The following is a 113,532-nucleotide window of genomic DNA, read 5'->3' on the forward strand; positions in this document are numbered from 1 at the left end:
GCGAACAAGCGGGCATCGCCTTTATTGGCCCAACCCCGGAACAATTACGCGTATTCGGGCTTAAGCACACGGCAAGGGCCATTGCAAAAGCCCATCAGGTGCCCATGCTGGAGGGCACCGAGTTGTTGGAGAGCGTGCACGAGGCAACCGCTGCAGCCAAGCAGGTAGGTTACCCGGTAATGCTGAAAAGTACCGCGGGGGGGGGTGGCATAGGCATGCGCGTGTGCTGGAACGAACGCGACCTTGCCGAAGCGTTTGAAGCCGTAAGGCGCTTGGGACAAAACAACTTTAGTGACTCTGGTGTATTTATTGAAAAGTACATCGAACGCGCCAGACACTTAGAGGTGCAGGTGTTTGGGGATGGCAAAGGTGAGGTCATTGCCTTGGGGGTGCGTGATTGCTCAGTGCAGCGCAGAAACCAAAAAGTATTAGAAGAAACCCCGGCGCCCAACTTGCCGGACGGCATGGCGCAGGCGCTATGTGAAGCGGCGATTAAATTAGCAAAAGCGGTTAATTACCGCAGTGCGGGCACCGTAGAATTTGTGTATGACAGCCTTGCCGAGCAATTTTATTTCCTCGAAGTGAATACCCGCTTACAGGTAGAGCATGGTGTTACCGAGCAAGTATGGGGCGTTGACCTGGTGCGTTGGATGATTGAATTGGCGGCTGGCGACTTACCGCCTTTGTCAGACATTCGCCAAACACTGCACCCTCATGGTCATTCAATACAAGCGCGCCTGTATGCGGAAGATCCTGGAAAAGACTTTCAACCCAGCCCTGGTTTGTTGACCAATGTTGCGTTTCCTCCCGCGGATGGAAAAGCATTGCGTGTAGACACCTGGGTTGAGGCAGGGTGTGAAGTGCCACCCTATTTTGACCCCATGATTGCAAAAGTGATTAGCTGGTCAGCCACCAGGGAAGAGGCCAGAAAGCGCCTGGATGACGCGCTTGGTGAGACCGTGCTATACGGCGTAGAGACCAACCGTGACTACCTCAGACAAATATTATCCGACCAACCATTTTCAGAAGGCCATCCCTGGACGTGCTGCCTTGAGGGTTTAGCCTATCAATCTCACACGTTTGAAGTCCTTGTTCCGGGCACGCAAACCACCATTCAGGATTACCCTGGTCGCCAGGGATATTGGGCCGTCGGTGTTCCGCCCTCAGGCCCAATGGATAGCCTGGCGTTCCGTTTGGGGAATCGTTTGCTGGGGAACGAAGAACGTGCCGCCGGATTGGAAATCACCATGAGTGGCCCGACCTTACGCTTCAATACGGATGCCGTTGTCGCCATTACGGGTGCAAACATCCCGGTAAAAGTGGATGGCGAGCAGATGCCACACAATGTCTCTCTCCATATCAAGCAAGGGTCAACGTTAAGCTTAGGCAAGATTGCCGAAACAGGCGCCCGCAGCTATCTGCTTTTCAGGGGCGGCCTGGAGATTCCTGAATATTTGGGCAGTAAAAGTACGTTTACACTGGGCCAATTTGGCGGGCATGCCGGGCGCGCTTTAAGAGCCGGGGATGTCATCCACCTGTCAGCATTAGAGGATGCTGCTGCGGGCATCGCACTACCGCCAGGCCTCTACCCTCCCCTTGCTGAGACCAGGCAGATCCGGGTCATTTACGGCCCGCATGGCGCCCCGGAATATTTCACCCAGCGCTACGTCGAGCAGTTTTTAAACACAGATTGGGAAGTGCATTTCAACTCCAGCAGGACCGGTGTTCGCCTGATTGGACCAAAACCTGAGTGGGTCAGAGAGAGCGGCGGTGAAGCGGGTTTACACCCATCCAATATTCACGACAACCCCTATGCGATTGGTGCGGTTGATTTCACCGGTGACATGCCGGTGATTCTCGGGCCTGATGGGCCCAGCCTGGGCGGCTTTGTCTGCCCGGTGACGATGATTGAAGCAGATTTATGGCACTTGGGACAACTCAAGGCAGGAGACAAAGTTCGCTTTATCCCGGTGACCATCGCCACCGCCAGACAGGCGTTTAAAGAACAACAGCAACAAATCGCAGGCCTGAGTCCAGTCACTGCATCCTGGCAGGCAGCAGAACTGCAGTCGCCTATCGTGCTGGAAATTGGGGAAAAGGCGTCCAAGCTCGTCGCAAGACTATCCGGCGATACGCACTTGTTGATTGAGATCGGCGCCCCTGAGCTGGACCTTGTTTTACGATTCAAAGCACATGCATTGATGCAAGCCATCGAACAAAGCAATCTTGCAGGCATTATTGACCTCACCCCTGGCATACGCTCCTTGCAAGTGCATTACCAGCCTGAACAGCTGCCATTAAAAACATTATTGGCGTTGATCCAGGAAATTTGGGGCAAGGTCAGCTCAACGCAAGACATTACCGTGCCATCGCGCGTGGTTCACCTGCCATTGTCCTGGGACGATCCGGCGTGCCAATTGGCGATCGAAAAATATATGACCACCGTGCGTAAAGATGCGCCTTGGTGCCCGAGCAACCTGGAGTTTATCCGTCGCATTAATGAATTGCCGGATATTCAAAAAGTACAGGAAATCGTTTTTGACGCCAGTTACCTGGTCATGGGCCTGGGGGATGTTTATCTTGGGGCGCCAGTCGCCACCCCCTTGGATCCACGGCACAGATTAGTCACTACCAAATACAATCCGGCCAGAACCTGGACGGCCGAGAATTCCGTCGGCATTGGCGGCGCTTACATGTGTGTTTACGGTATGGAGGGCCCAGGGGGTTACCAGTTTGTGGGCCGCACCCTGCAAATGTGGAGTCGATATAAACAGGTAGCTGCGTTTGAAGGAAAGCCATGGTTATTGAATTTCTTTGACCAGATTCGCTTTTACCCGGTGTCGGCCGAAGAGTTACTCGTCATCCGGCGCGACTTTCCACTCGGTCGCTACCCATTAAAGATAGAAGAGACCAGCCTTAACCTTTCGCAATATCAGTCCTTCTTGGCAACAGAGGCGGCATCAATTCAAGCCTTCAGGACCCATCAACAAACCGCATTCGATGCGGAGCGCCAGCGCTGGATTGACATTGGCCAGGCCCATTTTGAAATAGATGAACATTTAGCCAGTGACCCTGAAGAATCCACCTTAGCCGAGGGTCAGGTTGGCGTGGAAAGTCACATTGCCGGTAATTTGTGGCAAGTCGTTGTGCAGATTGGGCAACAGGTGACCACTGGCGAATCTTTAGTCATTCTTGAATCCATGAAAATGGAAATTGAAATCCAGGCACCTGTCGATGGTGTTGTGGCAGAGATACGCGTCTCCCCTGGCTCACCAGTCAAAGCCGGGCAGTGTGTGGTCGTGATTAACGAAGCTTAAAGGACATTGAAATGAAACACCCATATAACCTGCAATTGGATGCCCTTAAAAGTGCGTATGCCAACCATGCATTCTCACCCCGTGAACTCATTCAAGCATTGCGCGAAAGAGCCCTCCAGTTAAATCCAGAATACAAGCTCTTCATCCACATTCTGACCGAAGAAGAGTTAGCGCCTTATCTGGCAAATCTAGAGGCGACCGGGCCTGAAAGCTTACCGCTGTATGGCGTCCCATTTGCGGTCAAGGATAACATCGACCTGGCCGGTGTCCCGACCACGGCGGCATGTCATGCGTTTAGTTACATCCCGGCAAAAAATGCCACCATTGTTGCGCAGTTGATCGCACTAGGCGCGATCCCCATCGGTAAAACGAATCTTGATCAGTTCGCGACTGGCCTGAACGGCACCCGCTCCCCCTATGGACTCTGCCGCAATAGCGTCCTTGCTGAATATCCCAGTGGCGGCTCCAGTGCAGGCTCCGCGCTGGCAGTGGCATTGGGACTGGCATCATTTGCACTCGGGACGGATACCGCAGGCAGCGGGCGTGTTCCGGCAGCGCTCAATAACCTGATTGGATTGAAAGCCACCAAGGGCTTAATTTCAACGGCTGGCGTGGTGCCAGCTTGTCGCACACTGGATTGCACGACCTTTTTTACCGCGACTGCATTGGAAGCAAGCAAACTGCTAGCACTCACTGCGCATAAGGATCCAGAAGACGAATACAGTCGTGCCAATGTTGGCTGGAACACGGGCAGATCGTTTGGTATCCCCGCCTCCGGATTTAAGTTTGGCGTCCCTAAACAATTAGAGTTTCTAGGTTGCGCTGAAAGTCAGGCCCTCTTTGAGCGTTCAGTCTCCACTCTTGAGACCATGGGAGGCATCGCCATTGAAATAGACTTCAGTGCCTTTCTGGAGGCTGCGAAGCTTCTTTACGAAGGCCCTTGGGTCGCTGAAAGATACAGCGTGGTTGGCGAGTTGATTGAGAATAATCCAGAAGCGGTGCTACCTGTCATCAAAGATGTGCTGCAGAAAGCGCCGACTGCCACGGCGGTGCAAGCGTTTAGAGCGCAATACAAATTACAGGCCCTGAAAGTCAAGACGGATGCCATCCTTGCTGAGCTGGACTTCATGATCACGCCAGCCTATCCACGCCCAGTCACCTTGGCCGAGCTAGCGGCAGAGCCTGTGAAACGTAACTCTGATTTGGGGACTTACACCAACTTCATGAATCTGCTGGACTATGCTGCGGTAGCAGTTCCGGCTGGATTCATGCGGAATGGCCTGCCTTCAGGGGTGACTTTTTTTGGGCGGGCATTCTGTGACCAGTATCTTTTAAGTGTTGCGGACAGTTTTCAGCGCACCTCAAAACTACCGCTGATTGGTCAATTCGAATTCACGGCTGCGCCCCTGACAGCGCTGGCAAAAAATGATCGCTCACAGCTGCTGGTGTGTGGCGCACATTTAGACGGTTTGCCCTTGAATTGGCAATTAAAAGACAAAGGCGGGCAATTGCTCAAGAAAACACAGACCTCCTCTGCTTACCAGTTTTATGCCTTGGCGGGCTCACCACCCAAACGACCAGGGTTAAGAAGAGTTGCAACCGGTGGCCGGTCATTTGAGGTAGAAATCTGGGAAATCCCCACCCAGGAGCTAGGTGCCTTTCTAAATGATATTCCGGCACCATTAGGACTCGGCAAGGTTGAACTGATGGATGGGTCGTGGGTCACCGGATTTATTTGTGAGGATTACGCACTGGAAACGGCAGATGAAATTTCTCAGTTTTCTGGATGGCGAGATTACTTGCAACACCAATAGCTTTGCTGGGTCTGTCAGCGGACCGCTGACGTTTCCATTATCCATTCAAAAATCTTTTTTGCTTTTAATAGGGATGTTGCACAAAAAGATGACTATCTTTAGCGCAGTGGGGAGGCCCTCCAGTCATTGCGTTTTCACAGGACAGCTTGGCTTCACTTTAGGACAATTTATGGCTTGGTTACAACTTTTCGCCGCTGGCATTCTGGAAATCATCTTCGCTTACGCGATCAAAGAGTCTGATGGTTTTTCAAAACTGCTACCGTCACTCATGACGCTGCTTACAGTGATAGGAAGCTTTTGGTTGCTATCTTCAGCGATGCGCACGATCCCCATGGGCACCGCTTACACTGTTTGGACGGGGATTGGTGGCGTTGGTGCATTTATCGTTGGCATCACGGTGCTCTCTGAACCCATCACAATGTTGCGATTACTTGCGGCAACCTTAATCATTTCTGGGCTGATACTCATGAAAGTTGGCGGATCATAAACCATGAAATGTCAACAGCACTCGCCCTAAAGGGTCGCTCACTTAACGCTCACCTTGCGTGAGACGACGTATTTATTCTTTTAACAGCACGTCTGTGATCAAGCAGACTTTGCTGATGTAGCTTACTTCGTTGCCATTGCCCAAGCTTATACGATTCAAGCCCAACCTTAGGCAATCTACAGCGCGCAACCCATCATTGCGAAAATGGGATAGTTGAATTCACACGAAACTCGCATGATACGACCATGATTTTTAATTGCTAGGGGAAGCTGTCATGAGCGTATCGTTAAAGCCAACGCTGAATGGTTGGCATTTATGGGGACTGGCCGTCGGGCTGGTGATTTCTGGCGAATATTTTGGCTGGAGTTACGGCTGGGAGAAAGCGGGAACCTTGGGTTTTTTGGTGACCACGCTCTTTATCGCGCTGATGTACACCACCTTTATTTTCAGTTTTACCGAACTCACTACTTCTATTCCACATGCCGGTGGGCCGTTTGCTTACGCCAGACGGGCTTTTGGTCCTAAGATGGCGTATGTTGCCGGTTATGCCACCTTGATTGAGTTTTTATTCGCACCGCCGGCCATTGCGATGGCGATTGGCGCCTATCTGAATGTGCAATATCCGGGCATAGACCCCAAGCTTTTTGCCGTGGGTGCTTATATTGTCTTTGTCAGTTTGAATATTGTTGGGGTGCATATCGCTGCCACCTTTGAACTGCTGGTCACCTTGCTCGCGATTATTGAGTTATTGGTGTTTATGGGCGTGGTTGCCCCCGGTTTCTCAATGACAAACTTTGTCGCACATGGCTGGGCAGGTAATGACGTTTTTAGTAGCGCAGCGATTCCAGGCATGGTGGCGGCGATTCCATTTGCCATTTGGTTTTTTCTCGCCATTGAAGGTGTTGCCATGGCGGCAGAAGAGGCCAAAGATCCGAGAAGAACGATCCCCAAAGCTTATATTGCCGGGATTCTGACGCTGGTGTTTCTGGCCATTGGCGTGATGTTATATGCAGGTGGCGTGGGCGACTGGAGAACCCTGGCCAATGTCAATGATCCTATTCCACAGGCAATGAAAGTGGTGGTGGGTGAGAACAGTGGCTGGTTACATATGCTGGTTTGGATTGGCTTGCTAGGATTGATCGCCTCTTTTCACGGAATTTTGCTTGGTTGCTCACGGCAGATTTTTGCCCTGGCACGCGCCGGATTTATGCCGAAATACTTTGAAGCCACGCATGCGCGCTTTAGAACCCCACATCGCGCGTTGATCGCTGGGGCCGTGGTCGGCCTGGCAGCTATTTTGAGTGATGACTTACAGTTTAATGGCATGACGCTCACGGCAAACTTGATCACGATGGCAGTATTCGGGGCCATCGTCATGTATATCGTTTCGATGCTGAGCTTTTTTGCGCTGAGAAAAAACGAGCCTGCGCTGGATCGCCCGTTCCGTACCATGGGTTATCCGCTGTTTCCGGCCATTGCCTTGAGCCTTGCCGTGATCAGTTTGCTGACCATGATCTACTACAATCAGGCTTTGGCGCTGGTGTTTGCCGTGCTGATGGCAGTAGGCTATATTTATTTCAGCCTGACAAAAGGGCAACGCGACACCGCGACTGACCGTTAAACGCGGACAATCCATGCAAGGTACGTAAAGGAGTCCCCTGTTGATTCCTTGGAGAGTGAGAAAAAGATGGCTTACAGTTACAGCGTCGGAGTACATCAGTATCAGTTTAAAGACTTGAAAGAAGTGATGGCAAAAGCCTCACCGCCGCGCTCTGGCGACTTTCTCGCAGGCGTGGCTGCAGAGACTTATGTCGAACGGATGGCCGCCAGAATGTGCCTCGCCAGTGTGCCGCTCAAACGCTTTTTAGAGGAGTTGTTGCTGCCTTATGAACAAGACGAAGTGACGCGCTTGATCATTGATACGCATGATGCGCAGGCATTTAGTGAAATCAGTCATCTCACCGTAGGCGACTTTCGAGACTGGTTGTTGCTGGATACCACGGATACCGCCACGCTGACACGCGTCGCCAAAGGTATCACGCCGGAAATGGCGGCTGCGGTCAGCAAGCTGATGCGCAACCAGGACTTGATCCTAGTCGCAAAAAAATGCCAAGTGACAACCGCATTTCGAAATACCATCGGCCTACCGGGCCGCCTATCTGTGCGCTTGCAGCCCAATCACCCGACTGACGATGCCCGCGGCATCGCCGCCTCTCTGCTCGACGGATTACTGTATGGCTCCGGGGATGCGGTGATCGGCATTAACCCCGCCACCGATAGTCTTCCTGGCTTGATGAACTTATATTACCTGGTCGATGAAGTCATTAACCAATATGAGATTCCCACCCAATCGTGCATCCTGACCCATGTCACCAACCAGATTCAACTCATCGAAAAAGGCGCGCCGATTGATTTGGTGTTTCAATCGATTGCCGGCACCGAACAAGCCAATAAAACCTTTGGCATTAATCTTTCCATTCTGGATGAAGCTTATTCTGCCGCCTTATCGCTACAACGCGGCACGGTAGGCCAAAACGTCATGTATTTTGAAACCGGCCAGGGCTCGGCACTCTCAGCCAACGCCAATTTTGGCATGGACCAGCAAACCTGTGAGGCACGTGCCTATGCCGTCGCCCGCCACTTTTCGCCCTTACTCACCAATACGGTGGTGGGCTTTATCGGGCCTGAATACCTGTACGACGGCAAACAAATCATCCGCGCCGGCCTGGAAGATCATTTCTGCGGTAAGTTGCTGGGCCTGCCGCTGGGGTGTGATGTCTGCTACACCAACCATGCCGAGGCAGATCAAGACGACATGGACACCTTAATGACCTTGCTATCTGTGGCAGGCATTACCTTTATCATGGGCATTCCAGGGGCGGATGACATCATGCTCAATTATCAGACCACCTCCTTTCACGATGCGCTCTATTTGCGTAAAACACTCAACCTGAAGCCAGCACCGGAGTTTGAGCAGTGGCTACAACGCATGAACCTGATGGATCACACCGGCATGATCCGTCCGGTAGACAATAGCCATGCCTTGTTACAAAATAAACCCAAGCAATTAATAAATGCCCCTTAATATGCATCAGCCTCCCGCAGACACTAGCACAAGCATCGTCAGTGAAGATCCATGGTCGCAGCTTAAAAGCTTTACGCAAGCGCGGATTGCCCTCGGCAGGGTAGGCAGCAGCCTGCCTACGCAAGAAGTCCTGGATTTCAGCTTGAGCCATGCATTGGCCAGAGATGCGGTTCATCTTGGCCTGGATACCCAGGCGTTGATGGCACAAATTCAAGCGTCATTGTCAGTCGATGTCCATCAGGTTCATAGCAAGGCACCAGACCGGGCCTCTTATTTATTAAGGCCCGATTGGGGCCGTCAACTGAGTGAAGACAGCGGGCTACACCTCAAAGCTGCCAAACCAAAACAAACCATTGATTTATTACTGGTGGTGGCGGATGGTTTGTCTTCTCTGGCAATCAAAAATCACGCTGTGCCGTTATTGCAAGAAATTCATGCGCAAGCCCCTGCGGAATGGCATCTGGGGCCGGTGGTGATTGCCTCCCAGGCCAGGGTCGCACTGGCCGATGAAGTGGGCGAAATGCTAGGCGCAAACATGGTGGCCATGTTGATTGGTGAACGGCCTGGACTCAGTTCGCCGGATAGCCTGGGGATTTATTTGACGCATCGGCCACGACGTGGCCGCAGTGATGCGGACAGAAACTGTATTTCCAATGTCAGGCCGGATGGGCTGGGTTATGCCGCCGCCGCAAAAAAATTGTTATGGCTGGCAAAAGAAGCCAACCGTTTAAAATTGTCCGGCGTCGCACTCAAAGATGAAAGCGATGTTGTCATGGTTCAAGACGCGTCTTCGAGCCAATAACGCTAAATCACTGCATTATTCATGAAAGCGCTTGAAGGTGGTAGAGGGCGCTTCCCCAAACATCTTTTTATATTCCTGCGAAAAATGTCCAAAATGCCAGAACCCCCATGACGTGGCTGCCTCCGTCACAGAGTTGGCATGCCTCAACATTTGACGGACACCATTCAGCCGCTCAGTGCGCAGGTAGACAACAGGGCTTTTCTCCAGGGTTCGTTGAAAATGGTATTGCAAGGTGCGGTGACTCATGGCCAAAGACTCGCACAACTCGACGACACTGATAGGATCATCCTGGCGTTCACGCACGATTTTTCGGGTTTTGGTGACCACTTGCCAGGATTGATGCTGATAATAAACCGTCCTCGGCGCCGAATCGTCACAGAGCAATGTATCGGCCACCATTTGCAAAGCCATCATCTGTGTTTCTTGCACCAGCGTAGGGTATTGAATAAAGCCGGGCAGGGCCTTGAGCGTCGTGAAGACAGAGCGCACAAATCGGACCAGGTTCTGATATTTTGTTTGACTCAAATATAAAATCTTGGCGTGCTGGCACTGCTGATCCAGTCGCTCCTGATCTTCATCCGATAAATACTGCATCAGAAACTTTCTCGAAATCACAATCAAACCGATGGTCAGGTTTGCGGGCGAAACAAACTCAAAACCGTTTCTGCCAGAAAAAATATGTACCGCCTGCTGCTCGCAGAGGCTGCCACAAAACATGCCCTTTTGAATGCTATTCATCGGCACACCGATAGAGATTGTCTCCTCATTCAGGTAACCTTGTTGATGGAGTTGCTGATTAGTAAACTCAAGGAATAGTGACACCTGAGGCAAGTGCACATGGGTCACAAAGCCATTAAAGTGCCCGGCCGAGAGCTGTGAATAGTCCTGATGCCAGCCTTGCAGGAACTGAGATTGCTCATCAAAATCCTGACTTTCCCTATGCAAATAGGTTGACTGTGGCAGCGTCAATAATGCCGCAGCGCGCGTGCAGTGTTCTAACATAATGGTATCCCTGAGTCTGCTTTATTATTGTGTGAGCTAACTGTAGTGCTGTGTTAGCAAATAACATTCCAACTCACCTGTTTGAGCACACCGGCCGGCATTCAGCTTGTCATGCAGGTTTACCAAGCATTTCCTGCGCGCTTTTATTTCGTAGCAGTGGTTAACCTCATCACAAAGCTCTCTATCCAGGTGCAATTAGGCATGCTGCGCCTATTTTTAGTGCATTGCATGGGCGAAAAAAAGCGCTGCCAGCGCATCCTGTTGCTCACCTAATCATCAACCATCCCATCACCATTTTCATCTGCATTTTTGCCGATTTGGGATAGCCGCAGGGCACTGCAATCCGCAGAATGACCTCACATTATTCATCAACAGGGACCCTATTTATGCGTAAATCTATCCTTTTTGCTCTTGCACTCGTCTCCGCAAGTTTCGTCTCCACGCTTAGCCAGGCAGAAGAAAAATCTGCCTGGACATTGTCCAGAAATATGGCCTTTGTGTCGGACTACTACTCCCGCGGCATTTCTCAGTCATGGCACAAGCCTGCCGTACAGGCCGGGATAGATATTACTCACGAGAGCGGTTTTTATGCTGGCGTTTGGGGGTCGAGTATTTCGCCACAAACCTATGTCGATAGCACCACCGAGATTGATATTTACACTGGTTACAATGGCAGTTTCGCTGCAGTTGAAAAGCTCGCTTGGTCAGCAGGTGTGATTGGCTATGTCTATCCTGGCGGAAACTGGAACAAATGCCCCACTTGTACCTTAAGTAATGGCACTACCAAAGTCACGGCCAATCAGGGATTTGAAACGGTTGAGGCAACCGCGGGACTCAGCTATGACTGGATCAGTGCAAAAGCCTCGGTGACACTGACCGACTGGTTTGGGGCTAATAGAAGTACCGGCTTTGAAAGCGGCAGCAAAGGCACGACCTATCTAGAGTTGAATGCAAATTATCCACTGCCATTCTATGATTTGATACTCGTTGGTCATATTGGCATGCTGGATGTATCAACCAGGGTAACGCCAGGCGCATATGGTAGTTATGACGCAGGCAAAGGAGTGCCGGATAACACAGATTACAAAATTGGCTTGAGCAAGAATATCGCGATTGCGAATACCAATGGCATCAACTTGGGGGTTTACTATGTTGGCGCGGATGATACCGGTTACTGGAGCAGCCGCGGATTTGGCGGTTCAAGCTTCAATGGCGGCACCAAAGGAAAGGATCTGACCGATAATCGTCTTGTCATGACCCTCAGCTCCACCTTCTGATCAACGCCGCGTTTGATCTGTGGTCGCGCGTCAGCCTGATGCGACTAGCGCAGCCTGGAGCGGCACTCTGGGCCGTTAGCGACCAAACACAGTCCTCTCTCATACTCCCGGTTGACCGGGAGTTTTTTTATGTAAGGTGGCTGATATGCTGGCCCTGCTAAGCATCAGCCTGTCATGACAGACCGTCCGGTTGCGACCAAACGTTCAAAATCCTGCGTACGCTGCGGAACGGAGAAGTAATAGCCTTGGAACGTATTACATCCCAAACGGGTGAGAAGGTCGAGCTGCGCTTCGGTCTCTACCCCTTCGGCCAATACGTCGAGTTGCAGGCTGATCCCTAGTGAAATAATGGCATTGACGATACTTTGATGATCCTGGCCCTGCAACATGTCGCGTACAAACGACTGGTCAATTTTGAGCTGATCAAACGGGAAGCGCTTGAGATAAGACAGGGAAGAGTAGCCCGTGCCAAAATCATCCAGCGAGAAACTGACACCTGCTGCTTTGAGCGCGGTCATTTTGGCGATGATATCTTCCACATTGTCGATCAACATGCTTTCCGTCAACTCAAGTTGCAGTCGGCCTGGGGCAATGTTGGCCTCGGTCAGCAATTGCTGCACCTCCGTGACAAATGCTGATTGCAGATACTGCTTGGGGCTGACATTCACGGCCAGCACCATTTGACTGAGTTGCGGATGAAATGCCCACTGCTGCAATAAGGCGCAGGCTTGCTGTAAGACCCAGCGTCCCAGGGCGACAATTTGTCCGCTAGCCTCGGCGAGGGCAATAAACTCACCGGGCATGATCAGGCCACGTTCAGGATGTTGCCAGCGCAACAGTGCTTCTGCACCGACCATCTGATGCTGCTGGTTATATTGCGGCTGCAAATGCAAGACAAACTCCTGCTTTTGTATGGCCTCATGTAACTCCGCCTCCAGCGCCACGCGCTGACGGAGCTCGATTTCCATCTGCGCATCAAAAAACCGGTAGCCATTTCTGCCGGCCTCTTTGGCTTTATACATGGCCATATCGGCGCGTCTGAGCAGCTCATCGGTCTGACTCATGTCAGGATCAAACAAGACGACGCCGATGCTGGGGGTCGTGTAATGCTGGTAGTGATTGAGTTTGAACGGCTTTTTAAAGGCGCCTACGATTTTTTCACAAATTTTGCGCGCCTGCTTTTCCGCTTGGTCCGCCGCGGATGCCAAACTATCGAGCACGACCACAAACTCGTCGCCGCCCAGGCGGCTAACGGTATCCTGCCGCCGCACAGAGTGTTTAATGCGTTTGGCGACCTCAATCAGCAAGGCATCGCCTACTGCATGCCCATGCGTATCGTTGAGTGTTTTGAAGTTATCAATATCGATAAACATCAAGGCGCCGCCGGTTTTTTTAAGTTGGGATTTACGGATATGTGCCGCCAGCCTGTCTTGCAGCAACAGCCGGTTGGGGAGGCCGGTCATGGTGTCGTAGTAGGCCAATTGGCGAATTTGCGCATCGGTGCGCTTGCGTTCGCTGATGTCCCTGAGTACAGCCACCCAATGCGTCACACGGCCACGCTTGTCATGCAGCGGCAAGGCATCCATTTCCAATGAAATGCCGTTGCCTTGATGGTCGACAGTCACCACTTCCGTTTTAATCGGTAATTGCTGCTGCCAGGCTTGCTTAATGCGTTGCAAATCGTTGGCAGGCGTACTGTTTTTAAACAGCTCAAACGGCGAAAGATGATTGTACTGGTCCACGGCCAAGCCGGTGATACGTGTAAACGCTTCATTTAAAAACACAATTTTTTGCTGTAACGGGGTGTGTACCGGCGCCTCAGTGATCATCACCATATCATTCAGCCGTGACACACCGCTTTGTAACAGCTTCAATTGTTCGTCTGCCTGCTCGCGCTCAATCGCCAACCCCAGAATATGGGCATAACTCTCGACCATGTCCAGCTCGGCTGTCTCTGGCAGGTGGCGAGACTGACGATACATCGCCAGCATGCCAAGCACCCGTTGGCTGCGTGAGAAAATGGGCAAACTCCAGCAGGCACGCAAGCCATGTTTCAGCGCAAGGTCTGCATAGTCAGCCCATAGCGGATGCGTGCTGATGTCTTCGGCTATCACCCGGTTCTGCGTCAAACTGAGCATGCCATAGCCTGCAACAGGTAGCTGACTCATCGCTTGTGCGTAGCTGGCTGGCAAGCGGTGCGAGGCGGCATGATGCAGATGCCGCCCATCCTGGTCCATCTGTAAAATCACACAATAGACCTCGGAAAAATGCGCCTCGATGAGCTGCACGGCAGCATGCAAAATCTCAGGTAACGGGATATCCGCCAGTAGCATCGCCTGTATTTTGTCTTGTCCCTGCTTGATCGCTTCGAGTTGTTTTTGTACCGTAATATCCTGTAACGAGCCTTGCACCTGAACAATCCGGCCGTGCTCATCGCGCAACGCCTGCCCCATTGCGCGCACCCAGAACCGGCGGCCATGCACGGTGACCTTTTCCAGCTCCAGATCATAAGGGGTTCCCTCCGACATGCATTTCTCAAGCGTGCTGGACATGATCGCCCGATAGGCTGGCACAAACAGACGCATGCCTTCCTCAAGGCTGGGAGAGTATCCAGGTGGCAATTCATGTAAGGCCGCCACTTCGTCAGACCAGCGCATGCGCTTTGTGGGTAGGTCTATGACCCAGCCACCGATTTTTGCCACATTGCCCGCCACTTTGAGCAAATACTCAGTCTGGCGCCGCTGATCTATTTCCTCTTGCAAGTCCCGCGTTCGCTCAGAGACCTGCCTGCGCATTTGCAGGTTCCACAACACGGTGACCGCCACCACCAGCACGAGTGTAAACACCCCGCGTATCAGCCAGTTCACATAGGGGCGTTCTATAGAAACATCATGGTGGTAGATAAAGCCTTGTAGTTGCGCATTGGCAGGAACCAGCCCCAGCGCGGCATAGGTCTGGGCAATCGACTGCCAGCGCTCTTCATTCATATGCCCCCAAGGCACCACCTCAGACAACACATAAGGTGCCATTAAACGCGCCTCCTGCATCAGCACCTGCTGATTGATGTCGCGTTGCGCAACGCCAGGCATGCTGGCTATCGCACTGGCCATGGCCTCTTGATGATTGAAAGCGTACTTCCAGCCTTTCTTGGTGGCGCGCACAAAAGCCTCAACCCGTGCGGGATGTTGCGACAGCTCCTGTTCAGTCGTAAACAGCACATCGCCATAAAAATCGGCGCCATAAGTCTGGTTGCCAAGAATAGCGGGGGCATAGCCTCTTTGCTGTAATTGCATGGGCTCATCCGTCGCATAGGCCATCATGGCGTCGACGCGCCCCTCAATCAAATCATCCAGATTTGAACGATAAGGCAGAAGTGTCATTTGATGAATATCCAGATGCTGCTTGAGCAGCATGGCCTGAAATTGCAGTCGGCCATGTTCACCCGAAAGCATAATGCGTTTACCGATCAGATCTTGAGGCCGCTTAATGCCGCTTTTTTGCAAGCTCAGTAACACATAAGGGGAGTGCTGAAAAATGGCGGCCAGTGCGATTAGCGGCTGACCAGACAAGCGTGAAATCAGAATTTCGGAATCGCCGATGGCGTAATCTGCTTGATCAGACAAGACCTGCTTTAAGGGATCGATGGACTGGTTACCCTCGATAATCTCGACCGCCAACCCTTCATCACGGTAGTAACCCTGTTGCAAGGCAGCGTAATAACCAGCGAATTGAAACTGGTGATGCCATTTGAGTTGTAAGCGGATAGGCGCAGTCGGGGGTGCCGCATAGGCGAATGCTGACCAAACCATGGCCAGCAGCGAGGTGCAGACTAAAACAATCCATCGGCGTGTCATGCGGATCCAGACAACATGAAAGATATCCTGACTGGATGCGAGGTGTTCTGTCAGGCCCAACTGTATTTATACGGCAGTGATATGCAAACAGATTGCAGAAATAAACACAGAATCCATGAGGTATCCGGAGAATTGATCTCATTAATGCTCCGGGTGTGAGTTAACAAGCCGGTTTAGACCAGCATGCAGGCATTGCCTGTGATCTCAGTTGCTCGTGTAAAATAGCGGCAAATCAACGCCAGCACGGCTTGTTGCACTGAATTTAAGGGGAAGATGGTTGAAACTCGCTACTTGGAATGTTAACTCGCTGACCGTGCGTTTGCCGCATGTGCTGGACTGGCTCAGTGCGAATCAACCGGATGTACTGTGCTTGCAGGAAACCAAACAGGAAGATAGCAAGTTTCCGTATGCGGCGCTCAAAGAGGCTGGCTACAATGCCGTGCATAACGGCCAGAAAACCTATAATGGCGTGGCGATCCTGAGCCCGCATGCAATAGAGGCTGTTCACCTGGACTTGCCAGACTATGCTGACACGCAAAAACGCATAATTGCGGCCACCATACAAGGCATTCGGGTGATTTGTGCCTATGTCGTCAATGGCCAGGCAGTAGACTCAGACAAATACCATTACAAGCTGGCATGGCTTAATGGACTGCAAAGCTGGCTTCAAGCAGAACTGAGTCAACATGAAAAACTGGTAGTTCTTGGCGATTACAATATTGCACCAGACGACCGTGACTGCCACGACCCGCAGGCTTGGCTGGGCCAGGTCCTGGTAAGCCCGGCGGAGCGGGCCGCCTTTCAGCAATTGCTGGCCTTAGGCTTGCATGATAGTTTCAGGTTGTTTAATGATCAGGCAGGCGAGTTTAGCTGGTGGGATTACCGCATGGCCGCCTTCCGCCGCAATATGGGCATGCGGATTGATCACATTCTCGTCAGCAACGCCCTCAAACCACACTGCGAAAGCTGTGTGATAGATAAAACACCACGCAAGCTCGAACGCCCCAGCGACCATACGCCCGTGGTGCTGACCTTGGCCAACGCAAGCCATTAAACCGTTGGCATCACAAACTTGATGCCCTGCAACACCTCCAGAATGCGCGACTTGAGCCGTTTGTTCATGTCGCCTTCCATCGCCTGCAGTTGCATCGCCACCAAGGCAGCGACTTTTTCTTGCATGCCAGCCGCATTGGCCGACAACTCGTCCTGCATGCCCTGCTTGAAGGCCTCCAATTGCTGTGCCGTCAGCTCATTAAACACCTGCTGCAAGGATTGTTTATAGTCTGCAGCCAAAGTCGCCGCAGACAGCTCATGGCTGGCTGACAAGCGAGACTTAGCTTGTTCTTGCAATTGCTGTAAATGCGTTTCCAACGCTGATTCCAGCTGGCTGCGCAATGCCAATACTCTACTCTCGAGTTCGGTTTGCTGTTGCGCCAACAAGCTGGCGAGCCGTTCATCCAGCCATTGCTGGCTATTGGTCTCCAGCCGCTCAAGCAGTGTTTGTTCGGTGGCGGCAAGTGCAGCCTGCTGCGACGCATTCAGTTGGACCAGCTTTTCTTCGACGGCCTGCAGTTGTTGCTCGGACTGGCTTTCCAGCGCCTCGGTAAACGCTTGCTCCCGCTGTTGCATCTGAGCGAGCTGCCCCTCTGTCAGCGCGCTCAGGCGCGCCTCCAGACCCTCCACCTGCTGCTTGCTGACATTGCCCATCGCTTCACGAAAAGCTTGCTCAATCGACTGTATGCTTTCGCCGATTTGGGTTTGCGCCTGTGATAACACGTTCTGTTGCAACGCGTTGGCATACTGGGTCAGCCCTTGCTCGTGTTGCGCGAGCGACACATTGGAATGCTCGGCCAATTGCGTCGTGATGAGTTGCGTGATCTCAGGCAATAAAACCAGTTTGAGCTGTGCCACCAGTTCGCTCATGTCTGGCATCACCACCTCGGCCACTGGCGCCGCAGATTTTTGAACAACTTTGGTTAACACCGGAATTTCTGAAGTTTCCACACACCCTCCCCGTTATGCTTGTGACTGCATGGACTTGATATGCTGAATCTCATAGCCCCGATCACGGTAAAACGCCCAGCGCTGGCGACCAGCCGCTTTTTCAGTTTCGTCTTGCCCAATGATTTCGAACACATGCCGGAACCGGCTAAAAAATTTGGGCAATGCTGTTTGGCAGTTAAATAATAAATCATCCTGCACGATCTGTTCCGGCGCCCAGGCAAGATGCACTGGCGTGAGCGGCGCATGGTCAGCATCTGCCAGCACATGCGGCAAAAACCCTTCCACCGGCTGCCGCCAAAGGGTGACACTCAATTGCTCCGCCTGCTGCCGACCTGGCAAATAGACGGTCACACTGCGCTGCCTGGTCACCGCCTGCAAGATCAAATGCTGCATTAATGCAGGCGTATCAGGCACATCCGTATAAAAACGAATTTTGGTCATGCCTTTTATTGCGCAGCTTGCGCCAACAGGTAGCTCATGAGCAATGGTACTGGCCGGCCAGTGCCGCCTTTATCCTTGCCGGATTTCCAGGCGGTGCCTGCGATATCCAGATGCGCCCAGTCATACTTTTTGGCAAAGCGTGACAGGAAACAGGCAGCCGTAATACTGCCCGCGGCACGTCCGCCAATGTTGGCCATGTCGGCAAAATTGCTGTCCAGTTGTGCTTGATAGTCATCCCACAACGGCATCTGCCAAGCACGGTCACCCGCTTGTTCACCGGCCTCAAGCAACGCTTTGGCCAGCTGATCATTATTGGCGAACAAACCGCTGACGTGGTGACCAAGGGCAATCACACAGGCACCGGTCAAGGTAGCGATATCAATCACAGCGGCGGGCTCAAAACGCTCGGCATAAGTCAGCGCATCACACAGGATCAAGCGGCCTTCCGCATCGGTATTCAATACCTCTATGGTTTGGCCGGACATGCTGGTCAGGATATCCCCAGGCTTGGTGGCACGGCCACTGGGCATGTTTTCGCACGTAGGGATCAAACCGATCACATTAAGGGGCAACTTCAACTCACCTAAGGCCTTGAACACGCCAAACACGGAGGCCGCACCGCACATGTCATATTTCATCTCATCCATCTCAGCCCCTGGCTTGAGTGAAATGCCGCCAGTATCAAACGTAATGCCTTTACCCACCAGCACCACCGGTTTTTGCGATTTTTTACCGTGCAAATGCTGCATGACAATAAAGCGCGGCGGCTCTTCGCTGCCACGGGTCACGCCTAAAAATGAGCCCATATTGAGTTTTTCAATCGCAGCCTGATCCAGCACTTCGACCTTGAAGCCATATTCCTTGGCTAACTTTTCAGCCTGCTTGCCCAAATAGCTGGGCGTACAGATATTTGGTGGCAAATTGCCCAGGTCTTTGGCCAACGCCACGCCCTGGCCAACGCTCTGCCCTTGTTTCAGCCCCAGCTCGGCCTCGGCTTGTGCGGATTTTTCAAGCAACACGCTGACGGATTGCAGCGGATGCGGCTCCACCGATTTCTCTTTGACCGCATTCACTTTGTAAGTGGCATCGAGCGCCACCTCAGCCAAAGCTGCCGTTTTTTGCTGCACACTGACTTTTTTCAACGCAAGCGCGGCAAAGTCGGTGGCGAGGTGATCTACGCCTGCTGGCAACGCTTTAATCGCGGCGCGGAAACTGGCACGCAATCCTTTGAGATTCAGCTCATCGGCTTTACCCAAGCCGACCAGCAGCACTCTGGGCGCCGCGACGCCTGCCAACTGGCGCAACATCAGAGTGGTACCAGCCTTACCTTCCATATCGCCAGACTTGACGGCCGCCGAGATGGCTTTCTCAGTGGCGCCATCCAGCAGCTTGGCTAAATCGCTGAGTTTACGGCCTTCAAAAATGCCCACCAGCAAGCAATCTGTACGCAATTTTTCCGGGGAAGTGCTTTTTATGCTAAATTCCATCTTTATCCTTTTTGGTTCCATGCAACTAGCTTAAGTGATGGTTGTATTATCTAGTGTTTTATGCTGATTTCAAAGCGGTGCATTTAAATTGAAAATTTTCAAACGTGCATTGTCTGCAGAGCTGATGTCTTCTGCCTCTGCCATCTTCCTGATTATCCTCGGCATCGTTGTCGCCCAGCGCGCGGGCAATATCGTACGCCAGGTCTCCAGAGGCATTTTACCTAACGATGCCATTGGCACCATCCTGACCTTTAGCCTGGTGCAATTCATGCCCATGATGATGTCGCTCGCCGTTTTTCTGGCCGTGCTATTGACGCTGACACGCTGGCACCGCGACTCGGAAATGGTGATCTGGATGTCCGCAGGGCTGAGTTTAAGGCAATGGGTCTTGCCTATCATGCGGTTTCTGGCGCCGATTGTGCTCATCATCAGTCTGTTCAGCCTGATAATTATGCCTTGGGCCAGTGGCAAGGCTGACAGCTACCGCGAGCAGCTCAAAAAACGGGACGAACTGTCATCAATCAGCCCCGGGACCTTTAAGGAGTCGAGCGCGGGCGATCGCATTTACTTTATTGAGAGCTTTGACAAGCTTGGCTACGAAGTCAAAAACGTGTTCGTCCAATCCAAACAAAACGGCAAAATTGGCATTATTACTGCGAATCGTGGCAGCCGCTACAAAGCCAGCAACGGTGATAATTTTTTACGGCTGGAACATGGCCGGCGTTATGAAACCACGCCCAACAGTCTGGAGGTCATGACCACCGAGTTTGAGCGCTATGATATCCGGGTCGAAGCCAAAGAGACTGCGCCCGCCACCACCACCGCGCAGATCAAGTCCACGCAATCGCTGCTGAGCGATGCCAGCGCCGCAGACCATGCCGAGCTGCACTGGCGCATGGCGATTCCGATCTCAACCATCGTCATGGTCCTGCTTGCCATCCCGCTCAGCTTTGTCGATCCACGCGCAGGCCGCTCGCTCAACATCATGTTTGCGATCCTGATCTTTATCATCTACAACAACCTGCTCAGCATTTTTCAGGCCTGGATTACGCAAGGCAAAATCTCGGTACTGGTGGGATTGTGGCCCGTGCATCTGAGTTTTATCCTGCTCGGCTGGTATCTTTACCACCGACGCAAACATCTGAAACCGTTGATGCCGGGCTGGCTCAAACGCACTCCAAAAATCGCTAAGCCATGACCCTGACCCGTTTAAACCGTTATTTCTGGCAAGAGATCAGCTTCAGCATCATGCTGGTGCTGTTGGGCCTGCTTGCCATGTTTTCGTTCTTTGACCTGCTACAGGAGCTGGACAGCCTGGGACGAGGTCACTATGGCATCAACAGCATGCTCACCTATGTCGCTCTCAGTATCCCAGGCCATATATACGAGGTGGCGCCAGTCGCCGTATTGCTGGGCATCGTCTATACCTTGGGCGCCATGGCTGGTAACTCGGAGCTGATTGTCATGCGCACCAGCGGCATTTCGTTGCAATCCATTGCCATGATTCTGCTTAAAATCGGCCTAGTGTTTGCATTGGTGACCTTTCTGATTGGCGAGATCATTGCGCCCATCAGTGAAAAACTGGCGCAGCGCATCCGTATTCAAGCCACTGATTCCGTCGTCGCGCAGGACTTTCAATCCGGACTCTGGATTAAAGACGGCAGCAGTTTTGTCAATGTCAGCTCGGTCATGCCAGACACCAGCCTGGTCGATATCCGCATTTATGATTTCGACCCCCAGTTCAAGTTAAAGCACATCAGCCATGCCGAGAAAGGCTACTTTCAGGATGACCACTGGGTGCTGTCTAACGTCACCCAGACTAATATCAATCACAGCAAACAAATTCAGGACAACTCGATCACCTCACAGTTTTTCAAGCAGACGCGCTGGGAGTCACTGATCCGGCCAGAACTGTTGAATGTGCTGCTGGTATTGCCAGAAAAAATGTCGGCCTGGAACCTGTATAGCTTCATTCAATACTTACATCAAAATGGACAACGCAGTACCCGCTATCAGGTCGCACTGTGGGCTAAGCTGGTCTATCCACTGGCCTGTTTGGTGATGGTGGTACTGGCCTTACCATTTGGCTTTTTGCAACAGCGTGCCGGTGGCATCAGCGCCAAAATCTTTGCCGGTATTTTTCTGGGCGTGGTCTACCAGATCATGAACCGCGTATTTGTGCACTTGGGTGTGCTCAATGACTGGCCACCGCTGGTGAGTGCCATCAGCCCGACCCTGCTGTTTTTGCTGGTCGGCCTGGGCATGCTTTACTACGTAGAGCGGCGTTAAAACCCGCCTGACTCGTGCTTATGTGATGCTGATTATCCGCGTGCCAAGCAGCCGGTCATGCAAAAACTGCTGCTCGCGATCCAGTACTGCCCACCACAATGTCAGCCCAGCCGGGAGCAACAACAGTGTTGCCACCCCATAGCGCAGCAAAGCCAGGCGCCAGTCCAGCAAGCTGCCCTCGGCATCTACCACTTTCAGCTTCCAGGTCTGGCTGGCCAGCGTTTGTCCGGTCACCACCCAACAGCGCACAAAGTAAGCGCCTATCGACAGCCACAACAGCATCTGCAAACCTACACGCCGCCAGCCATGACTGGCATCCCCCACCACCAGCACATAAGCGGCGGTCAGTGCAAAGGCCAAGGCCAGCATCAACAAGGCTTCATAAATCACGGCCAGATATCGTTTAATTAAATATTTCATTGCGCGTCTACCCACTTTCGCCGGATAACAAAAACCCCGCACATGCGGGGCCTATTTCACACAGGATAAACAGGGGATCCTGACTTATTTCTGATCCCAGCTATCTTCCCACATGCAGTGCTTGATTTTGTGACGGTTAGCAATCAGCTCATCAATGCTAGGCTCGTCGTTCAATGCGCGCTTCAAGGCCAGCTTGATCGCTTCGTAGTTGTTTTTGTACAGATCGGCTTTGTCCAGATTGGCTTCTTTGGCACAGCCTGGATCAATCCACAGCAAGGCAATAATACACAGCTCATTGACCAGCTCTTTAGGAATAATGCCTTCGATCACTGCATCGGTAATGCCATCAGCCACACCGGCTTGCACCACACCACCGAACAATTCGATATTCAAGGAATCTTTCAAGGTAACTTTTGGCACCATCATGGTCGCTGGGCGCACCATCTGGTTGATATCACGCACGGCAAACATGGCCGTGTGGCCTTTGGTTTGCGCCATCATGTTCGCGAAAGCCGTACCCACTGGGCCATCCACGGCACCGATCACGATTTCTGGCATCGCGGCGGTCACGTCCTTGCCTTCGGAAAACACGGTAGCTTCACCCGCTTTAAATACGATTTTTGACATGAGAATTCCTTTGTATGTCTGGATGTTGAAGAAAATTCAAACCGTGATTATATCAGTTCAAGCTGCATATCGACATGCAGGATATTGGCATCCAGATAAGGTTCGCTGGTGACTTTGAATCCAGCACGCCTGTAAAAATCGATCGCATGCACTTGAGCAGAAAGCCGTACGCAGGGCACAGATAACGCTCGACCCCCCTCTATCGCAGACTGCAACATGCAAAGGCCAACACCCTGCCGTCGCCACTCGGGCAAGACGGCCATACGCCCGATATACCCGTTATATAAAACACGCGCACACGCAATCGGGGCACCATGTTTAATGCCTAGTAAATGCATTGCGCCCCCATCTTCAGCATCCCACTCCAGCGCCTCTGGCACACGCTGCTCTTCAATAAACACAGTCTGGCGAATGGCTTGGCACTTGGGCCAGCGATCATCTGGAAGGTAAAATTGCTCGATACGAAAATGAGTCACAATATTCAAGATCTGACCGATCTAATTTAAAAAAATAGCTATTTCTAGCCTTTTAACTATTAAAAATATTTAAAGTAGAATTTATTGTTTCATAAAATTAATATTTTAATCTAAAATTTGATAAATTATCATTAAAATCAACAGGGTAAATAAATTGGATAGTGTCAAAGTATTTAGAGCGCAAAATAATCGCATTCCTCAGGACCAGGAGGTACTGAGTACCAAGGATGCGTCAAAACTGCTTGACCTGTCTGTTGCCACCGTTCAGAAACTGGTTGAGAATGGTTTGCTGGAGGCCTGGAAAACCAAGGGGGGGGCACCGCAGAATCTTGAAAAGTTCGATCATTAACTACGCCTCCTCCATCAACAAAACGGATCTCGCCTCAGCCGCCAAACTTTCAGTCCTGATTGTTGAAGATAATCAGGAGCTTGCCAGGTTATATGCATTGAAAATCGCTGAGTGGCAACTGGATATCGAGCTGGAAATTGTAAACTCAGGCATAGAAGGGCTTATTCAGCTGGTGAAATCTGTGCCTGACATCCTGATCACCGACTTAAAAATGCAAGGGATAGACGGTTTTCAATTACTGTCCATCCTCAAAGAAGACTACTCGCTACAGGGCATTAATATCATTGTGGCGACTGGACTCACTCCGGCCCAAATAGAAGGCAAAATACCAGACTCAGGGATTACCGTCCTGCACAAACCGATCAATTTTGAGTTTTTACATGGCTATTTTGTTGCCCAGATCAGCCACAAACTCAAAACATGTTTCAACAGGCTATGACCGCTGCCTAGGCAAGAAAATCGTCGCGGCGGTCCCTTTATCCTTCTCGCTGCTTATTTCTACGCGGCCATTAAAAAGCTCTACAATTTCCCTCACCAACACCAAGCCCAAGCCAGTGCCTTCAATGGCTTGATCAGCCTTGGCACGCCAGTATTTTTTAAATAGATGCTTTTGCTGTTCGCAAGTGATACCAATCCCGTAATCAATGACGGTAATGGCAACCTCATGCTCAGCGCTAGGCGCATTCACTTTGACAATCACACGCCCACTCGAGTACTTGTAAGCATTACTGATCAAGTTATACAGCGCTTGTTTGAATTTATTGACATCCATGACAACTTCTATCCTGCGTGTGGCAGGGACAAACTCGATAGGCGTTCTATTGGCAGGCGGAAAGTAGTAGTCTGTCATTTTTCTCACTTCCGTATTCAGCTCAACCTTTTGTAACTCCATCTCACTCCCGGCATTGATCTCAAATTGATTGAGGCTCAATAAGTCTTTGAGGACTTGATTCAGAAAACCGGATTGGGAGTGAATGGCATCCACGAGAAATGCGTTCTCATCCTGAGCACATAGTTTCGTTTTTAGTATTTCAGAGAAGCCTAAAATATTTCCAATCAGATTTCTTAGCTCATGCGCTGCTGCCAGCAGGTGCTCAGACTTCGTAACATTCGAATGATACTCATACGTAATGTCTCGGTAATAAATAATCTCTTTCACGGCGCCATCTGATGGATGACGGACGATTTTTTGCAGCACGCGAAACTCCGGGGTCTCGGTGAATAGTTGATTCACTCGATCAGTTTTACGCCGATAAAACTTATGCGGATTATTGAAGTTATCCTGGCGTAATTTGTAGAGTAGCCCCACCCGCCCTTTCTCAATCACCCGACTACTGAGCCGGGTCAGAATATCATTCAATACTTGCTGATCTTGAGAAAGTATCTGTTCTTTTTTGATCCCGGTGAGCAAGGTAAAACTTTCATTGACGAATTTCACCGTATCATCATGGCAAATCACGATGATGCCATCTGGTGAATATTCTAAGGCAGAGCGTAAGTCCTCATCAGGCCGCATGGCGGTCTGCCAATAAGGCGCGCGCGCGTCTTTGACACGATGCTCATATGAAATGTTTTCCAAAATTTGCCCCGCCATATTCAACGTTTCTACCTGACAACTATTTATCAAAAAAACTCAAAGCAGAGTATTTAAGCATTTGCTCGTAAGAAATCGCCTTCTGATCAATATGCTTTTTCAATCGCTCAAATTGCTTATAGTGCTTTAAAAAAACTTCCGTTAACGCGGGGTCAAAATGTGTACCCGCAAGTTTCTCTATCTGCTGATAGGTCTCCTCATAGCTAAACGCTTTTCGATAACATCTATCCATGGTCAGTGCATCAAAAAAATCGACCAGTGCCACAATGCGCCCCACCAGAGGGATTGCTTCTTTTGCCAACCCTCGCGGATAGCCTGTGCCGTCGTATTTCTCGTGATGTGTTAACGAAATCAACGCGGCCAATTTAAACAAGGGGAGTTCGTCCATGAGTATCTTCTCACCGATTTCCGCGTGCTGATTCATGATCAGCCGCTCATCCACCGTGAGCGCTCCTCGTTTTTTCAAAATGTCATCAGGCACCCCGACTTTGCCGATGTCATGCATGGGCGCGGCCAACCTCACCATGAAACAAAAATCCTGAGGCTTGTTTAATAAATGGCAGAGATACTCTGAGAGGTAACCGACGCGGGTAATATGCACGCCGGTGTCATCATCTTTACTGGCTGCCACCCGTGCCAACTTACATAAGGTGGTGTGATGCGCACTGACCAGCGCATCGTGATTAGCCTCTTTTTCACCCTTTAGCACCGAAAAATCCTGCGCCAATTTAAGCAGTTGCTCAACCAAGTTAGAACTGGAAGCCTCAACCATCTCGTGAATAAATGCTGTGCCAAGTTGCAGTTTACTTGCCATATGTACTCCTTATTCTGGAAACCCGTTCCAATAAATCTATGGGACTAAAGGGTTTTTCAATAAAATCATTAGCCCCGGCCAGCAAAACATCAAACTTTGTTTGCGTATCGGTCATGCCACTCAAGACATAAATCAAAGAATCATTTAAAGCAGGTAAGGCTCGCAGTTGTTTACACAACATTAACCCATCGACACGATCCATTAAAATCAAATCGATAATAATCAGATGCGGCAGATGATGTTCGGCCAGATAAAGGGCCGACACCGCATTCTCTGCACACTCGACTTGATAATCCTCTTCAGCAAATAATGTTTTCAATAGCAATCGCGTGTGGAGCTGATCATCCACAACCAGTATTCTCTTTCTTTGCGCAGTTGAATCAATAAATTGCGTCAGCTTCCACCACTCATTCTGTTTATCGGACATCAAAGGCGCTTCTTTCTCAAATCACAAGGAGTCTCTGCCATGCGGGATTGGACGCAAGGCGGATTGCATTTCCTCAAACAGCAGATTTAATGCTGCATCAGAAACAGCCACAATCAAATTAAAACGAGTATCGTTGAAGTTTTGGTTAATTTCTCTCGACAACTGGTCTTTCAATGCTCGCAGCTTTTCAATTGAGTCATCTTCAATATTCATAATTAATCAAATTTAATATTTTATTTAATAATAATATTAAATTAATAAATTATCAATTTAAGTAGTAATTTTATACAATGCAAGGGAAAAATTCACTATAGATAAAGCATAAATATGGAAATTTTTCTCAAGCAAAGGCTGGCGCATGAGCGCGAGGGAGGATATGGCCAAGGTGGCGGTCAAATATTGCATTTATCTGACCCCACAGGCATCATACGTCCTTTATTAAAACAGGACTTGAGGAAAAGTTATGTATCGTTTTCAAACCGCAGCGGCCAGGATTTTACTGGGGCTGGTGTTTTTTGGGGTGGTGATTCTAAAGCTGATGGCCATTTTAAATACGCCTGATGGTTATCTGCAATACCAAATGATGTTAGGCCAATTTGGCCTGCCAGCCGTGTTTGCACCATTGCTGATTTTCATTCAGTTTGTGTTTGGTCTGTTGCTGATCGTCGGCTACAAAACCCAACTATCTGCGCGCGTTTTAGGCGTGTTGGCGGCATTTATGGCACTGGTGCTGGGCCAGGCTTCGCTGGACGCGTTTTTTGCCTACCTGGGCATCGCCGGTGGCATGTGGTTGTTGAGTATTTATCCGCAAACTGCTTGCAGTCTGGATAACCGCAACAAATAAACGATTCAGTCGTAAAAGCCGGGTTAGCCCGGCTTTTTTTATCCCTTAATTTTGATCCCCAGCTGTTTGAGCTTGCGATAGAGGTGTGTCCGCTCCAGCCCCGAAATTTCTGACAACCGGCTCATATTATTTTTGACCAGCCGCATGTGGTACTGGAAGTAAAAACGCTCAAAGTCATCGCGCGCTTCACGCAAAGGCTGATCCAGATTCAGCGGCATATGCTGCTCGGACGACTCGCCGCGCTGCCCTTGAAAATTGGCCAGAACACGCTGCACATCGGTCTGGGTAATGCTTTCACCCAAACTGGTCATGAGCAGGTTCTGTACCACGGACTCCAGCTCGTCCAAATCACCGGGCCAGTCAGCATTGCGCAGCGCATTCAGCGCCGCCACATCAAACGCCTTGTAGTCAATCTTGCTGGCTTCAACCATCAGGGTCGCCATCGCATTGACCAGATCGGGAATATCCTCTTTGTGCTCATCCAGGCAAGGCACCTTCACCGCTGACCCGGCCAGCGTTTGCAGCAAGGCCTGCTCCAGCATGGCTTTTTCAATCAGTTGCGGCAAGCCATGCTCACTGGCGCAAATCACGCGTACCCCGTATTTTTCGGATTTATTGATGAGCAGGTGCAGGCCTTTTTGTTCGGTCTTGCCCAGTCTGGTGACTTCATCGACAAACACCACGCCTTCGCGGGCCTGCTCGAGAATTTCCATCGGTGCGGTGACCAGCTTCTCATACTCGGTCAAGGCCACCCACGGCGTATTCTGCGGACGCAAAAACTTGGCGCACAATGGCACACTGCCGCCTTTTTTACCAATCAGGAACAAGGTGTTTTTATGGCGCGCCAGCTGCTCCAAGCGCTGCTTGAGCTCCTGAATGACGGCACTTTTGCCAAAGCTGGACAGGTTAATTTCGGTATGCGCCAGATGCTCGGTATGCTTGATCGCTGCGCCTACGGTTTTGAGCAGCTTTTGCAAGGCAATCGGTTTTTCGAGGAAGTCGAACGCCCCAAGTCGAGTGGCCTCGACCGCGGTATCTATGGTGCCATGCCCAGACATCATGATCACCGGCATGGTCAGCAAGCCGGCATTGGCCCATTCTTTAAGCAGGCTGATGCCATCGCAATCGGGCATCCAGATGTCAAGCAACACCAGATCCGGTCGCTGCTTGAGCCGCTCGTCCCTGGCAATTTGTGCATTTTCTGCCAGGCGCACGACGTGCCCCTCATCCCGCAAGATATCGCTTAATAACTCCCTGATGCCGATTTCGTCATCGACGACCAAAATATTACGTGAAGCCATGGTACTTCCTTACACGATGCGCTCAACGCGCCGACGTTGTTGTTGTTTATCGACCGGCAAGCTGATGGTGACGCAGGCGCCCCCTTGTGGCAGATTATCGATGCGTATCTGTCCACGCTGCTCTTCTATCATTTTTTTGACAATGGCTAATCCCAACCCGGTACCGTGTGACTTGGTTGTGACGTAAGGTTCGAACACCCTCGCCATCACCTCGGTGGGAAAACCACTACCGTTATCCGTCACTGACAATTTTATACGCTCGCCATCATAATCGGTCAAGATCACAATTTGCGGTTGTTCGGTTTGCACCAATGCATCCTGCGCATTTTGCAGCAGGTTATGCAGGATTTGGCGCATCATGGTGGCATCGGCATAAATCTCGGGCAGCTGCTCATGCAGGGATAGCACCAGCTTGACCACAGAGGCGTTATAAAGGCGGCTCACATCGCGGATCAAGGCATTCAAATCCAGCCTTACCAGTTGGGCGGCAGGCGTTCTGGCATACTCACTAAATTCGTTGACCATATTCTTCATTGCCTGCACCTGGTTGACGATGGTATCGGTAGACTTAAACAGCATCTCCGCATCTTTTTCTTCCAGTTTGTCCTGCAGCTTCAGCTGCAAGCGCTCGGCAGACAGCTGTATCGGTGTCAGCGGATTCTTGATTTCGTGCGCCAGCCGTCTGGCTACCTCGGCCCAGGCAGCATCACGCTGGGCTTGCGCCATGGCGGTCACATCATCAAACACCACCACCAGGCCGTGCCCCGCCCCTTCCGGCAACCGCGTCACCCGCAGCATCAGCATCTGCTTACCATGCACCCCTTCAATTTCGATCTGGCTGCTTAAATGCCGCTCATGGTGGTCAAATTGCAACGTGTCTTCATAGTGCTGCATCACCAACGCTGTAAACGGCATCAGGTAATCATTTTCAACCGCAATGTCGGTAAAGACTTTGTTTTTAAAGCCCACCAGCGAGATCCCCAAAATATTGGTCGCGGCCAGATTGTAAACACGCAGCTCCGCCTGTTCATTAATGGTCATCACGCCTGAACTCAGGTGCGACAAAATAGCTTCCAGGTAGGCACGTGCAGACTCCACATGCTGACGGCTCTGTTCGGAGGCATTTTTCGCTTCCTGCAACTGGCGCGTCATGCTGTTGAACGACTTCACCAGCACACTAAGTTCATCCTTGCCAAATGAGGGCAGCTGCTGCGAATAATCGCCACTGGCAATCAGCCGCGTCCCTTCTGCCAGCACCGTCAAGGGTTGCGCCATGCGCCGACTCAGTGCAAATGCGATGGTCAATGCGCCCAGCATGGACAGCAGCAAAATCATAGTCAGCGTCAGCATGAAAATGTCTTTGAGTGACTGCCGGCTGTACGACAAGGTCTGGTACTCGCGGTAGACCTCCTGCACCGATTCGGCAGTATTCGAAAGCGCCTTGGGCACCGGTTGCATCAATTGCAGAATCCGCATCTCGCCCGTGATCCCCAAGGTTTCCACCGGGATCAGCACACGCATGTAGAGGCCTTTGCCGGGGATAGGCTCGATTTTGCCGTAGATACGGCTACGTGCCTGGCGCAACTGCGGCACAGAAGGCAGTTCGGGTAAAAAGCTGCTGGGATCAGAGCTGCTGACAGCCAGAATCGCACCTTGCGGGGTCAGCAATGCCGCATCCTGAACGCCGGCTTTTTCACGCAGATCGTTCAGTTGTCCATAATGTGAGCGGGCCGTTTGCAGTGATAGCGAGACCGCCATGCTTTGCGCCTTTTCCTTGACGTCCTCCAGCATGATATCCAGCGCCCGTTGCCCCAGATTCAGCCCCCCATCCAGTGCGGATTCGACCTTAACGTTAAACCAAGACTCAATCGAGCGTGACAGGAAGTTCACGGAAACCAGATAGACGATCATGCCTGGAATCAACGCCATCAGGGCAAAAGACACCAGCAATCTGAAATTCAGCTTGCTGCCTACCTGTTTGGCTTTGGTGGTCTGGTAAAGATGGCGTAACTGATAGGCAATCACCCCCAGCAACAACACGGCGAGGCCAGCATTGATATACAGCAGGATCAGGTAATAATCCCCACTGATGGCGGTGTTGGCACTGGCAAGAGACAGCAGGTACAGCAGGGCTGCCGCCAGTAGAATGGACAAAATCAGGACATACCGCATAGGGCTAACGCTGGGTGTCCTTTACCCACCAGCTAAACGTCGGCGTGACCAGCTCCCAGTCACTTTCGCCCAGGGCATCCAGCTGCAAGGCTTTAGGCAGCTTGCTGGTATCCAGATGCATTTTGAGCGCCGCCTGATAGGGCTGATTTTTTTCTAGTGTGGCATGCGGCGTCAAGCGCCAGTCGCGGATCAGGCCCAACTCACGCCTGGCTTCAGCCAGGCTGTCGAATCCTTTTTGCTGTTGCGGATAATTAAGCAGATATTGCTTGGTCAGCGCGTGATAGTTGAGCGTGACGGCGCGACGCTCGGTCACCACCTCATCATCAAACCAGTACTTCATGGGTTTGATGATCTGGCATTCATACAAAAATGTCAGGGCGATGCCCTTACTCAACGCTTCCTCAAGCGCGCGGCCAAAATGGATGTCCAGATCCGCATCCAGCGCCCAGGTATCTTCACGCAATACCAGCTCGGCACTTTTGACATGGGCATGATTGTTATTGGCAGCCAGTGCCAATGCTGTCATGGTCAGCAGAAAAAAAAGCGCCGAATAATATTTAATGTTTTTGTAAAAGCGCATAAAACAATCCGTCATGCGCGGCAGTGGGCAGCAATTGCCCGCCAATTGACTGCTGGCAAGGGAGGCCCGAGGCATCAAACTGCACTGGCAACCTGACCGCATCTGCATGCATGGTTAAAAACTGTTGAATCTGCATTTCATTTTCTTGTTGAAAAATCGAACAGGTGACGTACAGCAATTTACCGCCTTTTGCCAGCATATGCCACAAATTCAATAATATTTGCTGTTGCATCTGGGCAAATACCGTCAAATCCTGTGGCCGACGCAACCATTTCATATCGACATGCCTGCGCACGATGCCTGAGGCGCTACAGGGCACATCAGCCAGAATGCGGTCAAATAACTGACCATCAAACCAGTCGGCTTTTGCCGCATCGCCTGTCCTGACCTTGGCTTGCAAGCCCAGACGCTGCAGGTTGTCGTGGACACGACGCAGGCGCTCTGCCTCCACATCCAGAGCAAGCAAGTCAATATCACTGGCTTCAAGCAAGTGACAAGTTTTACCGCCCGGCGCGCTACAGGCATCCAGCACACGCATGCCTGCTTGCACATCCAGCAAAGGAACCGCCCACTGTGCGCCGGCATCCTGCACACTGAGCCAGCCTTGATCAAAATGCGGCAGCTTGTGCACCGGCAACGGCTGCTGCAACTGAATCGCCGTACCGCCCAGCGCTTGCGCCGCAATCCCCGCATCATCCAGCGCCTGCATGTAGCTGGCGACATCCGTTTTGCGCTGATTGATGCGTAATGTCATGGGTGGGTGGCTGTTGCCTATGGTCAGAATCGACTGCCAATGCTGAGGATATTGTTGTTTGAGGGTATCAATCCACCATTGCGGATAGTTAAATTGCACCGCTTCCGACTGACTCACTTGCGCCTGCAAGGTTGACCGTTGGCGCAAAAAATTACGCAATACCGCATTGACCAGCCCTTTTGCCCAGCGCAGCCCGGTTTTGCCCGCGGCTTCCACCGCCTGATTGACCACCGTAAAATCATCTTCGGCCCCATACAGCAGCTGCGACAGGGCAACCAGCAACAGCGCATGTACACGTGCATCTGTCACTGGCTTGGCCGTCAGCGCTTGCAAATAAGCCGCGGCTTCGGCATACAAGCGCAAGGTGAGGTAGCTGTAATCCTGTGCAGCCGCCTGCTGTTGCGGCGTCGCCGACTTGACCCTGCGCAATGCCTTAGGCATGGAAACAGTCAGGTTATGTCCGGCCAACACTTCGGCCACCGCAGATGCGGCTATGAGCTGGGCAACTTGCAAAAGAAGACTCTGGTGAAAAAAAGACTATTCTACTTGATGCGCCCAAAATACACAGACAAAAACTCACGCAATAAAAAAGGCTTTCTTGCGAAAGCCTTTTTTGTCTGTTGAAATCGCGTTTAATACTGGTTAGCCAGCGCCAATAACCGGCGGATCCGCTCTTCGGTCTGCGGGTGGGTGCTGAACAACCCCGCCAGATCTGCGCCTGATAAGGGGTTGATAATCATCATCTGCCCGGTTTCCGGGTGTTGCTCAGCAGTCATATTGGGAATCTGGTGCGCATAATTGTGGATTTTCTCCAGCGCGGCCGCCAAGGCTTTCGGGTCGCGACTGATCTCAGCACCCATGCGATCTGCTTCATATTCGCGCGAACGTGAAATCGCCATCTGGATCAGCGAAGCGGCCAACGGTGCCAGAATCATAATCAAAATACCAATAATGGGATTGGGTCGGTCTTCGCCCTCCCGATGCCCGCCAAACATCAGGCCAAATTGCGCAATCGATGAAATGGCCCCGGCCACGGTGGCGGAAATAGTAGAGATCAAGGTATCGCGGTGTTTCACGTGCGCCAGCTCATGTGCCATCACACCGCGCAATTCGCGCTCACTCAAAATCTGCATGATGCCGGTAGTAGCTGCCACGGCAGCGTTCTCGGGGTTGCGGCCGGTAGCAAACGCATTCGGCTGGCTTTCATTGATCACGAACACACGCGGCATGGGTAATTGGGCCCGCTCGGCCAGCTCTTTGACCATGTTGTAATAGTTGCGGAACTGCCCATTACCAAAATTATTTTCAGCATTGATCTCAACTGCGCCATACATTTTCAGCACCGCCTGGTCGCTAAACCAGTAGGCATAGAAGTTCATGCCGCCTGCCAGCAACAGCGCCAGCAACATGCCGCCCTGGCCACCCAGCGCGCCGCCCACCGCAACAAACAGGGCAGTAATCGCGGCCATCAACACAAAGGTTTTGGTCCAGTTACCTAACATAGTGACTCCTTCACAATTCGGTGAGTAATATCGACTTTAATATGCGGGGATGACAGGCATTTTTCAATGCCTGCACCAGATTGACTAGAAAAAGCGGTCGCCCACTTGCACATGCTGACCTTGCACAAACTGTTGTGCCGTTTGGCGCTTGCCGCCCGGCATCTGCAACTCATGCAGTTCTAATGCGCCGTCGCCACAGGCCACCTGCAGCGGATGTGTCTGCAACACAGTGCCTGGCTCGCCTTGACCAGCCACAGCTTGAGCAAACCACAGTTTGCAGACTTGATCATTAAATTTGGCTGTAGCGACCGGAAAGGGATTAAATGCACGAACCTGACGTGACAGCTGCTGGGCAGATTGCGTCCAGTCAATGGCAGACTCGGCTTTTTCGAGCTTGTGCGCATAGGTCACCAGCGCCTCGTCCTGTACTTCAGAGGCCAGGCAACCGGTATCTTGCAAGGTCTGCATCGCCTCGACCATCAAGCGCGCGCCTTCGCGACTGATCGCATCATGCAAGGTCTGCGTGGTATCTGCCGCAGTAATCGCCACCGACCATTTACTGATCATATTGCCGGCATCCAGCTTGGGCACCACCTCCATGATGGTGACACCCGTCTCGGTGTCCCCGGCCAGAATGGCCCGGTGGATGGGCGCAGCCCCGCGCCAGCGTGGCAGCAAGGAGCCATGGATGTTGTAACAGCCTCGCGTCGGGATGTTCAGCACCGCGGTCGGAATAATCAGGCCATAGGCCGCAACGATCAGCACCTCGGCGTTGACCGCTGCAATCTCGGACTGCACCTCGGCGGGCTTAAGGCTTTCTGGCTGAAAAACACGTAAGCCGTGTTGCAAGGCGAGCTGTTTGACCGGACTCGCTTTTAACTGCATGCCACGGCCCGCGGGGCGGTCTGGTTGCGTCAACACCATGACAATGTCATGGCCCGCGTCTATGAGTCCTTGCAAAGCCGGTACTGCAAACTCCGGGGTCCCGGCATAAATAATACGCATGCAACCTTCCTGACTTAATAACTGTTGCGCTCGATTTCACGCGCGTGCTTGACCATTCTGGTCCGGATACGGTTACGTTTGAGCGTGGAGAGATACTCCACAAACACCTTGCCCAGCAAATGATCCATTTCATGCTGGATACAGACGCTCAGCAATCCATCCGCATCCAACCTGAAAGTGTTGCCATTCACATCTTTCGCTTCGACGGTAATAAATTCAGCGCGCGTGACACTTTCATAGATGCCGGGCACTGACAGGCAACCCTCTTCATAATCCTGGCTACCTGACTGGGCAATGATTTTAGGATTGATCAGCACCAGCAAATCGTCTTTTTCCTTGCTCAAGTCAATCACGATCAACTGGATGTGCTGGTCGACCTGCGTAGCAGCCAAGCCTATGCCTGGCGCATCATACATGGTCTCAGCCATATCGCTGACCAGTTGCTGTAATGCCTCATCAAATACTTGCACCGGTTTGGCCACCGTATGCAGGCGTGGATCCGGATATTGCAAAATTGGAAGTAGTGCCATGCTCTACAAATCTTTCCATTCAAATAGTTTGTGCAAAAACAGGGCAAAACGCCTGCTTTTTCACCTTGATCAGAACTTTAAAGCCATGCTAGATTGGTTGATATTGCGCAGTGGCTGTGCGCAGGTACAGCCCATCCATTTGTGTCGCATAAAACAGAGACGCCACATGACGAAAATTGTTCAAATTATAACCTCGCTTGCGCTGGCTTGTAGCAGCTTATTGTTACAGGCAGAAGAAATTCCGTTGCGGCCGCAGCACCCCGACCGGCATGTCGTCGTCAAAGGCGATACCTTGTGGGATATTTCGGCCAAGTTTCTGAAAAATCCATGGCAATGGCCACAGATTTGGCAATTAAACCGGTCTAGCATTAAAGATCCGCACTGGATTTATCCGGGGGATGTCATCGTGCTCGACACCAGCAGCGGGCAACCCGTACTCAAACTGGTGCGAGAATCTGTCACCCTGGAGCCTGGCATGATCGTCACGCCAATCAAAGGCGATGCCATCCCCGCCATACAACCCAATATCATCCAGCCCTTTTTGACCAAGCCCATGCTGATTGCGCCAGAAGCGCTCAAGTCAGCGCCCAGAATTGTGGCGGCGCAGGAAGAACGTGAGATTCTGAGTCCTGGCACACGCATTTATGTGCAGGGCCTGCCAGACACTCCACGCAACGCCTGGGCAATCTACCGCGAGGGGGAGGCGATCAAAAACCCTGAAAATGGTGAGCTGCTGGGCACAGAAGCGCATTATCTGGGGGAGGCCAAACTGCTGCGCTCAGGCCAGCCTGCCACCTTGACCGTAACCCAGGCCAAAGAGGAAATTGCGGTTAAAGACAAACTGATTGCGATGGAAGACTCCCTTAGCCCGCCTTATGTGCCGCATGCGCCCGAAGGCCAGATTGAAGGCCAGATTGCACGCGTGAGCGAAGGCATCAACGAGACTGGCTATGGCCGTGTGGTGGTGCTCAATCGCGGCGAAGCGCAAGGCCTGGAGCGCGGTCACGTGCTTTCGGTGCTGCGCAAAGGCGCCAGCATGGTAGACCCCGAATCCGCAGACCCTAAACATCCGGTCATGATCCAGTTGCCGGATGAGCCTGTCGGCTTGGTGATGGTCTTCAAAACCTTTCCCAAGCTGTCATACGCGCTCGTCATGCAGGCCTCGCAACCTATCCATGTAGAAGACGTGGTGCGCACCCCCTGATCTCCGCACTGATGGTCACAGATCCTGAAGAGAGCGCAGCCTGGATTGCCTTAAGCCTGGTCGAAGGGCTGGGCAGTGTCACCTATTGCCAGCTATTGCTGCACTTTAAAACCCCGCAGGCGATTCTGGCCGCCTCCTACAGCAGCTTGTGCGAACTGGTCAGCAAAGGCGTCGCCGAAGGGATACAAAAAGCGCCAGAAGACCCGCATATTGCCAAGACACTGGACTGGCTCTCACAACCAGATAACCACCTGATCACACTGGCGGATGCCTACTATCCGCAACGCCTGCTCAGCATAGACCAGCCGCCGCCCGTGCTCTATGCCAAAGGCAACCTGCAAATGCTCAAGCGGCCTGGCCTGGCCATTGTCGGTAGCCGCCACGCCACACCGCAAGGCGAGTCAACTGCCGAACAGTTTGCCGAAAGCTTGTGCCGGGCCGGATTTGCCGTGGTCAGCGGGCTGGCATTAGGCATAGACGGCGCCGCACACAGAGGCGCGCTCAAAGCAGATGGTGCCACGATTGCCGTGGTCGGCACCGGGCTAGACATCGTCTACCCGGCCCGGCACAAAGGCCTGGCCCACCAGATTGTGCAGTATGGCTTGTTGCTCTCCGAGTACCCGCTAGGGACGCCATCTTTGACGCACAACTTTCCCAGACGCAACCGTATTATCAGCGGCCTGTCTGAAGGCTGTCTGGTGGTAGAGGCCAATATTGATAGCGGCTCACTCATCACTGCACGCCTAGCGATCGAACAGGGCCGTGAAGTCTTCGCCATTCCGGGCTCTATTCACTCGCCGGTGTCCAAAGGGTGCCATGCGCTGATCAAACAAGGGGCAAAGCTTGTCGAGTCCACCGAGGACATTGTCAGCGAATTGAAGCATGTCCGCCTGCCCAACCCCGCACTTTCGATTAGCCCGAATGGGTCACTACCCGATTGGACTAATCTACCCGCCGAAGCCAGTCCTGTCCTGGCTTGCATGGGGTTTGACCCCATCTTTGCAGAGCTCATTGCGGCCCGCGCCGGGTTGACGCCCGAACAAGTTTCCACCATGCTAACGCTACTTGAATTAGAAGGTGTGGTCAGCCATCTCGCCAACGGCCAATTCCAGCGATTGGTTTAAAGCACGGCTCAGCCCCACCCCAGTATCGCTGCTATTCGCTAATGATAGCGGAGCAGCGTGTTTGAGGAGAATTTAGACATGTTGGAAGTACTGATATTTATCTATCAAAATTATTGGGATAAGCATGATGCGTTTGAGCTGAAAGAAACAGACGAAACCATCATGGCCTATGAGCTCTCCCAAGCCGGGTTTAACCACCAGGATATTTTACATGCCGTGGGCTGGGTGAAAGACCTGCGTCGCTCGGTGCAACAGCCGCAATACCAGCACGACCCGTTTGCGATTCGCGTCTATTGCGAGATGGAACGCAACAAGATCAGTGACGACAGTCTGAATTTTCTGGGCTTGCTACAAAGAAGCGACATCATCACGGCTTATGAGCGCGACCTGATTATTGATCGTGCCATGGTCTTGCCGCAAGAAACCTTGAGCATGGAAGATATCCGCTGGATCACCATGATGGTGCTGTGGGACGAAACGCGCAAACAGGATTACCTGTTTGTTGAAGATGCCTTGTTTAACCCGCAAGGTTTGTCATTGCAATAACCCAATAGAGCGACACAAAAAAAGCGCGGCTGATTCAGTCCGCGCTTTTTTGTTTGCCCGTATTGTTACGACTACAGTTGCCGGATAATCTGGCCAATAATGCCTGCCTGGTTCAGGGTGTAGAAGTGCATTTTATCCACGCCTGCCTCAATCAGTTTGGTACAGATATCAGTGACCACCTCCGCGCCAAAAGCGCGCAATGAAGCCATATCATCGCCATAGGCTTCCAGCCGCATACGCAGCCAGCGTGGAATCTCGGCACCACAGACACTGGAGAAGCGCGCCAGTTGCGTGTAGTTATAAATCGGCATGATGCCGGGAATAATCGGTGCAGTGACACCCAGCTTCTGCGCCGCTTCTACAAAACGGAAATAGGCATCCACATTGTAAAAATACTGTGTAATGGCCGAATCCGCGCCAGCGTCGATTTTACGCTTGAAGTTTTCAAGGTCTTTTTGTGCTGAGCCGGCTTCCGGGTGAAACTCGGGGTAAGCCGCCACCTCCAGGTGAAACCAGTCGCCGGTCTCGGCGCGGATAAAACTCACCAGCTCATTGGCATATTTAAAATCCCCCGCACTCACTTCGCCTGAAGGAATATCGCCGCGCAAGGTCACCAGTCTGTTGATGCCTTTCGCCTGATAGGCTTGCAGCAATTCGCGGATTTCTTCTTTGCTGGAAGAAATACAGGAGATATGTGGGGCTGCACCATGGCCTTCAGCCTGGATTTCGAGCACACTTTCCATGGTACGGTCGCGGGTTGAGCCCCCCGCACCAAACGTGACGGAGAAAAACTCGGGAGAGAATACGGCCAGCTCTTTGCGTACTTGACGCAAGTTCGCCATGCCTTCCGCCGTTTTAGGCGGAAAAAACTCAAAACTGTAAGCGATTTTTTGATTCACTGTTTTCTCTTTTATTTCTAAACGCGTGATTTCAGGCAGATGCGGGGATGGTCAGGTGTCAGTCTTTTTCGTTGAACACAATCGCACTCAGGATCCAGGCAATCACGCTATACACCAGGGCGCCTATGACGCCAGTCATCACACTATTGACGACAAAGCCTTGCAACAGGTGGCCGACAAACCAGAATAGCAGACCATTAATGACTAACAGAAACAATCCCAGCGTCAGCAAGGTAATCGGCAAGGTCAAAAGCACCAGAATCGGCTTCACCAGCATATTGGCAAGACCAATCACGACAGCAGCCACCAGCGCAGCGCTGAAATTGGCCACTTGAATGCCTGGGACCAGATAAGCCACGGCCATCAGTGCCAATGCATTGAGTACCCAAACAACCAGTAGTTTAAACATGCCTCCTCCTTGGATGAAAGATGAGGCAAAGTGTACACCAAATCTGCGCCAGAACATCTGGCGCAGGGCGGCATGGTTTAACGCACGCTGAAAAGCGCGTGATTAATAGCGATAATGCTCAGGTTTGAATGGGCCGGTTTTGCTTACGCCAATGTAGGCTGCTTGTGCATCGGTCAAGGTGGTCAATTGCGCATTGAGTTTCTTCAACTGCAAGATCGCCACTTTTTCATCCAGATGTTTAGGCAAGGTGTAAACGCCAACCGGATACTTGTCGGTCTGGGTAAACAATTCAATCTGCGCAATGGTCTGGTTGGCAAAGCTGGAGCTCATCACATAGCTTGGATGACCTGTGCCACAGCCCAAATTGACCAGACGGCCCTTGGCCAGCAAGATGATGCGCTTACCGTCTGGGAAAATCACGTGATCGACTTGTGGCTTGATCTCTTCCCACTGGTATTTTTCGATGCTGGCAACATCGATTTCATTGTCGAAGTGACCAATGTTACACACAATCGCCTGATCCTTCATTTTGGCCATATGCTCATGCGTGATGACGTGGTAGTTACCAGTCGCTGTAACAAAAATGTCCGCATGTTCAGCGGCATAATCCATGGTCACAACGCGGTAGCCTTCCATCGCGGCTTGCAGGGCACAAATCGGGTCAATCTCGGTCACCCAAACCTGGGCAGACAAGGCACGCAATGCTTGTGCAGACCCTTTACCCACGTCACCGTAACCGGCAACAACGGCAATCTTGCCTGCAATCATGACATCGGTCGCACGCTTGATGCCATCCACCAGAGACTCACGGCAACCATACAAGTTATCAAACTTGGACTTGGTCACAGAGTCATTCACGTTAATCGCAGGGAAAGCCAACTTGCCTTCTTTATGCATTTGATACAAACGGTGCACGCCCGTAGTGGTTTCTTCGGTCACGCCTTTAATCGCAGCCAACCGCACGGAGTACCAGGTCGGGTCTGTTTTCAGCTTGGCCTTGATGGCGTTAAACAGACAGATTTCTTCTTCTGAAGTGGGGTTCGCCACCACAGACAAATCTTTTTCGGCACGGCTACCCAAATGCAGCAACAGGGTCGCATCGCCACCATCATCCAAAATCATGTTGGAGTAACCACCATCCGTCCACTCAAAAATACGGTGGGTGTAATCCCAATACTCTTCCAGCGTTTCGCCTTTCACGGCAAACACGGCAGTGCCCGTCGCGGCAATCGCAGCGGCTGCATGGTCCTGGGTTGAGAAAATATTGCAAGAAGCCCAGCGCACTTCAGCACCCAAGTCCTTCAGGGTTTCAATCAGTACAGCGGTCTGGATAGTCATATGCAGAGAGCCAGTAATGCGCGCGCCTTTCAGTGGCTGTTGCGCCGCGAACTCTTCGCGGATCGCCATCAGGCCAGGCATTTCAGTCTCGGCAATCGCAATTTCCTTGCGACCCCAGGCGGCCAGGCCCATGTCTGCGACTACATAATCTTTGATATCAGCTACAGTATTCATGTTTCAAATCCTTAAAAAAATGAAAACTGAGCAGGAAAAGTTCGATAAGAACCGGTGGCAACGTTGTTCACCTTTTTTCCGTGCTCGCACAGTGAAAAGTGAACGCCGTTGAGATGCTTTACAGCAAATGCTCTGAGCCTGGGAGTCGAGTGACTCTCGCAGCGTTCCTCAGAAGTTGCGAATTATACGCCAACCCAAGGATTTTACAAAAAAGAAATCCTGAGCAATCAAAGAACAACCACTGAAAACCTGCTCAAATAGCTGCCTAGAAATACCCTCTTTACCGATTCATTAAATTGACCGAATTACATGCTGCTACTCTGTCAAATCAGTTTCACCCGCCTGTGCCATGATGACATCACGTTCTCAAATATCCTCATTTAGTATAGAAAGGTGATTACTATGACCATGTATCAAGTAATGGATGAAGAAAATCATTGCATCGCAACCTTTCATCATTTTCAGGAAGCCATGTATACCGCACAAGACTTCACCCTGTGGGATGATGAACATTACTATCATGTCGAAGAGCTGGATCTGGCGGTCGCCTAAGCAAACCGTCCCGACATCAAAACAAAAAAGCGCCAGTTAAAGCGCTTTTTTATTGGGGCTGACACAACACCGTCAGCCTCGCATCATGGCAAGGTTTTCATCGCCACTTTGAGCTCTTCAGCCTTTTCGGCATCCAGCTGTGTCAGCGTATCCACATTGGCCAAGGCTTCGATGTGTTTACCGTTGGACTCCGCAATCAGTCCCAGGTAATAAAAAGCCTGACTATGCTGATCGTTCATGCTGACGACACGGTGCAAGTGTTGCTCAGCCATGGTGAGATCCTTGGTTTCATATTCAGCGGCGGCCAGATAAAACCATGCTTCTGTATTATGAGGTTCCTGAGTCGTCCATTGCTGGGCAATTGTTTTCAGACCAGCCCAGTCCTTGTGCAGGTAAGGAAACACCACTTTCATGAAATAAGGCCATTCAGCTGCCGGCTTGCCCCAGAAAGGCAGCTCGCTTTTGACCACAATCGGGCCCGCTGGCTGCGCGATCAAAGCCTGAACCCAATCAATCGACATGTAATAGTAGTAGGCATCTTTACCAGGGCTCTTGAGTGTAATCAGGCCGACCAACGCACCCGTCTCATCAAACAGACCACCACCACTGGCGCCTTGTCTAAAACTGCTGGTTGCCCGCACAATCACGGAGTCATCCATGGCAAACAGCCCCTTGACCACCCCTTGGCTGCTCACAGGCGCGGCGACAAAACTCGGATAGCCGATATTAAACACTGCCTGTTCGTATTTGAGATCGCGGCTGGACTTCATGGTGACTGGGCTAATCGGCAGGTCATCCATTTGCAGCATGCAAACATCATGCTTCCAATCCGGTTTGACACCCACGGCATGGTAAGCCGCCCCGCCACTGACCACGCTGATACTAGTGGCATTGGCAACCACATGGCAGTTGGTCACGACCTGATTTTCAGCCACCACGACGCCTGAACCCAGCCCGTATTGCCCGTTTTTCAGGCCGACTTGCACACGCAGCACGCGGCTGTTCAACGCCTGCATGAGCTCGGCAGAAGGCTCTGCCATCAATGGGATTGCCAGGCAACCTAACAAACATCCGATCAACCATTTTGCCATGTCTTGCTCCAATCTGCGAAGGTAGGCAACAAGGAATGCACTACCTGTAATACGTTTTGGAAAGCTTCTTAAACTGTTTATAGCAAAACGTATTCCAAGCTGGAGAATGCGGGCTCACTTACCGCCAGACTATGGGGAGACCATGAGAAAGAAAGGAGGGATTTTATATTTAACTATAAAAATCAATGAGATACGTAAAAATAACTATCGTATCACTGTAGTCGCTCAGTCGACTGCTTTAGCGAGCGGCCAGAAGTGCCGCAACAGACCGCTCAGCATACGCACAAAATTAGTGCGCAAAATCAGTGCATGCACTACCGAGTCGCACACCTTATCGGTTTTGCAAACACCAGCAACGGGTGAAAGGCTAAAACTGCAGTGAAAGCTGGGATGCTGCCGGGCTTTGTGCACTCACGGAAGCCGTACTCCGATTTGATTTTTTGCGGAGACTGCCACGGTCTACCTTGGGAAAATGGCGCGATTTGCGCGAAGCATGCCGCTGCAAAATATCTGCGACAGCATGCGCTGGCATGGTCTGCCTGATTGCAAACCAATCCTGCTTGGCTGTCTGGATGGCCTCGCCAATATCAACCATGGGCGCAGGATAGTCGCGGCCAATCAGGCAGCCATACCGCCGCTGTAAACTCGGAGGCATGCGCCAGGGTTCAAAAATCCAGCTGTCTGGCACCTGTCGCAAAACAGGCAGCCACTGGCGGACAAACACCCCCTGAGGGTCCTGAGTCAAGGCTTGTTTAACCGGATGGTAAATGCGCAATGTATTGATGCCGGTCGTGCCAGACTGCATTTGCACTTGCGGCCAATGAATCCCCGGCTCGTAATCAACAAAAGCTCTGGCCAGATGCAACCCGCTTTGCCGCCAGGGCAGTTGCAACAAATAGCTGGCGGTACTCATGAGCATGGCGCGCATGCGAAAATTCAGCCACCCGCTTTGATTGAGCATCTGCATGCAGGCATCTACCAGTGGCCAGCCAGTCTGGGCATCCTGCCATGCTTGCAAACGTAAGGCGACCGCGGCATCGGGTAACCGGGACTGTAGTGCCTCGAAGCCCCGGTAAAAACTCTGGTGTTCAATCCGCGGTTCGCTTTCAAGCTTTTGCATAAAATGGCAATGCCAGTGCAAGCGGCTTTCAAAACTGTGCAGCTGACGGCGCTGTTGCACGTTTTCAGTCTGCTGCGCACGGGCCCGGGTAGCCTGTACCACGGTACGCAGGCTCACAGCGCCCCATGCCAGATAAGGTGACAGGCGGCTACAGGCTTGGACAGCACTGAGCGGGCTGGAAATCCCCCGCTGATAACCATGTACGCGGCGCGTCAAAAAATCCGCCATCACCGCCTCAGCCACTCCTATACCGCCAACCTGACGTTCCGCTTGCGCGTGGCTAGCCACTGCTGGCAACCGCTCCAAGCCATGATCCGGTAACCGAACAGCAAGCCCGGATGCAGGCACCGCAATGACAGGCGCCTGCATGCGTAACGCCCACTGCGCTTGCCACTGTTGCCGGTCTGACAGGCGTCTCACCACCCCATTCTGAGGCCATTCCTGCCAGACGATTCCTTGCATCCTGCACCACGCTTGCACCTGCCGGTCGATGGTGTAGGTGTGTTGATTCCCGGTTTCTTCATGGCTATACAGTCCGGCGATGCCGAATTTTGCATGCAGCCTCTGTAACAGCGTCAAGGGGTCGTGATGATAGACATGCAAATGCAATCCCAGCTGTTGCAAGGCATCTGCAAGGTCCTGCAAACAGTCGCGCACGAACATGGCCTGACTGAGGCTGGCATCCTCTGCCGACCACACTTGTGGAGCCCAGATAAAGAGCGGCAAAACCGGCCCAGCCTCACAGGCGGCAGACAGCGCGGCATGATCCGCGACACGTAAATCGCGCTTAAACCAGACCACATGCACATCACGCAGAGGCATGCTGGCCAATCCAGTCGCAAATATCTTGCAGCAATGGACTGTTGCCGCGCAGGGGTCTGGCCAGCTTGGCGACCATATCCACATGGTTGTAGTTGGCATAAGTCAGCAACTTGACCTCGCTGCCTTGCGCCTCAAGCGCATGCGCCAGATTGATCGAGTTTCTGGGCCAAACGGTTTGGTCTTTGAGGCCGGCCAGCAGCAGTAAAGGCGGATGATGGCCGCTGACAAAATGGATAGGCTGTGATTGCCACTCCTGCTCAGCAGGTGCAAAAATCGCGCGCAACGTATCCGAGGTGAGCGGCAAAAAATCATAAGGTCCAGCCAGGCCTATGGTGCCTTTAATCGCGGCGGGTGATAATCCGACAGCCGCCAGATAGGCCGCATTCAAGGTCAGCATAACGGCCAGATGTGCGCCCGCAGAATGCCCCATCAAGAAGACACGCGACGCATCGCCTTGATACTCGGCTACGTGTTGCTTGACCCATTGCAATGCCAGAGCGGGGTCTTGCATCAATTGCGGAAACTTAAGTTCGGGATAGAGCCTATAATCGGCAATCACAACCAGCATGCCTTGCGACGTCAACGCCTCTGCCACAAACAGGTAATCTTGCTTGCTGCCAGACTCCCAGCTACCGCCATAAAAAAACAACACCACAGGGCGTGGTGTTGCAGCATGGTCACGTGGCTGATAAATATCCAGGCGCTGCCTGCTGTACGGCCCAAAAGCGATATCGCGATGGATGCGCATACCTTTATCAGGAATCACCGCGTTTAACAAAGTGACTGGCCGACAGGCCGAAAGCAGCAGACCGGCCAAGCCAGTCAACCAGCTACGCCGCGTCAATTGAGGATTTTGCAGATTCATAGGCATTGATGACCATGCCCAAGATAGAAAATTCCCGTCGCAATAATGATCGCTATCGTTAATGGTTGGCAATATAGACGCGGTTACGGCCCTGCTGCTTGGCCGTGTACAAAGCAAAATCTGCCATTTTCATCAGCTGCGTCAAGCCATCCTGCGTCCCCAATTGCGCGGTAGACACCAACCCAAAAGAGGCCGTGTAGTGAATTTGTTCTCCTTGCTCGCTCATCACACTGTGATCAATTTCCGAGCGCAAGCGCTCAATCACATGTGCCGCTTCATGCAGATCCGTCATCGGCATCAGAATGCCAAATTCTTCGCCCCCCAGACGCCCAACCATGTCGCTGGTGCGCAAGGCACTCACGCAGCGCAGGCAAAAATTCTGCAAAACCAGGTCGCCAGCATGATGTCCGTATTGGTCATTAATCTTTTTAAAAAAGTCGATGTCCACCATGGCAAATGAAAACGAGGAGCCGTAACGCTGATAGCGCCGGATTTCTGACTCCAACTCATGAATGAAGTGCCGCCGGTTGGCGATCCCGGTTAAAAAGTCAGTAAAGGCAAATTTGTCTGCTTCAAGATGCAAATGGTATATGCGGCCCCCAACAAAGAGGCCTACCAGCAAAAACAGGGTCACCAGCAGCGCTGCGTAAGTGATGCCTTGATGGGTGTGCCGCTCCATGCGCTTTTCACTCTCGGCCACATACTCGTTGGCGCGCAAGTCCGCATGCGCGAGGATGGCTTCATTGAGTTTTGCCACCTTGGTAAAGCGCGCATTCCAGGCCGTCTCAATCAGGGTGCTTGCTTCGGCATACTGTCCCTCAGCCAATTGCTTGATTACCGAAGCTGTCATTTCGTCCAGCGCTTGAATATTCTGTTTGAGCAGCGGTAATAGCGCGCGATCTCCCGAATAATTACGTTCTATGCTGGCGATTTTTTGTTGGGCAGCGGCCTCATGCCCCTTAATCGCCGCCACGGTATTGATCAAATGCACGCTGTCCGCCTGAATCAGCGTGGCATAGAGCAAATCGCTTCGGATCTGATGCAGCTGAGACTCCAGCGCCTGCGCAGCGTTGGAAACCGTAAAAGACTGCTCATAGAAATTGCGTGTAGTCTGATGCATCTCGCGCATACTGGAAAAATAAATCCAGAGGAACAGCAACACACCGATCAGAACGATCATAAAACCGGCGACCAAGATATACAGGACAGCTTTTCTACGCTTTAAACTCATATTATCTACGCTGCCAGAGTCGCCAAAGAAGAAGTTATGTGGTGAGCAGGGCCGTGATAAACGCCCACTCTTTGGGATCGACCGGGGTAATCGACAAGCGGTTCCCTTTTTGCAAGACACGCATGGTGGCCAGGGCAGGCGTTTCCCGCATCTCTTTCAAACTCAGCAATCGCGTTTTGCGCACGAGCTTGACATCTACATTCACCCAGCGTGGACTTTCCGGTGTAGACTTGGGATCAAAATACTTGTGCCCTTGCACAAACTGAAAACGGTCGGGATAGGCCAAGGTGCTGACCTCGCAAATGCCGACGATGCCAGGCTCAGCACAATTGGAGTGATAAAACAACACGCCATCGCCCACCTTCATCTGGTCACGCATGAAATTTCGTGCCTGATAATTGCGTATCCCATACCAGTCTACAGTTTGATTGGGGAATCCCGCCAAATCATCAATGGAGACATCCGAGGGTTCGGATTTCATTAACCAGTAACGCGCCATGCCTGAAAACCTTCTTTACACATCTAAATGCCAGTATCATAAACCAAGTTAGAGCACAGTTGAAAATCATGACAAAAAACGTTTTAGGCACCCTTCTGATCCCTTGCAGTATGCAACCAGTCACAGGCTTTATGCGCGATGGTTGTTGCAGTCACCACCCGGAAGATTTAGGTAAACATACCGTCTGCGCAGAAATGACAGATGAGTTTCTGGCGTTTTCGCAAGCGCAAGGCAATGACTTGTCCACCCCCAGACCAGACTATGCATTTCCCGGGCTCAAGGCTGGTGATCGGTGGTGCCTGTGTGCGAGAAGATGGCTGGAAGCCAGTGAAGCGGGTTATGCGCCGCCAGTGATTCTGGAGTCTTGCCACGAAAACTGCCTGGAAATCATTAGCCTGGCGGACCTGAAATACCACGCCTTGAGATAACAAGACAAAGGTACGAGAGGGGATGTGCTAAGGGGTTACCTGAGCCGCTAATCCTGAACCAAAAAAGTTCAGGTGGTAACAGCCTAAGGTACATTAGGTTCGCACGCCAAGGGCGTCTTAAAAGACCGCCCAACTTAGTGCGATCGCACCGCACCTGATGAGCCGAAACCTATAACAAAGACTAGTTCAAGGAATTTTGGACTCAGGCAACGCCTTAGCACACCACTTTTATGATACGTCATTTAATACTAATGACGGTTAAAATTTTGTGAAATGAAGCGGATTACAATAATTTGTGCTGGCCGGACAAAACATCATCGATCTGCTGCTGCATGGTAGAAATGCGCTTTTTCACATCGCCCACATCAACTCCGCCGCTACGCGTATTCAACAACTCATGGGTAATGTTCAGCGCGGCCATGATCGCAATGCGCTCCACACTCACCATCTTGCCCACATCACGAATTTCGCGCATTTTACCATCAAGGTAACCCACCGCTTGCAATAAACTGTCGCGCTCTTCGTCGGTACAGGTCACGCTAAACGCGCGGCCCATGATCTCGATATCAATCGGCTGCTTGGCCATGACTAACGACCTTCCTCAGGCAATGCCGACAACAAGCGCTCCAGCTGCACACTGGCTTGCGTCATGTTCAGCTTTAGAGATTGTGACTCCTGATGCAAACGCGTGACCTCCTGACGTAACTCCACGTTTTCGTCACGCAGCTGGCTGCACAAAGCAATCAGCTTCGTCACACGCTCTTCAAGACTTTTCAAATCGGCATCCATCAGCCCATTATCTTTTAAAAAAACGAGTGTGGTCAATAGCTAAGCGCATTTTTTCAAAGTAAATTAAGAATTTGAAGCCCCTCGCAAGACACCATGCAACTGGTCAAAGTCACTGCTTTAGACTAGAATGCCGAACAGTTGTCAGGTGCCTGCGTCTGCGTTCTTGCAGACAAGGGTGAAACTGGGAAACAGGTGCGCGAACCTCGTTCGCAATGCCTGTGCTGCCCCCGCAACGGTAAGCAAGTGCGGGTCTATCCACACGCCACTGAGTAAAAACTTGGGAAGGCGATAGACCAAAACTTGCCAGCCCGGAGACCGGCCTAGCAACTTAAATTAAGCATGGAAATACCGCGGGGTGACGGTTTCAGAAAATGACATTCTAAGATTCTTAAACGTCTACTTAGGCCTTTGGTTTTGTATTGGCCTATCCACCTTGCGTTTCCATTTTATGTCCCGCATGCGGGGTTGCATGCACTATCGGAAACAATCATGAATAAAAGAATTATTTTGGGACTCATCGCCCTCTCTCCTGCGCTTGCTCAAGCACAAGAAGTATTTTTACAAAACACGAATGAGGTTGCTTCACTGGCTTTGGATGAAATTAGCGTCACAGCTGCCAGAGTTCCTGTTTCTACTAAAACGGCTACTGGGGATATTACGATCATTACTCGCGATGAAATAGATCGCTTAAAAGGCAGCTCTCTACCCGACTTACTCAGACTGCAACCGGGCTTACAAATTTCAACCAGTGGTGGCATCGGGACTGCAAGTAGCGTCTTTTTACGGGGGACTAATCCGGAACAAGTCGTGATTTTAGTGGATGGCTTACGCATCAACTCTGTCACATTAGGTACAACCGCGATTGAAAATCTACCACTCGCTCTAATAGACAGAATAGAAATCTTGCGAGGCCCTGCTTCAAGTTTATATGGTGCAGATGCCATTGGCGGCGTGATTCAAATTTTTACTCGCCGGGAAAAGACTGATCAATCAAGGTTTTTTGGCAGTGTTGGCACGGGTAGTTATGATACCTACACGGGTAGCGCAGGATTTGGCAGCCGTTTTCGTGCCCTTCAATTTGGCGGGCAAGTAAATAGCTATGACACGCATGGCATATCTGCAAAGAAACACCCCCCGTTGGCGATTGATCGCGATCGAGACGGTTACCGTAATTTAAGTGGTTCAGCTTATGCAACTCTCGAGTTTGCTGAAGGGCACAGCCTCGATGTCCACCTCATGGAGTCTGATGGGCTGAATCACTTTGACAATGGATACAATAACTACTCAACCACGCACCAACAAGCTTATGGTACAACCCTCAAAAACCGGGTGACTGAGCATTGGAATAGCACCTTGAAATATGGCGTAGGCCGTGAGCGTTCGTTTAGCCTGAATAGTGCCACTAGCAACAGCAGGTTTGATTCCAAGCAGACTCAGATCACCTGGCAACATGACTACTCACTCAATGTTGGAACCTTGACGTTTGCCTACGATAGACTTGAACAAGAGGTAGACACTTTGTCCAATGGTGTTCCAAGTATTATTAATAGAACACGCAACGATGACGGCTTTCTGATGAGTTTTGTGGGCAACCATGCTGCACACAGCACACAGCTCTCGGTGCGTGAAGACCATAACAGCCAATATGGTAACTACGTCACAGGTGGGGTGGGTTATGGTTATACATTTTCACCCGCATGGAAAATCACTGCGCAATATGGCTCTGCTTTTAGAGCCCCTACCTTTAATCAATTGTATTTTCCAAGCTTTGGTGACCCATCACTAAAACCAGAAAAATCTGATAACTTCGAAACGAGCCTACGTTATCAAAGTACAGAGATTCAAGCCAAAATGACTGTATTTGAAAATCACATTCGCGACTTGATTCAGAACGTTGGCCCTGCCACTTCCGGATGTTCGTTTGCCGGATTCTGCCCTGTCAATGCTGGGAAAGTGGTCATTCAAGGCATCACCATGGAAGCCAGTGCCATGCTGGACGATCAATGGCAACTATCTGGCAACCTCACCGTTCAGTCACCGAGATCTGACGATACAGACAAACTGCTACCGAGAAGAAGTCAGCGCTATGGGAATTTACAGCTACAGTACAAGTCTGGCAAATGGAACATGGGCACAGAACTGTCTGCGTCATCAAACCGTTATAACGATGCGGAAAATAATTTCAGACTGAGTGGCTATATGCTACTAAATGCTTCTCTTGGATATCAGTTTTCTGATCGCTGGAAGTTGCTCGCACGCGCAAACAATATCTTGAACAAGGATTATGTGTTGGCAACCACTAAGAGTTCATTTTCCCCCAATGCGCCTGATTACAACACTATGGGCAGCAACATCTTTATCAGCCTAAATTACGATATGCAGTGATCTAGTGTAAAAAGTGGATTTTGCCCAAGCCCGTGCGAATTGGGCTAAAATCCACGTCTTATAATTAACCTTAATTTTGGAGTCGTTGGCATGCCACGTAACCTTTCAACTCAGTCTCTGGCAATTGGCTTCCTCATTGCCTTGATGGTCATTATCACGCGTGGTCATCATTTTGCTTCGATTGATTTTTTACCGAGCGCTTCTTATGCAGCGTTTTTTATCGCGGGTTATTACCTGCGCTCAACGCTGGTGTTTGTGGCCTTGCTGGCATTGTGTGCTGCGCTGGATATGGCAGCCATCACCTGGGGCGGTGTGAGTAATTTCTGCGTGACCCCTGCTTATGGCTTTTTGTTGCCGGCTTATGGCAGCATGTGGCTGGCTGGCCGTTGGACTGCGTCGAACACCACCTGGCAATTTAGCAGTCTGTTCAAGTTGACAGGTGCGGTATTGGTGGGATCTGTGCTTGCTGAGCTGTTTTCCAGCGGTGGGTTTTACTTCTTTGGTGGCCGCTACGCCGAACCAACCCTGGTTGAGTTTGGCGCACGTCTGGTCAAATACTTCCCGAAACAAATTGAAGCGATTGCATTTTGGGTTGTGGTTGCAGTAATTGCACATGTGGCATTTGGCCTGGCCAAGCGCTCCGTGCGCGAAAACGCTTAAGTATTCCGCACCATGGAAACCAATGATCGCGACAGTCGCCACAAGGCGCGCATGATCCGCAAAAAAGCGGTCATTGATGAAAAAATCGAGCAGGCCAATCAGGAGAAAGGCCTGTTACTCATCCTCACAGGCAACGGCAAAGGCAAAAGCTCTTCTGCCTTTGGCATGGTGGCCCGCTCGCTGGGCCACGGCATGCGTGTTGGTGTCGCCCAATTTATCAAAGGCCGTTCAGATACGGGCGAAGAAGCCTTTTTTCGCCAGCACCCGGCTGTGACCTGGCATGTGCTGGGTGAAGGCTTTACCTGGAACACACAAGACCGCCAACGCGACACCGAAACCGCCATGCGTGGCTGGCAGATTGTGGCCGGGATGCTGCAAGACCCGGCCATTCAACTGGTGGTGCTGGATGAGCTCACCTACACCTTCAAATATGGCTACCTCGATGAACAAATGGTGTTGGATGCCATCGCCAAACGCCCACCCATGCAGCACGTGGTCATCACTGGCCGCGGCGCTTCCGAGGCATTGAGAAACGCTGCCGATACGGTGTCTGAACTGATGGATGTCAAGCATGCCTGGCGTGCAGGCATCAAGGCCCAGGCCGGGATAGATCTGTAATGCAAGCAACCGCGGCAAGCTGCCGGGCCATGTTAATGGCGGCCCCGGCGTCTGGGCAAGGCAAAACCATGGCTACCGCGGCATTGGCGCGCGTGTACCGCAACCGCGGCTTACGCGTGCAGGCGTTCAAATGCGGGCCGGACTTTATCGACGGCATGATTCTGCAAGTAGCGACTGGCAAGCCAGTGTATAACCTCGACCTTGGCATGTGTGGTGAAGCCGATGCACAACGGCTGCTGCACAAGGCCGCCCAAGACAATGACGTGATTCTGCTCGAAGGGGTGATGGGGCTGTATGATGGCAAGCCTTCATGCGCCGATATTGCCGAGCGCTTTGGCATCCCTGTCGCACTGGTGCTCAATGCCAAAGCCATGGCACAGACCTGTGCCGCGGTCGCCTATGGTTTGTATGGCTTTCGGCCCGCCCTGCAGCGCGCCGGAGTGATTGCCAACCAGGTCGGCAGCGAGGGCCATGCCAATATGATTAAAGAAGCACTCCCCGCAGACATCCCCTGGCTGGGTGCCATCAAATATGACACGCAACTGAGTTTGCCAGAGCGCCACCTCGGTTTGCATCTTGCCCAGGAAATCACGGACATAGACCAGCGCATAGAAGCCGCTGCGCAACTCCTGGGGCAAGACATGCCATTGCCGCCGAGCGTGCAGTTTGCCGCACCCGAACAGCAGGCGATAACACCATTATTGCAAGGCAAAACCATTGCCGTGGCTAAAGATGCTGCTTTCTGTTTTACCTATCAGGCCAATCTGGATCTGCTACAGACACTAGGCGCACAGATTGCATTTTTTTCACCCTTGCACGATACGCAATTACCGGCTGCGGATGCTTACTGGCTGCCGGGTGGCTACCCGGAATTGCATCTGGAGCGACTGCAACACAACCACAGCATGCGTGAAGGTTTACGCGCAGCCGCCGAATCAGGCAAACCCATATTGGCCGAATGTGGCGGCATGCTCGCACTCGGTGAAACACTAAATGGACAACCCGCCTTCGGCCTGCTGCCCGGCAACGCAGCGCTTCAGCCCAAACTGCAAGGCCTGGGCACGCAGCATGCAACCTTTTCAGCGGCTGACAACGGCGCAACCGGCGATGACGCGGCGATGATAGGCGCACACACTTTTCACTATGCCCGCTTTGACACCGACTTGCCGGCCATTGCGCAAGGCAAAGGTAAATATGGCGCGGGCGAGCCAATCTATCGCCATCAATCCATCACTGCCAGCTTTCTGCACTTTTACTTCCCGTCCAATCCGGCTTTAGCGGCCCAGTTTTTTCTGTCATGAGTTTCGCCTACCCTGATACCGACAAAGCGGCGATTTACAAAGTGATTGCCGAACGACGCGATATGCGGCATTTTTTACCCACGCCTATTGCCCCCGAGTTATTGCAGAAATTACTGCAAGCCGCCCATCACGCGCCCAGTGTCGGCCTGATGCAGCCATGGCGGTTTATCCGCATCAGCGATGTCGCATTGCGAAAAGCCATCCACACGCTGGTCGATGAAGAACGCAAACTCACGGCCCAGGCCATCGGCGAAGTTGAAGACACGGCACGCATGGCCGAATTCATGCGGCTCAAGGTGGAAGGCATTTTGGACTGTGGCGAGGTGCTGGTCGCCACCTTGTGCGACCAGCGTGAAAAACATATTTTTGGCCGTCGTACACTGCCGGAAATGGACCTGGCCTCGGTCAGCTGTGCGATTCAAAACTTGTGGCTGGCTGCACGTGCAGAAGGCATAGGCATGGGCTGGGTCAGCCTGTTTGACCCGCACCAACTGGCGCAATTATTGAATCTGCCTGAGGGCGCCAAACCAGTCGCCATTTTATGCTTGGGCTATGTGAATACGTTTTACAAATCGCCCATGCTGGTGGAAGAAGGCTGGACGACAGAAAAACCGCTCGCTGACATGCTGATGGAAAACGGCTGGCAACCTCATGAAAGTACACACACATGAAACGCTGGCCACAACGCATTGTCTGCCTGACTACCGAAACGGTGGAGGTACTCTACTTGCTGGGCGAGCAGGACCGTATTGTCGGTATTTCAGGCTTTACCACTCGCCCGGCCATAGCCCGCAAAGAAAAACCCAAGATCAGTGCCTTTACCAGTGCCAATATTGAGAAAATCCTGGCGCTGCAGCCTGACCTAGTGCTGTGTTTCTCTAACTTGCAGGCCGATATCGCGGCCTCACTGATCAAAGCCGGTTGCCAGGTGCATGTGTTTAACCAGCGCAGCCTGGATGAAACACTGCAGATGATACTCACCGTCGGTAATCTGGTCGGGGCCAGCGAAAAAGCAGAAGATTTAGTAGCACGCTACCAGGCACAATTGGGGGCAGCACGCCAGCAGACAGCCAGCTGGCTGCGTAAACCCAAGGTCTATTTTGAAGAGTGGGATGAACCCATGATGTGCAGCATCCGCTGGGCGGCTGAATTGATTGAAGCCGCCGGGGGCGAAGATTGCTTCCCGGAACTCAGCGCCTTTCATAGCGCACGTGACCGCACAGTCACGGCAGAACAAGTGCTGGCCAGACAACCGGATATCATCATCGGCTCGTGGTGTGGCAAGAAATTTCAGCCAGAAAAAGTCAAAGCACGCGAAGGCTGGCAAGCCATGCCTGCGATTCGTGACGGGCATGTTTACGAAATCAAATCTGTTGATATTTTGCAGCCTGGGCCTGCCCTGTTTAGCGAAGGCCTCCCGCAACTGCAGGCGATTATTCAACGCTGGCAACAGCAAAGGAGCGACACATGAGCACCCATTTGATTTTAGGCGGCGCCCGCAGTGGCAAAAGTGCCTACGCCGAGCGCCTGGCCTCTGTGCTTGAGCTGCCGGTCACTTATATTGCCACCGCGCAGGTCTACGACGATGAGTTCGCCAAACGCGTGGAGTATCACAAAACCCGCCGCCCGCCTTACTGGGGCTTAGTAGAAGCGCCATTTAACCTGGGCCAGACCTTGCTGGAAAATGATGCACCCGACACCTGCCTGATTGTGGATTGCCTGACTTTATGGCTTGCGCAATGTATCTGCCCGGACTGCGACAAACCTGAACGGCTGGACTGGCAGGCGGAAAAACAGGCACTGCTGGCGGCCTTGCCGAAATTGCAAGCACACGTATTTTTAGTGAGCAACGAGGTCGGCATGGGCATTGTGCCCTTGGGTGAAATCAACCGCCAGTTTCAGGATGAACAAGGTCGCCTCAACCAGCACGTGGCAGCGGTTGCAAACCACGTTAGTTTTATTGCCGCAGGCTTGCCATTAACGCTTAAATAACAAGAAAGACCTGTATGAAAAGATTGTCCCTCGCCCTGCTCGCTTTAGTCACCGCTTTGGCTGCCGAGGCGCATGTGCCCTTTTTAAAACCTAACCAGTTTAATGTGACTCATCACCGTCTGACCATTGAATCTGCGTTTACCGAATTTCCATTCCAGGCTGACTTTGCCATGGACTCGCCTAACTTCACCATCACCTCACCCAACGGCGAAATCTCAGCCATCAAACCTGTTGCTAAAACAAAGGCGGCGGTTTATCTGGAGCCGGAACTCAAAGAAGAAGGCACTTACCGTATCAGCACCGGCCAGCGTGTAGGGCCTGTTTATAAAGCGGTGGAGACACCGGACAAAAAACTGTATTTTGCGGCCGACATGAAACGGGTTAGTGGCAAGCCGACCACCATGAACTATTACAGTTATGCCGACACTTATATTTTCAAAGGACAACAGAAATACAAACCTGTGCCTTTAAACAAAGGCCTGGAAATTATCCCCTTGGCCTCGCCCAATGGTGTGCAATTAGGGGGTGAACTCAGCTTGCAAGTCCTCGAACATGGCAAGCCGGTGCCCAATGCCCGCATTATCGTGGTTACCGATAACGAGCACTTTAGCCAGCGCCGCATGGAAGACCTTTACGATGTTGAAAACGTCAGGCCGTCCAACCTCCATGCCAATCAGCAAGGCGAGTTTACCTTCAAACCACAAAAAGCCGGGTTGAATTTCCTGTTTGTGACGGTGCATCACCAGCTCAATGAACACCTGTGGGAAAGCCTGAACGCTTCGCTGACGCTGGAAGTGAATTTACCGCCAGAGACGGCAAACAAGCCTTAAAATGACTGCTTTGAGGTATTGAAGGGAAACACCATGCAAACGACGACTTTTGAACTGAGAGGCGAATACATCGCGCTCTGTGACTTGCTCAAACTCGAAGGGGTGGCCGACAGTGGCGGTCAGGGTAAGTCTATGGTGGCGGAAGGATTGATCAAGGTTGATGGCGAAATTGAACGCCGAAAAACCGCCAAAATCCGCGCCGGGCAAGTGGTGCAGGCGTTTGAACAGACTATCCAGGTCGTGGCTGCTTAATCTGGCTTAAAGTCTTGCGGCAGATAAGCCGCCAGCGCAGACCAGTTGAAGTGCTGCTGCACACTGTCTGCCAATTTTTCCAGGCTCTGCTCGCGCAATTGCGTGTAATCGTAAGCCACTTGCCCAGATAAACCGGCCCATTCTAACCAGGCAGCGCAAGCTTGCGGATGGTCAAACAGGCCATGGATATAACTGCCTGCCACCTGTCCATCTTCGGATAACGCACCCTCTGCCTGGCCACTCACCAAATGCACCGGGCGTGCTAATGCCCGTCCGGTACTGACGCCCATATGAATTTCATAGCCTTGCAATTGGGCATTGGCAAACGCCAACTGACCTGACACCTGCTTGAGCTGTTTGTGCGCCTCAAGGGTGGTTTCCATTTCCAGCCAGCCCAAGCCGGCACTACTGCCTATGTCGCCCTCCAGCCCTAGTGGATCATGCAATTGCTGGCCCAGCATCTGAAAGCCACCGCAAATGCCCAGCACTTTGCCACCATAACGCAAATGGCGCGCGATCCGTGGCTCCCAGCCATGTTCACGCAAGGCCGCCAGGTCACCGCGTACATTTTTGCTACCAGGCAGGATGATAAGATCAGCCGCCGGCATCTCTTCACTCAACCGCACAAACCTGAGATCGACCTGCGGGTGCAAACGCAAGGCATCAAAATCAGTATGGTTGGCGATATGCGGCAATACGGGCACGACGATGGTCAACTGTATGTCTGATTTGCGTGCGCTTGTCGTGACTACCGCATCTTCTGCTTCCAGATGCAAGTCATGCATATAAGGCAACACGCCAATCACGGGCTTGTCTGTGCGTTGCTCCAGCCAATCCAGCCCCGGTTGCAGCAAGGCAAGATCGCCGCGGAATTTGTTAATGACAAACCCGACCACTCTGGCCTGTTCGCTTTCGGATAACAACGCCAGCGTGCCAACCAGGTGGGCAAATACGCCACCCTTATCAATATCGGCGACCAGAATCACCGGGCAATCCACTGCCTCAGCAAAGCCCATATTGGCAATATCGTTAGCGCGCAGGTTAATTTCAGCCGGGCTGCCCGCGCCTTCGACCACAATGCATGCATATTGCTGCTGCAAACGCGCATAGGATTGCAGCACCGCTTGCATGGCGGTCTTTTTGTAGTCGTGGTAAGTACTCGCTTCCTGGTTACCCACCACCCGGCCATGAATGATCACCTGGCAGCCGGTATCCGAGTTAGGCTTGAGCAAGACCGGATTCATATCGGTATGTGGCGGCAATCCGCAGGCCATGGCCTGCACCGCTTGCGCACGGCCAATCTCGCCGCCGTCTTCAGTCACCGCCGCATTGAGCGCCATGTTTTGCGGCTTGAATGGCGCCACCGCTACCCCGCTGCGGTACAATACGCGGCACAATCCGGCCACCAGCGTACTTTTACCGGCATCCGACGTGGTGCCTTGAACCATTAATGTTTTCACTGCCTGCTTATCCATCCCCTGATTATCTCACACTCGCCGGGCTTGCCTGTGGCGCGGTGCTGCTCGATTTCTGGCTTGGCGAACCCAGGCGCTGGCACCCATTAGTCGGTTTTGGCTGGTTAGCGTCCAGGCTTGAAAAACGGTTGAATCCTTTATCTAGGCAACCGTTACGCGGCCAATATATCAGTGGTATCGTTGGTGTGCTCCTGCTGGTGTTACCAGTGCTGATTGCGGTGGTATTACTGATGCAAGTCTCCGTCTGGCTCGCGCTCGCATTGCATGTGTATTGCCTGTATTTTGCCATTGGTCAGCGCAGCTTGCGCCAGCATGGGCTGGCTGTTTATCAGGCCTTGCTGGCCGGGCAATTTAAGCAGGCACAGCTTGCCACCTCCTATATGGTCAGCCGCGATGTGGAGGCGATAGAGCCGGTCAGCGCAACCATAGAATCCGTGTTGGAAAATGGCAACGATAGTGTATTCGGCGCCCTGTTCTGGTTTTTTGTCGCGGGCGGCCCGGGCGCGCTGGCTTACCGCCTTGTGAATACGCTGGACGCCATGTGGGGCTATAAAACGCCACGTTATTTTTATTTTGGCTGGGCCGCCGCACGGCTGGATGATGTATTGAATTACATTCCGGCCCGCCTCACAGCCATCACCTATGCACTGCTCGGACACACCCGCCTTGCCTGGCAATCCTGGCGATCACAGGCATCGTTATGGGATAGCCCGAACGCAGGCACGGTCATGTCCGCAGGGGCAGGCGCACTCAACGTGCAGCTGGGCGGGCGCGCCCGCTACCATGGCGAATGGCATGAACGCCCACGCCTGGGCACCCACACACCGCCCACCGCCGAGGATATCCCACGCGCCTTGCAACTGGTGCGCAATGGCATGCTGAGCTGGCTGATGGTGGCGCTATTGATTGGAGGGTTAGCCTATGCTTGAGCACGGCGGCAACCTGCAGCAAGCTGCGCAGCAATACGGCAGACCACTGGCCGACTGGCTGGATCTCTCGACCGGCATCAACCCGCAACATTACCCGATCCCCGCACTGCCAGCCGCATTGTTTCATCGGCTGCCTGCTGCGGCGGACAGTTTGCACGCCATAGCAAAAGCCTATTACGGCGCACCGCATGTGCTCGCCTGTGCGGGCTCACAAGCGGCCCTGCAAGTGTTGCCGCGTTTGCGCGCGCCTTGCCACGTCGCCATGCCGCGCACCATGTATCAGGAACACGCACATGCCTGGCAACAAGCCGGCCACCAACTGCACTTTTTTGAACAGTCCCCAGACGACGTCCTGTTGCAACAATGCGAGGTGTTACTGGTCTGCAACCCCAACAACCCGACCGGCCAGAAGTACGCCGCTGAGACGCTGCTTGCCTGGCATGCCGCATTAGCGCGGCGGGGCGGCTGGCTGGTGGTGGATGAAGCGTTTATGGACAGCACGCCACAACACAGCCTCGCCAGCCAGAGCGGTCAGGCAGGGTTATGGGTGTTGCGTTCACTAGGCAAGTTTTTTGGACTGGCTGGGCTCAGGGTCGGCTTTTTACTGGGGGAGCCTACGGCCCTGGCGCAAGTGGCCGCCCTGCTTGGCCCCTGGACCCTTGTCGGCCCAAGCCAATACCTGGCCGAGTTGGCCCTGGCGGATCGGTCATGGCAGCAACAGATGCGTGCACAGTTGCCTGTGCAATCGGCGAACTTAGCGCAACTGCTGACGCAATATGGACTGCCCCCTTACGGCGGCACGGATTTATTTCAATATGTACAACATCCTGGCGCGCACCAGTTTCACCAGTCTTTGGCCCAACATGGTGTGTGGACGCGTTATTTTGCCGCGCCACAAGCGCTGCGGTTTGGATTGCCCTCTGAGGCCGACTGGCCGCGGTTGGCGCAGGCGCTAAGACCACTTGCCGTTTAACCCATTCACCGCCTGCACAATGGCAGCTAGGTCCCTGGCATGCGACGCCTCACTTGCCTGCAAGCCCTGCCATACACCCTGCTGATTCTCCAGCGGTTGATTCTGGCTCACCTTCCATTTGCCAGTCAGTTGCGTGATCTCTATCGAGATGCCCACGGTCGCCTGCATCATCCGCTCAATATCGTCAGCCGGTGCATCTTCAAGCTGCCACGGCTGTTCAAACTCGGCCTCATGCTGCGCAGTCAGCGCCCGCAAATGCTCGCGCAACCAATCAGCTTCTTCAATCAACCGTAATTGACCTTGCACGTGGACCACCACGTAATTCCAGGTAGGCACCCCTTTTCCGCGCTGCGTTTTGCTGGGGTACCAGGAGGGCGAAATATACGCATGCGGACCATGAAAAACCGCCATCACGGCTTGCGCTGACGCATTCTGTTGCCAGTGTTGCCAAAGCGGATTGGCACGCGCCAAATGCCCGCATAAGCGACCGGCCTGCAAAGACAGCGGCAGGTGGTTCACCTCCAGCCCGGTCGACAACGAGGCAATCAATGTCGCAAAAGGATAGCGATGGATCAATGCCCTCAGGGCTTCCTCACTCGGTGCAGAAAAATGTTTAGGGAGATACATTGGACTCATCCTGCGCCTGATTGGTGACAGGCGACAGCCACAACACCTGCCCCCTGACCATCACAGCCGCCTGTCGCGTTTGGTTGCCAGAGTCGCATCCCAAAGGACGAGTCAGGTTTTGCAGGCATACCGACGGCTGGCTGGGGGATAGCGCTTGTTGGTGAAAGGGATGTGCAGGGATCACACATGCAGCCAGTAGTGTTAGCACCAGCACACTGCTCAGAACCAAAGACATGATGACGCTCCTTCATGAAAGACAGCGTGATCGTAATCGCCAAAACCAGTACACTACATATACAATTTATGCATCAATCTACAAAACTGTACAGGCCCATCTACCATGCCAGTCACACAGCCGCTAATCACCATTAACCCGCTTGAGCCCGTACCGCTGGTTGAGCAAATTGTCAGCGGGATCCAGCAACAGATCGCACAGCGGGTGCTACGCACCGGTGCGCGCCTGCCGTCTATCCGTGATTTTGCCGCGCAACATGGGGTCAGCCGCTTTACCGTGGTCGATGCTTACGACCGCCTGGTCGCGCTGGGCTACCTGCTGTCGCGGCGCGGTTCTGGCTTTTATGTGGCGCCCGTCACCCCCTTGCAAACGGCGGTGACGGACACGTCTTATCTGGAGCGGGCAGATGATGTATTGTGGCTGTTGCATAACACGTTCAGGGATGTGCCAGAGGCGATCCGGCCGGGCTGCGGCTGGCTACCCAAGGATTGGCTGGATCAAAAAGTCATTCAAAAAAGCCTGCATGAATTATCCAGAAAGTCTGGCGGTTTTTTAACCAGTTATGGCGACGTCAGCGGCTATTTACCGCTCAGGCAGTTGCTTGCCCAAAAAATCCTGGGCGAGATCGGTATCCACGCTGAGGCCTCGCAACTGCTCATCACCAACGGCGCTTCGCATGGGCTAGACCTGATCGCCAGACTGATGATCAAAGCGGGCGATGTGGTGCTGGTGGATGATCCCGGCTATTACACCTTATTTGGCCTGCTCAAATCCATGGGCGCCCAGATTGTTGGCGTGCCGCGCGGACTCCATGGTCCCGATATCGCACAGCTGGAGCAGCTGTTGCACATACACAAGCCCAAGCTGTTTTTCACCAACACCGTGCTGCATAACCCGACCGGCACCAGCACCAGCCTGGCGGTGGCACACCAGTTGTTACAGCTGGCAGAAAAATATGGTTTTTATCTGGTGGAAGACGATATTTATGGTGACTTTCACCCACAGACGGCGGTGAGGCTCGCCGCCCTGGACCAACTCAACCGCGTCATCTATGTCAGTAGTTACTCCAAAACAATTTCTGCCAGCCTGCGTGTGGGCTTTATCGCCTGCCAGGCAGAATTGGCGCGCAGACTGCTAGACCTCAAGCTCCTGACAGGGCTGACCAGCTCTGAAATCAACCAGCGCGTGATGTACCAGATCCTGGTGGAGGGCAGGTATCGCAAGCATATGGAGAAAGTACGCAACCGCCTGGCAGTCAAAAGAGGGCAAGTCATTCAGGCGCTGGAGCAATGCGGGCTGACGCTTTACACCGAACCGGCCGGAGGCATGTTCGTCTGGGCAAGCCTGGGCCATGGCAGGCAGGCGGCCGAAATCGCCAGTCGGGCGACCAGACAGAACGTCATGCTGGCCCCTGGCAACTTGTTCAGACCCTATCAGGAGCCTTCATCGTGGTTGCGCTTTAACGTGGCGCATTGCGAGGGCGACAAGGTATTTGAGCTATTAAGCACCGCCTAGCGTTTTAACGGGTTTACAACCCGGCCTTGGGAATCGCGCCTGACACATCCAGGTGGCGATGCTGGCAACGTGACGCTGCTGCCGCTCAGGTTAACAGGCCACCCAAGAGTAGGCGTCGGCGGCCCGCCCCGCCCCATGGAGGCCTTGGCGTTAAGAGCACCCAGGCCGGTCAGGCAACTGGTGCTGTGCCTGATCTTCAATGACCACGCGCCGATTGGGTTGCAAACACAGAATCAGTGGCTCTCCATGTATGCCCTGACAGCTGACTTTGGGATCGGCCTCGCCTTTGCCTACACTTTTCAATCGGCCGGACGCTACGCCGGCCTGCACCAGATAGTCTTTGACCTGATTGGCTCTTTGTTCAGAAAGCCGCTGATTGTATTGTTGCTTGCCGATGCGGTCGCTGTAGCCGGTCACCATCACCAGCTCAAATTCAGGATGCGCGTTTAACTTGCTCACCACGTCATCCAGCAATGGTTTTGCGCCTTCACGCATCTGGGCTTTATCAAAATCAAACAGCTTTTCTGCCGACAGCGTAATTGTTTCAAACTGGGCTTTGCAATCAGGAGGCGTCGCGGCGACCGGGAGAGTCGCAGTTGTTCTGGGCTCAGTTTGTGTGGCTGGTGGCATGGGGCGTGTGACCGGGGCATTGGGTGGCGGCATGTCGTTTGCAGCTAGGATGGCCGGTGACGGTGCGCCAAAACGCCACATGCCGCCGATATTGAACAGATCGTTAGCAATGGTGCCTGAGGTATCCACGCTGGTACCCGATGCATGGGCATCAGACTTTGACCATTGACGTCGCCAATCCACCTGTACGCCAAAGCGATCGCTGATAATCCATTGCGCGCCCAGACCGGCATTGCCCATCCAGGAGGTGCGCATTTCGTGATGCAGTCCAGGCAGATTGCTGTAATCCACATTATTACGTGCGACGCCACCGCCTATCAGTAAAAATGACCGTAGCGCCTGACGGCTGAACAGATATAACACGTCAGCACCCAGGGTGATTTGTTTGTAATGCCCGCCGACGCCGGCGATGCCGGTATCTTCAGCCACGCGATTGTAAGTAAAACCGCCTTGCACATCCCAGTCAGACGAGAGCTCCTTGCCCAGCTTGATAAAAAAGCCGCCGCCATGCTGTTTGGCATCCAGCTGGTCATCGGTGCGCAGGCTGCTGGCACCCGGTAACACATACCAGTCGCCCTGATACATCTGCCCGGCATGTACCATGCCGATGTTCAGGGATAGCAAGGTGGCTACAGCGATAGTTTTAAGCGGAACATTCATGACAGCAGGATGCATACGATGCCTTAAGTAAGTAAAAATGGGTTGCATGAACCAGTGCGCAAGCCTGGCCACGCGACATGTTGCCAGTCAATTAAATCAGTCCGGTCAACAGCAAGATGAGCAACACCAGCAATATCACCCCCAGCCCGCCGCTGGGCAGATAGCCCCAGTTCTGGCTATGCGGCCAGCGCGGCAAAGCACCAATCAGCATCAATATAAAAACAAGGATCAAAATCTGTATCATGGTCATGGTCTTCTCCGTAGGCAGCGTCAGCAAGTGCGCTTATTGGTTCGTGATGTTGTCACGCAAGGCATCAATCTGGTCATGCGTGAGCGTGCACTCTGCCGCTGTATGGTTTCGAGTGATTTTCAATATGAACCCGGCGCATCTCCGCGCCTGCGTTTTGTCTCTGTTAAAAAACTACTGTATTTTCAATTGATTATCGACTTTGCTCACCTCGGGCATCGCTTGCGCAATCTCCACGGCCTTATCGCGGCTGGCCAGCGAAGTGACCACCCCATTCAGAGTAACGACCCCGTTGAGGGTGCTGACCGCGATATCCATGCTGGCAATACTGGACTCGGCCAGAAACGCAGCTTTAACCTTAGTGGTAATAGCCGTATCAGAGAGCGCTTCCTTTGCGGCATCCGTCTTGTTTTCCAGTGGGTCTTGGGCCTGGCCCAGACGCTGCTCGGCACTTTCGACGGCCTGGTCTATCTCCTTACCCACATCCTGTGCGTTCTTGGGGTCATTGCAGGCGGTCACGGCAAGACCACACAGCCCGGCGATAAAAATATGCCTGATTGCTAAACGATTCATTCCCTGCTCCTCAATTTGTTAACCGCAGCCAGGTGACGATTGCATCACGCCTGCCCGGCCATGCTGAAAACACAAGCTGCGTGTTGATTGCTGCCATTATTGGAATGAATGCACCCGGGGTCTGTGCGTTAGCGCGCTTAGCGGGCAGCCACCGGAATCATGGTCAGCCACTGCATCTACAGCTAGCGCACAGACCGGGTGTTGATGCGGAGATAAGCTCTTTGTCTACACTTACTCAACCCTGACTCAAGAGGTCTCAACATGAATACGACGAATCACAAAAGCAACAAGCTGCTGGTTGCCATACTGTTTATATTGCTGACAGGATGCAGTGGCATGACCACACGAGATAAAAGTACAGCGATTGGCGCTGGCGTGGGCGGTGTGGCAGGTGCAGTGCTGACGGGGGGAGGTGCACTGGGTACGGTGGGTGGGGCAGCCGTTGGCGGCATCATTGGCAACCAGATTGGCAAAGACAAAAAATAAGCGGCTACGCATGCCTCAGCGTCCTCGGACGCTGTCGCCACTCACAAAAAAACATCCCCCGCGGCGGATACCAACAGGAGATGCAAGACGAAGCGTTACTATCCTTTAGTTGGCCGATGCCGAGCTTTTCCAATCCTTCATGGCTTGCTCGCCAGAGCGATCTACCTGAATCTGATTGTTTTCTGTTGAAACGACCCAGCTCAGCGGGATAAAGTGGTGCTGGCCGCTTTTATCCTTCATTAATTTAATCGTTTGCTCACCTTCCATATGGTCGACCTTGGCAAACTCATTGTTTTGCGAACAGACCACCGACATATCCGGCTTGATGTCACTTGCTTTGACTGTATTCATTGTTCTCCATTCCACTTGTACCAAGTGTTTGCGTTTAGGGCCTTAGAGTGTTGCAGCCTTTTTAAGCCCCGACTGTACGCTAGCCCACGCTTGATTCGGCATTGATTGAGTTGGAGTAGGAATCTGAATTAAAACCAATTGGACTTACCACGGCAACAGCTCTGAATTATCTTTATAATGCCAATCGACTTAGGATCAAGACACTCTCAAATGTATTTCACCAGGAACAAACATGACAAGTGCACAACAACGCGCAGAACTACAACGCCCAATCGGGCAAACTGCCAACGATGTTAGAGCCTCAGTCGATGGCTGGGATTTTAAGCAGCATGAGTTTGGCACTTTGTTTTATCGTTTTATTAGCGAAATTTCGCAGATTATATTGAGGGTAGAGACAAGAACGTTGACTATGCAATGCTGCCTGATGATGTGATTACTCCTAAAATTAAGGACGATTCGGTTAAAACTAAAGGCTACTTATTTACCCAAGCCAATTGTTTGTTACCATCCAAACAGAGCATTTTCAGCGGATGATTTAGTTAAAATTCTAATACCAGCTCCATTTCAAGAAGAGCAAGCTCGCATCGTTGATATTTTAGATAAATTCGATGCCCTAACCAACTTCCTCACCTAAGGCTTGCCGCGTGAAATTGAATTGCGCCAAAAGCAATACGATTATTACAGTGAGTTGCTTTTGAGCTTTAATAAAATTGATGCAGAATGATTAGTTGCAATATAAATTGATTGCTCACACAAAAAGGTAGTGCTTATGCAAATTGAATCTATTGAAATCAAAAATTACCGATTATTTCGGGATGCCAAGCTAACCAACATCCCCCGCTTGTGTGTGCTTGTGGGGGCGAATGGCACTGGTAAATCTACGCTTTTTGATATCTTTTCATTTCTTAAAGACTCACTATCGATGAATGTGGGCAAAGCCGTTGCAAAAAGAGGTGGCTATAAAGAGTTGGCAAGTCGTGGATTTGTGCATGAGCCGATTGAGATTACGATGCAGTTTCGCATGGAAATTACGGGTTATGATCGTTTGGTGACCTATGTGTTAAAGATTGAACCTGACCCAACTGGCCGAGCTGTCGTGGCGCGTGAGGTGTTACGTTACAAACGTGGCGCGAATGGTAAGCCATATCATTTTTTAGACTTTACTTACGGTAAAGGCTATTCAATTGTGAATGAGGAGGACTTTTCTAAACCTGACGAGGAATTAAAGCGAGAAGAGCAGGAGTTGGATTCACCTGATATTTTGGCAATTAAAGGTTTGGGGCAATTTGAGCGGTTTAAAGCGGCCAGTGCTTTTCGTTTGATGATTGAGAATTGGCATATATCAGATTTTCATGTGTCGGAAGCACGGCCTAGCCAAGAAGAGGGGTTTGCTGAGCACCTTTCAACACGGGGTGAAAATTTGGCGGTCGTCTCAAATTATATGTTCGAGCATCACCGAGATAAGTTTAACAATGTATTAAAGTCTATGCAGACTCGCGTGCCTGGGGTGTCAGTTGTAGAGCCTAAACAAACAGAGGATGGCCGTTTGGTGTTGCGCTTTCAGGATGGGAGTTTTAAAGACCCATTCATCGCACGTCATGTATCTGACGGCACGATTAAGATGTTTGCGTATTTGATATTGTTAAACGACCCCAAACCTTTTCCGTTACTGGCGGTTGAAGAGCCTGAAAATCAGTTATACCCTGAATTGTTACCTGAGTTGGCAGAGGAGTTTAGAGCTTATGCGAGTCGAGGTGGGCAGGTTTTTATTTCCTCACACTCACCTGACTTTTTAAATGCGCTCACATTAGATGAGATTTATTGTTTGCGTAAGGAGCTGGGCTATACAAAAGTAACATGTGCAAATGACTCCGAAAATTTAAGAGCGTTATTTGATGCGGGTGACTTGCCAGGCTACCTTTGGAAACAAGGTTTATTTGAAGGACTCAATTAATGCAAGGGAGGGTTGTCTTTTTATTGGAAGAGCCTTCTATGAAAAATATGCTGGAAGGTTTTTTGCCAAGGTTGTTTCCTGGCTGGATTGAGCACCAACATTTTCTGTGCGTACCGCATCAAGGTAAAAGTGATTTAGATTTAAGTATTCCTCGTAAGTTGAAGGCTTGGAAATATCCAAATGATAGATTCGTTATCTTGCGTGATAACGACAATGCGGATTGCCTTTCGCTTAAAGCTAGATTTTTAGGGATTTGTGCAGATAGTGGTCGTCCAGATACGCTTATTAGGCTGGTTTGCCAAGAGCTTGAGGGTTGGTATTTAGGTGATTTGAATGCGTTAGCAACAGCTTTTAACAATCCAAAAATCAACAATCAAAGAAATCTAAAACGTTTTTCTGCGCCAGATGAATGGCAAAAACCTTCTGTTGAAGTCGCCCGTTTGATACCAGAGTTTCAAAAAGGTAGTGGTGCTCGTTTAATGGGAAATTGTTTGGGTTTTGGGAGTTCTAATACTTCGATTAGCTTTCAGGTGTTTATTGCTGGGTTACAAAAACTTGTCGCTGAAATGAGGGATGGTCACCGATAGACTGGGATGACGTTGTGTTTGAATTGGACTTGCTGAAGTCGCAAGAGATTAATCTGGACTACATCCTTGAGTTAATCTTTGAACAAAATAAAAAGACTAAAGACAAAGTCTCTTTGGTGGAAGAAGCGAGACGAGTGATTCGTGCCAGCATAGGGAATCGCGCAAAAAAAGTTTGATTGTGGATTTATTAATCAAACCAACCTGAATGCGCTGCTGGACAAGCGCCAGCACCATAGAAGCATTTTCGCATTTGCAAGAGTTGAGCAGGAGCGAGAGGCGAGACATTCAAAGCATCAGAAAACTTAAATACAGAAGCTGCTAAACGCTAATAAGCCCCTCATTAAGGCGAGTGTATGCGAGTGAAAACGGCACTGAACTCAATGCGGCATTACCAAAAATGAGCCATTTGAACCCCCAACATTTGACTAAAAAACAAAGCGTATTGCAAAAAATATCGGCATTTGTTGAAAAGTTTAAAGGTGTGGGCGGGCAAATTGAAGCGGCATCCATCGCTCGTTTTGATGATCACACCATCAGCACTAACGATTCACAAACGTAATTTTGGGAATTTCCCCGAAAAACTCCATGCGGGTCAAACTGGCGTAATCGATATGCAACCGGAACAGGCCTTTGAGTTGCATATTCAGCACATGGGCAATCAGCGCGCGTATCATGCCGCCGTGGGTGACCACCAGCACATGTTCACCGGCATGGCGGGCTTGTATCTCTTGCAAAAAGTCCACACCGCGCGCCTGTAACTGGGCAAAGGTTTCGCCTTGTGGCGGCGAAAGTTCGGCATAGTTTTTGGCCCAGACATCAAATCGCTCACGCGGAATATCGTTCCAGGCCTGCATCTCCCATTCGCCAAAGTGCAGCTCCTTGAGGCGTGCGTCGGCCTGAATGTCTCCGGCATGCCCCAGGCCGTGGGCCAGACCCAGTGCGAGTTTGTGACAGCGCTGCAAAGGGCTGGTATAGAGGGCGTGGAAAGCATCAGCTTGCAGCTTTTGCTGCACGCTGGCCAACTCGTGATGAAAGTTGGCCGAGACATCGACATCGCTTTGTCCGTAACAGATGCCTTCAGCGATTTGTAAACTGGTGTGTCTCACCAAGGTCAATTTCATGCCAAGCGCTCCCAGGCCAGCAGGCCCAAATAAAAAGCGACTTCAGTCAGTTGCTGTGTCGCACCCAGCGTATCGCCGGTATACCCTTGAATCTGTCGTAACATCGTTTGCCGCCACATCTGCCAGACCACGAGCACAGGCAAGCTGGTGATCAGTAAAAAATATCCGGCAGCCATCAATGACTGATTGATGCCCAGCATCAGGGCGAAGCCCAGCCAGCACAGCATGCCGAAGACGCTGGCGCACAACACGTCCTGCCGGGTCAGCGTAGTGGCTAGCGGTTTGGCCTTGCCCGCAGTGCGCACATAGTTGGCCGTCGCCATCACATACACCGCCGCCAGTCGGCTCAGGGCATGGCTGGCAATCAGGGCAAACGGCAAGATAGCGGGCGCAAGCGCAGACAAAGCCTCAAACTTGAACAGCAAGATGCCCACCAGCGCAATGGCGCCGTAGCTGCCAAGGCGAGAGTCATGCATGATCTCCAGCTTGCGCTCGCGCGTCATGCCTCCGCCCAAGCCGTCCGCACTGTCGGCCAGGCCATCTTCATGAAAGGCGCCTGTGGCAAGGATGGTGGCAGCCATGCTGCACAACACGGCCAATGCCGGGTTGAACAGCCCATGCGCCAGCCACCAGACCATGGCGGCCAATAAGCCCACCAACAGGCCGACCAACGGGAAATAGCGGGCCGCCTGATTCAGATCACTTTCTTTAAAGTCAGGCAGTGCTGGCACCGGGATACGCGTAAAAAACCCCACGGCCAGCAAAAAGGAACGCCATTGCGATTTCACTGCACTTGCTCGCTGACGCCAGCACTCTCAAAGCTGGCCATTTCGGTGAGAAAGGCAACCGCAGACTGCAGCAAGGGATAAGCCAGTACGGCGCCGGTGCCTTCGCCCAGACGCAAGGACAAATCCAGCAAGGGCTGCGCCTTGAGGTGTGCCAGCATGATGCCATGGCCACTTTCGTCAGAGCAATGTGCAAAAACGCAATAGTCGACCACCTGCGGATAAAGCTTGGCGGCCACCAGCAAGGCCGAGGTGGCAATAAAACCATCAATAAGCAAGGTGACACGGGCTTCGGCAGCGGCAAGCAATGCCCCAACCATCATGGCGACTTCAAAGCCGCCAAAAACGGCCAATGCATGCAGAGGATCGCTGGCAGGCACATGATGCGCTTGCAAGGCGGAAGTGAGCACCGCCAGTTTGTGCTGCAACCCTTTGTCGCTGACACCGGTGCCACGCCCCACACATTGATGCATGGGCAAGCCACACAGCACACTCATGAGGCAACTGGCGCTGGAGGTATTGCCGATGCCCATCTCGCCCAGTGCCAGCACATTACAGCCCTGGGTAATGGCATCCCTGGCAATTTGCGAGCCGCGGTAAATCGCCTGTGCGCATTGCTCGGCCGTCATCGCCGGCTGATGCAGAAAACTGGCGGTGCCCATGCCCACCTTGGCATCAATCAACTTGGGGTGCGGCGCGAATACGGCATTGACGCCGCTATCCACCACATGCAGCTCAAACCCATGCTGGCGCGCAAACACATTGATGGCGGCGCCGCCATTTAAAAAGTTAAACACCATTTGCGCCGTCACCGCTTGCGGATAAGGGCTGACGCCTTCGGCGACGATGCCATGATCACCTGCAAACACCAGCATGGTGGGTTGCTGCAACACCGGATGTACGGTTTGCTGGATCAGCCCCAGTTGCATGGCCAGGGCTTCCAGCCGCCCAAGGGCGCCTAAGGGTTTGGTTTTTTGGTTGATCTGCTGGGCCAGCGCGGCTTGCAAGGTCTGGTCTTCGATGGGGGTGATTTGAAATGTTTGCATATTGTTATTTTACCGGGCAAAAAGGTCAGTCTGGCAGAATTGTTAAACGCTTTGGCGTCTACATCACTGCCTGAATAAAAAAGCCCCGCAACTGCGGGGCAAATGGCTAAGGAAGCAACACGTGAATCAACCCATTTTAACGGGAACATAGAGTTTGCTGTCGCCACGCATGACCAGTAGCGCTACATTCTTGCTGTTTTGCGTTAGTTTATCCTGCAACTGGCTGACGCTTTTCACCTGATCGCCATTGACGGCCAGAATGACGTCACCTGGCTGGATGCCGGCATTGGCGGCAGGACCTTTGCCCACCTCTTCCACCAGCAAGCCCTGCTTAAGTTGCGTCTGCGCCAGCTCTTGCGAAGTGAGCGGGCGCACACTCACCCCTAATCTGGCTTGCTTGCTATCCATGCTGGCAGCAGGGTCTGCCTGCGCAGTTTGCATTTCATCAATACGCACAGTCAGTTTCTTCAGCTGTTTGTTGCGCCAGACTTCAACGCTGACCGTACTGCCCGGCTTGATACTGCCCACCATGGGCGGCAAATCGCTGGAGCGGTCTATGCTCTGACCATTAAACTTCAAGATCACATCGCCAGGTTCTAGGCCTGCTTTATCCGCAGGGCCATTTTTCTCGACATTGCTGACCAGGGCGCCGTTGGGGGCCTGCAAGCCAAATGAAGAAGCCAAATCCTGGTTAATGGCTTGCACGCCAATGCCCAGACGGCCACGGCTGACTTTACCTTTTTCGAGCAACTGCTGCTCAATGCCCATGGCCACATCAATCGGGATCGCAAATGACAGGCCCTGATAGCCACCGCTACGGCTGTAAATTTGCGAGTTAATGCCAATGACTTCGCCATTCAAGTTGAAGAGCGGCCCGCCAGAGTTACCGGGGTTAATAGCCACGTCAGTCTGCAGGAAAGGCACATAGCCCTCGTCTGGCAAGGCGCGGGATTTGGCCGAGATAATGCCTGCCGTCACCGTGTTGTCAAAGCCGAAGGGCGAGCCTATTGCCACGACCCAGTCCCCCACATTGCTGCTTTTGGTACTGCCAATACGGACGGTAGGCAAATCTTTGGCATCAATTTTCAGCACCGCCACATCGGTCAGCTTGTCCACGCCGACCACCTTGGCTTGGAACTCACGCTTGTCAGACAGTTTGACGGTCACCACATCAGCTTTATCCACCACGTGGGCATTGGTCAGGATCACGCCATCAGACTTGACGATAAAGCCTGAACCCAGGCCATTCATCGGCGTTTCGGTTTGTGGCATATTGGGCTGAAACCGGCGGAATAACTCAAACATGGGGTCACTAGGATCCATGCCCGGAATCCCGGCGGTTTTCACGGTGCCACTGACGCTGATATTGACCACGGCAGCGCCCTGGGTAGAAGCGATACTGGCAAAGTTAGGCAGCGTGATATAAGCACTTGGCGCGGTCATGGTTTTGGCCGACACCGGCGCAGTCGCCTGCGCATGATTCACCAGCGTGTAGCCTTTCATCCAGTAGCCAGCACCAAACAGTGCTGCCACGGCCAACGGCACAGACACCCAATGCGTCAATTTTGATTGTAAGAACGATTGCATCACAGTTTCCTTTCTTCTGCATCAATCAAGTTGTGTCCTTTCTTGCAGGACCATTCAGCGCTTATGAGCTTTAAAACAGGGCCTAAGTTTCCGAATTTTTGTAACCGAATTGTATCGGGAGAAATTCCCGCTCATCGTCACACCAACATCACCCCCTAAAAAGGGTCCGTGTTACACTGCGGTCTTTGCTTTTTTGAATTGGAATGGCAAACCTCGCCCGTTTTTTAAAGCCCTATTGGCCGCGGCGCATGACCGGGTCGTTGCGCGACTACGCAAGGGCGGCGCTGGGCGCGGGTCTGGGGATTTTGCTCACTGGCGGGATGGCCGGCCTGGTCATCGCAGAAGCGCCAGCTCCAGACTGGCATACTGCTGTTTTCCTGATTGCGCCCATGGGGGCCTCCGCCGTCATTTTGTTTTGTTTGCCATCCAGCCCGCTGGCACAACCGTGGGCCTTGCTGGCAGGCAATACTCTGGCCGCCTTAAGCGGGGTATTGTTTGCACAATGGTTGCCAGATTTTCCGGTCGCCGCCGCAGCGCTTGCCATGCTGTCGGCGATTGCGTTGATGTTTGCCTTTCGTTGCCTGCATCCGCCTAGCGGCGCGGTGGCCCTGACTGCCGTGTTGGGCGGCGAATCAATCTGGCAACTCGGCTTTGGCTTTATCTGGTGGCCGGTGCTGGCAAACAGCCTGTTACTGGTACTCACAGCCTGGATTTACCATCGTCTGACCGGCTATCGATACCCGGTGGCGGATCATGACCATGCCGCAGCGACGCCCACGCATATGCGCTACCAGTTTGGATTCACGCCTGAAGATTTGCAGCAGGCACTGGGGCAGTCTCACGAAGTGCTGGACATTCACCCCTCGCAATTACAACACCTGCTTGAGCAAACCGAATTGATTGCCTACCACCGTAAACTGGAAGCGATTACCTGCGAACAGATCATGCGGCCAGTGGAGACCACCTTTGAATATGGCGACCCTCTGGAAGCCGCCTGGCACACCATGCTGGCGCAGACCGAGCCTGCGGTGCCTGTAGTAAACAAGGCAAAACTGGTGATAGGGATATTGAGCCTGTCAGACTTTGTGCGGCATGCCCAGGCGAGCAGTTATCGCGAAGTGGGGCCTGCCCTGCAGCGACTGATCCGCTGGTCGCCCACCACGCATAGCGACAAAGCGGAAGTTGTCGGCCAAATCATGACCACGCCAGCCATCACCATCCAGGCCCAGATGCATCTCATGCATACCATTCCGCTCATGACCAGCCATCACTTGCAACTGTTGCCCGTGGTGGATGCCTCAAACAAACTGGTCGGCCTGCTGACACAAACCGACGTGATCCGCGCACTTTACCGCTAGGGCTTGCCCGCCTGTTTACGCGCCGGTTTTTCCAATTGCTGATACGGCACGATCACTTCGCGTGAGGCAAGCACAATCTCGCGCAAGAAACACAGCAGTCCCAATATCAGTGACGCCATCGAGATAATAAACGACACCATCACCAGGTGCGGCAAGCGCAAGCCGGTTTCCACCGAAATAAACATGCTGGCGATGGAGACACAAATACACAAGGCGGCAAACGTGGCCAGGCCAATCGCCCGGCGTAGCCATTTGGTGCGCCTGACAATAATCTTGAGCTCATCCTTGAACCGCTCACGCTTCTCCTCCGGCGTATCGGTTAAAAACCTGGCACGGTCAATCGAGCGGCCCAGGCGGCCAATTAACACGCCGAGAATCGAGCCGATGCCAGTGAGCAAAAACACGGGCGCCACCGCATCACGGATCGCTTCCGACACACTGTGGATTTCTATCATGGTATTAATCATGCGCTGGCGAACTCAGGAAAAAGGAAGGCCTATTTTGACATGAAAAACACCAGACACGCGTGCACCATTTTAGCCAACTGCGCACCAACACAAGGCATGCGCGCAAAGCAGGTGGCGTTTATTTGACCAATCACCAGCGAAATCATGTCCCTCAGGTTTTAATATTTAAATAAAAGCATTTTTCTTGCCATTGTTTTGCAATTCGACCCCGCTAAATGGGAACCATTCTTGCTATAAATAGGCGGAATTAATTGCAATCATGGAAGAACACTAGAAATATATGCACCCACAACCTTTGACTGAAGAGCTCGCCAGCCATTTTAAAAAGGTCAACGATTTCCGTTCACACATCTACCAGCTACAAAATGCCTGGGACAGTCTTGCGCTGATGGCGCAACTGTCTGGCACAGGCTCAGAAATGGAAGAAACACGCACGGCATTCAACAAAATCTCGAATGCCGTGTTACGCCACCTGTCAGAAGAAACCTTGCACAAAACGGCGGCACAGCTGACATCCAAGGCATTTGAGGTCATTAACCTGCTGATCCGCAACCTGTTTGAACGCACGGCGGATATCGGCTTTTTTGCCACCGACGATGATGTCAGGGGCTACCTTGAAAAACATGCGGCAGGCGCAGTCACGGCGCATGAGCAATCGCGTATCACGCACCGTTTTCAGGAATATCAAAAGAAATATACCGTCTACGAAAATATTGCCCTTTTTGACATGGCGGGCAACTTGCTGCATCAGCTGGATGCCTCCCAGCAGACGCTGGTAGACCAACACGCAATTTTCAAGCTGGCAGCACAATCCAGCGCGCCGTATGTCGAGTATTTTTATGAAACGGAAATCAACGGCAAACCTTACCAATCCCTGATGTATGCGCATGAAGTGCGCAGCAGTGATGGCCTGCGGCCTTTAGGCGTCCTCTGCTTGTGCTTCAAGTTTGTGAACGAACTGCAAACCATTTTTCAAAACCTGATTTCTGGCTCGGACTGGACCATAGGCATCCTGCTAGATGAGCATCGTCACGTGATTGCGTCTAGCGATCCGCACCAAATCCCCATCGGCATCACCCTCTGTGCAGACACGGACAAGGACTGGTTTGTGGCGCGATTTGCGGGCCGTGAATACCTGTGTGTAACCAAGCAGGCCGAGAATTATCAAGGCTACTCAGGGCCAGGCTGGCTGGGACAAGCCATGATTCCGCTTGAGTATGCATTCAACCAGAGCATGCAGGGCATGATCAGCAATATTGATGCGGAAATCTTGCGCAAGGTGATGCGCAGCCCGCTGATTTTTTCTGAAAGCCTGCTGAATATTCCAAAACAGGCGGCCAACATTCAGAGCAAGCTGAACCAGTCGGTGTGGAACGGCAATATCTGGCAGAGCAACTACGTCAACACCCAGCAAAAGAACTTCTCCAAAAGCCTGCTCTCGGAGATCAGCAATACCGGACATAAAACCCAGCAAATTATTGAGGGCATGGTCTCTGAGCTGTATCAGACCGTGGTCTCGGTGATGCTCGAAAACTCCAGTTTTTATGCGCAGCTGGCGGTCGAGATCATGGACCGCAACCTGTACGAGCGAGCGAATGACGTCCGTTGGTGGGCACTCACACACATCTTCAGAGAATGCCTGGGTAACGCCCAGCTCTCTGCGCAGGATAAAAGCCAGATCAGCTCAATTCTGCGCTACATCAATGGCTTGTATACTGTTTATGACAACCTGATCGTCTTTGACCGGCAAGGCACGGTGATTGCAGTGTCCAACCCACGTTACAATGAGTTGATCGACAGTCAGCTCACCGAAGAATGGGTAGGCCGCACACGCAGCTGTACTTCCAGTCAGGACTATGTGGTGTCGCAGTTTGAACCGACGCCCTTGTACAACCATCAGGCAACCTATATTTACGCAGCGCCGATCCGGCATTTGGATGGCAACAGTATTGTCGGTGGCATAGGCATTGTGTTTGACAGCAAGCCGCAATTCCAGGCCATGCTCCGTGATGTGATTCCACGCGACAAAACCGATACCCCTGTCAGCGGCAGCTTTACGCTGTTTGTCAACGAACAGCTCAAGGTGATCTCCAGCACGCATGCAGACTTTGCCACCGGCGATGACTTTGCGTTGATGCCGGAAATCAGCAATCTCAATGAAGGCCAGCGACTGTTTGATATTGCCATTTACCATCACACCTACTATGCGGTAGGGGTGCACGCGGCGTATGGTTATCGTGAATTCAAGGGGGCAGAAGACAACTACCGGAATAAAGTCTTTGCCTTGATCTTTACCCCGCTTGGCAATGTCAACGAAATCAACCAGCGCATCACGGCAGAGTCGCAGGTCATCCACAACAAATTTAACCCCAACCTGTTCCTGCAAAATGCTGAAGACAGCCAGGAGTATGCAACCTTTTATGTCGGCAATAGCTGGCTAGGCATAGAGGCCCGCTTTGTACGTGAAGCGATTGACGAAGTGCAGTTACGCACGCTGCCAGAGTCGGCGCCCTTTATTGCGGGCATGCACCCCTATGGCGATCAGGTCATTCCCATTATTGACCTGGCGCGCATGCTGGGTCACGCACAGTACTTTACCGATTACCGGCAGATTGTGGTGATTGAAGACAAGGCAGCCGCCCTCAAATTCGGGGTGTTTGTCTCGGCACTGGGCGAGATTCCTTACCTTGCCCCCAACCAGATCCAGCCCATGAATACTTTTTTCAAGGGGATTAGCAACAACCCCGGCATTGCTATTGCCAATCTCGCCCAGCAAAGCATGCTGACAATGATCAATGCCCAAAGCCTGTGGGAAAAAGTCACTATCGGCCAGCAAAAGCAAACTGAACAGGCAATGCTGTAATGCGTGGCCAGATCAACTGGGACATGATGCAAACACAAATCGTCGATGCCTTAATGACCTCACAGCAGCAACGGCTGCTGGATACGCTACTGGATAATCTGGATGGCATGATTTACCGCTGTCTGTATGATGATCAGTGGACCATGATTTATGTCAGCAAAGGCTGTGAGTCGCTGACCGGCTATGCTCCGCAAGACTTGATCCTGAACAAGGTCAAGTCCTACGAACGGATCACGCACACTGAAGACCGTGCACAGGCGCGCAAAATCATTCATGAAGCGGTCAGTCGCAAACAAAGGTTTGCACTTGAATACCGCATTGTGCGTGCCGATGGCGAAATCAGCTGGGTGGCCGAACGCGGCAGTGGCGTCTTTGATCCCGAGGGCAAACCCGTCGCCCTTGAAGGCATTATTCAGGACATCACTGAACGCAAACGCATTGAGCAGGCGCTCTACAGCACCGAGCAAAAATACCGCTCCATGTTCGAGAACTCGACGCTAGGCATGTTCCAGACCACAGAATCTGGCACCTACCTGAATGCCAATCTGGCGCTGGCCAAGCTCTATGGCTATGCCTCGCCGGCGGAGCTGATCAGCGACCTCAACAATATCAGCACGCAACTGTATGTAGAAGACAGCCGCCGTCACGACTTTACCGAAGCCATCCGCCTGCAGGGGCGTGTGCAGAATTTTGAGTCGCAAGTCTACCGGCTGAATGGCGAAACCATCTGGATCTCGGAAAACGCGCATGCCGTCTATGATGCACAAGGCAGTATTCTCTACTACGAGGGCACGGTCGAAGACATCACCGACCGTAAAAACTATGAGTTGCAAATCCGCCAACTGGCGGTGACAGACAACCTGACCGGCTTGTTAAACCGCCATGCCTTCAGTGGCAAACTGGCCAGCCTGATTGCAGAAGCCGACAAGTTTCACTACAAAATCGCGATTGCCTTTATTGACCTCGACCATTTCAAACTCATTAACGACACGCTGGGCCACCGTGCCGGTGACAAGCTGCTGGAAAACGTCGCGCAACGGCTGATTCAGAGTACACGCCCGACGGATGCCATTGTGCGGTTTGGCGGCGATGAGTTTGTCATGCTCTACCCCGGCATGCGCTCGGCAGAAGATGCCGAACCCTTGCTGTCACGCGTGATGGAAGCCATTTCGCAACCGATTGCCATTGGCGACTATGTGTTTAACATGACTTGTAGCGTTGGCGTCAGCATCTATCCGGATCATGCCCAAGACATTGATACCTTGCTGACGTGCGCCGACTCTGCACTGTATAGCGCCAAAAACGCTGGTAAAAACAAGGTGCAAATGTTTAGCGGCACACTGGCGCAGCAACTGGGCGAACGTAACGAAATTGAATATGGCCTCGGACATGCCCTGCAACGGCAAGAACTCATGCTGTATTACCAGCCGCAAATCAACATGCAGCACGGCAATATCAGCGCGCTGGAAGCCCTGATCCGCTGGCAACATCCGGAGCGCGGGCTGATTCCGCCTGACCAGTTTATTCCGGTGGCTGAAGAAACCGGCCATATTTTTGCCATCGGTGAGTGGGTCTTGCAGACTGCCTGCAAGAAAATCAAAGCCATGCAAACCGAATGGGGCTATCTGGTGCCGATTGCGGTCAACGTCTCGCCTATCCAGTTTTTGCGCGGCAACCTGGTGGAGACGGTGCAACGGGTCTTACGGCAGGAACGCGTCCCGCCTCACTTGATTACGCTGGAAGTGACCGAAAATGCGCGTTTTAAAGATGAGGCGATGTTTACGCGGACGCTGGAGCAGCTCAAACGCCTGGGGGTGTGTATTGCCATTGATGACTTTGGCATTGGCTACTCCAACATGGCCTATCTGAAAAACTATCCGATTGACGAGCTCAAGATCGACAAGGCATTTGTGGAAGACCTGGAACAAAGCGTGACCAATGGCAATATTCTGCTGGCGCTGATCAATCTGGGTAAAAGCTTGCATAAATCGGTCACGGCAGAAGGCATAGAAACCGAGTATCAGCACCGCTTTTTATTGCACAGCGGCTGCGATGTCGGCCAGGGCTATTACTACAGCAAGCCCTTGTCGGATGAAGCGCTGGCAGAGTTCATGCGCGAGCAACGGCCCAAGTTTGACCATTTGCAGGTGAGCCGCTAGGCGGCCACCTGCAAGGTCTAGTTCGCAACCAACTACGCGTTGCTGCGTTCGATTTCAGGCAGCGCTTCGTGTTTAATGGCGGCTTCAAATGCGGTCAACCGTTTGTAAACCGACAGCAGCTCGACAATGGTGGTCCAGGAGTTGACCAGATATTGAAACGAGTTACTCACTTGTGAGAACGCCGTCAGAATCTGCTGCAAAATACCAAATGTGATTTTACCCGCCGCAATGGTAGGCACCAGAATCAAGTAGGCAAAGATATTATCCGCCTGCAAATACAGGCTGCGCGCCACATTGAAATACATGTAGTGAAAATACAAGCGGAAGTAGTTTTTACGCACATCCAGAAACAAGGCTTTTAGCGTCTCGGGTTGCGCGCGGGCCGGATCATCTTCGCCATACACCAGCTCTTTACGATACGCCGCTTCTACCCGCTGGTTTCTGAATTCCAGGCCTGGCAACTTAATCCCGACCGCAGCCAACAAAAAGGTACCGAACACAGACCAGGCAATTGCCGCCGTGAACAACGGCGCAGGCACCGCCCCAAACACGGGCAGCTCACTCACATACGCAGACAAGCTCCACAACACCGGCAAAAACGCAAACAAGGTCATCACCGCCTCCACCATAGACACGCCCAGGCCTTCCATGATGGTCGCAAAGCGCATGGTGTCTTCCTGTACACGCTGCGATGCCCCTTCAATGTTGCGCACCTGCGGCCACTGGTGGGTATAAAAATCGTTCATCGCCGTACGCCAGCGGAAAATATAGTGGCTGACAAAAAAGCGAGTCAGGACATAAATAAAAATCGCCACGAACGCGATTTCGGCAAACTGCAACATGAGGATATACAACTGCGCGGTCGTGACCTTGGAGTTGGGCGAAAGCGCCGCTTGTACCGCATCAAAGAAAGGCCGGCGCCAGTTATTGAGCGCTACCGATACCTGCACAGAATAATAGGTCGAGAACAAAATAAAGGCGCTACCGACAATCGACCACCACTGCCAGCGGCTAGGTTTAAGCTTGAACCACATCAGCGCAAAAATCGCGACGCTCACCAGGTAATACAGATAAAACAGCTTGAACGGATCAGTGACAAAATGTCCGAGTCCGATCACCGGCTCCTTCTCTACCATGGATAAACCCAATGCCGTACCAATGGCAGAGGAATACTCGAACCATACGCCGCAACAGACCATTGCCCACAGAATGACAGACGGCCAGAACCAGCGGGAGTCGGGAAAAAAGGATTTGAACATAGGCGATTGATATTCTTATTAACAAGTGTTCAGTGTATTGGCTCTTGCCCTGGCCTGCAACAAGGTCATGCAATCAGATTCATCAAGTTTTGCAGATCAAATAACGTCCGGCAACAAAAAAGCCCCCATGTGGGAGCTTGAGTATTGTGCGGGGAAAATGTTCAAAATCTTTTACATAGCCGACTTTAAAACGGTCGTGTTAACTGTAATTGCCTCTAAAGCAGCAACCTAAAGGGGAGTTGCTTTGATAGCTGGCGCGTTGAAGCAGAACTTTAGCCTTGGGTGAAGATTTGTGGCTGACCAGCCGGCGTTTTACCGGCGCTTTTCTTGCAGGCTCCACCTTACCGGGTGTGGCTTGTGCGGCATCAACCATGGCGTCACTAGCCTCAGCCAATTGCACATGCTGCTCAGGCTCGGGCTTAGCCCCTTCACCTGCATTCACAGCTTTAAGAAAATAACGGTTATCGGCAGGCGCTTCATGTTCAAAGGTAATCATCATCAAGGCCAACATGTTGAGGAAAATCAGTTTGGGAAGCATGTACGATTTGTGGGAATGCATTTTATGCTCAATATTTGAAAGTTGAGTCAGGCACCATATTAATGGTAAGTGCCGCACTTAGCCGTAGGCTGCCACTGATTTGCCTGTCAGAAAAAGCTTACTCGCACCGCCCCGAAAACGTTTTTGATCCTGACAGGTCTTACCGCTTAAGAATTTGTGACTTAAACATCCGACAAACCTGAATAAAGAATAGAGGGGTTATGAAGTCAATCTTGCTCACCAGCTTGCTTTTGCTGACCAATGTTTTAAATGCTCAGCCCAGTATTGTTGATACGCTGGAACTCGGACACTCGATTGTCATGGTCACCACCGACTTGCCGGATGGCTCAAACGGCAGGGGCTCTGGTGTAGTGGTCAGCCCCGAATACGTGGCGACCAACTGTCATGTGATTGCCAATAGCAAAGGTGTGAATATCGCCAAATTTAGAGATGGTTATCAGCCGATAGGCCTGAAAGCCAACTGGAAACGCGATGTCTGCCTGCTCAAGTTTGACCCGCTGCCATTCAAACCCATCCCCATGCGTGACAGTCAAAGCCTGCAATATGAAGAAGAAGTCTTTAGCATGAGTTTTCCGGCCGGTGCGCCAGTGCCCCAGCTGTCTTATGGCGCGATCAAGGGCATTTATCCGTTTGATGGCAGCCTGATTGTGCGCTCGAATGCCTCTTTTTATATGGGCTCTAGCGGCGGCGCCTTGTTTGACCAGCACTACAACCTGATCGGCCTGACCACGTTCAAAAGCCCGGGCCAACCAGCGTTTTATTACAGCCTGCCGGTCGAGTGGATCAAGGAGCTGATGGCGGCGCCTGAAACCACGTCACTCAAAACCAATGATGTGCCTTTCTGGGCGTTGCCGCTGGAACAACGGCCTTATTTCATGCAGGTGGTGATTCCCTACCAAAATGCAGACTGGCGTGATTTGAAAACCATTGCCGGACAATGGACGGGCAAAGAACCGGCTTCTGCCGATGCCTGGTATTTTTTGGGGCTGGCGGAAGAAGGCTTGCAGCATTATGTGCAGGCAGAGCAGGACCTGAAAAAAGCCTATGACCTTAACCAGCGCGATGTTGATGCCATGCTTGCGCTGTCCAGAGTCGCTTTTGTGCAAAAAGATCTGGCGATATTAGAGTCTATCCAGCCAGCGATTCAGGCGATAGACCCGGAACAAGGCGAAAAAGTCACGCAACAAATCCAGGCCTTGAAGCAAGCCAGTCCCTGAGCTGGTCTAATCTGACGCTGGCCTGGCTTTTAAAACTGCAACACCAGCATCGCGCACAAACACACTGTCACCAGCAGCGTGATTTGTGTGCGCAACTGGTAAAACCAGCGTTCAATCAGCCCCTCAGCCACCAGCTTGCGGTCTATCAGCCATAAAACGATAAAGGCGGCGATCTGCACCAGATATTGGGTGACCGGCACCACAAAAAACAGGGTAGCCCACGCCAACAAGGCCAGCAAATTACTGGTGACCAATAAATTCAGGCGGGTCTCTTGGGCATGGCTCAAAAACAGGCCCCAGTGTATCCCGCATAAAAACGAGATAATGACGGCACCATAGGTCAGCGCCAGATAGCCGGTATGATAATGCGCCATCCCCTGCAACTGCGCCACCACGGCGCCCGCAAAAGGCAGCGCGCCCATAAAGGTCAATGTTTTAGCCAGCTGAATATGTATGGGTCGCATGTGTTTTTCTCCTGTTTGCAGCGGTGTGACCATGGGCAATCACTTTGGTTTTGGGGCTGCAGACGAAAAAGCCTGCATGGCATGCGGGAACTAAATCAGCCGTTAAGCGCTCATGCCATCAGCATAAAATAATAACGGATACACACCATGAACTTTCATCACGCACTGCCCGTGGCTGGCACTTGTATGGCCATCACCTTCTTCAGTCCGCTTACGTCTGCCGAATCCCGCATAGACCGGCAAACAGAAACTGCCGTGCCCAGAGCACAAAACCTGTATGGGATTGGCGTGGGCGTCCTGCCAAAGACCTCTGGCTCGGATGAATACCGCGCGCTGGTGTTGCCGATTATTAACGCGAATTATGGCGACCGTTTTTTTATCAATGCCCTGCAAGCGGGCGCCTGGTTAGTGGATAGCGAGGATAAACGCTTACGCTTTGGTCTGTCTGCCGAGGCCAAGTTTGGCTGGGATGCCAGCAAGGGCGACCGTACGCGCGGCATGGATGACCGCGACTTTTCGATTTTTGTTGGGCCGCTGCTCCGCTGGCAAACCGACTATGGCACATTGAATGCGCAATGGACCACGGATGCCAGTGGCAACAGTAACGGCCAGCAGTTTCAGGTGCAATACATCAAGAGCCTGTTAAGGTCGCCAAACTTGCGCCTGAACGGCCTGGTGGGGGCGACCTGGAACAGCCAGAAATTCAACAACTATTACTTTGGGGTGCGCAACAATGAAGCCAACGCCAGTCGACCGTTTTACCGCGCGGGATCCGGCGTTGAATGGCAGGCAGGCATCAATGGCATGATGCCTGTGATGAGTAATCACTCACTGCTCTTTGGTGCGTTCATCACCCGACTCAGTGATGAACAATACGACAGCCCGATCACAGAAACACGCATACAACCCATGGCTTACGTCGGCTATAGCATCCCGTTTTAACATAAACCGCCCATCGCGGTGGACATGCCGACGGAGGCTTAATGGCGGCCATTGGCATTGAAAAAGGCCCAGATCACGTCGTTGGCGTCAATCGCCGTTGATCCAGCCTCCCCACCACGGGGTTTGCTGCCCCCCGGCCAGGAATGTCCGCCGCTGTCGGTGACACAAAGCTGCACGGGCGACAACCCGCCACGATGCACCTCACAATAGGCACCGCTGACTTCAAGGATACGCTCCGCCTGTGGATTGGCCTGGTTGAGCTGTACCCATTTCTGGATAGTGGCAGGCACCGAATTAAAACTGACATCTGTCATGGATTTCTCGCCCGGACCACCATTGAATGGGACATGGTCATCGTCTTTGGCGTGAATATGCAAAATCGCCACCGGTTTGCTGGGCCGACATTGCCTGGTATTGTCTGTCCCGGCGACAGCCGCAATCGCGCTGATGGTGTCTGACAACTCGCAGGCCAGCCGATAAGACATCATGCCACCATTGGACATGCCATCGACAAAAATGCGGTTGGCATCAATGGCTGTCTTTTGCTGCATGGCTTGAATCATGGCCCGGATCGTGCCCACATCATCACTTTGTTTTTTGAGCGCGGGACCACAACAGTTACCGGCATTCCAGGTGGCGAACTTGCCGCCCGGCAACCGGCTGTAACCATTAGGAAACACGGCAATATAGCCATGTTTTTCGGCCGCAGAAATCTGGTGATAAAACCGTTCGGTGGCCTGTACCTGCATATTGCCCATCCCGCCATGCAGCACCAGCACCATGGGCAAGGCCTGGCCTGCGCCGGCCTGCTTGGGCACATGCACGAGATACTCGCGCGGCTCACCACCGACATTGACCTCAAAGGCATGATCGCCAGGGGCGAGAGTTGCCAGGCACAGGGCGGGTAAACAGGTTACACTGCACAGTAAATACATCATCAAACGCCGAAACCAGGACATGAGGACCCCTTTAAACAGAACAGAATATTGTCATGAACGCTCAAGTATACGATGGTGTTGACGTAGCGCTGTAGCTGAACGCACCGCCTTATGTTAGAAAAGCATTTTTTAGACGATCAGGCCCAGATGCATACGCCCTTTCCCTCTGACGCCCCCCCTGTAGGCCTGCTGTTAGCCGCTGGCTTCTCCCGCCGGTTTGGTGTGCAAAACAAACTCTTACAGCCCTTGCCTAATGGTGAGTGCATGGCAGTAGTGGCCGCCCGCAGCCTGATCACCGCCTTGCCTCACAGTGTCGCCGTGATACGCGCCAATGTGCCTGAGTTGAGTGCCGCATTCAAGGCCTTGGGATTGATAGTGGTCGAATGTGGCGAGCAGGAGCAGGTCATGGCCGATAGTCTCAAGCTGGGGTTGAACACCGTGTTAACGGCCTTTCCGCAGTGCGCCGGCGTGGTGATTGCCTTGGCAGACATGCCCTTTATCCAGCCGCAGACCATACAGCACGTCGCAAATGCCTTGGCTCAGCATCCATTGGTACAACCGGTCATGGCGGGCAAGCCCGGCCATCCGGTCGGGTTCAGCCGTGCGCTGATTCCTGAATTACTTAGGGTGGAAGGTGGCCAGGGCGCGCGGGAGGTGGTGCGCGCCCATCAGGCACAGAGCATACACATTGCGTGCGAGGACCCGGGCATCTTCAGGGATATTGATACCCCCGCCGACTTGAAATGATCAGGCCATCGCCAGCCTGTGCGCCCGTGAGACCAGACCCGTTTGCTGCAACTGTGCGCGTTCCTGAATCAACTCAGCCAGGATAGACACGGCAATTTCGGCGGGCGTGCGGCTGCCGATACGCAGACCGACCGGGCCGTGCAGGCGGTTCACCTCTTGCTCGGTGAGGTCAAAACTGCGCAAGCGCTGTTTGCGTTTTTCCTGATTTTTGACGGAGCCCAAGGCGCCAATGTAAAACGCGTCTGACTTGAGCGCTTCGAGCAGCGCCATGTCGTCCAGTTTGGGATCATGGGTGACGGCCACAATCGCTGTGTGTGGATCAGGCGCCATCTCCAGCACCACATCATCCGGCATGCCGGGCAACCAGTCTGCGCCTTCCACATGCCATTCAGCACGCATTTCCTCACGCGGATCGCAGATCATGACGTGAAAATCCAGCGCTTGTGCCATGGCCGCCAACACGGAGCCCAGTTGGTTGGCGCCAATAATCAGCAAGCGCCATTGCGGGCCAAAATAACTGTGAAACCAGTCATGCTCCAGATAAGGCTGACCTTCAGGCAGCACGTATTGATGCCGCACCTCACCACTGTGTAAATGGACGGAGCGCTTAAGCAAACGCCGTTGTGACAAGCTCTCCAGCATAGGCGCTAATTGCGCCGTTTGCGTGAGCGGCTCGGCAAAAATCTTGAGCTGGCCGCCGCAAGGGATGCCAAAGCGCTGTGCTTCCGCCTGATTGACGCCATACTCCATGATCGCTGGCCGCGCGGGCAGTTGTTGATGGCGGGCTTTGTCTGCCAGGTCATCTTCGATACAGCCGCCAGAGACAGAGCCGACCAGATGGCCATCTTCGCGCACCACCAGAATGGCGCCCGGCAACCGGGGGGCAGAGCCCCAGGTCTGGATCACGGTAAACAGATGTGCGCCATAGCCGTGGTCCAGCCAGTCACGGGCACGTTGTAACACTTCCCAATCAGAGGACTGCATAGGGCTTAAGCCAGCTGATCACCAATCGGCAACCGGCGGATACGCTTACCAGTCGCAGCAAAAATGGCGTTGGTCACGGCAGGTGCCAGCGGCGGCACGCCCGGCTCCCCCACCCCACCCATTTTTTCGGTGCTGGGCACAATATGCACATCCACTTTGGGCATATCTTTCATGCGTAACACCTGGTAGTTGTGGAAGTTGGATTGTTCCACCTGGCCGTCTTTGAAGCTCACCTCGCTACTGAGCGCGGCACCCAGCGCAAAGGCGACACAAGACTCCATCTGCGCTTTGACACCATCCGGGTTCACGGCCAGCCCGCAATCAATCGCCATCACCACGCGGTGCACTTTGACCTCGCCGTCTTTGACGGAGACTTCGGCCACCTGCGCCACATAACTGCCAAACGATTCGTGGACGGCAATGCCACGGAACACGCCCGCAGGCAACGGTTTGCCCCAGCCCGCTTTATCGGCCGCCAGATTGAGTGCCGCCAGATGACGGGGATGGTCTTTCAGCAACTGGCGGCGATACGCCAGCGGATCCTGTTTGCTGGCATGCGCCAGTTCATCAATCAGGCTTTCCATGAAAAAGGCGGAATGGCTATGCCCGACCGATCGCCACCACAACACCGGCACATCACTTTGCACCGAGTGCAACTGCACCTCATGATGCGGAGTGCCTTTCACATAGGGCGAATCAGCCACGCCTTCCACCGAGGTGGCATCAATGCCGTCCTTGATCATGACGCCTTCAAAGGGCGTGCCTTTGATGATGGACTGTCCGACCAGCGTCTGCTGCCAGGCCAGCGGTTTGCCCTGTTTGTCGAGCGCGATACTGGCTTTGTGAACAAACATCGGCCGGTAGAACCCCCCCTTGATATCGTCTTCGCGGCTCCAAACCGTTTTCACCGGCATGCCTGCCGCTTTGGCCACTTCAACCGCTTCAGACACAAAGTCTGCACGGGGATTGGCGCGACGGCCAAAACCGCCCCCTAAAAACAGCGTGTGAATTTTCACTTGTTCTGGTTTCAGGCCCAGAATCTTGGCAGCTGACGCCTGGTCCGTGGTTTGCATTTGCGTCCCGGTCCAGATTTCACAGCCCTGATCAGAGATTTTGACGGCACAGTTCAAAGATTCCATCGGTGCATGCGCCAGATAAGGCAACACATATTCCGCATGTATGGTTTGCTTGGCCTGCTTGCTGGCCGTGGCGACATCGCCCGCTTTCGCAGCCTGCAAGCCTGGCTTTTGCGCCAGCGCCTGATATTGCTTGAGCAAGGCGGGGGTATCCGGTTTGTCATGCCCGGCCAGCGCCCACTCCAGCTTGAGGGCCTCGCGCCCCTGCTTGGCGGCCCAGTAATGCTCGGCAATCACGGCAACGCCCGTGGGCACTTTGACCACCTTGATCACGCCCGGCACTTTGTGTGCAGCGGCATCATCCAGGCTTTTGAGTGTGGTGCCAAACACCGGCGCACGTGCCACCATGGCGACTTTGAGTCCTGCAAACTGCACATCCTGACCAAACTTGGCCGTGCCATTGATTTTTTCTGCGCTGTCCAGACGCTTGGTGGCCTTGCCGATCAATTTCCACTGCTCCGGTTTTTTAAGCGTGACGCTGGTCGGTGTCGGCAATTGGCTGGCGGTCTCCACCAGTTTGCCATAACTGAGCTTTTGCGTGCCGTTGATGACAAAACCATTTTCGGTGCGCAAGCCAGCTACTGGCACCTTCCATTGCTTGGCCGCCGCCTCCAGCAACAGAACACGTGTCAATGCGCCCGCCTGGCGATAGCGGTCAAATTCTGACCAGGTGGTGGAAGAGCCGCCGGTAATCTGGATACCATAGGCGGTATGCACATAAGCAGGCGCCGCAGGCGCATGCTCGACCTTGATCTTGCTCCAGTCGGCATCCAGCTCATCTGCAATCAGCATGGGCAAGGTGGTCCAAACACCCTGCCCCATTTCGCTATGCGCCAACATCACGGTAATACTGTCATCGGCGCCGATGCGCAAAAAGGCATTGGGCGCAGGCAGCGGCAGCGCCTCTGCCGCATTGGCTACACCCATAAAGCGTTTGGCTTGCGGAATACTGAATGCCACCACAAGGCCGCCAGCGACCAGGGCCGTGCTTTTGATAAAACTGCGGCGTGAGAGGTTAATGAGATCATTCATGGGGTCTCTCCTTAAGCCAGTTTGGCAGCGGCTTCGTGGATTGCTGCCCGGATACGTTGATAAGTCCCGCAACGGCAAATATTGCCACTCATGGCCGCATCAATATCGGCGTCGCTGGGTTTGGGGTTTTGCTTGAGCAGTGAGGTCGCAGACATGATCTGGCCGGATTGGCAGTAGCCACACTGCACCACATCAATCTGTTGCCAGGCGGCTTGTACGGCCTGGCCCACCTTGTCGTCATGCATGGCTTCTATGGTGGTGATTTTTTTACCCGCGGCCGCACTGACCGGGGTCACACAAGAGCGAATGGCCTGACCATCCAGGTGCACAGTACAGGCTCCACATTGCGCCATGCCACAGCCAAACTTGGTGCCGGTCATGCCAGCCACATCGCGGATTGCCCATAAAAGAGGCATGTCATCGCTCACGTTGAGCTCGGTCTCTTTGCCATTGATATTGAGTTTCATCGTGTTTGTTCCTTTTTAAAATCTGATGCTGCAGTCGCAAAACCAATCTAAGGTTGGCTATCGTGAAAATATACTAACATACATGATTGTATGTATGGGCGTCCCGGAGCTGCATAAATTTAAATTTAATCGTGTTAAGTCTACAGTGTGCAGCGCGTGATTTAGCTGGTCGCGCAGCCGCTTTACATCTGTCGATCCAATCAGGACGATATCCTGAAACAGTCTTTACATTGACTTCACTCCCGTCCGCCTGCTGGTGCCGGGCGATTTACTTTGTCTGCAAGTCAGGGCAGAATCAACCGCTTACCGTGAACACTCATCCCTATGAATACAATCCCTATGTCACGCTTGATTAGGAGAACGCCATGACGAAAGCCATTATTCTGCAACCGGGCGGCGGCTACCAAAATGTCACCGTCGGCACACGCGAAGCCCCTGCGCCAACTGCCGGGCAAATCACGGTCAGGCTGCATGCCAACTCGCTCAATTACCATGATTTTGCCGTGGTCAGCGGCATGTGGGGGCCAACCGAGCCGCGTATCCCGATGGCGGATGGCGCGGGTGAAGTAGTCGCGGTCGGCGCAGGCGTCACCGAATTCAAAGTAGGCGATGCCGTAGTCAGTACTTTTTTTCCCACCTGGCAAGCGGGTGAACCGCTGGTTGAAGGCTTTGCCACCGTGCCAGGCGATGGTGTGGATGGCTACGCGCGTGAAATCGTCACCGCCAGCGCGGAATCTTTTACGCTGGCCCCCAAAGGCTGGAGCCATATCGAATCCTCCACCTTGACCACCGCCGCCCTGACAGCCTGGCGCGCACTGATGTCTGATGATCAGCTCACCCCTGGCGATACTGTGCTGGTGCAAGGCACAGGCGGCGTTTCCCTCTTTGCCTTGCAATTTGCCAAGCTGGCAGGCGCAACCGTGATTGCCACCTCGTCCAGCGAAGCCAAGCTGGAAAAACTCAAGGCCATGGGTGCAGATCACCTGATCAATTACAAAACCACCCCGGCCTGGGGAACGCTGGCGCGCGAACTGACGGGCGGCCGTGGCGTCGATCACGTGGTCGAGGTGGGCGGTCCGGCCACCCTCGAACAGTCCATGCTGGCGGCGCGCGTCGGTGGCCATGTCTCTGTCATTGGTATTTTGACCGGCTTGGCGGGCGACTTTCCCCTGGTCACAGCCCTGATCAAGCAACTGCGCCTGCAAGGCGTGCTGGTGGGTAGCCGCAGCATGCAGCAAGCCATGATCAAAGCCATAGACGCGAATGGCCTGAAACCGGTGGTGGATAAGGTGTTTGCGCTGGAGGAAATGGTGCAGGCCTTCCAGTATCAGGAGACCAATCAGCACTTTGGCAAAATTTGCCTGCAGATTTAACGGAGTAAAGCCCCCTGCTGCCGAAAAACGCGGGGGGCGTCGCCAAACTGCTGCTTAAAGGCTCGGCTGAAATGTGCAAAATCGTTAAAGCCGCAAGCCAGCGCGATCTCGGAAATGCTCCGGTGCTGCCAGGCCGGTTGCTTGAGGTATTGCGCACTCAGCGCCAGCCGCTGTTGCCAGACATAGCGCATCAAAGACGTCTGTTCATCGGCAAACAATTGATTGATATACCGGCTGGAAAATCCGGTGGCAGCGGCAATGGCGTCACTATCCAGGTCTGCATCCTGTAGATGCTTACTGAGCCACTGCTTGATTTGCAACAATGACAAACTGCGGCCAGGCGAACGCGGCAGCGTATGGTCTTGCAAGGTTTCAAGCGCATTGCCCAGCATGTCCAGCATGGGCGCCGCGCTGGCATCGAATGCCTGCATGGAGAGTTGATTCAGCTGACGCGTGAGCTGTTGCAAAAACGGCGACAACATGGCGGTCATGCCGTGCTGCAATCGCATGGGCATCGCCGTCAGATGCCCGGCCTGCGGCAAACGCTGATGCAACAAGGTTCTTGGGATAGAAACAATCAGCTTGGAAAACGCCTCTGGACAATGGATATAGTGCGGCACCGTGGCATCATAAATAGTCATGTCGCCAGGGCGCAAAAACACTTCCCGCCCTTGCTGTTGCAGACAATATCGGCCTTTCAGCAATAGGACGGCAAAATAATTATCCAACTGCGGACGACTGATCTCTCGCGTCCCGCGCTGGATGGTCAGGCTGTTGGAGTGGATCACGGATAGTTGCAACGCCTGCCAAGGATAGAGCGTCATCTCGTTGTAAAGCGGGGCTGCCGTGGGCGGGACGATGTCCACCTCTGCATATTCACGTCCAATCACCTCACACAACCATGCCTTGCGCTGACTGGGTGCGACCAGATCAGAGCTATATTTGCGACCTGTCGCTGCGACCACTGTCCTTGCTTGCTGCGCCATGACCCTCTCCTTTGCTGAGCGAAATTAAGTCACAAACAGCTGCATTTCGCAAGCGAGTCATCGCCGTTTCAGTCAAGCGTGAGGCCCGCTCTGGTCAAGCAGACCATGACGGATCGGCTATGCTGGATATAGACGACATCCCCCAGGAGACTTTGATGCAATCGACCCCACAAGCCCACCAGATGTTATTGAAAGGGGCCGCATGCTGGCTGCTGATGGCGTTGTTACTGGCATGGTGTATGGTGGGCCTGAACTTTGGTGTGCCCCCACTCAAGGCGATTTTCGCGGGAAAATTCACGCGGCTGTTGCAAGCACATATCGATTTTCTGCTGATGACCGCCCTCATTTTTGGCATTGCGGCCAGCCGGGTCTCGTTGCCATGGCATGTACGCTGGGCGATGGTGATAGGCGCATTTACCAACTCCAGCCTGTTTTTACTGATGGCCATTTTCCCGGCGTTGGACAATCCTGAGCTCCCGCCGCCCTTGCTGTTTCAGGGTTATTTGTTTGCCAGCCTCTTTACCACCAGCTATGGTTTTGGCAAAGCCTCTGTGCTTATGTTAAAGTCTGGGTTGCAAGCAACGCCTGAAGCTTAGCGACGGTTAATCTTGAGCAAGGCATAAAGCGGACACCACTGGATCAGCCCGGTCGCCAGCGGCACCAGCCCAAACCAGCCCCAGGCTGGCCCCTGAAAAAACAGGGTCCACATCAGCAATCCGGCGCCAATAATCACTCTTAAATACTGTTCCAATTGCCCGATATTATCTGCCATGCCAGCCTCCTATATTTAGCGGCGCTTAACGCCGTTAATGACAGGACAGCGCTGCATAAGCCTGGTGTTGGGTCAGATAAATCTCACCATTGAGCTGCTGCCTGAGAGGAGCATGTTGCAACATATCCATCACCGGGCCTTTGACCTCGGACAAATGAAAGCCAATTCCCAATGCAGATAAATGGTGGTTGATGACTTCCAGCACCTCCAGGGCACTGCCATCTACCTCGTTGACGGCGGAGCACATCAGGATCACATGTTTCAATGCCGGGTTATCGGCGACCACTTCGAGCACTTTTTGCTCGAGATAGCGCGCATTGGCAAAATACAAACTCTCATCCACGCGCAAAGTGATCACATCCGGGCACACACTGACCGCGTGCCGCGCCACGTTTCTAAAATGCTCGGTACCCGGCACCTGCCCGACAATGGCAATGTGCGGCCGACTGCTGCGGTATAGATGCATGGCCATGGACAGCAACACGCCTGCACTGATGCCATGTTCAATATCGACCAGCAAGGTAATCATAAAAGTCACCAGCAAGGCGGCAAAGTCGCTCCGGTTACGCCGCCAGGTCTCGATAAACACGCGCCCGTCCACCAGGCTCATCACCGCAACGATAATCGTGCTGGCCAAAATAAATCTGGGTAACGCACTGAGCCACGAGGCCAGAAAAACCGTGGCCAGCCACATGCCCAATGCAGTAAACAAGCCCGCTGCCGGCGTTTGCGCGCCCGCATCCATATTCACCACCGAGCGCGAGACGCCGCCGGTGACCGGCTGCCCCCCACTCAGACTGGCCGCCAGATTGGCGCCGCCCAAGGCAATCAGCTCCTGATCAGGGTCTATGCGTTCGCGCCGCTTCATGGCCAGACTCTGCGCGACAGAAATCGACTCCACCGTGCCGATGATGGAAATCAGCAAGGCCGGGGCCAATAAAGACTGCCACATTGCCAGACTCCCATGCGGCAAGGCCAGCGCAGGCAGCCCGGCGGGAATCTGCCCCACGGTCCGCACCCCGGTGAGCAGGGCCCAACCGGCATGCATGGCAATCGTCCCGATCAACACCAGCAGCGCAGGCACTGCCCGCACCAACACCTGCGCCCAAAACGGCGAGCAGCCCAGGCTTAGCAACAGCGATTGCCCTTGCCGCCTGGCCAGCACCAGCAATAGCAGGGTGAGCACCGACAGCATGGCCGTAGCAAGATGAATCTGCGGCCATTGCCCCAGCATACTCTGCCAGAGCGCCAGTACATGACTGCCCTCGGCCCGGATACCGAGCAAGGTGGGTAGCTGGCTACTGGCAATCACCAGGCTGGCGCCAGCAATAAAGCCGCTCATGACGGGGTGCGATAGAAAATTCGCCAGAAAGCCTAATTTGAACATCCCGGCCAGCATCAGAAACAGGCCAGACAAACACGCCAGGATCAGCGCCGCTTGCAGCCCCAGCGCGGGACTCTGTGCTGAATAAGGCGCCACTGCGGTCGCAGTCATCAGCGCCGCCACGGCCACGGGCCCCACCGCCAACGTCGCACTGGTGCCTAACAGGGCATAGACGATCAACGGCAACAGGCTGGCATACAGGCCAACTTGTGGCGGCAAGCCTGCCAGGATGGCATAGGCCAGCGCCTGCGGAACCAGCATCAGGGTCACCGTCAGCGCCGCCATCAGGTCATGCATGGCCTGCTCGCGCCGATAATGCAGCCCCCAGCGGAGGGCGGGCACGTAACGGGCCAGCCGAGTCAACATCGCTGTGCTCATGCCGACTGCTTGATCATCACTTGCCCACAGGCCTGGTTGGCAGGCAGTGCCACATCAATTTGCTTGGGATACGCCAGCTTGAGATTGGCCATGATATTGATAAATTCCGCGCGGGAAGTCTGCCCGCCCAGCCGCTTGTTTTCACGCTTCTCGTGGCCGACCGTGGAGACCGTCCTGCCTTGATAATCGTGGCCGGGAAAAATCAGCGTATCTTCTGGCAAGCTGAAAATTTTGGCATGTATGCTGTCATACAATTGCCCGGCATCGCCTTGCTGAAAGTCGGTGCGGCCACAGCCATCAATCAGTAAGGCATCGCCGGTAAAAATGCGGTCACCGACCAGATAACTGACGCAGCCGTTGGTGTGCCCGGGCGTGTAACGGACCTCGATATCCAGCGTGCCAACTTGCAAGTGCACGCCATCGGTCACCAGCACATCGCCGCATTGCGCGCCAGCATCACGATGCACCACACTTTTACTGCCCAGACGCTCGCGCAAGGTGGCGGCAGCGGTGACATGATCGGCGTGCACATGCGTTTCCAGGGTAAACACCAGCGTCAACCCATGCTGTTGCAAAGCCGCCACATACTTGTCTACCTCGCTGCCTACGGTATCAATCATCACCGCCTGCCGGGTTTCTTCACAGCCTAGCAGATAGGTATAAGTGCTACTTTCAGGCTCAAAAAATTGCTTGAAAATCATCCGCGTGCTCCTTATCAAGATGGCGTTGATTCAGCAAAACCAGTGCCAATGTTTCAATAAAAATTTAAAAACAGTCAAATCAATGACTTATATAAAAATATCACTTGCCCACCCCCGCCAAAAATGTTTCAATGAAACACAAAACCACAATCATGAAACGTTTCAAATAAAAAAAATGGAACAAACCACCCCCGATTTTTTCAGCCAGCAGGCCGGTCTGAGCCGGGCACAGGGCGAATCGCTGGCCCGCATGATTTCATTGATCATGCCAGATGCAGCCGTGTTTACCGTCGATGCTCAAAAGCGGATCAGCTACTGGAGCCCGGGTGCCGAAAAACTGCTAGGCTTCACTCAGGCTACGCTCCTGGGTGAAAACTGCCTGACCGCCAACCGCTGCGAACAGTGTATGCGCGGCTGTGGTCTCACCGAGTCTGGCAAAGTCGAGGGCGCTCCCCTGCTGCTGCACCGGTCTGATGGTGAACGACAGGCAGTGTTGAAATATGCCATGGCCTACCTGCCAGAAGATGGCGCGTTTGCGGGCGGCCTCGAAATCCTGCTGCCCCAGCAGGCGGACGCAGGCAAGACCGCCGCCCAATCCTCGCTGGGTGAAAAATATGGCTTGATCAGCCATGCGCCCGAAATGCAAAAAGTGTTTGAAATGATACGCCGCGTGGCAGTGACAGACATCCCGGTGTTGATCCGCGGCGACTCCGGCACAGGCAAAGAGCTGGTGGCCCGCGCCATTCATGGCGAGAGTCCGCGTCACCGCGCCGCCTTCGTCGCCATCAACTGTGCCACGCTCAATGCGGGCATGCTGGAGAGTGAGCTGTTTGGCCACGTCAAGGGTGCCTTCACCGGCGCCATTCGTGATCACCAGGGCCTGTTTGGCCGGGCCGAGGGCGGCACGCTGTTTCTGGATGAAATCGCCGAACTACCTTACGAATTACAGGCCAAACTGTTGCGCGTACTCGAAACCGGTGAATACCTGCCCGTCGGGGCCAGTCAAGCCATGCAAGCCAATGTCCGCATTGTTGCCGCCACACATAAAGCCTTGCGCGAAGAGGTTAAAGCCGGGCGTTTCCGACAGGACTTGTTGTTCCGCTTGCGCGTGGTGCCCATCTTCTTACCCAGCTTGCAGGCGCGCAAACAGGATATTCCGCTCATACTGCGACATCTGCTTAAACAGCAATTTACCGGGGAACTACTGCCCGTAGTGAAGGCCGCCGCCATGGAGCAACTGATGGCCTATGACTGGCCGGGCAATGTGCGCGAACTGCGCAATGTGTTGAATTACGCACTGGTGATGTCGGATGGCAAACAGATAGCCACCGCAGACTTGCCGCCCGAACTGCAAACGATACCCGGGTCAACACAGGCAATGGCAGCGCCAGTCGCCAAACCAGGCCGCCAGGCGCTTTCAGAAGCCGCCATCGTGCAAGCCGTCACTGACTGCCAGGGCAACCTGACCCAGGCGGCCAAACAACTAGGGATTGGCCGCACCACACTGTGGCGTTACCGCAAACTTTGGCAAAAAGACTGATACGGTCACAACCAGCCGCGACGCACCGCCAGCGTATGCACGGCCATTCCCGCCAGCATGCTGGCGACAAACAGCCAGACCGCCGGGCCACCCGTCAAGAGTGAGGCGATGGCTGGGCCGGGACAAAATCCGGCAATGCCCCAGCCGGTGCCAAAGATCACCGCCCCCAGCACCAGTTTGCGGTCAATCAGGCGCGTGCCTGGCAACTGCACAGGCAGGCCCAAAACACTGGTGGGGTGCTTGGCCGCAGACTTGAAGGCAAAAAAGCCCACCGCAATCGCACCCATCATCACAAATGCCAGTGACGGATCCCAGTCACCGGTCACATCCAGAAAGGCCAGTACCTTGGCTGGATTGGTCATCCCGCCCACAATCAACCCCACGCCGAAGATCAGCCCGGCGATCAATGCCATCAAATTTGCCATCTTGCTTCTACCCTATCATCCACACATGGCGCCATAGCCAGACCACCAGTATCGCTACCAGCATAAACGTCAGCGTGGCTACCAGCGAACGTGGCGACAGCCGAGACAAGCCGCAAACCCCGTGACCACTGGTGCACCCCGACCCCAGGCGACTACCAAAGCCCACCAGCAATCCCGCCACGATCAACCAGGGCGTGGACGCCTGAATCTCCACCATAGGCAACGGCCGTGCCAGCACATAAACCAATGGCGACAGCACCAGACCTGCGACAAAAGCCAGGCGCCAGGCCCGGTCACCGGCGGCGGCCGACCAGACCTGACCCACAATGCCACTGATGCCAGTGACCTTGCCCAGCCAGCGGATCATCAGCAAGGTGGAAAAACCAATCAGCAATCCACCCATCAGTGATTGCCAGGGGGTAAAAGAAATCATGCTTTTTTCTACATCCTCAACAGCGTTTATGAACAGGCCTAGCCAGCGTGATCACTCCTCAATCGACTTCGTCGGCCATGTCCTCATGGGCGGGTTCCGCAAGCTGGTTACATTCAAAACCGGCTTTTTCCAGCGCAACCCGATACTCGCAGCCGGGCAAATGCCCCTCCAGCTTGCCGTTGATATGGGTGGTTTCCTGCTTGCAGTAGGCGCAACGATAACGGTGGGCCTGACCTTCAAAGTGCTCTTGCGGATAGTCGATATAAAACAGTCGTTTCATGTTACTTGCTCCTCATCACAGCACTAGACAAGACCTATGCTACGCTGTCGCCAGGAGGCTGGCAATACACAAAAAATCGCCTTGAGCAAGATTTTTCATCAAATAATTTTAACGTGCAGATTTTAATCAGGCCTAATTTAATACATAAAATCAAATAGTTAAGACACTCACCCACAGCTCACCATAAAAGTTATCCACAAAAAATGTGGACAGGCGCCCCTTAGCCACGGCTATGTAAGGCAGCGATTTCCTGAATGTCCAGATCACGTTCCATCAGATGCAGCAACTCGTCATGAATCTGCCCCGAGCGATGCAGTCTAAGCAGCTCTTCACGACCGGCGGCTACGGCGGCCAGTACCACATTAAAATGCGCTTTGCGGAGGTCATCGGGCAGACTGTCTTCATGTTTATGTTTGTCTGACAGGCTTTGCCGGTAGCTGTACTGCTCCAGCAACCGCGGGTGCATTAATGCGCCATGTTCGTTATAGGCCAGTTTGTTAACCACTGAAAACTGTGCCTGCTCAATCCGGGCCCACACCTGTGGCTCATTAAGGTAAATGTGCTCATGCTTGGTCGCCTTCAGTTTAAATGCGCGGATCACCTGACCAATTGTCGTCCCCTGCACCACCACCGTCACCAGGATCACAGCAAACGCGCACATCAACATCAAGTCGCGTCCGGGCACCTGGGCGGGGACCGCCAGTGCTGCTGCCAGCGTGACCACGCCACGCATGCCTGCCCAGCTTTTGACAAAAGACTCGCCCCAGGTGCTGTGTCCATGCGCCGCATGCGGCTTGCGGATGAGTCTGGCCAACCCATCAATCATGAAAATCCAGACAAAGCGCGACAAGATCACCACGGCCAGCACCAGCAACACTTCCAGTCCGTAGGCGCCCAAAGACTTATCCGCATGGGCGATACGCTCCCAGACCCCGCGCAAAGACAGGCCAATAAAAATAAATACCAGCGATTCAAAGATAAAAATCATGACCTCCCAGAACGCAGCGCTGCGCCGGCGGGCGGTGGCAGACATGATTTCATGCTGGTGCCAGCCCAGCATCATGCCGTAGGTCACAGTAGCGATCACGCCAGAGACGCCGATATGCTCGCCAACGACATAACAAATCCAGCCAGGCAGGGCCGAGGCCAGCACCATGAGTTCGGTGCCATGCAGGTAGCGCAAGGTTTTAAACACCACATAGCCCATGGCGACACCAAACAAGACGCCGCCGATACTCAGCCAGACAAAGGTTTCGAGCGCGCCGCTCAAGGAAAAGACGCCCGTCAGCAAGGCGACAATGGAAAACTTGTACAGCACCAGGCCGGTCGCGTCATTGAGCAGACTTTCTCCTTCCAGCAACACCAGCAGCTTGCGCGGCAAGGCCACCCGCTGCAACACGGCTTTCGCCGCAATCGCATCGGGCGGTGAAACAATCGCGCCCAAGGCAAAGCAAGCTGCCCACGGCAAACTGGGGTTAAAGGCATGCAGCGCCAGACCTACCGCCAGCGTCGTAAACAGCACCGCACCGATGGCCAATAGCAGAATGCCGCCCAAATGCCGTCTGAACTCATGCCAGACCGTAAAGTAGGCACCTGCCATCAGCAACGGCGGTAAAAATACCTCCATCACCAGGGCCGGATCAATCTCAAACGCCGGTAATTCCGGCACCAAGGCAATCAGTGCGCCACCCGCCAGTTGTGCCACCGCAGGCGGCCACCGCAGCCGATTGGCCAGCACCTCCAGCGCAATCACAGCCACCAGAAAAAATAGGATTAAATTGAAATAAAACGAGTTACTCATGAATGATCGAGAGGGCTTATCCCCCTTGAAACAGATTAAACCGCGCCTGACAGACGCACTAGCTCGCGTAATCTAACACAGTCAGCTTGCGCCAAGCTTGCTTTAACAATGTTTGATGCTCATCCGCAATCCCTTAGGCAGCAATCAGTTCGCCAGCATCTGCGTGAACTTGCGGACCCAGCATGGTTCAAACTTGCATCGCGGGCTGTTGTTAAAGATGCAAGCGGTATCACTGCCTGCCATCAATTGGGGTAAGATGATGGCAGTCTGATATGAGGATAAGGAGTCAACATGTTTAGCTTTAAAAAATGGCTGTGGCGGCAATGGCAGGCCTGGCGGGGTGCAGACCGCGCGTATGCCAAATACCTGGCGCATTTTCAGCATTACCAATCGCAGGTGGTGGATCCTGCCTTGCAGCAAAGCTTGCAATTACAACCGATGAGCAAAGAAGCCTTTTTGCAAGCCTGGCAACAAAAAGGCCTTAAGCCTGCGGGCAAGTCGTGCGGCTGCAAAACCGGTTGCTGCGGTTAGGCGAAAGCATTTAGCTGCGTACCCTGTAGATAAAACCCTGTAGCTATAAACCATGGAAATGATCCACACCCATGCTGGCAAATTGCGGGCCATAGGCTATGATGCGGCCAAACGCGCACTGCGCGTGACGCTGGAAGACGGCAGCACGCTGGAATATGCCAATGTGGGCGAAAGCCTCTGGCGTAGCTTTAAAAACGCGAGTGCTCAATGGAGCTATTACCGCGACAACATTGAAGAAGCCTTTAGCTGCCAGCGGGTAAGCGCACAAGCAGCGAAGCCCACCACCGTGAACCGTAACCCGCTGGATGATTTGTTCCAGTAACGGTGCCAGGCGTAACGATCAATGCCCGGCCTGCAAGCTTGCTCCCCGTTGCTGTGCGGCTTGGCTGGCTTGATGCCACCACAGTAACAAGGCGACGATGGCAAAGCCGGTCAACAGCGTAAAACTCATGGCATAGCCATAACGTTGCGCCACCCAGCCGGCAATGGCCGGACTCAAGGCCGCCCCAAGCCCCTGAATGGTGAGCACAAACCCCAAGCCGACATTAAAATGCCCGCTGCCCTGCAACATCTTGGCTACCAGGCCGGGCAAGGCCACGCCGAGCAAGCCTGCGCCGACGCCATCCAGCAATTGCACAGGCACGACGGCCCAGGGTGAATTCCAGGTTGATGCAATCACACCGCGCACAGGCAAGGCCAGCAAAGCCAAGGTGACCAGCCGCTCATAGCTGAATTGCTCTGCGTAGCGCCCGGCCAGCAAGGCCATGGGAATCATCACCAGTTGCGCAACCATCACGGTCAAAGCTGTAAACAAGCTGGCATTGACCAGCCCCTGCGACACCATGGTCTGCCCCAGTAAGGGCAGCATGGCGGCATTGGCCAGATGAAACAGCATCATGATGGCGGCCAGCATCAGCAACGGCCGCGACTGTAGCAGCGACTTCCACACGGCATGGCCAGAATCACTGACGGTGGCATGGGACTCCAGCCCCCGTGCCGCATTGTAATCAATCTCTTGCGGGCGGATGCGGCGGATACACAGGAGGGCCAGCACGGCCATCACCGCCAGCAGAATAAACACGGCAGACAAGCCCCAGAAGTAACCCAGCACCCCCGCCACAGTCACCGACACCAGACTGCCTGCGTGACTCCAGGCCTCATTCTGTCCGAGCTGCCGCGGTAAATACCTTGCCCCGACCAGGCCCAGGCTGATACTGGCAATGGCCGGCCCGATCATGGCGCGCACCACGCCAGTGGCGGCTTGCGACAAGGCAATCGCCGCAAACGAGCTCCATAGCAGTAGCACCAGGCAACCCACCACCATCAAAATCGCACACACCGCCAGCCACAGGCGCTTGACATGGGTGCGGTCCATGAGGGCACCCGCCGGGATTCCCGCCACCATGGTTGCCAATCCGCCTATGGTCATCACATAACCAATATCATCGGCCTGCCAGGATTGTGCCAATAAATACACACCGAGAAAGGCGCCGAGCCCGTCGCGGACATCGGCCATGAAAAAATTCATCACCGCCAGCCATTGCCTTGAATCTGCAGGCATGTTGAATAGACGCATGCTGTTCTCCTTACACCACAGGGGCTTTAAAGATAAAAAAGGCGCCCAGGCCAATGAGGGCAAAACCGACAACATGGCTGGAGGTGAAATGCTCGCCGAGCGAATACACCGAAAACACGGCAAACACACTGAGCGAAATGACTTCTTGCATGGTTTTGAGCGCCGCCACCGAATACACGGTATGCCCAATCCGGTTGGCAGGCACGGCAAAACAATACTCAAACAGGGCAATCAGCCAGCTCACCACAATCACCACATACAGCGGTTTTTCAGTGAACTTGAGATGGCCATACCAGGCCACTGTCATAAACACATTGGAGATCAGCAGCAACACAATCGGGGCTAATTTTGCAATCATGATGAATCCTGTCAAAAGAGGGAATCCAGCGTGGGCGGCGGCCTTTGGGCAGCACCGCTGTGGCGCAGAGCAACTTAAGCAACACCTCACTTGCTTACATCGCAGGCCACGCCGGATGAAGGGTTGGTCTTGGCTAAATCAGGACCTAGCACTGGCCGGTTACAGCCGCTGGCTGGCAAGCTGGGGCCGCGGGCGCATAGAGTGGCTGCATGTTGGCGGCGGAGCTTCCCATGCGGATCGCCTCTAGCGATACACCATTGGCCGTCTTGGTCCCGAGACCAGCCACCGCAATACGCAGCCCTGGGCGCAACGGCACACTCAGGCTTTCAGGCGGAAAGTGAACAATGCTCTGGTTATCCAGGATGACACCATCGACTTCGCCGCGCGGACCATTCAGGATCAGATCGACCTTGCCTTCCACCTGCAACGGCTGCAATGACTGTGCCCGCAAATGTGGGGGTAACAAGGGCAGGTTATTGGCTGGTGGCTGGTCCACCACAATATTGCCGGTGGTTACATTGATAATGGCATCGGCTTTAACGATGGCTGGCGTTTCAGCATGCCCGAGAATACGCACATGCTGACCAGGTTGCACAGCAACGAGCAAGGCCTGCGAACGGTGCGGCGGGAATTTGACAATCACGTCATTCGCCAAGCGCAAGCCATCCGCCTCGCCATACGGGTTAAACAGGATGGATTTGACAGTGGCATCTGCCACCGCAGGCAAGGCGGCGGTCGCCTGCAAATCGAGTGCGCCTGGCGGGTTCCCCGCAATAGGCGCAACCGGAGCTGGGGTGATGGGTCCAGGTGCTACGGTTCCTGGCACTACGGTTCCTGGCACCATGGATCCAGGGACTAGCGGTGAGGGATTCGCAGGTAAGGGAGGCACGGCAAATGCATCCATGGCAAGGCTGAGTGTAGTCATCAGCACCGCTGTGCGCAATGCCTGGGTGGGATGCGTAAAGTGAGAGAAAAATAACATGGCAAGCTCCTTTGAATGATGAATCTTGCTTCATCTATTGCAAGGGGCATGCCAAACAAAAAACCATTTAAAATCAAATGGTTGAATTTTTAACCAAGGTGAAACTGTCCGCTTTTGTGACACCCGCCTGTCCGCCTGACGGACACGCATGCGTGCTTAAACCAAGCCATACTCTTCAAGCTTGCGGTAAAGCTGCTGGCGCGACAGACCCAGCTTTCTGGCGGCCTCACTCCGGTTATCACCACTCTCACGCAATGCGCGTTCTATCATGTCACGCTCCACTTGCTGGAGGATTTCGGCCAGCGTGCCGCCGGACGCGGATAAAGGGCGTCCTTGCTCAGCGATCAGGGTCGATTGGGGCCGCGGGGTAAAAGAAATATGTTCTGCCTCAACATATGCATGGTGGCTCAGAATCACGGCGCGGGCGATCGTATTGCGTAGTTCGCGGATATTGCCCGGCCAATCGTGCTGTACCAGCTTGCGGGTCGCCTCGGCAGTCAGGCGTTTGGGGGTGCCGGTCGCTTCGGCGGCCAGAAAATAGTGCGCCAGCATCAGCAAATCGTCGCCACGCGCGCGCAAGGGCGGCAACATGATGGGCATCACCTGCAGGCGATACCATAGGTCTTCGCGGAACTGCCCGGCCCTGACCGCGGCAGGCAAGTCTCTATGGGTAGCGGCAATGATGCGCGCATTCAGTCTGAGGACAGTTTGTGCCCCAACCTGGCTAAACTCACGCGCCTCCAGCACCCGCAACATCTTGGCTTGCAGTGCCAGCGGCATGTCCCCAATTTCATCCAGAAACAGCGTGCCGCCTTCCGCCTGCCGCAAATAGCCTTTCCGGTCTGCCACCGCGCCGGTAAATGCGCCTTTGACATGGCCGAATAACTCGCTTTCCATCAAGTCGGGCGGAATAGCGGCACAGTTGACGGCGACAAATGGGCCCCCGGCGCGCAAACTGTTACGATGCAGGGCGCGCGCAACTTCTTCCTTGCCGGTCCCGGTCTCGCCCAAAATCAGCACCGTCGCCTCGGTAGCGGCTGCCAGGCCGATTTGCTTGAACACCTGGCGCATGCATTCACTATTGCCGATTAAGCGCTCGCTGGCGGCCGTATCCGCGTCCGCAATCTCCGCAGACAAAGGGGATTCTGCTCCCAGCTCCGCGCTGCACTCGGGCAAAGCACGCTGCAAGGTTTCCATCAGCAGCTGGCGTGAAATAGGCTTGGTTAAATGGTCAAAGGCCCCTAGCCGCATGGCTTCTATCGTGTTGCTGCCACTGGCGTAGGCTGTCAACATAATGCAAGGCACCGCCTTAATAGCCTGCGCCTGTCGCAAGAAAGACAGGCCATCCTCCCCAGCCAGCTTGAGGTCGGTGATCACCAGCTCTACCGGCTCGGTCCGCAGGCATTGCAGGCCTGCCTGCACATGGCTTGCCTCAAGCACCTGGTGCCCGAGGTCTGACAGCATTTCAGACAGGCTGCTTCTAAAGGCCGGGTCATCGTCAATAATCAGGAGGTTTGCCATGGCAATTCAATCTCAAAACGGGCGCCAGTCGGGGTGTCGGCCAAGCGTAGCTCACCGCCATGCGCCTGGACAATCTCGCGCGCCAGCGCCAGGCCGAGACCGGTGCCGCCGCTGCGCGCAGTGCTAAAAGGTTCAAATACCTGCGCTTGCAGATACGCGGGCACGCCGCTGCCATTATCAGCCACCCACAACAGCAAGTGATCAGGTACAGCATCCGCGATGCCAAGCTCGATGTAACCCACAATGGGCACGTGGGCCAGCGCATTCAGAATCAGGTTATCCATGACTTGGGCCATTTTATCGGGATCAAGCAACGCCATCGTGCGGGCCCGTGCCACCACGGCGTCATCAAGGGTCAATTTCCAGCTCGCCTGCTGCGCAGTAATCGCCTCTTGATGCAAGTTGGCCAAGCTGGTGAGCCAGGCTCGTAAATCCAGCGCCTGTTTTTGCAGTTGCAAAGGGTGCGTGAGCGCAAGTAAGCTGGATATCAGGCTTTCGAGACGGGCGGTTTGTGCCAGCACCGCTTCAAACGCACTCTGGCTGCGTTGCTGATAGCGCTCAGGGGCGGCCGCCATCGCATTTTCGACTTTCATGCGCATGGTGGCGAGCGGATTGCGGATTTCATGGGCCAACCCTGCCGAGACCCGGCCCAGCGTGGCCATCCGTTCAGACTGCGCCAGTTGTTGCATCAGCGCCGTGGTCTGGCGTTGCCAGCGGAGCAGCATCCAGGCCAACCAGGCGCCTGACATCACCACCAGACCGATCAACAGCGCCAGCGCCAGGCTTAAATGATTGAGCACTTCAGCCTGGATCAGCAAGACACGTTTCATGACCCAGGCGACAGGGGTGTCAATGGATGGGGTGAGTGGGCATGCCGCAAACACAATCGCTTCGCGCAATCCGGGTCGCACCTCGATAATCAACTGATGGCTGCGGCTGGCCAGTTCGGCGGTGGCCGTGATTTTTTCAAGCTCGGCCACCGGCGGATCGCGCTTAATGCCGGTGCCATCATAGGTGGGAAAAGCATAGGCAAACACGCCTCGCTCCGGCTGCCAAAAGCCGCCTTCACTGCCAGGCTCTTCGCGCAATGCAAGGTCTATGACGGCCTGCCAGCCGGCCAGGGATGCCCCGGCGGTGGTAGGCAACTGCACCCTAGCCTGGTGCGCACCATGTTGCATGGCCTGGCAACTGGCGGCCGCATGCAGGCGGGCCTCGGCAATCTGTGACGCCGCCCCTTGCCGGCTCAATTCAATCAATAGCCAGACCAGCAAAGTAGAGACGGCCGCAATCAGCGCCCAAAGCATGAGCAGGTCTCGACGCACCTGTTTGGTATGTGTCTGCATAAACAGCCGTGTGATGGATACTCAATAAGAGAAGATCAAGGAGCGCTTCATCCAGCGATGAAACGCCAACCACACGGTAGCACATCACTCACAGCGCTTCAATCAGGCTGGCGCTGACAGGTCCCCATACCATTGTAAGCTCACTGTAATTGAGCTTTGTTAGTCTGAGCATGGCTGATAGTATCCCTGTTCACACCTATCGTCAGGAATCGATGATGACGGATGACGCTTTTATGATTGAGCAACATTTTGGCCTGGGCGCACGCGCCGATGCCCCGGCATTGTCCTCCAGTGCCTTGCAGGATGAGTTTAGCCGTTATCAGGCGTTGCCGCCGCTATGGCAGCAATACCAGCAAACCCTGCCCTCGCTGGAGCAAGAAATGGAAGAAAGGCGCATGATCAACCAGGCGGCCTCCCCTGACGACAAAATGCAGTTACGCCAGCAAATGCGTAAGGAGGCCAAAGACAGTTATACCGACGCCGTGCAAGTGCGTGCGCAAGTGGCCCAGCAGACTGACACGCCGTTTGTGGAAAGACTGGTGCATTTCTGGGCCAACCATTTTGCCATCTCCGCCCAAAAATCCGAGGTCACGCAAGCCGCCGGGCTGTTTGAACTGCAAGCCATCCGCCCGTTTGTGCTCGGCACTTTTAAAGACATGCTGTTTGCGGTCGAAAAACATCCGGCCATGCTGTTTTACCTGGATCAGCAACAATCACGCGGACCGGAAAGCGAAGCCGTGCAACGGCAAATGCGCCGCCAGCCGGACAAAAAGGCTGGCCTCAATGAAAACCTGGCGCGTGAAATCCTGGAGCTCCATACCCTGGGGGTACGAAGTGGCTACAGCCAGCAAGATGTGACCGAGTTCGCGCGTGCGCTCACCGGCTGGACCATCCCCAACCCCAAACTGACAGGCGAGACCGATGCGCGCTACCCCGGTTTTATGTTTAACCCACGCGTACACGAACCCGGCAGCCGCCAATTGTTAGGTAAAACCTACACCCAGGACGGCGTGCAACAGGCAGAGGCGATCCTAAGCGACCTTGCCGCTGCACCGGCGACAGCGACACACCTGGCGACCAAACTGGCTTGTCATTTTGCCGGGGACCAGCCGCCGCCTGCGCTGGTTAACCGGCTACGTGACGCGTACCTGCAAACAGGCGGCCAACTCACTGCGCTTTACCGCTTATTGATCGCCGCGCCTGAGTGCAGGCTACCCTCAGCGCTCAAATTCAAAACCCCATGGGAATGGCTGATCAGCAGCGTGCGTGCGCTGGATATCGACCTCTCCCAGGTGCGTGTTTCGCAAGTCATGACCCAACTGGGGCAACCCATCTGGAAGCCAGATTCGCCGGCCGGCTACGATGATGTGGCCGACAGCTGGCTCGCCTCCAACGCGTTGTTGCGCAGGGTGGAATATGCGCAGCGCCTGGCCACGCTGACCAAATTGAGCCTGCCACCAGCCACGCTGGCAAACACGGTATTGCGCGGCAGGCTGAGCCAGGAGACCTTGCAACAGATTAGCCGTGCTGAATCAGCGCATACCGGTTTTGCGCTATTTGTGGTCAGCCCTGAATTTTTAAGGAGATAGCCATGCATCGCAGACAGTTTGTGAAATTATGCGGCGCTGGTCTGGCCGCCTTCTGCCTACCCACCCTGAGCTTTGCTGCAGCAGCCACTGAACAACGCTTTATTTTTATCATCCAGCGCGGAGCGGCAGATGGCCTCAATACCGTGATTCCGTATGCAGACCCTGATTACCAGCGGTTACGCGGCGCACTGGCGATTGAAGAGATCGCCGACTCGCGGCTGGACAGCTTGTTTGCGCTACACCCGTCACTGGCCACCGCCACCAGGCTTTACCAGCAACAACAGGCGCTGTTTGTGCATGCCGTCGCCTCTGCCTACCGCGAACGCTCGCATTTTGACGGGCAGAATGTCCTCGAAAGCGGTGGTACGCGCGCTTATCAGCTCAGGGATGGCTGGCTTAACCGCTTGCTGGGGTTGTTGCCGCCCTCACAAAACGAAGCGATTGCGTTTTCTCCCACGATTCCACTGGCCTTGCGCGGCAGCTACCAGGTAGATGCCTATGCCAGCGCCAAGCTACCGCAACCATCCGATGATTTATTGTTAAGGGTGAGCCAGCTTTATAGTAATGACGCCCAATTGCACGCCGCCTGGGAAAGCGCCATGCAAGTCGAGAATATGGCAGGCTTCCAGCCGCAAAACAGCCAGCAGCCTGAAGCCTTGGGCAAACTGGTAGGTGACTTTTTAAGCCGCACGGACGGTCCGCGCATTGCCATGCTGGAAACCGGTGGCTGGGATACCCACAGTGCACAAAACAATCGCCTGAGTAAACAACTGTCAGACCTGGACAAACTGATTGCCAGCCTGCAAACCGCCTTAGGCGATCACTGGCAGCAAACGCTCATCATCGTCGCCACCGAGTTTGGCCGCACCGCAGCGGCCAATGGCACCGGCGGCACAGACCATGGCACCGGTGCCGCCATGCTGGCGTTTGGCGGCGCGCTGCCCGCCATCAGCACACGCAACCGCCAATGGGCCGCAGGGAAAGTCATCGCAGACTGGCCCGGCCTCAAGGACAGCCAGCTGTACCAGGGACGCGACTTGCAACCTACCCTCGCGCTGGATAGTGCGATCACCGCATTGGTAAGCGCACACTACGGATTGGAGCCAGGTAAAGTCTCACGCACGCTATTCCCGGCCTCCAGCTGAAGTTTTTGCAGCGCGCCCCACAGCAAATACACCCGGCAATCAAATTCATACTGCATATAATCGGGTTCCATATGCAAACAAAGCTGATAAAACGCCTTGTCATGCGCACGTTCCTTGAGGTGCGCGAGCTCATGCACCACAATCATCTGTAAAAATGCCAACGGCGCGGTTTTAAAAAACGCCGAAATACGGATTTCTTTTTTTGCCTTGAGCTTGCCACCCTGCACGCGTGAAATAGCGGTATTCAGCCCCAAGGTTTGCTTTTCTATGGTCAGCCTGTTATCGAAATACACTTTGTCTAGCATCGGTGCATTTTTCAAATAGCGCTGTTTGAGCGACTGACAAAAATCGTAGAGAGCCTTGTCACTTTGAATAGCATGCGGCTGCGGATAACGCTGCTGCAGGTACTGGCCTAGCTGGCCCTGAGCATGCAGCTGTGCAATTTGTGCACGTAACTGGGGCGGGTAACCCGGCAAAAACTGTTGAATAAGGTGAGCAGACATGCCGTCATTTTAAACGGCAAGTACGAAATGACATGCGTGCAATTAAAAAATCGTCACTACATGATCATTTAGATGGCGATCATTTACATCGAAAAATCGGCACTTAAATCCATGGTATTGGGGCCAGTTTCTTCCTGATAAGTGGAGCGCGTCACCGGTGGCTGCAATGCTTGCTGCCAATCTTGGTAGGCTTGCTGCTCCGCAGGGCTCAATCTGGAAATGGCCTCAGCACTCAGGCTTGCAAATGGTCTGCCATCTTGTGTAGCCGCCTCCTTCGCTGCCGCTTGGAGACTTCCGCTCATCCCGTAGAGTGCACTCGTCAGCAGGATTGAAATAGTCAAAACTCGCATCGCTTATCCTCGCCAAAAAGAAACATGACATTAAGCCAGCAGCAGTCAGACCTCCATAGGAAAGCTTCCTAATTAACCGACTAAAACCTGCTTTTCAGCTGGCAGTTCAGTGTCAGAGGGGTTCCCTCAGTCTTGCGCGATAGCCACACAAATAAGGTGGACTGACGAAACACTTGCAGAAGAATACAACGCAGGCAACGACGATCAAGGTCGATATAGATATCGCGTGAATATTCCAGTATGCTAGTCGCTATGCCACATGAACGCTAGCGACTACAAGCAAACTTTTCAAGCGTAAAACACTGCATGATCACGCATAAAAAATTATTTACCCGGCTGACCGTTGTGCTCTGGATAGAACTTGCGCTGGCACTAGCCATTCTTGGCGGCTTGATGGGCCTAAATATTTATCAGGAACACGCACAGATTGAAGCGAATGAGCGCGACCGCCTGATTACGCAAGCCAATGTCATTTCAAAAAACCTGGCCTTCCAGTTTCAAGGCGCCAATCAAGCCTTACTGGCCATTATTCAAGAAATCCCGGAGTGGAAACATCAACAGCAAGTCGCGACCAAACGCTTGACAACCATGGCGAGCACCATGCCAGGAATACGGGGATTTGACGTGTTTGATGCCGATGGAACACTGATATACACTAGTTTTCCAGAATATCTCGGCATGAACTTCAGTTACCGTGATTATTACCAGACCGCCCGGCGGGTTAGTGATCCCGACAGGCTTTACGTTTCCCCTCCTTTCACCGGCATGAGCGGTAACTATATACTCAACCTGACCCGGATCATTCCTGGCAAGCAAGGTGAATTTTCCGGGATTGTCACTGCCATCCTGGATCCCGAATACTTTAAACCGCTGCTAGCCTCTGTGTTATACACGCAGGATAGCCGCAGTTCCCTGATACACAGCAAAGGCGTGCTGTTCATGAGCGTGCCCGATAACGGGCTCAAGCCGGGCACAAATCTGGCAACCCCTGGTTCATTTTTTACCCGGCATATCCAAAGCGGCAAAGCGGTGACCGTATTTAGTGGTCAATTATATTCAACCCGGCAGCAGCGTATGGTGGCTCAAACCACACTGGCCCCCGGCGACCTCAAACTGCATAGCACACTCATGGTAGCGGTCAGCCGCGACCTTGAACGCATTTTTAGATACTGGTACGAAAATGCCATGATTCAGATCATCTGTTTCAGTATTTTTGCACTCTTTACATTCACTATGTTGTTTGTATTCCAACGCCGTGAAAGCAAACACGCGCGAATGGCGGCTGAACATTCACACGCCCTGTTTCAATCCGAAAAACTGTTTCGCTCAACCTATGACTCCGCAGCCATCGGCATGGCTTTGCTAGGCCTCGATGGCAGGTTTATGCAGGCAAATCGGGCCTTATGCCATATGCTGGGGGAAGATGAAGCGGCGTTATGCCAGAAAACCATCCAGCAGATCACCCACCCTGACGACCACCAACTTGACCATCTGCTGCTGGACTCGCTGCTCACTAGCCAGCGAGATAACTATCAGGTAGAAAAGCGCTTTTTTCATAGCCAAGGTCATACGCTTTGGGTATTGTTGACCTACTCCTCCATTAAAGATGAAGCCGGCCAGCTCCAGCACTTTGTCGTACAAATACAAGATATTACTGAGTACAAGGCGCTACAGGAAAAATTGCAGAAGCAAGCCAATCAAGACTTTTTAACCGGATTGCCCAATCGACGCCACTTTATCCAAGAGGCCAATATCGCGCTGGCAAGACTCAAACGCCGTGGCGGCGCCATCGCTTTATTGATGATAGACATCGATCATTTCAAGAAAATTAATGACAACTATGGCCACCAGGCTGGCGATGTTGTATTGCAAGCGTTTGCCCGGCAATGTCAGACGCAGCTGCGCGATATTGATTTGATCAGCCGCTACGGTGGCGAAGAGTTTGCGATCTTGTTGCCCGACACGCAGAAAGAACAAGCGATAGAAATCGCTGAGCGCTTGCGAACGACTGCAGCCAACACCGAAATGCACCTTGGAAATCACCGCGCTCTTCATCTGACAATTTCGATTGGCTTAGCTGCCACCTCTGATACCAGCACCAGCTTGGAAAAGCTGCTGGTCAAGGCAGATGCGGCCCTCTATCACGCCAAACAGTCAGGACGTAACGCCGTCAGTGTTGCGCAAGCAGACGCCCCCTGACAGCCCTGCTCCGCATGAAATAACCACCTCCGCAAGGGTAGTCACCCTTTTGGACTATCCCGGAGTCCGTCAGATGCGTGTAAAATTTAACGCATTACAAAAACAAAGCTTAGCCCGCTGCACGTTTAGATTTGCAGCAAAACCGGTGTCGCGACACGCAGATGACGCATGCCCAAAGTGAGTAATGAGTATCAATGATTAAAAACATAAATGCAGTCACCATGGGAGATTGGATATGCATGATGAAAGTGGAGACGTTGCACGCGCCAATCTGCGCTTCCGACAAGTAGTAGAAGCTGCCCCGACTGCCATGGTGATGGTGAACAGTCGCGGCCTGATCGAACTAGTCAACACACAGACGGAGCTCATTTTTGGCTACCCCAGAGAAGAGTTGCTGGGGCAAAGCATAGACATTTTGTTACCTGAGCGCTTCCGCCAACAGCATCCGCATCATCGCGCCGCCTTTTTCTCGGACCTCAGACCTCGCGCCATGGGTAGCGGACGTGACTTGTATGGCCGCCGCAAGGATGGCACCGAGTTTCCTGTCGAGGTCGGGCTCAATCCCATTGAAACCGATGATGGCGTCAAAGTCTTGTCAGCCATTACCGACATTTCGGCACGCAAGCGCATGGAAGCGCGCTTTCGCCAGGTCGTCGAAGCCGCGCCCAATGCCATGGTGATGGTGAATAAAAATGGCTTGATCGAAATGGTCAATCCGCAAACAGAACGTATTTTTGGCTACCCGCGCGAGGAGCTGCTGGGGCAATCCATAGATATGTTGTTACCTGAGCGCTTGCGCCATCAGCATGCCCATCACCGGGCCTTCTTTTTTTCCGAGCTGAGTCCGCGCGCGATGGGCACCGGGCGGGACTTATACGGCCGCCGCAAGGACGGCAGTGAGTTTCCTGTCGAGGTCGGGCTCAATCCGATAGAAACCGATGACGGCGTCAAGGTGCTGTCAGCCATCACGGACATTTCTGCCCGTGTCAAAGCCAGTGAAAAACTGGCGCAACATCGTGATGAGCTGGAGCGCAGCAATAAAGAATTGGCCACTTTTGCCTATGTGGCCTCCCACGACCTCAAGTCCCCATTACGCGGCATTTTCCAAATTTCGCACTGGATCGAAGAAGATCTCAACCAGGGCAAAGTGGAGGCCATTAGTGGACACATGTCCCTGTTGCGCGGACGGTTGCGCAGAATGGAACGCCTGCTGGATGATTTACTGGCCTACTCGCGCGCCGGACGTTTGGAGGGCAGCGTCAGCCAGGTCGACCTTGGCAAAGTAGCGCAGTCCATTTTTGAGATGCAAGCCCCGCCTGCAGGCTTTAGCCTGAAGATGGCAGACGATTTGCCCACGTTTTATACGCTGGCCACCCCGCTGGAACAGGTGCTGCGCAATCTGTTTAGTAATGCCATCAAACACCACGATCAAACGCGCGGCAGCATACAGTTGCAATGGCAGCAGGCCAACCCGCATTACTATGAGTTCAGCGTCATTGATGATGGGCCTGGTATCTCTCCAGAATACCAGGAGCGGGTTTATATCATGTTCCAGACCTTGAGGCCGCGCGATGAGGTGGAAGGGAGTGGCATGGGATTGGCACTGGTTAAAAAAATCGTCGAAGCCTATGGTGGCAGTACTAGCATCCGCTCCGATGGTCAGCGCGGCTGTGCGATCACGTTCACCTGGCCGATCAATATAGAAGAAAGGTTGATGCGTGCAAATCCTGCCCAAACATCGTTATAAGGAAATATCGTTACTGATTGTTGACGATGACGACATTGATGCCATCTCGCTGGAGCGCGCATTACGCAAATTAAGACTGTTGAACACCCTGTTTCGTGCCCGCGATGGCCGTGAAGCGCTGGAGTTGCTGCGTTCGGGCCAGGTTCCTGCACCCTATATTATCCTGCTGGACCTGAATATGCCGCGCATGAATGGCCTGGAGTTTCTGGAAGCGTTACGCACGGATCCATTATTAACCCATGCTGTGGTGTTTGTGCTGACGACGTCAAAATCAGACGAGGACCTGGTCGCGGCCTACCGCAAACATGTCGCGGGCTATGTGTTCAAGCAGCACATGGACCGCGACTTTATGGAAGTCATGGGGCTAATTGAGCATTATTGGCGCATTGTTGAGCTGCCAGCCACGAAGGAGTAACCATGCGCCTGCTACTGGTAGATGATGATGAACTGGACCGCATGGCGGTGGTGCGGGTGTTGCAAAACCCATCACTGGTGAAGGATATTGTGCATGCAAATACCGCCGTCAAAGCCTTGAAACTGTATGAAGAAAACGATTTTGATATCGTACTGCTCGACTACCGCCTGCCCGATATGGAATGCCTGGATGTGTTAAGCCAACTCACACAACACACAGAAAAGCAGGCCGCCGTGGTGATCCTGACCGGCATGGAAGATAACGAGACCATAGAAAGAAATTGCATCTTCGCCGGGGCCCAGGATTTTTTACTTAAAAAAGAATTGTCTGAGCGACACCTGACCAAAGCGCTGGTACACGCGCAAGCCCGCCATGCCCTGAACAACAAGTTGATTGAAACGCACAAGCGATTGAAGTATCTGGCAGAGAATGACCCGATGACCG

At 53.2% G+C, this 113,532-nt stretch carries 116 protein-coding genes and 2 riboswitches (2 of these 118 cut by a window edge); of the genes, 53 read left to right on the forward strand and 63 right to left on the reverse strand.

Features of this window, described 5'->3' with window-relative positions; translation table 11 throughout:
* The 6 genes from uca to eutC all read left to right on the forward strand — a co-directional run.
* On the forward strand, positions 1-3,317 hold the 3' portion of the coding sequence (uca, locus tag ACT53C_RS01810; protein WP_476144519.1) for an urea carboxylase. 283 nt of this gene lie to the left of the window's left edge; 3,317 of the gene's 3,600 nt are visible here — the last part of the coding sequence; its start codon lies off the left edge, out of view; it ends in the stop codon at positions 3,315-3,317.
* Between the two features lie 11 nt (positions 3,318-3,328).
* Complete coding sequence (gene atzF, locus ACT53C_RS01815; protein ID WP_476144520.1) at positions 3,329-5,131, forward strand: allophanate hydrolase; 1,803 nt, start codon at positions 3,329-3,331, stop codon at positions 5,129-5,131.
* On the forward strand, positions 5,082-5,618 hold the full coding sequence (locus ACT53C_RS01820; RefSeq protein ID WP_476144522.1) for a DMT family transporter: 537 nt from the start codon (positions 5,082-5,084) through the stop codon (positions 5,616-5,618). Before atzF ends, ACT53C_RS01820 begins: the two co-directional genes overlap by 50 nt.
* A 274-nt stretch (positions 5,619-5,892) precedes the next feature.
* Positions 5,893-7,239, forward strand: a complete 1,347-nt coding sequence (gene eat, locus ACT53C_RS01825) for an ethanolamine permease (RefSeq protein WP_476144524.1) — start codon at positions 5,893-5,895, stop codon at positions 7,237-7,239.
* Between the two features lie 66 nt (positions 7,240-7,305).
* On the forward strand, positions 7,306-8,703 hold the full coding sequence (locus tag ACT53C_RS01830; RefSeq protein ID WP_476144526.1) for an ethanolamine ammonia-lyase subunit EutB: 1,398 nt from the start codon (positions 7,306-7,308) through the stop codon (positions 8,701-8,703).
* Between the two features lies 1 nt (position 8,704).
* On the forward strand, positions 8,705-9,505 hold the full coding sequence (gene eutC / locus ACT53C_RS01835; RefSeq protein ID WP_476144527.1) for an ethanolamine ammonia-lyase subunit EutC: 801 nt from the start codon (positions 8,705-8,707) through the stop codon (positions 9,503-9,505).
* A gap of 15 nt (positions 9,506-9,520) precedes the next feature.
* On the opposite strand, the gene ACT53C_RS01840 is transcribed toward eutC, so the two are convergent.
* Positions 9,521-10,507 (reverse strand): helix-turn-helix domain-containing protein, encoded by a 987-nt coding sequence (locus tag ACT53C_RS01840; RefSeq protein WP_476144529.1) that lies wholly within the window; start codon positions 10,505-10,507, stop codon positions 9,521-9,523.
* 111 nt (positions 10,508-10,618) lie between these two features.
* Here ACT53C_RS01840 and ACT53C_RS01845 point away from each other — a divergent pair, with 111 nt between their 5' ends.
* The gene (locus ACT53C_RS01845) at positions 10,619-10,780 is read left to right on the forward strand and encodes a hypothetical protein (RefSeq protein ID WP_476144531.1); all 162 of its coding nucleotides are present in this window, start codon (positions 10,619-10,621) and stop codon (positions 10,778-10,780) included.
* Between the two features lie 113 nt (positions 10,781-10,893).
* Complete coding sequence (locus ACT53C_RS01850) at positions 10,894-11,784, forward strand: TorF family putative porin (RefSeq protein WP_476144533.1); 891 nt, start codon at positions 10,894-10,896, stop codon at positions 11,782-11,784.
* Between the two features lie 164 nt (positions 11,785-11,948).
* On the opposite strand, the gene ACT53C_RS01855 is transcribed toward ACT53C_RS01850, so the two are convergent.
* Positions 11,949-15,638, reverse strand: a complete 3,690-nt coding sequence (locus tag ACT53C_RS01855) for an EAL domain-containing protein (RefSeq protein WP_476144534.1) — start codon at positions 15,636-15,638, stop codon at positions 11,949-11,951.
* A 277-nt stretch (positions 15,639-15,915) separates the two neighbouring features.
* Here ACT53C_RS01855 and xth point away from each other — a divergent pair, with 277 nt between their 5' ends.
* A complete protein-coding gene (gene xth, locus ACT53C_RS01860) occupies positions 15,916-16,692 on the forward strand; it encodes an exodeoxyribonuclease III (RefSeq protein ID WP_476144536.1) in 777 nt (258 codons plus the stop codon).
* Here xth and ACT53C_RS01865 read toward each other — a convergent pair.
* Genes ACT53C_RS01865 through ACT53C_RS01875 form a run of 3 tightly spaced genes read right to left on the reverse strand, consistent with a single transcriptional unit; the run spans position 16,689 to position 19,570 of the window.
* On the reverse strand, positions 16,689-17,642 hold the full coding sequence (locus ACT53C_RS01865; RefSeq protein WP_476144538.1) for a hypothetical protein: 954 nt from the start codon (positions 17,640-17,642) through the stop codon (positions 16,689-16,691). The genes xth and ACT53C_RS01865 overlap by 4 nt on opposite strands.
* A gap of 12 nt (positions 17,643-17,654) precedes the next feature.
* A complete protein-coding gene (locus ACT53C_RS01870; RefSeq protein ID WP_476144540.1) occupies positions 17,655-18,083 on the reverse strand; it encodes a DNA polymerase III subunit chi in 429 nt (142 codons plus the stop codon).
* A gap of 5 nt (positions 18,084-18,088) precedes the next feature.
* Positions 18,089-19,570 (reverse strand): leucyl aminopeptidase, encoded by a 1,482-nt coding sequence (locus tag ACT53C_RS01875; protein WP_476144542.1) that lies wholly within the window; start codon positions 19,568-19,570, stop codon positions 18,089-18,091.
* A gap of 88 nt (positions 19,571-19,658) precedes the next feature.
* Here ACT53C_RS01875 and lptF point away from each other — a divergent pair, with 88 nt between their 5' ends.
* The gene (gene lptF / locus ACT53C_RS01880) at positions 19,659-20,768 is read left to right on the forward strand and encodes an LPS export ABC transporter permease LptF (protein ID WP_194748808.1); all 1,110 of its coding nucleotides are present in this window, start codon (positions 19,659-19,661) and stop codon (positions 20,766-20,768) included.
* Positions 20,765-21,859 carry an LPS export ABC transporter permease LptG gene (gene lptG, locus ACT53C_RS01885; protein WP_194748809.1) on the forward strand — a complete coding sequence of 365 codons (1,095 nt, stop codon included), beginning with the start codon at positions 20,765-20,767 and terminating at the stop codon, positions 21,857-21,859. The genes lptF and lptG overlap by 4 nt, the downstream gene beginning before the upstream one ends.
* 18 nt (positions 21,860-21,877) lie before the next feature.
* Here lptG and ACT53C_RS01890 read toward each other — a convergent pair whose 3' ends face one another.
* The 3 genes from ACT53C_RS01890 to ACT53C_RS01900 all read right to left on the reverse strand — a co-directional run bounded on the left by ACT53C_RS01890 (position 21,878) and on the right by ACT53C_RS01900 (position 23,382).
* Entirely contained in the window at positions 21,878-22,279 is a 402-nt protein-coding gene (locus ACT53C_RS01890) for an RDD family protein (protein ID WP_476144545.1), read from the reverse strand.
* An 84-nt stretch (positions 22,280-22,363) separates the two neighbouring features.
* A complete protein-coding gene (fae, locus tag ACT53C_RS01895; RefSeq protein ID WP_194748811.1) occupies positions 22,364-22,906 on the reverse strand; it encodes a formaldehyde-activating enzyme in 543 nt (180 codons plus the stop codon).
* A gap of 47 nt (positions 22,907-22,953) precedes the next feature.
* Positions 22,954-23,382: a GNAT family N-acetyltransferase gene (locus tag ACT53C_RS01900; RefSeq protein ID WP_476144930.1), complete on the reverse strand. Its 429-nt coding sequence runs from the start codon at positions 23,380-23,382 to the stop codon at positions 22,954-22,956.
* Between the two features lie 154 nt (positions 23,383-23,536).
* Here ACT53C_RS01900 and ACT53C_RS01905 point away from each other — a divergent pair, with 154 nt between their 5' ends.
* Positions 23,537-23,731: a helix-turn-helix domain-containing protein gene (locus ACT53C_RS01905; RefSeq protein ID WP_476144547.1), complete on the forward strand. Its 195-nt coding sequence runs from the start codon at positions 23,537-23,539 to the stop codon at positions 23,729-23,731.
* Positions 23,712-24,170 carry a response regulator gene (locus ACT53C_RS01910; RefSeq protein WP_476144549.1) on the forward strand — a complete coding sequence of 153 codons (459 nt, stop codon included), beginning with the start codon at positions 23,712-23,714 and terminating at the stop codon, positions 24,168-24,170. The genes ACT53C_RS01905 and ACT53C_RS01910 overlap by 20 nt, the downstream gene beginning before the upstream one ends.
* On the opposite strand, the gene ACT53C_RS01915 is transcribed toward ACT53C_RS01910, so the two are convergent.
* Genes ACT53C_RS01915 through ACT53C_RS01930 form a run of 4 tightly spaced genes read right to left on the reverse strand, consistent with a single transcriptional unit; the run spans position 24,165 to position 26,779 of the window.
* Positions 24,165-25,310 carry a sensor histidine kinase gene (locus tag ACT53C_RS01915; RefSeq protein WP_476144551.1) on the reverse strand — a complete coding sequence of 382 codons (1,146 nt, stop codon included), beginning with the start codon at positions 25,308-25,310 and terminating at the stop codon, positions 24,165-24,167. The two genes, ACT53C_RS01910 and ACT53C_RS01915, sit on opposite strands and share 6 nt — an antisense overlap.
* A gap of 37 nt (positions 25,311-25,347) precedes the next feature.
* Positions 25,348-26,073 carry an HD-GYP domain-containing protein gene (locus ACT53C_RS01920; protein ID WP_476144553.1) on the reverse strand — a complete coding sequence of 242 codons (726 nt, stop codon included), beginning with the start codon at positions 26,071-26,073 and terminating at the stop codon, positions 25,348-25,350.
* 55 nt (positions 26,074-26,128) lie between these two features.
* Positions 26,129-26,566 carry a response regulator gene (locus tag ACT53C_RS01925; protein WP_476144555.1) on the reverse strand — a complete coding sequence of 146 codons (438 nt, stop codon included), beginning with the start codon at positions 26,564-26,566 and terminating at the stop codon, positions 26,129-26,131.
* 21 nt (positions 26,567-26,587) lie between these two features.
* Entirely contained in the window at positions 26,588-26,779 is a 192-nt protein-coding gene (locus ACT53C_RS01930) for a hypothetical protein (RefSeq protein ID WP_194748816.1), read from the reverse strand.
* A 250-nt stretch (positions 26,780-27,029) separates the two neighbouring features.
* Here ACT53C_RS01930 and ACT53C_RS01935 point away from each other — a divergent pair, with 250 nt between their 5' ends.
* Positions 27,030-27,410: a DoxX family membrane protein gene (locus tag ACT53C_RS01935; protein WP_476144557.1), complete on the forward strand. Its 381-nt coding sequence runs from the start codon at positions 27,030-27,032 to the stop codon at positions 27,408-27,410.
* A gap of 38 nt (positions 27,411-27,448) precedes the next feature.
* On the opposite strand, the gene ACT53C_RS01940 is transcribed toward ACT53C_RS01935, so the two are convergent.
* The 7 genes from ACT53C_RS01940 to def form a co-directional block, all read right to left on the reverse strand.
* Positions 27,449-28,711 carry a sigma-54-dependent transcriptional regulator gene (locus ACT53C_RS01940; RefSeq protein WP_194748818.1) on the reverse strand — a complete coding sequence of 421 codons (1,263 nt, stop codon included), beginning with the start codon at positions 28,709-28,711 and terminating at the stop codon, positions 27,449-27,451.
* Between the two features lie 9 nt (positions 28,712-28,720).
* Positions 28,721-30,883, reverse strand: a complete 2,163-nt coding sequence (locus ACT53C_RS01945) for a sensor histidine kinase (RefSeq protein ID WP_476144560.1) — start codon at positions 30,881-30,883, stop codon at positions 28,721-28,723.
* Positions 30,884-30,887: 4 nt separating this feature from the next.
* Positions 30,888-31,463 carry a DUF4390 domain-containing protein gene (locus tag ACT53C_RS01950; RefSeq protein ID WP_194748820.1) on the reverse strand — a complete coding sequence of 192 codons (576 nt, stop codon included), beginning with the start codon at positions 31,461-31,463 and terminating at the stop codon, positions 30,888-30,890.
* Entirely contained in the window at positions 31,441-32,730 is a 1,290-nt protein-coding gene (gene rsmB / locus ACT53C_RS01955; protein WP_476144562.1) for a 16S rRNA (cytosine(967)-C(5))-methyltransferase RsmB, read from the reverse strand. Before rsmB ends, ACT53C_RS01950 begins: the two co-directional genes overlap by 23 nt.
* Positions 32,731-32,849: 119 nt before the next feature.
* On the reverse strand, positions 32,850-33,719 hold the full coding sequence (htpX, locus tag ACT53C_RS01960) for a zinc metalloprotease HtpX (protein WP_194748822.1): 870 nt from the start codon (positions 33,717-33,719) through the stop codon (positions 32,850-32,852).
* An 84-nt stretch (positions 33,720-33,803) separates the two neighbouring features.
* A complete protein-coding gene (fmt, locus tag ACT53C_RS01965; RefSeq protein ID WP_476144564.1) occupies positions 33,804-34,724 on the reverse strand; it encodes a methionyl-tRNA formyltransferase in 921 nt (306 codons plus the stop codon).
* 14 nt (positions 34,725-34,738) lie between these two features.
* Complete coding sequence (def, locus tag ACT53C_RS01970; RefSeq protein ID WP_476144566.1) at positions 34,739-35,254, reverse strand: peptide deformylase; 516 nt, start codon at positions 35,252-35,254, stop codon at positions 34,739-34,741.
* Between the two features lie 166 nt (positions 35,255-35,420).
* Here def and ACT53C_RS01975 point away from each other — a divergent pair, with 166 nt between their 5' ends.
* The 3 genes from ACT53C_RS01975 (at position 35,421) to ACT53C_RS01985 (ending at position 38,128) form a co-directional block, all read left to right on the forward strand.
* The gene (locus ACT53C_RS01975) at positions 35,421-36,458 is read left to right on the forward strand and encodes a LysM peptidoglycan-binding domain-containing protein (RefSeq protein ID WP_476144568.1); all 1,038 of its coding nucleotides are present in this window, start codon (positions 35,421-35,423) and stop codon (positions 36,456-36,458) included.
* Between the two features lie 11 nt (positions 36,459-36,469).
* Positions 36,470-37,582 (forward strand): DNA-processing protein DprA, encoded by a 1,113-nt coding sequence (gene dprA, locus ACT53C_RS01980; protein ID WP_476144570.1) that lies wholly within the window; start codon positions 36,470-36,472, stop codon positions 37,580-37,582.
* Positions 37,583-37,660: 78 nt separating this feature from the next.
* A complete protein-coding gene (locus ACT53C_RS01985; RefSeq protein ID WP_275357717.1) occupies positions 37,661-38,128 on the forward strand; it encodes a Smg family protein in 468 nt (155 codons plus the stop codon).
* Positions 38,129-38,199: 71 nt separating this feature from the next.
* Here ACT53C_RS01985 and metF read toward each other — a convergent pair whose 3' ends face one another.
* The 3 genes from metF to ahcY all read right to left on the reverse strand — a co-directional run bounded on the left by metF (position 38,200) and on the right by ahcY (position 40,948).
* Entirely contained in the window at positions 38,200-39,027 is an 828-nt protein-coding gene (metF, locus tag ACT53C_RS01990; protein ID WP_379074406.1) for a methylenetetrahydrofolate reductase [NAD(P)H], read from the reverse strand.
* 58 nt (positions 39,028-39,085) lie between these two features.
* Positions 39,086-39,436, reverse strand: coding sequence for a phage holin family protein (locus ACT53C_RS01995; RefSeq protein ID WP_194748829.1), 351 nt, complete (start codon positions 39,434-39,436; stop codon positions 39,086-39,088).
* Between the two features lie 102 nt (positions 39,437-39,538).
* Positions 39,539-40,948: an adenosylhomocysteinase gene (gene ahcY / locus ACT53C_RS02000; RefSeq protein ID WP_476144572.1), complete on the reverse strand. Its 1,410-nt coding sequence runs from the start codon at positions 40,946-40,948 to the stop codon at positions 39,539-39,541.
* Between the two features lie 93 nt (positions 40,949-41,041).
* Positions 41,042-41,124: riboswitch (S-adenosyl-L-homocysteine riboswitch) on the reverse strand.
* Between the two features lie 226 nt (positions 41,125-41,350).
* Between ahcY and ACT53C_RS02005 the strand changes: the two genes are divergently transcribed.
* A complete protein-coding gene (locus ACT53C_RS02005) occupies positions 41,351-41,500 on the forward strand; it encodes a hypothetical protein (RefSeq protein WP_194749138.1) in 150 nt (49 codons plus the stop codon).
* An 83-nt stretch (positions 41,501-41,583) separates the two neighbouring features.
* Here the strand turns inward: ACT53C_RS02005 and ACT53C_RS02010 are convergent, their stop codons facing one another.
* The 5 genes from ACT53C_RS02010 to ACT53C_RS02030 form a co-directional block, all read right to left on the reverse strand.
* Complete coding sequence (locus ACT53C_RS02010; RefSeq protein WP_313985254.1) at positions 41,584-42,591, reverse strand: S1 family peptidase; 1,008 nt, start codon at positions 42,589-42,591, stop codon at positions 41,584-41,586.
* 367 nt (positions 42,592-42,958) lie between these two features.
* Positions 42,959-44,533: an FAD-binding domain-containing protein gene (locus ACT53C_RS02015; RefSeq protein WP_476144575.1), complete on the reverse strand. Its 1,575-nt coding sequence runs from the start codon at positions 44,531-44,533 to the stop codon at positions 42,959-42,961.
* Complete coding sequence (locus tag ACT53C_RS02020) at positions 44,520-45,398, reverse strand: alpha/beta hydrolase (protein WP_476144577.1); 879 nt, start codon at positions 45,396-45,398, stop codon at positions 44,520-44,522. Before ACT53C_RS02020 ends, ACT53C_RS02015 begins: the two co-directional genes overlap by 14 nt.
* Positions 45,399-45,456: 58 nt before the next feature.
* Positions 45,457-46,629 carry a GGDEF domain-containing protein gene (locus ACT53C_RS02025; protein ID WP_476144579.1) on the reverse strand — a complete coding sequence of 391 codons (1,173 nt, stop codon included), beginning with the start codon at positions 46,627-46,629 and terminating at the stop codon, positions 45,457-45,459.
* 34 nt (positions 46,630-46,663) lie between these two features.
* Entirely contained in the window at positions 46,664-47,128 is a 465-nt protein-coding gene (locus tag ACT53C_RS02030; protein ID WP_476144581.1) for an EVE domain-containing protein, read from the reverse strand.
* Between the two features lie 68 nt (positions 47,129-47,196).
* Here ACT53C_RS02030 and ACT53C_RS02035 point away from each other — a divergent pair, with 68 nt between their 5' ends.
* Entirely contained in the window at positions 47,197-47,556 is a 360-nt protein-coding gene (locus ACT53C_RS02035; RefSeq protein ID WP_275357727.1) for a DUF2237 family protein, read from the forward strand.
* Positions 47,557-47,839: 283 nt separating this feature from the next.
* Here ACT53C_RS02035 and ACT53C_RS02040 read toward each other — a convergent pair whose 3' ends face one another.
* The gene (locus tag ACT53C_RS02040; protein WP_194748836.1) at positions 47,840-48,142 is read right to left on the reverse strand and encodes a cell division protein ZapA; all 303 of its coding nucleotides are present in this window, start codon (positions 48,140-48,142) and stop codon (positions 47,840-47,842) included.
* 2 nt (positions 48,143-48,144) lie between these two features.
* Complete coding sequence (locus ACT53C_RS02045; RefSeq protein WP_194748837.1) at positions 48,145-48,381, reverse strand: hypothetical protein; 237 nt, start codon at positions 48,379-48,381, stop codon at positions 48,145-48,147.
* 90 nt (positions 48,382-48,471) lie between these two features.
* A riboswitch (cobalamin riboswitch) is annotated at positions 48,472-48,683 on the forward strand.
* Positions 48,684-48,834: 151 nt separating this feature from the next.
* On the opposite strand from ACT53C_RS02045, the gene ACT53C_RS02050 reads away from it, so the two are divergent.
* The 9 genes from ACT53C_RS02050 (at position 48,835) to ACT53C_RS02090 (ending at position 56,383) form a co-directional block, all read left to right on the forward strand.
* Positions 48,835-50,730: a TonB-dependent receptor domain-containing protein gene (locus ACT53C_RS02050; RefSeq protein ID WP_476144584.1), complete on the forward strand. Its 1,896-nt coding sequence runs from the start codon at positions 48,835-48,837 to the stop codon at positions 50,728-50,730.
* A 90-nt stretch (positions 50,731-50,820) separates the two neighbouring features.
* Positions 50,821-51,390 (forward strand): hypothetical protein, encoded by a 570-nt coding sequence (locus tag ACT53C_RS02055; protein ID WP_338655528.1) that lies wholly within the window; start codon positions 50,821-50,823, stop codon positions 51,388-51,390.
* Positions 51,391-51,402: 12 nt separating this feature from the next.
* Entirely contained in the window at positions 51,403-52,008 is a 606-nt protein-coding gene (cobO, locus tag ACT53C_RS02060) for a cob(I)yrinic acid a,c-diamide adenosyltransferase (protein ID WP_194748840.1), read from the forward strand.
* Positions 52,008-53,309 carry a cobyrinate a,c-diamide synthase gene (locus ACT53C_RS02065; RefSeq protein WP_476144586.1) on the forward strand — a complete coding sequence of 434 codons (1,302 nt, stop codon included), beginning with the start codon at positions 52,008-52,010 and terminating at the stop codon, positions 53,307-53,309. Before cobO ends, ACT53C_RS02065 begins: the two co-directional genes overlap by 1 nt.
* A complete protein-coding gene (gene bluB / locus ACT53C_RS02070; protein ID WP_338655533.1) occupies positions 53,306-53,980 on the forward strand; it encodes a 5,6-dimethylbenzimidazole synthase in 675 nt (224 codons plus the stop codon). Before ACT53C_RS02065 ends, bluB begins: the two co-directional genes overlap by 4 nt.
* On the forward strand, positions 53,977-54,780 hold the full coding sequence (locus ACT53C_RS02075; RefSeq protein ID WP_476144588.1) for a cobalamin-binding protein: 804 nt from the start codon (positions 53,977-53,979) through the stop codon (positions 54,778-54,780). The genes bluB and ACT53C_RS02075 overlap by 4 nt, the downstream gene beginning before the upstream one ends.
* Complete coding sequence (gene cobU / locus ACT53C_RS02080; protein ID WP_476144589.1) at positions 54,777-55,301, forward strand: bifunctional adenosylcobinamide kinase/adenosylcobinamide-phosphate guanylyltransferase; 525 nt, start codon at positions 54,777-54,779, stop codon at positions 55,299-55,301. Before ACT53C_RS02075 ends, cobU begins: the two co-directional genes overlap by 4 nt.
* A gap of 14 nt (positions 55,302-55,315) precedes the next feature.
* Positions 55,316-56,131, forward strand: coding sequence for a DUF4198 domain-containing protein (locus ACT53C_RS02085; protein ID WP_476144591.1), 816 nt, complete (start codon positions 55,316-55,318; stop codon positions 56,129-56,131).
* A gap of 33 nt (positions 56,132-56,164) precedes the next feature.
* A complete protein-coding gene (locus tag ACT53C_RS02090) occupies positions 56,165-56,383 on the forward strand; it encodes an RNA-binding S4 domain-containing protein (protein WP_194748846.1) in 219 nt (72 codons plus the stop codon).
* Here the strand turns inward: ACT53C_RS02090 and ACT53C_RS02095 are convergent.
* Complete coding sequence (locus ACT53C_RS02095; RefSeq protein WP_476144592.1) at positions 56,380-57,831, reverse strand: cobyric acid synthase; 1,452 nt, start codon at positions 57,829-57,831, stop codon at positions 56,380-56,382. The two genes, ACT53C_RS02090 and ACT53C_RS02095, sit on opposite strands and share 4 nt — an antisense overlap.
* A gap of 2 nt (positions 57,832-57,833) precedes the next feature.
* Between ACT53C_RS02095 and cbiB the strand changes: the two genes are divergently transcribed.
* Positions 57,834-58,787, forward strand: a complete 954-nt coding sequence (gene cbiB / locus ACT53C_RS02100; RefSeq protein ID WP_476144594.1) for an adenosylcobinamide-phosphate synthase CbiB — start codon at positions 57,834-57,836, stop codon at positions 58,785-58,787.
* Positions 58,780-59,760 (forward strand): threonine-phosphate decarboxylase CobD, encoded by a 981-nt coding sequence (gene cobD, locus ACT53C_RS02105; RefSeq protein ID WP_476144595.1) that lies wholly within the window; start codon positions 58,780-58,782, stop codon positions 59,758-59,760. Before cbiB ends, cobD begins: the two co-directional genes overlap by 8 nt.
* Here cobD and ACT53C_RS02110 read toward each other — a convergent pair.
* A complete protein-coding gene (locus ACT53C_RS02110; protein WP_476144596.1) occupies positions 59,740-60,387 on the reverse strand; it encodes an FMN-binding negative transcriptional regulator in 648 nt (215 codons plus the stop codon). The genes cobD and ACT53C_RS02110 overlap by 21 nt on opposite strands.
* The gene (locus ACT53C_RS02115; RefSeq protein WP_476144597.1) at positions 60,374-60,622 is read right to left on the reverse strand and encodes a hypothetical protein; all 249 of its coding nucleotides are present in this window, start codon (positions 60,620-60,622) and stop codon (positions 60,374-60,376) included. The genes ACT53C_RS02110 and ACT53C_RS02115 overlap by 14 nt, the downstream gene beginning before the upstream one ends.
* A gap of 105 nt (positions 60,623-60,727) precedes the next feature.
* Here ACT53C_RS02115 and ACT53C_RS02120 point away from each other — a divergent pair, with 105 nt between their 5' ends.
* A complete protein-coding gene (locus ACT53C_RS02120; protein WP_476144598.1) occupies positions 60,728-62,137 on the forward strand; it encodes an aminotransferase-like domain-containing protein in 1,410 nt (469 codons plus the stop codon).
* Positions 62,138-62,287: 150 nt separating this feature from the next.
* Here ACT53C_RS02120 and ACT53C_RS02125 read toward each other — a convergent pair whose 3' ends face one another.
* The 3 genes from ACT53C_RS02125 to ACT53C_RS02135 form a co-directional block, all read right to left on the reverse strand.
* A complete protein-coding gene (locus ACT53C_RS02125; RefSeq protein WP_476144599.1) occupies positions 62,288-63,442 on the reverse strand; it encodes an OmpA family protein in 1,155 nt (384 codons plus the stop codon).
* 76 nt (positions 63,443-63,518) lie between these two features.
* Positions 63,519-63,677, reverse strand: a complete 159-nt coding sequence (locus ACT53C_RS02130; protein WP_476144600.1) for a DUF3309 family protein — start codon at positions 63,675-63,677, stop codon at positions 63,519-63,521.
* Between the two features lie 171 nt (positions 63,678-63,848).
* Positions 63,849-64,247: a BON domain-containing protein gene (locus tag ACT53C_RS02135; protein ID WP_476144601.1), complete on the reverse strand. Its 399-nt coding sequence runs from the start codon at positions 64,245-64,247 to the stop codon at positions 63,849-63,851.
* 261 nt (positions 64,248-64,508) lie between these two features.
* Here ACT53C_RS02135 and ACT53C_RS02140 point away from each other — a divergent pair, with 261 nt between their 5' ends.
* Positions 64,509-64,733, forward strand: a complete 225-nt coding sequence (locus ACT53C_RS02140) for a glycine zipper 2TM domain-containing protein (protein ID WP_476144602.1) — start codon at positions 64,509-64,511, stop codon at positions 64,731-64,733.
* 105 nt (positions 64,734-64,838) lie between these two features.
* Here the strand turns inward: ACT53C_RS02140 and ACT53C_RS02145 are convergent, their stop codons facing one another.
* A complete protein-coding gene (locus ACT53C_RS02145; protein WP_194748856.1) occupies positions 64,839-65,084 on the reverse strand; it encodes a DUF2171 domain-containing protein in 246 nt (81 codons plus the stop codon).
* Positions 65,085-65,853: 769 nt separating this feature from the next.
* Between ACT53C_RS02145 and ACT53C_RS02150 the strand changes: the two genes are divergently transcribed.
* The 4 genes from ACT53C_RS02150 to ACT53C_RS02165 all read left to right on the forward strand — a co-directional run bounded on the left by ACT53C_RS02150 (position 65,854) and on the right by ACT53C_RS02165 (position 68,184).
* Positions 65,854-67,038, forward strand: a complete 1,185-nt coding sequence (locus ACT53C_RS02150) for an AAA family ATPase (protein WP_476144603.1) — start codon at positions 65,854-65,856, stop codon at positions 67,036-67,038.
* A gap of 38 nt (positions 67,039-67,076) precedes the next feature.
* Positions 67,077-67,625: a DUF4276 family protein gene (locus ACT53C_RS02155; protein WP_476144604.1), complete on the forward strand. Its 549-nt coding sequence runs from the start codon at positions 67,077-67,079 to the stop codon at positions 67,623-67,625.
* A gap of 14 nt (positions 67,626-67,639) precedes the next feature.
* Positions 67,640-67,801: a type I restriction endonuclease subunit R, EcoR124 family gene (locus ACT53C_RS02160; RefSeq protein ID WP_476144606.1), complete on the forward strand. Its 162-nt coding sequence runs from the start codon at positions 67,640-67,642 to the stop codon at positions 67,799-67,801.
* 173 nt (positions 67,802-67,974) lie between these two features.
* Entirely contained in the window at positions 67,975-68,184 is a 210-nt protein-coding gene (locus tag ACT53C_RS02165) for a hypothetical protein (protein ID WP_476144607.1), read from the forward strand.
* On the opposite strand, the gene cobC is transcribed toward ACT53C_RS02165, so the two are convergent.
* The 4 genes from cobC to ACT53C_RS02185 form a co-directional block, all read right to left on the reverse strand.
* A complete protein-coding gene (gene cobC, locus ACT53C_RS02170; RefSeq protein ID WP_476144608.1) occupies positions 68,165-68,746 on the reverse strand; it encodes an alpha-ribazole phosphatase in 582 nt (193 codons plus the stop codon). The genes ACT53C_RS02165 and cobC overlap by 20 nt on opposite strands.
* Positions 68,743-69,534, reverse strand: coding sequence for an adenosylcobinamide-GDP ribazoletransferase (locus ACT53C_RS02175; protein WP_275357763.1), 792 nt, complete (start codon positions 69,532-69,534; stop codon positions 68,743-68,745). Before ACT53C_RS02175 ends, cobC begins: the two co-directional genes overlap by 4 nt.
* Positions 69,531-70,577: a nicotinate-nucleotide--dimethylbenzimidazole phosphoribosyltransferase gene (cobT, locus tag ACT53C_RS02180; protein ID WP_476144609.1), complete on the reverse strand. Its 1,047-nt coding sequence runs from the start codon at positions 70,575-70,577 to the stop codon at positions 69,531-69,533. The genes ACT53C_RS02175 and cobT overlap by 4 nt, the downstream gene beginning before the upstream one ends.
* A gap of 126 nt (positions 70,578-70,703) precedes the next feature.
* Positions 70,704-72,164 (reverse strand): DegQ family serine endoprotease, encoded by a 1,461-nt coding sequence (locus ACT53C_RS02185; protein WP_476144610.1) that lies wholly within the window; start codon positions 72,162-72,164, stop codon positions 70,704-70,706.
* Between the two features lie 248 nt (positions 72,165-72,412).
* Between ACT53C_RS02185 and ACT53C_RS02190 the strand changes: the two genes are divergently transcribed.
* Entirely contained in the window at positions 72,413-73,522 is a 1,110-nt protein-coding gene (locus ACT53C_RS02190; protein WP_476144611.1) for an HPP family protein, read from the forward strand.
* On the opposite strand, the gene ACT53C_RS02195 is transcribed toward ACT53C_RS02190, so the two are convergent.
* On the reverse strand, positions 73,519-73,977 hold the full coding sequence (locus ACT53C_RS02195; protein ID WP_338655570.1) for a DUF2721 domain-containing protein: 459 nt from the start codon (positions 73,975-73,977) through the stop codon (positions 73,519-73,521). The two genes, ACT53C_RS02190 and ACT53C_RS02195, sit on opposite strands and share 4 nt — an antisense overlap.
* Before the next feature lie 292 nt (positions 73,978-74,269).
* Here ACT53C_RS02195 and ACT53C_RS02200 point away from each other — a divergent pair, with 292 nt between their 5' ends.
* Both ACT53C_RS02200 and ACT53C_RS02205 read left to right on the forward strand, forming a co-directional pair.
* Positions 74,270-76,852, forward strand: a complete 2,583-nt coding sequence (locus ACT53C_RS02200; RefSeq protein ID WP_476144612.1) for a chemotaxis protein CheW — start codon at positions 74,270-74,272, stop codon at positions 76,850-76,852.
* Positions 76,852-79,011 (forward strand): sensor domain-containing protein, encoded by a 2,160-nt coding sequence (locus ACT53C_RS02205; RefSeq protein WP_476144614.1) that lies wholly within the window; start codon positions 76,852-76,854, stop codon positions 79,009-79,011. Before ACT53C_RS02200 ends, ACT53C_RS02205 begins: the two co-directional genes overlap by 1 nt.
* Before the next feature lie 32 nt (positions 79,012-79,043).
* On the opposite strand, the gene sbmA is transcribed toward ACT53C_RS02205, so the two are convergent.
* Positions 79,044-80,270 carry a peptide antibiotic transporter SbmA gene (sbmA, locus tag ACT53C_RS02210; RefSeq protein WP_313985177.1) on the reverse strand — a complete coding sequence of 409 codons (1,227 nt, stop codon included), beginning with the start codon at positions 80,268-80,270 and terminating at the stop codon, positions 79,044-79,046.
* Between the two features lie 199 nt (positions 80,271-80,469).
* Positions 80,470-80,829, reverse strand: coding sequence for a hypothetical protein (locus tag ACT53C_RS02215; protein WP_476144615.1), 360 nt, complete (start codon positions 80,827-80,829; stop codon positions 80,470-80,472).
* A gap of 200 nt (positions 80,830-81,029) precedes the next feature.
* Here ACT53C_RS02215 and ACT53C_RS02220 point away from each other — a divergent pair, with 200 nt between their 5' ends.
* The gene (locus ACT53C_RS02220) at positions 81,030-82,046 is read left to right on the forward strand and encodes a trypsin-like peptidase domain-containing protein (protein ID WP_476144616.1); all 1,017 of its coding nucleotides are present in this window, start codon (positions 81,030-81,032) and stop codon (positions 82,044-82,046) included.
* A 29-nt stretch (positions 82,047-82,075) separates the two neighbouring features.
* Here the strand turns inward: ACT53C_RS02220 and ACT53C_RS02225 are convergent, their stop codons facing one another.
* On the reverse strand, positions 82,076-82,510 hold the full coding sequence (locus ACT53C_RS02225; protein WP_476144617.1) for a DUF3429 domain-containing protein: 435 nt from the start codon (positions 82,508-82,510) through the stop codon (positions 82,076-82,078).
* Positions 82,511-82,657: 147 nt separating this feature from the next.
* Between ACT53C_RS02225 and ACT53C_RS02230 the strand changes: the two genes are divergently transcribed.
* The gene (locus tag ACT53C_RS02230; protein WP_476144618.1) at positions 82,658-83,452 is read left to right on the forward strand and encodes a MipA/OmpV family protein; all 795 of its coding nucleotides are present in this window, start codon (positions 82,658-82,660) and stop codon (positions 83,450-83,452) included.
* Positions 83,453-83,490: 38 nt separating this feature from the next.
* Here the strand turns inward: ACT53C_RS02230 and ACT53C_RS02235 are convergent, their stop codons facing one another.
* Positions 83,491-84,411 (reverse strand): CE1 family esterase, encoded by a 921-nt coding sequence (locus tag ACT53C_RS02235; RefSeq protein WP_476144620.1) that lies wholly within the window; start codon positions 84,409-84,411, stop codon positions 83,491-83,493.
* A gap of 90 nt (positions 84,412-84,501) precedes the next feature.
* Between ACT53C_RS02235 and ACT53C_RS02240 the strand changes: the two genes are divergently transcribed.
* Positions 84,502-85,137 (forward strand): nucleotidyltransferase family protein, encoded by a 636-nt coding sequence (locus tag ACT53C_RS02240; protein ID WP_476144621.1) that lies wholly within the window; start codon positions 84,502-84,504, stop codon positions 85,135-85,137.
* On the opposite strand, the gene ACT53C_RS02245 is transcribed toward ACT53C_RS02240, so the two are convergent.
* From ACT53C_RS02245 to ACT53C_RS02255, 3 genes are read right to left on the reverse strand one after another with little or no spacing between them, the layout of a single operon-like run.
* Positions 85,138-86,121: an XdhC family protein gene (locus ACT53C_RS02245; RefSeq protein ID WP_476144623.1), complete on the reverse strand. Its 984-nt coding sequence runs from the start codon at positions 86,119-86,121 to the stop codon at positions 85,138-85,140.
* A gap of 5 nt (positions 86,122-86,126) precedes the next feature.
* The gene (locus ACT53C_RS02250; protein ID WP_476144624.1) at positions 86,127-88,289 is read right to left on the reverse strand and encodes a xanthine dehydrogenase family protein molybdopterin-binding subunit; all 2,163 of its coding nucleotides are present in this window, start codon (positions 88,287-88,289) and stop codon (positions 86,127-86,129) included.
* 11 nt (positions 88,290-88,300) lie between these two features.
* Positions 88,301-88,756: a (2Fe-2S)-binding protein gene (locus ACT53C_RS02255; RefSeq protein WP_194748873.1), complete on the reverse strand. Its 456-nt coding sequence runs from the start codon at positions 88,754-88,756 to the stop codon at positions 88,301-88,303.
* 365 nt (positions 88,757-89,121) lie between these two features.
* Between ACT53C_RS02255 and ACT53C_RS02260 the strand changes: the two genes are divergently transcribed.
* Positions 89,122-90,129, forward strand: a complete 1,008-nt coding sequence (locus tag ACT53C_RS02260; protein ID WP_194748874.1) for a zinc-dependent alcohol dehydrogenase family protein — start codon at positions 89,122-89,124, stop codon at positions 90,127-90,129.
* Here the strand turns inward: ACT53C_RS02260 and ACT53C_RS02265 are convergent.
* Entirely contained in the window at positions 90,126-91,115 is a 990-nt protein-coding gene (locus ACT53C_RS02265) for an AraC-like ligand-binding domain-containing protein (protein WP_476144626.1), read from the reverse strand. The genes ACT53C_RS02260 and ACT53C_RS02265 overlap by 4 nt on opposite strands.
* Before the next feature lie 155 nt (positions 91,116-91,270).
* Between ACT53C_RS02265 and ACT53C_RS02270 the strand changes: the two genes are divergently transcribed.
* On the forward strand, positions 91,271-91,711 hold the full coding sequence (locus tag ACT53C_RS02270) for a hypothetical protein (RefSeq protein WP_476144628.1): 441 nt from the start codon (positions 91,271-91,273) through the stop codon (positions 91,709-91,711).
* On the opposite strand, the gene ACT53C_RS02275 is transcribed toward ACT53C_RS02270, so the two are convergent.
* From ACT53C_RS02275 to ACT53C_RS02285, 3 genes are read right to left on the reverse strand one after another with little or no spacing between them, the layout of a single operon-like run.
* On the reverse strand, positions 91,708-91,887 hold the full coding sequence (locus ACT53C_RS02275; RefSeq protein WP_476144629.1) for a YgaP family membrane protein: 180 nt from the start codon (positions 91,885-91,887) through the stop codon (positions 91,708-91,710). The two genes, ACT53C_RS02270 and ACT53C_RS02275, sit on opposite strands and share 4 nt — an antisense overlap.
* A gap of 34 nt (positions 91,888-91,921) precedes the next feature.
* On the reverse strand, positions 91,922-93,649 hold the full coding sequence (locus ACT53C_RS02280; protein WP_476144630.1) for a SulP family inorganic anion transporter: 1,728 nt from the start codon (positions 93,647-93,649) through the stop codon (positions 91,922-91,924).
* Complete coding sequence (locus tag ACT53C_RS02285; protein ID WP_476144632.1) at positions 93,646-94,350, reverse strand: MBL fold metallo-hydrolase; 705 nt, start codon at positions 94,348-94,350, stop codon at positions 93,646-93,648. Before ACT53C_RS02285 ends, ACT53C_RS02280 begins: the two co-directional genes overlap by 4 nt.
* 175 nt (positions 94,351-94,525) lie before the next feature.
* Here ACT53C_RS02285 and ACT53C_RS02290 point away from each other — a divergent pair, with 175 nt between their 5' ends.
* Positions 94,526-95,890: a sigma-54 interaction domain-containing protein gene (locus ACT53C_RS02290; RefSeq protein ID WP_476144633.1), complete on the forward strand. Its 1,365-nt coding sequence runs from the start codon at positions 94,526-94,528 to the stop codon at positions 95,888-95,890.
* A gap of 5 nt (positions 95,891-95,895) precedes the next feature.
* Here the strand turns inward: ACT53C_RS02290 and ACT53C_RS02295 are convergent, their stop codons facing one another.
* From ACT53C_RS02295 to ACT53C_RS02310, 4 genes are all read right to left on the reverse strand, one after another.
* Positions 95,896-96,315, reverse strand: coding sequence for a DUF6691 family protein (locus ACT53C_RS02295; RefSeq protein ID WP_194748880.1), 420 nt, complete (start codon positions 96,313-96,315; stop codon positions 95,896-95,898).
* A 7-nt stretch (positions 96,316-96,322) separates the two neighbouring features.
* The gene (locus ACT53C_RS02300) at positions 96,323-96,748 is read right to left on the reverse strand and encodes a YeeE/YedE family protein (RefSeq protein WP_194748881.1); all 426 of its coding nucleotides are present in this window, start codon (positions 96,746-96,748) and stop codon (positions 96,323-96,325) included.
* 58 nt (positions 96,749-96,806) lie between these two features.
* Complete coding sequence (locus ACT53C_RS02305) at positions 96,807-97,028, reverse strand: hypothetical protein (protein ID WP_194748882.1); 222 nt, start codon at positions 97,026-97,028, stop codon at positions 96,807-96,809.
* Between the two features lie 220 nt (positions 97,029-97,248).
* Complete coding sequence (locus ACT53C_RS02310; RefSeq protein ID WP_476144634.1) at positions 97,249-98,829, reverse strand: Na+/H+ antiporter; 1,581 nt, start codon at positions 98,827-98,829, stop codon at positions 97,249-97,251.
* A 291-nt stretch (positions 98,830-99,120) separates the two neighbouring features.
* On the opposite strand from ACT53C_RS02310, the gene ACT53C_RS02315 reads away from it, so the two are divergent.
* Together ACT53C_RS02315 and ACT53C_RS02320 are read left to right on the forward strand one after the other, a co-directional pair.
* The gene (locus ACT53C_RS02315; protein WP_476144635.1) at positions 99,121-99,360 is read left to right on the forward strand and encodes a hypothetical protein; all 240 of its coding nucleotides are present in this window, start codon (positions 99,121-99,123) and stop codon (positions 99,358-99,360) included.
* A 52-nt stretch (positions 99,361-99,412) separates the two neighbouring features.
* On the forward strand, positions 99,413-99,682 hold the full coding sequence (locus ACT53C_RS02320) for a KTSC domain-containing protein (protein ID WP_476144636.1): 270 nt from the start codon (positions 99,413-99,415) through the stop codon (positions 99,680-99,682).
* 18 nt (positions 99,683-99,700) lie between these two features.
* On the opposite strand, the gene ACT53C_RS02325 is transcribed toward ACT53C_RS02320, so the two are convergent.
* The 5 genes from ACT53C_RS02325 to ACT53C_RS02345 form a co-directional block, all read right to left on the reverse strand.
* Positions 99,701-100,936, reverse strand: coding sequence for an MFS transporter (locus ACT53C_RS02325; protein WP_476144637.1), 1,236 nt, complete (start codon positions 100,934-100,936; stop codon positions 99,701-99,703).
* A 10-nt stretch (positions 100,937-100,946) separates the two neighbouring features.
* Entirely contained in the window at positions 100,947-101,294 is a 348-nt protein-coding gene (locus ACT53C_RS02330; protein ID WP_412008647.1) for a DMT family protein, read from the reverse strand.
* Between the two features lie 145 nt (positions 101,295-101,439).
* A complete protein-coding gene (locus ACT53C_RS02335; RefSeq protein WP_476144638.1) occupies positions 101,440-102,276 on the reverse strand; it encodes a hypothetical protein in 837 nt (278 codons plus the stop codon).
* A 156-nt stretch (positions 102,277-102,432) separates the two neighbouring features.
* Positions 102,433-103,797: a sigma-54-dependent transcriptional regulator gene (locus tag ACT53C_RS02340; protein ID WP_476144639.1), complete on the reverse strand. Its 1,365-nt coding sequence runs from the start codon at positions 103,795-103,797 to the stop codon at positions 102,433-102,435.
* Positions 103,782-105,140: a sensor histidine kinase gene (locus tag ACT53C_RS02345; protein ID WP_476144640.1), complete on the reverse strand. Its 1,359-nt coding sequence runs from the start codon at positions 105,138-105,140 to the stop codon at positions 103,782-103,784. The genes ACT53C_RS02340 and ACT53C_RS02345 overlap by 16 nt, the downstream gene beginning before the upstream one ends.
* 170 nt (positions 105,141-105,310) lie before the next feature.
* On the opposite strand from ACT53C_RS02345, the gene ACT53C_RS02350 reads away from it, so the two are divergent.
* Together ACT53C_RS02350 and ACT53C_RS02355 are read left to right on the forward strand one after the other, a co-directional pair.
* On the forward strand, positions 105,311-106,729 hold the full coding sequence (locus tag ACT53C_RS02350; RefSeq protein ID WP_476144641.1) for a DUF1800 domain-containing protein: 1,419 nt from the start codon (positions 105,311-105,313) through the stop codon (positions 106,727-106,729).
* Between the two features lie 2 nt (positions 106,730-106,731).
* A complete protein-coding gene (locus tag ACT53C_RS02355) occupies positions 106,732-107,874 on the forward strand; it encodes a DUF1501 domain-containing protein (protein ID WP_476144642.1) in 1,143 nt (380 codons plus the stop codon).
* Here the strand turns inward: ACT53C_RS02355 and ACT53C_RS02360 are convergent.
* Positions 107,820-108,377, reverse strand: coding sequence for a YgjP-like metallopeptidase domain-containing protein (locus tag ACT53C_RS02360; protein WP_476144643.1), 558 nt, complete (start codon positions 108,375-108,377; stop codon positions 107,820-107,822). The genes ACT53C_RS02355 and ACT53C_RS02360 overlap by 55 nt on opposite strands.
* 83 nt (positions 108,378-108,460) lie before the next feature.
* Entirely contained in the window at positions 108,461-108,727 is a 267-nt protein-coding gene (locus tag ACT53C_RS02365) for a hypothetical protein (RefSeq protein ID WP_412008638.1), read from the reverse strand.
* A gap of 306 nt (positions 108,728-109,033) precedes the next feature.
* Here ACT53C_RS02365 and ACT53C_RS02370 point away from each other — a divergent pair, with 306 nt between their 5' ends.
* The 4 genes from ACT53C_RS02370 to ACT53C_RS02385 all read left to right on the forward strand — a co-directional run.
* Entirely contained in the window at positions 109,034-110,926 is a 1,893-nt protein-coding gene (locus tag ACT53C_RS02370; RefSeq protein WP_476144645.1) for a sensor domain-containing diguanylate cyclase, read from the forward strand.
* Positions 110,927-111,161: 235 nt separating this feature from the next.
* Positions 111,162-112,673 (forward strand): sensor histidine kinase, encoded by a 1,512-nt coding sequence (locus tag ACT53C_RS02375; RefSeq protein WP_194748894.1) that lies wholly within the window; start codon positions 111,162-111,164, stop codon positions 112,671-112,673.
* On the forward strand, positions 112,645-113,088 hold the full coding sequence (locus ACT53C_RS02380; protein ID WP_476144646.1) for a response regulator: 444 nt from the start codon (positions 112,645-112,647) through the stop codon (positions 113,086-113,088). The genes ACT53C_RS02375 and ACT53C_RS02380 overlap by 29 nt, the downstream gene beginning before the upstream one ends.
* Before the next feature lie 2 nt (positions 113,089-113,090).
* Positions 113,091-113,532, forward strand: the start of a protein-coding gene (locus ACT53C_RS02385; protein WP_476144648.1) for a putative bifunctional diguanylate cyclase/phosphodiesterase. It continues 1,313 nt past the right edge of the window; only the first 442 of its 1,755 coding nucleotides appear in the window; it begins with the start codon at positions 113,091-113,093; its stop codon lies beyond the right edge, outside the window.

The organism is Methylophilus sp. DMC14, from assembly GCF_056314085.1.

Excerpts from the sequence above, each read along its gene's own strand:
- ACT53C_RS02020 (WP_476144577.1), bottom strand. The coding sequence starts at position 45,398 with ATGAATCTGCAAAATCCTCAATTGACGCGGCGTAGCTGGTTGACTGGC.
- ACT53C_RS02090 (WP_194748846.1), top strand. The coding sequence starts at position 56,165 with ATGCAAACGACGACTTTTGAACTGAGAGGCGAATACATCGCGCTCTGT.
- htpX (WP_194748822.1), bottom strand. The coding sequence starts at position 33,719 with ATGTTAGGTAACTGGACCAAAACCTTTGTGTTGATGGCCGCGATTACT.
- ACT53C_RS02280 (WP_476144630.1), bottom strand. The coding sequence starts at position 93,649 with ATGAGCACAGCGATGTTGACTCGGCTGGCCCGTTACGTGCCCGCCCTC.
- ACT53C_RS02250 (WP_476144624.1), bottom strand. The coding sequence starts at position 88,289 with ATGAATGATCTCATTAACCTCTCACGCCGCAGTTTTATCAAAAGCACG.
- ACT53C_RS01840 (WP_476144529.1), bottom strand. The coding sequence starts at position 10,507 with ATGTTAGAACACTGCACGCGCGCTGCGGCATTATTGACGCTGCCACAG.
- ACT53C_RS02125 (WP_476144599.1), bottom strand. The coding sequence starts at position 63,442 with ATGCATCCTGCTGTCATGAATGTTCCGCTTAAAACTATCGCTGTAGCC.
- dprA (WP_476144570.1), top strand. The coding sequence starts at position 36,470 with ATGGTCACAGATCCTGAAGAGAGCGCAGCCTGGATTGCCTTAAGCCTG.
- ACT53C_RS02325 (WP_476144637.1), bottom strand. The coding sequence starts at position 100,936 with ATGCGTCTATTCAACATGCCTGCAGATTCAAGGCAATGGCTGGCGGTG.
- cobT (WP_476144609.1), bottom strand. The coding sequence starts at position 70,577 with ATGCAAACATTTCAAATCACCCCCATCGAAGACCAGACCTTGCAAGCC.
- ACT53C_RS01830 (WP_476144526.1), top strand. The coding sequence starts at position 7,306 with ATGGCTTACAGTTACAGCGTCGGAGTACATCAGTATCAGTTTAAAGAC.
- ACT53C_RS02195 (WP_338655570.1), bottom strand. The coding sequence starts at position 73,977 with ATGATAGAAATCCACAGTGTGTCGGAAGCGATCCGTGATGCGGTGGCG.
- ACT53C_RS02260 (WP_194748874.1), top strand. The coding sequence starts at position 89,122 with ATGACGAAAGCCATTATTCTGCAACCGGGCGGCGGCTACCAAAATGTC.
- ACT53C_RS02085 (WP_476144591.1), top strand. The coding sequence starts at position 55,316 with ATGAAAAGATTGTCCCTCGCCCTGCTCGCTTTAGTCACCGCTTTGGCT.
- ACT53C_RS02360 (WP_476144643.1), bottom strand. The coding sequence starts at position 108,377 with ATGTCTGCTCACCTTATTCAACAGTTTTTGCCGGGTTACCCGCCCCAG.
- ACT53C_RS01945 (WP_476144560.1), bottom strand. The coding sequence starts at position 30,883 with ATGCGGTATGTCCTGATTTTGTCCATTCTACTGGCGGCAGCCCTGCTG.
- ACT53C_RS02050 (WP_476144584.1), top strand. The coding sequence starts at position 48,835 with ATGAATAAAAGAATTATTTTGGGACTCATCGCCCTCTCTCCTGCGCTT.
- ACT53C_RS02295 (WP_194748880.1), bottom strand. The coding sequence starts at position 96,315 with ATGGCAAATTTGATGGCATTGATCGCCGGGCTGATCTTCGGCGTGGGG.
- eutC (WP_476144527.1), top strand. The coding sequence starts at position 8,705 with ATGCATCAGCCTCCCGCAGACACTAGCACAAGCATCGTCAGTGAAGAT.
- ACT53C_RS02235 (WP_476144620.1), bottom strand. The coding sequence starts at position 84,411 with ATGTCCTGGTTTCGGCGTTTGATGATGTATTTACTGTGCAGTGTAACC.
- fmt (WP_476144564.1), bottom strand. The coding sequence starts at position 34,724 with ATGCGTATTATTTATGCCGGGACCCCGGAGTTTGCAGTACCGGCTTTG.
- ACT53C_RS02025 (WP_476144579.1), bottom strand. The coding sequence starts at position 46,629 with ATGAGTTTAAAGCGTAGAAAAGCTGTCCTGTATATCTTGGTCGCCGGT.
- lptG (WP_194748809.1), top strand. The coding sequence starts at position 20,765 with ATGACCCTGACCCGTTTAAACCGTTATTTCTGGCAAGAGATCAGCTTC.
- ACT53C_RS01975 (WP_476144568.1), top strand. The coding sequence starts at position 35,421 with ATGACGAAAATTGTTCAAATTATAACCTCGCTTGCGCTGGCTTGTAGC.
- sbmA (WP_313985177.1), bottom strand. The coding sequence starts at position 80,270 with ATGTTCAAATCCTTTTTTCCCGACTCCCGCTGGTTCTGGCCGTCTGTC.
- ACT53C_RS02350 (WP_476144641.1), top strand. The coding sequence starts at position 105,311 with ATGGCTGATAGTATCCCTGTTCACACCTATCGTCAGGAATCGATGATG.
- bluB (WP_338655533.1), top strand. The coding sequence starts at position 53,306 with ATGAGTTTCGCCTACCCTGATACCGACAAAGCGGCGATTTACAAAGTG.
- ACT53C_RS02205 (WP_476144614.1), top strand. The coding sequence starts at position 76,852 with ATGCGTGGCCAGATCAACTGGGACATGATGCAAACACAAATCGTCGAT.
- ACT53C_RS02065 (WP_476144586.1), top strand. The coding sequence starts at position 52,008 with ATGCAAGCAACCGCGGCAAGCTGCCGGGCCATGTTAATGGCGGCCCCG.
- cbiB (WP_476144594.1), top strand. The coding sequence starts at position 57,834 with ATGTTTTCACTGCCTGCTTATCCATCCCCTGATTATCTCACACTCGCC.
- ACT53C_RS02265 (WP_476144626.1), bottom strand. The coding sequence starts at position 91,115 with ATGGCGCAGCAAGCAAGGACAGTGGTCGCAGCGACAGGTCGCAAATAT.
- ACT53C_RS02030 (WP_476144581.1), bottom strand. The coding sequence starts at position 47,128 with ATGGCGCGTTACTGGTTAATGAAATCCGAACCCTCGGATGTCTCCATT.
- ACT53C_RS02255 (WP_194748873.1), bottom strand. The coding sequence starts at position 88,756 with ATGAAACTCAATATCAATGGCAAAGAGACCGAGCTCAACGTGAGCGAT.
- ACT53C_RS02075 (WP_476144588.1), top strand. The coding sequence starts at position 53,977 with ATGAAACGCTGGCCACAACGCATTGTCTGCCTGACTACCGAAACGGTG.
- ACT53C_RS02185 (WP_476144610.1), bottom strand. The coding sequence starts at position 72,164 with ATGCAATCGTTCTTACAATCAAAATTGACGCATTGGGTGTCTGTGCCG.
- ACT53C_RS01995 (WP_194748829.1), bottom strand. The coding sequence starts at position 39,436 with ATGTTTAAACTACTGGTTGTTTGGGTACTCAATGCATTGGCACTGATG.
- ACT53C_RS02340 (WP_476144639.1), bottom strand. The coding sequence starts at position 103,797 with ATGGCAAACCTCCTGATTATTGACGATGACCCGGCCTTTAGAAGCAGC.
- ahcY (WP_476144572.1), bottom strand. The coding sequence starts at position 40,948 with ATGAATACTGTAGCTGATATCAAAGATTATGTAGTCGCAGACATGGGC.
- ACT53C_RS01855 (WP_476144534.1), bottom strand. The coding sequence starts at position 15,638 with ATGACACGCCGATGGATTGTTTTAGTCTGCACCTCGCTGCTGGCCATG.
- ACT53C_RS01925 (WP_476144555.1), bottom strand. The coding sequence starts at position 26,566 with ATGTCCGATAAACAGAATGAGTGGTGGAAGCTGACGCAATTTATTGAT.
- ACT53C_RS02015 (WP_476144575.1), bottom strand. The coding sequence starts at position 44,533 with ATGCCTCTGCGTGATGTGCATGTGGTCTGGTTTAAGCGCGATTTACGT.
- ACT53C_RS02230 (WP_476144618.1), top strand. The coding sequence starts at position 82,658 with ATGAACTTTCATCACGCACTGCCCGTGGCTGGCACTTGTATGGCCATC.
- ACT53C_RS02225 (WP_476144617.1), bottom strand. The coding sequence starts at position 82,510 with ATGCGACCCATACATATTCAGCTGGCTAAAACATTGACCTTTATGGGC.
- fae (WP_194748811.1), bottom strand. The coding sequence starts at position 22,906 with ATGTCAAAAATCGTATTTAAAGCGGGTGAAGCTACCGTGTTTTCCGAA.
- ACT53C_RS01890 (WP_476144545.1), bottom strand. The coding sequence starts at position 22,279 with ATGAAATATTTAATTAAACGATATCTGGCCGTGATTTATGAAGCCTTG.
- ACT53C_RS01950 (WP_194748820.1), bottom strand. The coding sequence starts at position 31,463 with ATGCGCTTTTACAAAAACATTAAATATTATTCGGCGCTTTTTTTTCTG.
- ACT53C_RS02130 (WP_476144600.1), bottom strand. The coding sequence starts at position 63,677 with ATGACCATGATACAGATTTTGATCCTTGTTTTTATATTGATGCTGATT.
- cobC (WP_476144608.1), bottom strand. The coding sequence starts at position 68,746 with ATGAAATTGACCTTGGTGAGACACACCAGTTTACAAATCGCTGAAGGC.
- ACT53C_RS02115 (WP_476144597.1), bottom strand. The coding sequence starts at position 60,622 with ATGTCTTTGGTTCTGAGCAGTGTGCTGGTGCTAACACTACTGGCTGCA.
- ACT53C_RS01850 (WP_476144533.1), top strand. The coding sequence starts at position 10,894 with ATGCGTAAATCTATCCTTTTTGCTCTTGCACTCGTCTCCGCAAGTTTC.
- ACT53C_RS02005 (WP_194749138.1), top strand. The coding sequence starts at position 41,351 with ATGACCATGTATCAAGTAATGGATGAAGAAAATCATTGCATCGCAACC.
- ACT53C_RS02120 (WP_476144598.1), top strand. The coding sequence starts at position 60,728 with ATGCCAGTCACACAGCCGCTAATCACCATTAACCCGCTTGAGCCCGTA.
- ACT53C_RS02315 (WP_476144635.1), top strand. The coding sequence starts at position 99,121 with ATGTTTAGCTTTAAAAAATGGCTGTGGCGGCAATGGCAGGCCTGGCGG.
- ACT53C_RS02345 (WP_476144640.1), bottom strand. The coding sequence starts at position 105,140 with ATGCAGACACATACCAAACAGGTGCGTCGAGACCTGCTCATGCTTTGG.
- ACT53C_RS01845 (WP_476144531.1), top strand. The coding sequence starts at position 10,619 with ATGCAGGTTTACCAAGCATTTCCTGCGCGCTTTTATTTCGTAGCAGTG.
- ACT53C_RS02040 (WP_194748836.1), bottom strand. The coding sequence starts at position 48,142 with ATGGCCAAGCAGCCGATTGATATCGAGATCATGGGCCGCGCGTTTAGC.
- def (WP_476144566.1), bottom strand. The coding sequence starts at position 35,254 with ATGGCACTACTTCCAATTTTGCAATATCCGGATCCACGCCTGCATACG.
- ACT53C_RS02245 (WP_476144623.1), bottom strand. The coding sequence starts at position 86,121 with ATGCAGTCCTCTGATTGGGAAGTGTTACAACGTGCCCGTGACTGGCTG.
- ACT53C_RS02150 (WP_476144603.1), top strand. The coding sequence starts at position 65,854 with ATGCAAATTGAATCTATTGAAATCAAAAATTACCGATTATTTCGGGAT.
- ACT53C_RS02290 (WP_476144633.1), top strand. The coding sequence starts at position 94,526 with ATGGAACAAACCACCCCCGATTTTTTCAGCCAGCAGGCCGGTCTGAGC.
- ACT53C_RS02330 (WP_412008647.1), bottom strand. The coding sequence starts at position 101,294 with ATGATTGCAAAATTAGCCCCGATTGTGTTGCTGCTGATCTCCAATGTG.
- ACT53C_RS02190 (WP_476144611.1), top strand. The coding sequence starts at position 72,413 with ATGACCGGGTCGTTGCGCGACTACGCAAGGGCGGCGCTGGGCGCGGGT.
- ACT53C_RS02370 (WP_476144645.1), top strand. The coding sequence starts at position 109,034 with ATGATCACGCATAAAAAATTATTTACCCGGCTGACCGTTGTGCTCTGG.
- ACT53C_RS02140 (WP_476144602.1), top strand. The coding sequence starts at position 64,509 with ATGAATACGACGAATCACAAAAGCAACAAGCTGCTGGTTGCCATACTG.
- ACT53C_RS02055 (WP_338655528.1), top strand. The coding sequence starts at position 50,821 with ATGCCACGTAACCTTTCAACTCAGTCTCTGGCAATTGGCTTCCTCATT.
- ACT53C_RS02335 (WP_476144638.1), bottom strand. The coding sequence starts at position 102,276 with ATGTTATTTTTCTCTCACTTTACGCATCCCACCCAGGCATTGCGCACA.
- ACT53C_RS02010 (WP_313985254.1), bottom strand. The coding sequence starts at position 42,591 with ATGGCAAAATGGTTGATCGGATGTTTGTTAGGTTGCCTGGCAATCCCA.
- ACT53C_RS02355 (WP_476144642.1), top strand. The coding sequence starts at position 106,732 with ATGCATCGCAGACAGTTTGTGAAATTATGCGGCGCTGGTCTGGCCGCC.
- cobD (WP_476144595.1), top strand. The coding sequence starts at position 58,780 with ATGCTTGAGCACGGCGGCAACCTGCAGCAAGCTGCGCAGCAATACGGC.
- ACT53C_RS02200 (WP_476144612.1), top strand. The coding sequence starts at position 74,270 with ATGCACCCACAACCTTTGACTGAAGAGCTCGCCAGCCATTTTAAAAAG.
- ACT53C_RS02310 (WP_476144634.1), bottom strand. The coding sequence starts at position 98,829 with ATGAGTAACTCGTTTTATTTCAATTTAATCCTATTTTTTCTGGTGGCT.
- ACT53C_RS01820 (WP_476144522.1), top strand. The coding sequence starts at position 5,082 with ATGAAATTTCTCAGTTTTCTGGATGGCGAGATTACTTGCAACACCAAT.
- ACT53C_RS02270 (WP_476144628.1), top strand. The coding sequence starts at position 91,271 with ATGCAATCGACCCCACAAGCCCACCAGATGTTATTGAAAGGGGCCGCA.
- ACT53C_RS02365 (WP_412008638.1), bottom strand. The coding sequence starts at position 108,727 with ATGCGAGTTTTGACTATTTCAATCCTGCTGACGAGTGCACTCTACGGG.
- ACT53C_RS01940 (WP_194748818.1), bottom strand. The coding sequence starts at position 28,711 with ATGGCTTCACGTAATATTTTGGTCGTCGATGACGAAATCGGCATCAGG.
- ACT53C_RS01875 (WP_476144542.1), bottom strand. The coding sequence starts at position 19,570 with ATGGAATTTAGCATAAAAAGCACTTCCCCGGAAAAATTGCGTACAGAT.
- ACT53C_RS02240 (WP_476144621.1), top strand. The coding sequence starts at position 84,502 with ATGTTAGAAAAGCATTTTTTAGACGATCAGGCCCAGATGCATACGCCC.
- ACT53C_RS01930 (WP_194748816.1), bottom strand. The coding sequence starts at position 26,779 with ATGAATATTGAAGATGACTCAATTGAAAAGCTGCGAGCATTGAAAGAC.
- ACT53C_RS02035 (WP_275357727.1), top strand. The coding sequence starts at position 47,197 with ATGACAAAAAACGTTTTAGGCACCCTTCTGATCCCTTGCAGTATGCAA.
- ACT53C_RS02215 (WP_476144615.1), bottom strand. The coding sequence starts at position 80,829 with ATGCATTCCCACAAATCGTACATGCTTCCCAAACTGATTTTCCTCAAC.
- ACT53C_RS02285 (WP_476144632.1), bottom strand. The coding sequence starts at position 94,350 with ATGATTTTCAAGCAATTTTTTGAGCCTGAAAGTAGCACTTATACCTAT.
- cobO (WP_194748840.1), top strand. The coding sequence starts at position 51,403 with ATGGAAACCAATGATCGCGACAGTCGCCACAAGGCGCGCATGATCCGC.
- ACT53C_RS02220 (WP_476144616.1), top strand. The coding sequence starts at position 81,030 with ATGAAGTCAATCTTGCTCACCAGCTTGCTTTTGCTGACCAATGTTTTA.
- ACT53C_RS02275 (WP_476144629.1), bottom strand. The coding sequence starts at position 91,887 with ATGGCAGATAATATCGGGCAATTGGAACAGTATTTAAGAGTGATTATT.
- ACT53C_RS02145 (WP_194748856.1), bottom strand. The coding sequence starts at position 65,084 with ATGAATACAGTCAAAGCAAGTGACATCAAGCCGGATATGTCGGTGGTC.
- ACT53C_RS02110 (WP_476144596.1), bottom strand. The coding sequence starts at position 60,387 with ATGTATCTCCCTAAACATTTTTCTGCACCGAGTGAGGAAGCCCTGAGG.
- ACT53C_RS02135 (WP_476144601.1), bottom strand. The coding sequence starts at position 64,247 with ATGAATCGTTTAGCAATCAGGCATATTTTTATCGCCGGGCTGTGTGGT.
- eat (WP_476144524.1), top strand. The coding sequence starts at position 5,893 with ATGAGCGTATCGTTAAAGCCAACGCTGAATGGTTGGCATTTATGGGGA.
- cobU (WP_476144589.1), top strand. The coding sequence starts at position 54,777 with ATGAGCACCCATTTGATTTTAGGCGGCGCCCGCAGTGGCAAAAGTGCC.
- ACT53C_RS01870 (WP_476144540.1), bottom strand. The coding sequence starts at position 18,083 with ATGACCAAAATTCGTTTTTATACGGATGTGCCTGATACGCCTGCATTA.
- ACT53C_RS01935 (WP_476144557.1), top strand. The coding sequence starts at position 27,030 with ATGTATCGTTTTCAAACCGCAGCGGCCAGGATTTTACTGGGGCTGGTG.
- ACT53C_RS01985 (WP_275357717.1), top strand. The coding sequence starts at position 37,661 with ATGTTGGAAGTACTGATATTTATCTATCAAAATTATTGGGATAAGCAT.
- ACT53C_RS02320 (WP_476144636.1), top strand. The coding sequence starts at position 99,413 with ATGGAAATGATCCACACCCATGCTGGCAAATTGCGGGCCATAGGCTAT.
- ACT53C_RS02305 (WP_194748882.1), bottom strand. The coding sequence starts at position 97,028 with ATGAAACGACTGTTTTATATCGACTATCCGCAAGAGCACTTTGAAGGT.
- ACT53C_RS02375 (WP_194748894.1), top strand. The coding sequence starts at position 111,162 with ATGCATGATGAAAGTGGAGACGTTGCACGCGCCAATCTGCGCTTCCGA.
- ACT53C_RS02300 (WP_194748881.1), bottom strand. The coding sequence starts at position 96,748 with ATGATTTCTTTTACCCCCTGGCAATCACTGATGGGTGGATTGCTGATT.
- atzF (WP_476144520.1), top strand. The coding sequence starts at position 3,329 with ATGAAACACCCATATAACCTGCAATTGGATGCCCTTAAAAGTGCGTAT.
- ACT53C_RS02155 (WP_476144604.1), top strand. The coding sequence starts at position 67,077 with ATGAAAAATATGCTGGAAGGTTTTTTGCCAAGGTTGTTTCCTGGCTGG.
- ACT53C_RS02095 (WP_476144592.1), bottom strand. The coding sequence starts at position 57,831 with ATGGTTCAAGGCACCACGTCGGATGCCGGTAAAAGTACGCTGGTGGCC.